Source organism: Actinocatenispora comari (genome assembly GCF_017312725.1).
Classification (GTDB): Bacteria; Actinomycetota; Actinomycetes; order Mycobacteriales; family Micromonosporaceae; genus Actinocatenispora; species Actinocatenispora comari.
The window spans coordinates 1-112274 of record NZ_BOPO01000150.1 but is presented as its reverse complement, the minus strand read 5'-3'; the positions used below and the strand labels follow the sequence as shown (position 1 = coordinate 112274).

112 protein-coding genes, 1 tRNA gene and 1 riboswitch (1 of these 114 running past the window's edge) are annotated in these 112274 nt (G+C 72.4%); of the genes, 61 read left to right on the top strand and 52 right to left on the bottom strand.

Features of this window, described 5'->3' with window-relative positions:
• Positions 1 to 200: riboswitch (cobalamin riboswitch) on the top strand; it begins 8 nt to the left of the window's first position.
• A gap of 127 nt (positions 201 to 327) precedes the next feature.
• Both NUM_RS35985 and NUM_RS35980 read left to right on the top strand, forming a co-directional pair.
• Positions 328 to 2718, top strand: a complete 2391-nt coding sequence (locus NUM_RS35985; protein ID WP_207129401.1) for a ribonucleoside-diphosphate reductase subunit alpha — start codon at positions 328 to 330, stop codon at positions 2716 to 2718.
• Positions 2715 to 3764 carry a ribonucleotide-diphosphate reductase subunit beta gene (locus NUM_RS35980; protein WP_207129400.1) on the top strand — a complete coding sequence of 350 codons (1050 nt, stop codon included), beginning with the start codon at positions 2715 to 2717 and terminating at the stop codon, positions 3762 to 3764. Before NUM_RS35985 ends, NUM_RS35980 begins: the two co-directional genes overlap by 4 nt.
• A 67-nt stretch (positions 3765 to 3831) precedes the next feature.
• Here the strand turns inward: NUM_RS35980 and NUM_RS35975 are convergent, their stop codons facing one another.
• Entirely contained in the window at positions 3832 to 4839 is a 1008-nt protein-coding gene (locus NUM_RS35975) for a LacI family DNA-binding transcriptional regulator (RefSeq protein WP_225919070.1), read from the bottom strand.
• Between the two features lie 400 nt (positions 4840 to 5239).
• Here NUM_RS35975 and larC point away from each other — a divergent pair, with 400 nt between their 5' ends.
• The 3 genes from larC to NUM_RS35960 all read left to right on the top strand — a co-directional run bounded on the left by larC (position 5240) and on the right by NUM_RS35960 (position 8171).
• A complete protein-coding gene (gene larC / locus NUM_RS35970; protein WP_207129399.1) occupies positions 5240 to 6109 on the top strand; it encodes a nickel pincer cofactor biosynthesis protein LarC in 870 nt (289 codons plus the stop codon).
• 378 nt (positions 6110 to 6487) lie between these two features.
• Positions 6488 to 7123 (top strand): dihydrofolate reductase family protein, encoded by a 636-nt coding sequence (locus tag NUM_RS35965; RefSeq protein WP_207129398.1) that lies wholly within the window; start codon positions 6488 to 6490, stop codon positions 7121 to 7123.
• Complete coding sequence (locus tag NUM_RS35960; RefSeq protein ID WP_207129397.1) at positions 7077 to 8171, top strand: SDR family oxidoreductase; 1095 nt, start codon at positions 7077 to 7079, stop codon at positions 8169 to 8171. The genes NUM_RS35965 and NUM_RS35960 overlap by 47 nt, the downstream gene beginning before the upstream one ends.
• A 487-nt stretch (positions 8172 to 8658) precedes the next feature.
• Here the strand turns inward: NUM_RS35960 and NUM_RS35955 are convergent, their stop codons facing one another.
• From NUM_RS35955 to NUM_RS35945, 3 genes are read right to left on the bottom strand one after another with little or no spacing between them, the layout of a single operon-like run.
• A complete protein-coding gene (locus tag NUM_RS35955) occupies positions 8659 to 9498 on the bottom strand; it encodes a patatin-like phospholipase family protein (RefSeq protein WP_207126862.1) in 840 nt (279 codons plus the stop codon).
• A gap of 11 nt (positions 9499 to 9509) precedes the next feature.
• Positions 9510 to 10079 (bottom strand): NADPH-dependent FMN reductase, encoded by a 570-nt coding sequence (locus NUM_RS35950; RefSeq protein WP_207126863.1) that lies wholly within the window; start codon positions 10077 to 10079, stop codon positions 9510 to 9512.
• Positions 10076 to 11467, bottom strand: coding sequence for a DHA2 family efflux MFS transporter permease subunit (locus NUM_RS35945; RefSeq protein WP_207126864.1), 1392 nt, complete (start codon positions 11465 to 11467; stop codon positions 10076 to 10078). The genes NUM_RS35950 and NUM_RS35945 overlap by 4 nt, the downstream gene beginning before the upstream one ends.
• A 50-nt stretch (positions 11468 to 11517) precedes the next feature.
• Between NUM_RS35945 and NUM_RS35940 the strand changes: the two genes are divergently transcribed.
• From NUM_RS35940 to NUM_RS35915, 6 genes are all read left to right on the top strand, one after another.
• On the top strand, positions 11518 to 11934 hold the full coding sequence (locus NUM_RS35940; protein WP_207126865.1) for a MerR family transcriptional regulator: 417 nt from the start codon (positions 11518 to 11520) through the stop codon (positions 11932 to 11934).
• 446 nt (positions 11935 to 12380) lie between these two features.
• Positions 12381 to 12854, top strand: coding sequence for an SgcJ/EcaC family oxidoreductase (locus NUM_RS35935; RefSeq protein ID WP_207126866.1), 474 nt, complete (start codon positions 12381 to 12383; stop codon positions 12852 to 12854).
• Positions 12851 to 13753 (top strand): alpha/beta hydrolase, encoded by a 903-nt coding sequence (locus tag NUM_RS35930; protein WP_207126867.1) that lies wholly within the window; start codon positions 12851 to 12853, stop codon positions 13751 to 13753. Before NUM_RS35935 ends, NUM_RS35930 begins: the two co-directional genes overlap by 4 nt.
• A 169-nt stretch (positions 13754 to 13922) precedes the next feature.
• Positions 13923 to 14282, top strand: a complete 360-nt coding sequence (locus NUM_RS35925) for a YciI family protein (protein WP_225918764.1) — start codon at positions 13923 to 13925, stop codon at positions 14280 to 14282.
• Between the two features lie 27 nt (positions 14283 to 14309).
• The gene (locus NUM_RS35920; RefSeq protein WP_207126868.1) at positions 14310 to 15572 is read left to right on the top strand and encodes an RNA polymerase sigma factor; all 1263 of its coding nucleotides are present in this window, start codon (positions 14310 to 14312) and stop codon (positions 15570 to 15572) included.
• A gap of 182 nt (positions 15573 to 15754) precedes the next feature.
• The gene (locus NUM_RS35915) at positions 15755 to 15916 is read left to right on the top strand and encodes a hypothetical protein (RefSeq protein WP_207126869.1); all 162 of its coding nucleotides are present in this window, start codon (positions 15755 to 15757) and stop codon (positions 15914 to 15916) included.
• Positions 15917 to 15977: 61 nt separating this feature from the next.
• On the opposite strand, the gene NUM_RS35910 is transcribed toward NUM_RS35915, so the two are convergent.
• Positions 15978 to 17048, bottom strand: coding sequence for a saccharopine dehydrogenase family protein (locus NUM_RS35910; protein ID WP_207126870.1), 1071 nt, complete (start codon positions 17046 to 17048; stop codon positions 15978 to 15980).
• A 154-nt stretch (positions 17049 to 17202) separates the two neighbouring features.
• On the opposite strand from NUM_RS35910, the gene NUM_RS35905 reads away from it, so the two are divergent.
• Entirely contained in the window at positions 17203 to 18144 is a 942-nt protein-coding gene (locus NUM_RS35905; protein WP_207126871.1) for an AraC family transcriptional regulator, read from the top strand.
• 569 nt (positions 18145 to 18713) lie between these two features.
• Complete coding sequence (locus NUM_RS38035; RefSeq protein WP_370467123.1) at positions 18714 to 19043, top strand: DIP1984 family protein; 330 nt, start codon at positions 18714 to 18716, stop codon at positions 19041 to 19043.
• Positions 19044 to 19308: 265 nt separating this feature from the next.
• Here NUM_RS38035 and NUM_RS35900 read toward each other — a convergent pair whose 3' ends face one another.
• The gene (locus NUM_RS35900) at positions 19309 to 19839 is read right to left on the bottom strand and encodes a hypothetical protein (RefSeq protein ID WP_207126872.1); all 531 of its coding nucleotides are present in this window, start codon (positions 19837 to 19839) and stop codon (positions 19309 to 19311) included.
• Positions 19840 to 20100: 261 nt separating this feature from the next.
• Positions 20101 to 20829, bottom strand: coding sequence for a FadR/GntR family transcriptional regulator (locus NUM_RS35895; RefSeq protein ID WP_207126873.1), 729 nt, complete (start codon positions 20827 to 20829; stop codon positions 20101 to 20103).
• A gap of 23 nt (positions 20830 to 20852) precedes the next feature.
• On the opposite strand from NUM_RS35895, the gene NUM_RS35890 reads away from it, so the two are divergent.
• From NUM_RS35890 to NUM_RS35860, 7 genes are read left to right on the top strand one after another with little or no spacing between them, the layout of a single operon-like run.
• Positions 20853 to 23036 (top strand): dipeptide ABC transporter ATP-binding protein, encoded by a 2184-nt coding sequence (locus NUM_RS35890; protein WP_207126874.1) that lies wholly within the window; start codon positions 20853 to 20855, stop codon positions 23034 to 23036.
• Positions 23036 to 23932, top strand: a complete 897-nt coding sequence (locus tag NUM_RS35885) for an ABC transporter permease (RefSeq protein ID WP_207126875.1) — start codon at positions 23036 to 23038, stop codon at positions 23930 to 23932. Before NUM_RS35890 ends, NUM_RS35885 begins: the two co-directional genes overlap by 1 nt.
• Positions 23932 to 24879 (top strand): ABC transporter permease, encoded by a 948-nt coding sequence (locus NUM_RS35880; protein ID WP_207129396.1) that lies wholly within the window; start codon positions 23932 to 23934, stop codon positions 24877 to 24879. The genes NUM_RS35885 and NUM_RS35880 overlap by 1 nt, the downstream gene beginning before the upstream one ends.
• Positions 24880 to 24896: 17 nt before the next feature.
• On the top strand, positions 24897 to 26432 hold the full coding sequence (locus NUM_RS35875) for an ABC transporter substrate-binding protein (RefSeq protein ID WP_207129395.1): 1536 nt from the start codon (positions 24897 to 24899) through the stop codon (positions 26430 to 26432).
• Between the two features lie 23 nt (positions 26433 to 26455).
• The gene (locus NUM_RS35870; RefSeq protein ID WP_207129394.1) at positions 26456 to 27391 is read left to right on the top strand and encodes a dihydrodipicolinate synthase family protein; all 936 of its coding nucleotides are present in this window, start codon (positions 26456 to 26458) and stop codon (positions 27389 to 27391) included.
• Positions 27388 to 28854, top strand: a complete 1467-nt coding sequence (locus NUM_RS35865; protein WP_207129393.1) for a sulfatase family protein — start codon at positions 27388 to 27390, stop codon at positions 28852 to 28854. Before NUM_RS35870 ends, NUM_RS35865 begins: the two co-directional genes overlap by 4 nt.
• A 22-nt stretch (positions 28855 to 28876) precedes the next feature.
• Complete coding sequence (locus NUM_RS35860; RefSeq protein WP_207129392.1) at positions 28877 to 30748, top strand: sialidase family protein; 1872 nt, start codon at positions 28877 to 28879, stop codon at positions 30746 to 30748.
• A 214-nt stretch (positions 30749 to 30962) separates the two neighbouring features.
• Here NUM_RS35860 and NUM_RS35855 read toward each other — a convergent pair whose 3' ends face one another.
• The 3 genes from NUM_RS35855 to NUM_RS35845 all read right to left on the bottom strand — a co-directional run bounded on the left by NUM_RS35855 (position 30963) and on the right by NUM_RS35845 (position 32979).
• Complete coding sequence (locus tag NUM_RS35855; RefSeq protein WP_207129391.1) at positions 30963 to 31679, bottom strand: SDR family NAD(P)-dependent oxidoreductase; 717 nt, start codon at positions 31677 to 31679, stop codon at positions 30963 to 30965.
• 194 nt (positions 31680 to 31873) lie between these two features.
• Complete coding sequence (locus tag NUM_RS35850; protein WP_207129390.1) at positions 31874 to 32326, bottom strand: MarR family winged helix-turn-helix transcriptional regulator; 453 nt, start codon at positions 32324 to 32326, stop codon at positions 31874 to 31876.
• 2 nt (positions 32327 to 32328) lie between these two features.
• Positions 32329 to 32979 carry an MBL fold metallo-hydrolase gene (locus tag NUM_RS35845; RefSeq protein WP_207129389.1) on the bottom strand — a complete coding sequence of 217 codons (651 nt, stop codon included), beginning with the start codon at positions 32977 to 32979 and terminating at the stop codon, positions 32329 to 32331.
• A 773-nt stretch (positions 32980 to 33752) separates the two neighbouring features.
• Between NUM_RS35845 and NUM_RS35840 the strand changes: the two genes are divergently transcribed.
• Positions 33753 to 34061, top strand: coding sequence for a hypothetical protein (locus NUM_RS35840; RefSeq protein ID WP_207129388.1), 309 nt, complete (start codon positions 33753 to 33755; stop codon positions 34059 to 34061).
• Between the two features lie 564 nt (positions 34062 to 34625).
• Here NUM_RS35840 and NUM_RS35835 read toward each other — a convergent pair.
• A complete protein-coding gene (locus NUM_RS35835) occupies positions 34626 to 36161 on the bottom strand; it encodes an FAD-dependent oxidoreductase (RefSeq protein WP_207129387.1) in 1536 nt (511 codons plus the stop codon).
• Between the two features lie 128 nt (positions 36162 to 36289).
• Between NUM_RS35835 and NUM_RS35830 the strand changes: the two genes are divergently transcribed.
• Entirely contained in the window at positions 36290 to 36562 is a 273-nt protein-coding gene (locus tag NUM_RS35830) for a hypothetical protein (RefSeq protein WP_207129386.1), read from the top strand.
• A gap of 237 nt (positions 36563 to 36799) precedes the next feature.
• Here NUM_RS35830 and NUM_RS35825 read toward each other — a convergent pair whose 3' ends face one another.
• Positions 36800 to 38020 carry a MalY/PatB family protein gene (locus NUM_RS35825; RefSeq protein WP_207129385.1) on the bottom strand — a complete coding sequence of 407 codons (1221 nt, stop codon included), beginning with the start codon at positions 38018 to 38020 and terminating at the stop codon, positions 36800 to 36802.
• 183 nt (positions 38021 to 38203) lie between these two features.
• Positions 38204 to 38917, bottom strand: a complete 714-nt coding sequence (locus NUM_RS35820; RefSeq protein ID WP_207129384.1) for a polyamine aminopropyltransferase — start codon at positions 38915 to 38917, stop codon at positions 38204 to 38206.
• A 439-nt stretch (positions 38918 to 39356) separates the two neighbouring features.
• On the opposite strand from NUM_RS35820, the gene NUM_RS35815 reads away from it, so the two are divergent.
• Both NUM_RS35815 and NUM_RS35810 read left to right on the top strand, forming a co-directional pair.
• The gene (locus NUM_RS35815) at positions 39357 to 39803 is read left to right on the top strand and encodes a MerR family transcriptional regulator (RefSeq protein WP_207129482.1); all 447 of its coding nucleotides are present in this window, start codon (positions 39357 to 39359) and stop codon (positions 39801 to 39803) included.
• An 8-nt stretch (positions 39804 to 39811) separates the two neighbouring features.
• A complete protein-coding gene (locus tag NUM_RS35810; protein WP_207129383.1) occupies positions 39812 to 41401 on the top strand; it encodes a peptide chain release factor 3 in 1590 nt (529 codons plus the stop codon).
• 344 nt (positions 41402 to 41745) lie between these two features.
• Here NUM_RS35810 and NUM_RS35805 read toward each other — a convergent pair whose 3' ends face one another.
• Positions 41746 to 42327 (bottom strand): TetR/AcrR family transcriptional regulator, encoded by a 582-nt coding sequence (locus NUM_RS35805; RefSeq protein WP_207129382.1) that lies wholly within the window; start codon positions 42325 to 42327, stop codon positions 41746 to 41748.
• A gap of 143 nt (positions 42328 to 42470) precedes the next feature.
• On the opposite strand from NUM_RS35805, the gene NUM_RS35800 reads away from it, so the two are divergent.
• The 3 genes from NUM_RS35800 to NUM_RS35790 all read left to right on the top strand — a co-directional run bounded on the left by NUM_RS35800 (position 42471) and on the right by NUM_RS35790 (position 44847).
• Positions 42471 to 43313: an alpha/beta fold hydrolase gene (locus tag NUM_RS35800; RefSeq protein WP_207129381.1), complete on the top strand. Its 843-nt coding sequence runs from the start codon at positions 42471 to 42473 to the stop codon at positions 43311 to 43313.
• Positions 43314 to 43714: 401 nt separating this feature from the next.
• Complete coding sequence (locus NUM_RS35795; RefSeq protein WP_207129380.1) at positions 43715 to 44473, top strand: hypothetical protein; 759 nt, start codon at positions 43715 to 43717, stop codon at positions 44471 to 44473.
• On the top strand, positions 44470 to 44847 hold the full coding sequence (locus tag NUM_RS35790) for a GntR family transcriptional regulator (RefSeq protein WP_207129379.1): 378 nt from the start codon (positions 44470 to 44472) through the stop codon (positions 44845 to 44847). Before NUM_RS35795 ends, NUM_RS35790 begins: the two co-directional genes overlap by 4 nt.
• A gap of 106 nt (positions 44848 to 44953) precedes the next feature.
• Here the strand turns inward: NUM_RS35790 and NUM_RS35785 are convergent, their stop codons facing one another.
• Positions 44954 to 45376 carry a hypothetical protein gene (locus NUM_RS35785; protein ID WP_207129378.1) on the bottom strand — a complete coding sequence of 141 codons (423 nt, stop codon included), beginning with the start codon at positions 45374 to 45376 and terminating at the stop codon, positions 44954 to 44956.
• Positions 45377 to 45504: 128 nt separating this feature from the next.
• Entirely contained in the window at positions 45505 to 46314 is an 810-nt protein-coding gene (locus NUM_RS35780; RefSeq protein ID WP_207129377.1) for a HEAT repeat domain-containing protein, read from the bottom strand.
• A gap of 213 nt (positions 46315 to 46527) precedes the next feature.
• Here NUM_RS35780 and NUM_RS35775 point away from each other — a divergent pair, with 213 nt between their 5' ends.
• Genes NUM_RS35775 through NUM_RS35765 form a run of 3 tightly spaced genes read left to right on the top strand, consistent with a single transcriptional unit; the run spans position 46528 to position 48142 of the window.
• Positions 46528 to 46854, top strand: coding sequence for an ArsR/SmtB family transcription factor (locus NUM_RS35775; protein ID WP_207129376.1), 327 nt, complete (start codon positions 46528 to 46530; stop codon positions 46852 to 46854).
• Positions 46851 to 47360: an SRPBCC family protein gene (locus NUM_RS35770; protein WP_207129375.1), complete on the top strand. Its 510-nt coding sequence runs from the start codon at positions 46851 to 46853 to the stop codon at positions 47358 to 47360. The genes NUM_RS35775 and NUM_RS35770 overlap by 4 nt, the downstream gene beginning before the upstream one ends.
• A 20-nt stretch (positions 47361 to 47380) precedes the next feature.
• Positions 47381 to 48142: a DUF899 domain-containing protein gene (locus tag NUM_RS35765; protein ID WP_225919069.1), complete on the top strand. Its 762-nt coding sequence runs from the start codon at positions 47381 to 47383 to the stop codon at positions 48140 to 48142.
• 21 nt (positions 48143 to 48163) lie between these two features.
• Here the strand turns inward: NUM_RS35765 and NUM_RS35760 are convergent, their stop codons facing one another.
• The 4 genes from NUM_RS35760 to NUM_RS35745 all read right to left on the bottom strand — a co-directional run bounded on the left by NUM_RS35760 (position 48164) and on the right by NUM_RS35745 (position 51298).
• On the bottom strand, positions 48164 to 48703 hold the full coding sequence (locus tag NUM_RS35760; protein ID WP_207129374.1) for a histidine phosphatase family protein: 540 nt from the start codon (positions 48701 to 48703) through the stop codon (positions 48164 to 48166).
• 41 nt (positions 48704 to 48744) lie between these two features.
• Positions 48745 to 49635 carry an alpha/beta fold hydrolase gene (locus NUM_RS35755; protein ID WP_207129373.1) on the bottom strand — a complete coding sequence of 297 codons (891 nt, stop codon included), beginning with the start codon at positions 49633 to 49635 and terminating at the stop codon, positions 48745 to 48747.
• A 235-nt stretch (positions 49636 to 49870) separates the two neighbouring features.
• Positions 49871 to 50383: a DUF305 domain-containing protein gene (locus NUM_RS35750; RefSeq protein ID WP_207129372.1), complete on the bottom strand. Its 513-nt coding sequence runs from the start codon at positions 50381 to 50383 to the stop codon at positions 49871 to 49873.
• A 171-nt stretch (positions 50384 to 50554) separates the two neighbouring features.
• Positions 50555 to 51298, bottom strand: coding sequence for a lytic polysaccharide monooxygenase (locus NUM_RS35745; protein WP_207129371.1), 744 nt, complete (start codon positions 51296 to 51298; stop codon positions 50555 to 50557).
• A gap of 271 nt (positions 51299 to 51569) precedes the next feature.
• Between NUM_RS35745 and NUM_RS35740 the strand changes: the two genes are divergently transcribed.
• Together NUM_RS35740 and NUM_RS35735 are read left to right on the top strand one after the other, a co-directional pair.
• Positions 51570 to 51968 carry a hypothetical protein gene (locus NUM_RS35740; protein WP_207129370.1) on the top strand — a complete coding sequence of 133 codons (399 nt, stop codon included), beginning with the start codon at positions 51570 to 51572 and terminating at the stop codon, positions 51966 to 51968.
• Positions 51969 to 52354: 386 nt separating this feature from the next.
• Positions 52355 to 53449 carry a L,D-transpeptidase gene (locus NUM_RS35735; protein ID WP_207129369.1) on the top strand — a complete coding sequence of 365 codons (1095 nt, stop codon included), beginning with the start codon at positions 52355 to 52357 and terminating at the stop codon, positions 53447 to 53449.
• A gap of 42 nt (positions 53450 to 53491) precedes the next feature.
• Here NUM_RS35735 and NUM_RS35730 read toward each other — a convergent pair whose 3' ends face one another.
• A complete protein-coding gene (locus NUM_RS35730; RefSeq protein WP_207129368.1) occupies positions 53492 to 54307 on the bottom strand; it encodes a class I SAM-dependent methyltransferase in 816 nt (271 codons plus the stop codon).
• Positions 54308 to 54403: 96 nt separating this feature from the next.
• Here NUM_RS35730 and NUM_RS35725 point away from each other — a divergent pair, with 96 nt between their 5' ends.
• The gene (locus tag NUM_RS35725) at positions 54404 to 55003 is read left to right on the top strand and encodes a TetR/AcrR family transcriptional regulator (RefSeq protein ID WP_207129367.1); all 600 of its coding nucleotides are present in this window, start codon (positions 54404 to 54406) and stop codon (positions 55001 to 55003) included.
• Between the two features lie 76 nt (positions 55004 to 55079).
• Here NUM_RS35725 and NUM_RS35720 read toward each other — a convergent pair whose 3' ends face one another.
• The gene (locus NUM_RS35720; RefSeq protein WP_225919068.1) at positions 55080 to 55967 is read right to left on the bottom strand and encodes a helix-turn-helix domain-containing protein; all 888 of its coding nucleotides are present in this window, start codon (positions 55965 to 55967) and stop codon (positions 55080 to 55082) included.
• A 259-nt stretch (positions 55968 to 56226) separates the two neighbouring features.
• On the opposite strand from NUM_RS35720, the gene NUM_RS35715 reads away from it, so the two are divergent.
• The 3 genes from NUM_RS35715 (at position 56227) to NUM_RS35705 (ending at position 58200) form a co-directional block, all read left to right on the top strand.
• Positions 56227 to 56595, top strand: coding sequence for an ArsR/SmtB family transcription factor (locus NUM_RS35715; protein ID WP_207129366.1), 369 nt, complete (start codon positions 56227 to 56229; stop codon positions 56593 to 56595).
• Positions 56592 to 57248 carry an SRPBCC family protein gene (locus tag NUM_RS35710; protein WP_207129365.1) on the top strand — a complete coding sequence of 219 codons (657 nt, stop codon included), beginning with the start codon at positions 56592 to 56594 and terminating at the stop codon, positions 57246 to 57248. The genes NUM_RS35715 and NUM_RS35710 overlap by 4 nt, the downstream gene beginning before the upstream one ends.
• A 130-nt stretch (positions 57249 to 57378) precedes the next feature.
• Entirely contained in the window at positions 57379 to 58200 is an 822-nt protein-coding gene (locus tag NUM_RS35705; RefSeq protein ID WP_308440609.1) for an alpha/beta fold hydrolase, read from the top strand.
• Here NUM_RS35705 and NUM_RS35700 read toward each other — a convergent pair.
• Together NUM_RS35700 and NUM_RS35695 are read right to left on the bottom strand one after the other, a co-directional pair.
• Positions 58187 to 58933 (bottom strand): TIGR00266 family protein, encoded by a 747-nt coding sequence (locus NUM_RS35700; RefSeq protein WP_207129364.1) that lies wholly within the window; start codon positions 58931 to 58933, stop codon positions 58187 to 58189. The genes NUM_RS35705 and NUM_RS35700 overlap by 14 nt on opposite strands.
• Before the next feature lie 87 nt (positions 58934 to 59020).
• Positions 59021 to 60496: an MFS transporter gene (locus tag NUM_RS35695; RefSeq protein ID WP_207129363.1), complete on the bottom strand. Its 1476-nt coding sequence runs from the start codon at positions 60494 to 60496 to the stop codon at positions 59021 to 59023.
• 180 nt (positions 60497 to 60676) lie between these two features.
• Here NUM_RS35695 and NUM_RS35690 point away from each other — a divergent pair, with 180 nt between their 5' ends.
• The 3 genes from NUM_RS35690 to NUM_RS35680 all read left to right on the top strand — a co-directional run bounded on the left by NUM_RS35690 (position 60677) and on the right by NUM_RS35680 (position 63127).
• Positions 60677 to 61048, top strand: coding sequence for a YciI family protein (locus tag NUM_RS35690; protein WP_207129362.1), 372 nt, complete (start codon positions 60677 to 60679; stop codon positions 61046 to 61048).
• Positions 61045 to 62253, top strand: a complete 1209-nt coding sequence (locus NUM_RS35685; RefSeq protein WP_207129361.1) for an RNA polymerase sigma factor — start codon at positions 61045 to 61047, stop codon at positions 62251 to 62253. Before NUM_RS35690 ends, NUM_RS35685 begins: the two co-directional genes overlap by 4 nt.
• Before the next feature lie 157 nt (positions 62254 to 62410).
• On the top strand, positions 62411 to 63127 hold the full coding sequence (locus NUM_RS35680) for an MBL fold metallo-hydrolase (protein ID WP_207129360.1): 717 nt from the start codon (positions 62411 to 62413) through the stop codon (positions 63125 to 63127).
• Positions 63128 to 63161: 34 nt separating this feature from the next.
• Here NUM_RS35680 and NUM_RS35675 read toward each other — a convergent pair whose 3' ends face one another.
• From NUM_RS35675 to NUM_RS35660, 4 genes are all read right to left on the bottom strand, one after another.
• Entirely contained in the window at positions 63162 to 63806 is a 645-nt protein-coding gene (locus NUM_RS35675; RefSeq protein ID WP_207129359.1) for a response regulator transcription factor, read from the bottom strand.
• Positions 63794 to 65026, bottom strand: coding sequence for a sensor histidine kinase (locus NUM_RS35670; protein ID WP_207129358.1), 1233 nt, complete (start codon positions 65024 to 65026; stop codon positions 63794 to 63796). Before NUM_RS35670 ends, NUM_RS35675 begins: the two co-directional genes overlap by 13 nt.
• 128 nt (positions 65027 to 65154) lie before the next feature.
• A complete protein-coding gene (locus NUM_RS35665; RefSeq protein ID WP_207129357.1) occupies positions 65155 to 67656 on the bottom strand; it encodes an ABC transporter permease in 2502 nt (833 codons plus the stop codon).
• Positions 67653 to 68408 carry an ABC transporter ATP-binding protein gene (locus NUM_RS35660; protein WP_207129356.1) on the bottom strand — a complete coding sequence of 252 codons (756 nt, stop codon included), beginning with the start codon at positions 68406 to 68408 and terminating at the stop codon, positions 67653 to 67655. The genes NUM_RS35665 and NUM_RS35660 overlap by 4 nt, the downstream gene beginning before the upstream one ends.
• Positions 68409 to 68527: 119 nt before the next feature.
• Between NUM_RS35660 and NUM_RS35655 the strand changes: the two genes are divergently transcribed.
• Complete coding sequence (locus NUM_RS35655; protein ID WP_207129355.1) at positions 68528 to 69118, top strand: sugar O-acetyltransferase; 591 nt, start codon at positions 68528 to 68530, stop codon at positions 69116 to 69118.
• Between the two features lie 126 nt (positions 69119 to 69244).
• Here the strand turns inward: NUM_RS35655 and NUM_RS35650 are convergent, their stop codons facing one another.
• Positions 69245 to 70249, bottom strand: a complete 1005-nt coding sequence (locus tag NUM_RS35650) for a helix-turn-helix transcriptional regulator (RefSeq protein WP_207129354.1) — start codon at positions 70247 to 70249, stop codon at positions 69245 to 69247.
• Between the two features lie 63 nt (positions 70250 to 70312).
• Between NUM_RS35650 and NUM_RS35645 the strand changes: the two genes are divergently transcribed.
• Positions 70313 to 71665, top strand: coding sequence for an FAD-binding oxidoreductase (locus tag NUM_RS35645; protein WP_207129353.1), 1353 nt, complete (start codon positions 70313 to 70315; stop codon positions 71663 to 71665).
• Positions 71666 to 71669: 4 nt separating this feature from the next.
• Here the strand turns inward: NUM_RS35645 and NUM_RS35640 are convergent, their stop codons facing one another.
• Positions 71670 to 72629, bottom strand: a complete 960-nt coding sequence (locus NUM_RS35640; RefSeq protein WP_207129478.1) for a helix-turn-helix transcriptional regulator — start codon at positions 72627 to 72629, stop codon at positions 71670 to 71672.
• Between the two features lie 119 nt (positions 72630 to 72748).
• Between NUM_RS35640 and NUM_RS35635 the strand changes: the two genes are divergently transcribed.
• Positions 72749 to 73441, top strand: a complete 693-nt coding sequence (locus tag NUM_RS35635) for an alpha/beta fold hydrolase (RefSeq protein WP_207129352.1) — start codon at positions 72749 to 72751, stop codon at positions 73439 to 73441.
• An 88-nt stretch (positions 73442 to 73529) separates the two neighbouring features.
• On the opposite strand, the gene NUM_RS35630 is transcribed toward NUM_RS35635, so the two are convergent.
• Complete coding sequence (locus NUM_RS35630; RefSeq protein ID WP_207129351.1) at positions 73530 to 76721, bottom strand: AfsR/SARP family transcriptional regulator; 3192 nt, start codon at positions 76719 to 76721, stop codon at positions 73530 to 73532.
• Positions 76722 to 76861: 140 nt separating this feature from the next.
• Between NUM_RS35630 and NUM_RS35625 the strand changes: the two genes are divergently transcribed.
• Entirely contained in the window at positions 76862 to 77491 is a 630-nt protein-coding gene (locus NUM_RS35625) for a maleylpyruvate isomerase N-terminal domain-containing protein (protein WP_207129350.1), read from the top strand.
• Here the strand turns inward: NUM_RS35625 and NUM_RS35620 are convergent.
• Positions 77457 to 78752 carry an MFS transporter gene (locus NUM_RS35620; protein WP_207129349.1) on the bottom strand — a complete coding sequence of 432 codons (1296 nt, stop codon included), beginning with the start codon at positions 78750 to 78752 and terminating at the stop codon, positions 77457 to 77459. The two genes, NUM_RS35625 and NUM_RS35620, sit on opposite strands and share 35 nt — an antisense overlap.
• Before the next feature lie 84 nt (positions 78753 to 78836).
• Here NUM_RS35620 and NUM_RS35615 point away from each other — a divergent pair, with 84 nt between their 5' ends.
• Positions 78837 to 79292 carry a winged helix-turn-helix transcriptional regulator gene (locus tag NUM_RS35615; protein ID WP_207129348.1) on the top strand — a complete coding sequence of 152 codons (456 nt, stop codon included), beginning with the start codon at positions 78837 to 78839 and terminating at the stop codon, positions 79290 to 79292.
• Here NUM_RS35615 and NUM_RS35610 read toward each other — a convergent pair.
• Entirely contained in the window at positions 79289 to 80038 is a 750-nt protein-coding gene (locus NUM_RS35610; protein ID WP_207129347.1) for a PE-PPE domain-containing protein, read from the bottom strand. The genes NUM_RS35615 and NUM_RS35610 overlap by 4 nt on opposite strands.
• Positions 80039 to 80171: 133 nt before the next feature.
• Entirely contained in the window at positions 80172 to 81593 is a 1422-nt protein-coding gene (rox, locus tag NUM_RS35605; RefSeq protein WP_207129346.1) for a rifampin monooxygenase, read from the bottom strand.
• Between the two features lie 271 nt (positions 81594 to 81864).
• Between rox and NUM_RS35600 the strand changes: the two genes are divergently transcribed.
• A complete protein-coding gene (locus tag NUM_RS35600; protein WP_207129345.1) occupies positions 81865 to 82533 on the top strand; it encodes a pentapeptide repeat-containing protein in 669 nt (222 codons plus the stop codon).
• Between the two features lie 58 nt (positions 82534 to 82591).
• Here the strand turns inward: NUM_RS35600 and NUM_RS35595 are convergent, their stop codons facing one another.
• Together NUM_RS35595 and NUM_RS35590 are read right to left on the bottom strand one after the other, a co-directional pair.
• Positions 82592 to 82786, bottom strand: a complete 195-nt coding sequence (locus NUM_RS35595; protein ID WP_207129344.1) for a DUF397 domain-containing protein — start codon at positions 82784 to 82786, stop codon at positions 82592 to 82594.
• The gene (locus NUM_RS35590; RefSeq protein WP_207129343.1) at positions 82783 to 83643 is read right to left on the bottom strand and encodes a helix-turn-helix domain-containing protein; all 861 of its coding nucleotides are present in this window, start codon (positions 83641 to 83643) and stop codon (positions 82783 to 82785) included. Before NUM_RS35590 ends, NUM_RS35595 begins: the two co-directional genes overlap by 4 nt.
• A 438-nt stretch (positions 83644 to 84081) precedes the next feature.
• Between NUM_RS35590 and NUM_RS35585 the strand changes: the two genes are divergently transcribed.
• The 4 genes from NUM_RS35585 (at position 84082) to NUM_RS35570 (ending at position 86478) form a co-directional block, all read left to right on the top strand.
• Positions 84082 to 84507, top strand: a complete 426-nt coding sequence (locus tag NUM_RS35585) for a hypothetical protein (RefSeq protein WP_207129342.1) — start codon at positions 84082 to 84084, stop codon at positions 84505 to 84507.
• Positions 84498 to 84671 (top strand): hypothetical protein, encoded by a 174-nt coding sequence (locus NUM_RS35580; RefSeq protein WP_207129341.1) that lies wholly within the window; start codon positions 84498 to 84500, stop codon positions 84669 to 84671. Before NUM_RS35585 ends, NUM_RS35580 begins: the two co-directional genes overlap by 10 nt.
• Positions 84668 to 84889 (top strand): hypothetical protein, encoded by a 222-nt coding sequence (locus tag NUM_RS35575; RefSeq protein ID WP_207129340.1) that lies wholly within the window; start codon positions 84668 to 84670, stop codon positions 84887 to 84889. The genes NUM_RS35580 and NUM_RS35575 overlap by 4 nt, the downstream gene beginning before the upstream one ends.
• A gap of 143 nt (positions 84890 to 85032) precedes the next feature.
• Entirely contained in the window at positions 85033 to 86478 is a 1446-nt protein-coding gene (locus NUM_RS35570) for an MFS transporter (protein WP_207129339.1), read from the top strand.
• A 29-nt stretch (positions 86479 to 86507) separates the two neighbouring features.
• On the opposite strand, the gene NUM_RS35565 is transcribed toward NUM_RS35570, so the two are convergent.
• Positions 86508 to 87218 (bottom strand): HAD family hydrolase, encoded by a 711-nt coding sequence (locus tag NUM_RS35565; protein ID WP_207129338.1) that lies wholly within the window; start codon positions 87216 to 87218, stop codon positions 86508 to 86510.
• 244 nt (positions 87219 to 87462) lie between these two features.
• Between NUM_RS35565 and NUM_RS35560 the strand changes: the two genes are divergently transcribed.
• Positions 87463 to 88212, top strand: a complete 750-nt coding sequence (locus tag NUM_RS35560) for a nucleotidyltransferase domain-containing protein (RefSeq protein ID WP_207129337.1) — start codon at positions 87463 to 87465, stop codon at positions 88210 to 88212.
• 44 nt (positions 88213 to 88256) lie between these two features.
• On the opposite strand, the gene NUM_RS35555 is transcribed toward NUM_RS35560, so the two are convergent.
• Positions 88257 to 90053, bottom strand: coding sequence for an RICIN domain-containing protein (locus NUM_RS35555; protein ID WP_225919067.1), 1797 nt, complete (start codon positions 90051 to 90053; stop codon positions 88257 to 88259).
• A 144-nt stretch (positions 90054 to 90197) separates the two neighbouring features.
• Between NUM_RS35555 and NUM_RS35550 the strand changes: the two genes are divergently transcribed.
• Positions 90198 to 91436 carry an ROK family transcriptional regulator gene (locus NUM_RS35550; RefSeq protein WP_207129336.1) on the top strand — a complete coding sequence of 413 codons (1239 nt, stop codon included), beginning with the start codon at positions 90198 to 90200 and terminating at the stop codon, positions 91434 to 91436.
• Positions 91437 to 91573: 137 nt separating this feature from the next.
• On the opposite strand, the gene NUM_RS35545 is transcribed toward NUM_RS35550, so the two are convergent.
• The 7 genes from NUM_RS35545 to NUM_RS35515 all read right to left on the bottom strand — a co-directional run bounded on the left by NUM_RS35545 (position 91574) and on the right by NUM_RS35515 (position 97865).
• Positions 91574 to 92779 carry an MFS transporter gene (locus NUM_RS35545; RefSeq protein WP_207129335.1) on the bottom strand — a complete coding sequence of 402 codons (1206 nt, stop codon included), beginning with the start codon at positions 92777 to 92779 and terminating at the stop codon, positions 91574 to 91576.
• 65 nt (positions 92780 to 92844) lie between these two features.
• On the bottom strand, positions 92845 to 93243 hold the full coding sequence (locus tag NUM_RS35540; RefSeq protein ID WP_225919066.1) for a VOC family protein: 399 nt from the start codon (positions 93241 to 93243) through the stop codon (positions 92845 to 92847).
• A gap of 51 nt (positions 93244 to 93294) precedes the next feature.
• On the bottom strand, positions 93295 to 93717 hold the full coding sequence (locus NUM_RS35535) for a helix-turn-helix domain-containing protein (protein ID WP_207129333.1): 423 nt from the start codon (positions 93715 to 93717) through the stop codon (positions 93295 to 93297).
• Positions 93718 to 93822: 105 nt separating this feature from the next.
• Complete coding sequence (locus NUM_RS35530; protein ID WP_207129332.1) at positions 93823 to 94071, bottom strand: TM2 domain-containing protein; 249 nt, start codon at positions 94069 to 94071, stop codon at positions 93823 to 93825.
• Between the two features lie 129 nt (positions 94072 to 94200).
• Complete coding sequence (locus tag NUM_RS35525) at positions 94201 to 95976, bottom strand: vWA domain-containing protein (RefSeq protein ID WP_207129331.1); 1776 nt, start codon at positions 95974 to 95976, stop codon at positions 94201 to 94203.
• Positions 95977 to 96067: 91 nt separating this feature from the next.
• Entirely contained in the window at positions 96068 to 97132 is a 1065-nt protein-coding gene (locus tag NUM_RS35520; RefSeq protein ID WP_207129330.1) for an ATP-binding protein, read from the bottom strand.
• A 277-nt stretch (positions 97133 to 97409) separates the two neighbouring features.
• Positions 97410 to 97865 (bottom strand): pyridoxamine 5'-phosphate oxidase family protein, encoded by a 456-nt coding sequence (locus NUM_RS35515; protein ID WP_207129329.1) that lies wholly within the window; start codon positions 97863 to 97865, stop codon positions 97410 to 97412.
• Positions 97866 to 98125: 260 nt separating this feature from the next.
• Between NUM_RS35515 and NUM_RS35510 the strand changes: the two genes are divergently transcribed.
• Entirely contained in the window at positions 98126 to 99253 is a 1128-nt protein-coding gene (locus NUM_RS35510) for a baeRF10 domain-containing protein (protein ID WP_225919075.1), read from the top strand.
• Positions 99254 to 99385: 132 nt separating this feature from the next.
• Here NUM_RS35510 and NUM_RS35505 read toward each other — a convergent pair whose 3' ends face one another.
• Both NUM_RS35505 and NUM_RS35500 read right to left on the bottom strand, forming a co-directional pair.
• Positions 99386 to 100648, bottom strand: a complete 1263-nt coding sequence (locus NUM_RS35505; protein WP_225919065.1) for an FAD-dependent oxidoreductase — start codon at positions 100646 to 100648, stop codon at positions 99386 to 99388.
• A gap of 56 nt (positions 100649 to 100704) precedes the next feature.
• Complete coding sequence (locus tag NUM_RS35500) at positions 100705 to 101379, bottom strand: TetR/AcrR family transcriptional regulator (protein ID WP_207129327.1); 675 nt, start codon at positions 101377 to 101379, stop codon at positions 100705 to 100707.
• An 18-nt stretch (positions 101380 to 101397) separates the two neighbouring features.
• Here NUM_RS35500 and NUM_RS35495 point away from each other — a divergent pair, with 18 nt between their 5' ends.
• The 5 genes from NUM_RS35495 (at position 101398) to NUM_RS35475 (ending at position 104446) form a co-directional block, all read left to right on the top strand.
• Complete coding sequence (locus NUM_RS35495; RefSeq protein WP_207129326.1) at positions 101398 to 102012, top strand: hypothetical protein; 615 nt, start codon at positions 101398 to 101400, stop codon at positions 102010 to 102012.
• A gap of 151 nt (positions 102013 to 102163) precedes the next feature.
• A complete protein-coding gene (locus NUM_RS35490; RefSeq protein ID WP_207129475.1) occupies positions 102164 to 102937 on the top strand; it encodes a CPBP family intramembrane glutamic endopeptidase in 774 nt (257 codons plus the stop codon).
• 106 nt (positions 102938 to 103043) lie between these two features.
• A tRNA-Ser gene (locus NUM_RS35485) sits at positions 103044 to 103134 on the top strand.
• A gap of 328 nt (positions 103135 to 103462) precedes the next feature.
• Positions 103463 to 103723 (top strand): hypothetical protein, encoded by a 261-nt coding sequence (locus NUM_RS35480; RefSeq protein ID WP_207129325.1) that lies wholly within the window; start codon positions 103463 to 103465, stop codon positions 103721 to 103723.
• A 111-nt stretch (positions 103724 to 103834) separates the two neighbouring features.
• The gene (locus tag NUM_RS35475) at positions 103835 to 104446 is read left to right on the top strand and encodes a tyrosine-protein phosphatase (protein WP_207129324.1); all 612 of its coding nucleotides are present in this window, start codon (positions 103835 to 103837) and stop codon (positions 104444 to 104446) included.
• 110 nt (positions 104447 to 104556) lie between these two features.
• Here NUM_RS35475 and NUM_RS35470 read toward each other — a convergent pair whose 3' ends face one another.
• The 3 genes from NUM_RS35470 to NUM_RS35460 form a co-directional block, all read right to left on the bottom strand.
• Complete coding sequence (locus tag NUM_RS35470) at positions 104557 to 105201, bottom strand: GNAT family N-acetyltransferase (protein WP_225919064.1); 645 nt, start codon at positions 105199 to 105201, stop codon at positions 104557 to 104559.
• 67 nt (positions 105202 to 105268) lie between these two features.
• On the bottom strand, positions 105269 to 105757 hold the full coding sequence (locus tag NUM_RS35465) for a hypothetical protein (RefSeq protein WP_207129322.1): 489 nt from the start codon (positions 105755 to 105757) through the stop codon (positions 105269 to 105271).
• A gap of 155 nt (positions 105758 to 105912) precedes the next feature.
• Entirely contained in the window at positions 105913 to 106209 is a 297-nt protein-coding gene (locus NUM_RS35460; protein WP_207129321.1) for a DUF1905 domain-containing protein, read from the bottom strand.
• Positions 106210 to 106336: 127 nt separating this feature from the next.
• Here NUM_RS35460 and NUM_RS35455 point away from each other — a divergent pair, with 127 nt between their 5' ends.
• Positions 106337 to 106879 carry a DinB family protein gene (locus NUM_RS35455; RefSeq protein ID WP_207129320.1) on the top strand — a complete coding sequence of 181 codons (543 nt, stop codon included), beginning with the start codon at positions 106337 to 106339 and terminating at the stop codon, positions 106877 to 106879.
• Positions 106880 to 106937: 58 nt separating this feature from the next.
• On the opposite strand, the gene NUM_RS35450 is transcribed toward NUM_RS35455, so the two are convergent.
• Positions 106938 to 107399: a GNAT family N-acetyltransferase gene (locus NUM_RS35450; RefSeq protein WP_207129319.1), complete on the bottom strand. Its 462-nt coding sequence runs from the start codon at positions 107397 to 107399 to the stop codon at positions 106938 to 106940.
• Between the two features lie 330 nt (positions 107400 to 107729).
• Between NUM_RS35450 and NUM_RS35445 the strand changes: the two genes are divergently transcribed.
• Positions 107730 to 108824 (top strand): globin domain-containing protein, encoded by a 1095-nt coding sequence (locus NUM_RS35445; RefSeq protein WP_207129318.1) that lies wholly within the window; start codon positions 107730 to 107732, stop codon positions 108822 to 108824.
• Between the two features lie 31 nt (positions 108825 to 108855).
• On the opposite strand, the gene NUM_RS35440 is transcribed toward NUM_RS35445, so the two are convergent.
• Positions 108856 to 109443: a TetR/AcrR family transcriptional regulator gene (locus tag NUM_RS35440; protein WP_207129317.1), complete on the bottom strand. Its 588-nt coding sequence runs from the start codon at positions 109441 to 109443 to the stop codon at positions 108856 to 108858.
• A gap of 162 nt (positions 109444 to 109605) precedes the next feature.
• Between NUM_RS35440 and NUM_RS35435 the strand changes: the two genes are divergently transcribed.
• Together NUM_RS35435 and NUM_RS35430 are read left to right on the top strand one after the other, a co-directional pair.
• The gene (locus NUM_RS35435) at positions 109606 to 110235 is read left to right on the top strand and encodes a MarR family winged helix-turn-helix transcriptional regulator (protein WP_207129316.1); all 630 of its coding nucleotides are present in this window, start codon (positions 109606 to 109608) and stop codon (positions 110233 to 110235) included.
• 59 nt (positions 110236 to 110294) lie between these two features.
• Positions 110295 to 112274: MDR family MFS transporter (locus NUM_RS35430; protein WP_207129315.1), on the top strand; the 1980-nt coding region annotated here is incomplete at its 3' end.

The window sequence follows — 112274 nt, the reverse complement described above, 5'->3', positions numbered from 1 at the left end:
CACTGCAGCTGGTTCGGCCGTCGCTTCCGGTGGCGGTCGAGGCAAGAGGGAACCCGGTGCGAGTCCGGGACTGCCCCGCAGCGGTGAGTGGGAACGACCGCCGTCACAGAGCACTGGACCGCACCGGTCCGGGAAGCGACGGCCAGTAGGACAGCACGACGCCCACGAGTCCGAAGACCTGCCAGCAGCGCCGCACGCGCCGCGTGCGGCGGTCGAAGGCCGCGCGGGACGGCCGACGCCATCAGCCGGTTCGTCCGCGGTGCGCTGCGGCTGCCGGCGGCGTCCCTGCCCGCGCACCGACGACCTTCGGGCGTGGGACGAGGGAGCATGACGGTGCTGCAGGAGCAGTCTGCGTCGGATCACCGGGCGTCGGAACAGCGACGACCCGTGATGCGGGTACGCAAGCGTGACGGGATCGCCGAGCCGGTGGACGTCAACAAGATCGTCCAGGCGGTGCGGCGTTGGGTGTCCGACCTCGACGAGGTCGATCCGCTGCGGGTGGCGACCAGGACCATCAGCGGGCTGTACGACGGTGCCAGCACCGAGGAGCTGGATCGGCTGTCGATCCAGACGGCAGCCGAGTTGATCGGTGAGGAGCCGCAGTACTCCCGGCTCGCGGCCCGGCTGCTGGCCACCTTCGTGGACAAGGAGGTGCGGGGGCAGGGCGTCGAGAGTTTCAGCCAGTCGATCCGGTACGCGCATGGCCTGGGCCTGATCGGCGACGACACCGCCGAGTTCGTGGCGCGCAACGCCCGCGGGCTCGACGACGCGGTGGATCCGGACGGCGACCGGCGCTTCGAGTACTTCGGGCTGCGTACCGTCGCGGATCGTTACCTGTTGCGGCATCCGGTCTCCCGGCTGGTTGTGGAGACGCCGCAGTACTGGCTGCTCCGGGTCGCATGTGGACTGTCGCGGACGCCGGCCGAGGCGATCGCCTTCTACCGGCTGATGTCGAGCCTGTCGTACCTGCCGAGCTCGCCGACGCTGTTCAACTCCGGGACGCGGCACGCGCAGCTGTCGTCGTGCTTTCTGGTCGACTCACCACGCGACGAGCTCGACTCGATCTACGAGCGGTACCACCAGGTGGCGCGGCTGTCGAAGTTCTCCGGCGGGATCGGGATCTCGTGGTCGCGGGTCCGTGGCCGCGGCGCGCTGATTCGCGGCACCAACGGCACGTCGAACGGGATCGTGCCGTTCCTCAAGACCCTCGACGCCGGCGTGGCCGCGGTGAACCAGGGCGGCCGGCGCAAGGGGGCGGCGTGTGTCTACCTGGAGCCGTGGCATCCCGATGTCGAGGAGTTCCTGGAGCTGCGGGACAACACCGGCGAGGACTCCCGCCGTACGCACAACCTGAACCTCGCCAACTGGATCCCCGACGAGTTCATGCGCCGGGTGGAGGCCGACCGGGACTGGTCGCTGATCGACCCGTCGGACGCGCCGGAGCTGCCCGACCTGTTCGGCGAGGCGTTCGACACCGCGTACCGGGCGGCGGAGAAGAAGGCGGTCCGCACGGTCCGGGCCCGGGACCTGTACGGCCGGATGATGCGCACCCTGGCGCAGACCGGCAACGGCTGGATGACGTTCAAGGACACGGCGAACCGGTTGGGCAACCAGACCGGCCGGCCGGGCAACACCATCCACCTGTCCAACCTGTGCACCGAGATCCTCGAAGTCAACAACGACACCGAGACCGCCGTGTGCAACCTCGGGTCGATCAACCTGGGCGCGCACGTCGGCGCCGACGGAGTGGACTGGGACAAGCTGCGCGCCACCGTGCGCACCGCGGTGACGTTCCTGGACCGCGTCATCGACATCAACTACTACCCCGCCGAGCAGGCGGCGGCCTCCAACCCGCGCTGGCGTCCGGTCGGGCTCGGCCTGATGGGCTTGCAGGACGCGTTCTTCACCCTGCGCCTGCCGTTCGACTCGGCGCCGGCGCGGGAGCTGTCGACCCGGGTACAGGAGGAGATCCTGCTGACGGCGCTGGAGACCTCGGCCGGGCTCGCCGAACGGTTCGGGCCGCACCCCGCGTACGCGGAGACGCGTGCGGCCGGCGGAACTCTGTGTCCCGACCTGTGGGGCTGCGAGCCGACGCAGACCGACCGGTGGACGGCGGTACGCGCATCGATCGCCGCGCACGGCCTGCGCAACTCGCTGCTGGTGGCGATCGCACCGACCGCCACCATCGCGTCGATCGCCGGCTGCTACGAGTGCATCGAACCGCAGGTGTCCAACCTGTTCAAACGCGAGACGATGTCCGGCGAGTTCCTCCAGATCAACACCTACCTGGTACGGGAGTTGAAGAAGCTCGGGCTGTGGACGGCGCCGGTCCGCGAGCAGATCAAGCGGGCCGAGGGCTCCGTGCAGGCGATCGCCGAACTGCCCACCGAGCTGCGCAGGCTGTTTCGTACCGCGTGGGAGCTGCCGCAGCGTGCGTTGATCGACCTGGCGGCCGCACGCTCCCCGTACATCGACCAGTCCCAGTCACTGAACCTGTTCCTGAGCGCGCCGACCATCGGCAAGCTGTCCTCGATGTACCTGCACGCCTGGAAGTCCGGGCTCAAGACCACCTACTACCTGCGCTCCCGGCCGGCGACGCGCATCCAGCAGGCGACCGTCGCGGTCGCGCCCGCGACGAGCGCCGCCGCCCCGGTCAGCGACCCCGAGGCGCTGGCCTGTTCGCTGGAAAACCCCGAGAGCTGCGAGGCGTGCCAATGACGACGAACCCCGAGACCATCAGCACCCGTGCCGGCGCCGGGAAACCGCACCTGCTGCTCGACCCCGGCATGGACCTGACCCTGCGGCCGATGCGCTACCCCCGGTTCTTCGACCGGTTCAAGGACGCGATCAAGAACACCTGGACGGTGGAGGAGGTCGACCTGCACTCCGACCTCGCCGACCTGGCGAAGCTCTCCCCCGCCGAGCAGCACCTGGTGTCGCGACTGGTCGCCTTCTTCGCCACCGGCGACACCATCGTGGCCAACAACCTGGTGCTCAACCTCTACCAGCATGTCAACTCGCCGGAGGGCCGCCTCTACCTGTCCCGGCAGCTGTACGAGGAGGCCGTGCACGTCCAGTTCTACCTGAACCTGCTGGACACCTACGTACCGGACGAGAAGGAGCGGTTCGAGGCGTTCGCGGCGGTGGAGAACATCCCGTCGATCGCCCGCAAGGCGGAGTTCTGTTTCCGGTGGATCGACTCCATCTTCCAGCTGCGGGAGCTCAGGACCCGCGAGGACCGGCGCGCCTTCCTGCTCAACGTGATCTGCTTCGCCGCCTGCATCGAGGGCCTGTTCTTCTACGGCGCCTTCGCGTACGTGTACTTCCTGCGCTCCCGCGGACTGCTGCACGGCCTCGCGTCGGGTACCAACTGGGTCTTCCGGGACGAGTCGATGCACATGGCGTTCGCCTTCGACGTGGTCGACACCGTCCGGGCCGAGGAGCCCGACCTGTTCGACGCCGAGATGCGACAGCAGGTCGAGGACATGCTCGCCGAGGCGGTGGAGTGCGAGGTCCAGTTCGCGGCGGACCTGTTGGAACAGGGCGTGTCCGGGATGTCGCTGGCGCACATGCGCGAGTACCTCCAGCACGTCGCCGACCGGCGGCTGGCCATGCTCGGCATCGAGCCCATGTACGGCAGTCACAACCCGTTCGCGTTCATGGAACTGCAGGACGTTCAGGAGCTGTCGAACTTCTTCGAGCGCCGGGTCTCGGCCTACCAGGTCGCGGTCACGGGGTCGGTCAGTTTCGACGACGACTTCTGAGCCTCCACGTTGCCGGTGTTCTGGCGACAACCCGGAACACCGGCAACGGCTCGGCCTTCGCCTACCGTCACCCGATCCGCGGCGGCGCTACCGCGTGCGCCAAGCGGGTCGACGGCCCGACGAGGCTGCTCGCCATCATGATCTGGCGTGGTGCGGTCGATCCGGGTGCCCGAGGCTCGAACACCAGCTGGGCCGCGGCCCGGCCGAGCGCGACCGAGTCGGGCGAGACCATCGTGAGCGGGAAGGGCGCCAGGTCGGTGCGCGCCGGGCCGAACCCGACGATGGCAGGCGGTCGGGAGCCCGGCCGCGCACCGACGGTGCGAAGAACAGCGACCAGGCTGGGGAAATCGGCGGCCAGCAACGCCGACGGGGCGTCGTCGCCCGTCGACAGCAGCTCCCGTGCCGCGCTCCGCGCGCTGTGGGCATCCTCGCGCGGCTGGCGGACCAGGCGCTCGTCGACCGGTACCCCAGCCTCGTCGTGGGCCAGGATGTGCCCGCGCAATCGTTCGGATCCGGCCCAGGACCTGGTCGAGGCGAGGAAGCCGATGCGTCGATGGCCCTGCCGGAACAGCTGCCGGCAGGCCCGATGGGCGCCGCTGACCTCGTCGACCAGGACGCAGTCGGCGGCGAGGCCGGCGGGCGGGCTGGTGGCGAGCACCAGTGGCCCACCTCCACGCTGACCGGCACGCAGGTGGGCGTGATCGGCACCGGCCGGTACCACGACCACACCGTCGACGCCGCGTGCGCGCAGGTCGGCGACCAACCCGGACTCCGCGGCCGGGTCACTGTTGCTGCTGGCAACGATGACGCGCGCCGCGTTCTCGGCACAGGCCCGCTCCACCCCGGCAGTCAGGGCGGACATCACGGGGTCGGCGAGGCTGGTGACGACCAGCCCGACGAGACCGGCTGGTGCACCGGCACGCAGGCGGCTCGCTCGCCTGTCGGGCCGGTAGCCGAGGGCGGCCGCCGCCCCGAGCACCCTGCGCCGGGTGGCCTCGGCGACCCCGGGCCGATCGTTCAACGCACGGGACACCGTCATCGCGCTGACCCCGAGACGCGCAGCGAGGCTCCGCATCGTCGTCCCCGTCCCTGCCGTACCGGACCGAGCCGGCCGGTTCGCCGATGGCCGGCGGGGCCGCACCGGCTCGGCATCCGCGCGCCGCATGGGATCGACGGACCGGCGGGTGGGCCTGTCGATGCCGAGGTCGGCGCCGCGGCCGGACGGCCTCGGCGACGTCATGGCACCGGGTCGGTGATCGGCGCCCCGTGCAGCACGGCAGCAGGGTCGGTGGACGTGCCCGGCCTCTCGTCCAGCTTTTCGACGCCCAGCACTGTCGGCACCGCACCCACCTCACCCGCTCGAGCTTTGATGCACTATAACTGCTATTGCAATTTACTTGCATTAGAGCCGGCCCCGAGGGTGTCATCGACCGTCGGGCCCGCTCCTCGATCGCCGCACCACACGAAAGGAAGTCGTGATCGCCTCGACCCGTACGATCGGATGGTGGGACTGCGCCGCCGGAGTGGCCGGCGACATGCTGCTCGGCGCGCTGGTCGACCTCGGCGTCCCGCTGGCGTACCTGCAGGCGGCCGTCGCCGCGCTACCGATCGAGCCCGTCACGTTGCGGGCCGAGCCAACCAACCGGCACGCCATCGGCGCCACCAAGGTCGACGTCGATGCCCCGCCCAGCCCGCATCACCGGCACTGGCGCGAGATCCGGCAGATGCTGTCGACCGCCGACCTGCCGTCCGGCATCGTCGAACCGGCGCTCGACGCCTTCGCCCGAATCGCCCGCGCCGAGGCCGCGGTGCACCGCATCGACCCGGAAGACGTCGCATTCCACGAGGTCGGCGCGCTGGACGCGCTCGCCGACATCGCCGGCAGCTGCGCCGGCGTGCACTGGCTGCGCGAACACCGCGGCCTCGAACGGTTGTGCGCCGGGCCGGTGGCACTCGGCTCCGGTACCACCCGGGCGGCGCACGGCGCGATCCCGCTGCCGGGACCGGCCGTACTGGGCATCGTCGCGGAGGCGGGGCTGCCCGTGCTCGGCGGCGGGTTGCCATACGAGGCGTGCACCCCGACCGGTGCCGCCCTGATCGCGGCACTGACCACCGAACACGGCCCGATGCCGCCGATGCGGGTGCTGGCAACCGGCACCGGTGCCGGCGACCGGGATCCCCGCGAGGCCGCGAACCTCACCCGCCTGGTCCTCGGCGCCCCGATCGACCACAGCGCCGAGGACACGGTGGCGCCGCTGCGAGGCACGGCCGACGAGGAACCGGCCGTACCGGCCAGGACCAACCAGCCCCCGCGGTTCCCGGCGCACGAAGCGCAGCGGCCGTAGACGAGGGTCGACTCGCGGCGAAACCGGGCGGCGACCGCGGTACAGGCGGCAAGCCGACTCACCGGTGACCGCGCGGACTGTGATGTCCTTCATCGCCCACCGGCAGGCGATGAGTTCCTGCCGTGGCCCGGATCTGAACCCTTGTCAGGTCGGTACTGCTCGACGTCGTCGAGCCGATTCCGGGAGGGGTGAAGCAGATGATTCCGGTCGTGTGGTTCCCGTAAGGCGTGCCTATTCTGCTCGGGCCGGTGGGGTCGTTCCGCGGCCCGGGCAGGACACCCACCGCAGCTGGCGCGCCGCATCCCTGTCGCGCAGGGAATGTGGCGACGTTCGATGTGTGCTGGCGGCGTCGCCGCCACGACCCGGCAGTGAGGATCCATGGGCAAGTTGATCGTGAGCATGCAGGTGACGGTGGACGGCTTCGTCGACGCGGAGTCCCCGGACGCCGACTGGCAGGCCTGGGACTGGACCGGCCGGCCCACCTGGGACGCGGAGCTGGCCGCCGACTTCAACGCGACGTTCGACACGGTGGGCACGATCCTGCTCAGCCGCACCATGATCGGGGAAGGGTACCTCGACCACTGGGCGGCGACCGCGCGGTCGTTTCCGGATGAACCGGCGCTCGCCTTCGCGCGGCGGGTCGGGGAGCTGGACAAGGTGGTGATCAGCCGGCAACGGCTCGACCTGCCCTGGCCCCGCACGACCGCCAGCCAGGCACCGCTGCCCGAGGCGGTACGCGCGATACGGGAACGCCATGACGGTGATCTGTTGGCCTTCGGCGGTGTGCGGTTCGTGGCCGGGCTCGCCGCCGCCGGCCTGGTCGACGAGTTCCAGTTCTACGTGAATCCGACCGCGGTCGGCGCCGGGCGACAGGTCCTCGGGCCGGGAACGCGGCTGCGCCTGCTCGAGGCGCGCGGTTACCGGTGCGGGGTCGTCCGGGCGTGTTACGCCCCGGACGAGGGGGTCGGTGAACGGGACGGCATCGGCACGGGGACCGCCGGCCCGTCCCGGTGAACAGCATGCGAGGGGGTCGGTGAACGGGACGGCATCGGCACGGGGACCGCCGGCCCGTCCCGGTGAACAGCACGTCGCGGCGGCGACGCCCGTCGGAGTCGCGGAGCGCGGCTCAGCACGGAACGGATCTGCCGCCGAGTGCGGCATTCGACAGGAGGACATGATGATTCTGGTTACCGGTGCGGCAGGCAAAGCTGGTTCTGCCGTCGTACGCGCGTTCGCTCGCCGGGGCGCGCCGGTGCGGGCGGTGGTCCGCGATCCGGCGCGGGTGCCGTGGCTGGCCGAACTGCCGGGCGTCACGGTCGTCGCCGGCGATCTGCGCCGCGCCGCGACGCTTGGCCCCGCGCTGGAGGGTGTGAAGCGCGCGCTGCTGATCTCCTCGCCGCGAGAGGAGATGGTCGACACCCAGCTGAGCTTCATCGACGCCGCCCAGGCGGCCGGAGTGCCGCACATCGTGAAGTACTCCGGCCGCGAAGCCGGCGTCGGCTTCGATCAGGAGGTATTCCGAGGCACCCGGTGGCACGGCCAGATCGAGCGTTATCTGGAACGCTCCGGGCTCGCCTGGACCCATCTGCGACCCAGCCAGTTCATGCAGAACTACCTCCCGAGCTCGGTGACCGGCTTCGATGTCACGACCCGGGAGCTGGTGATGCCGCTGGGCGCTGGTCAGCTGTCGCCGGTCGACCTGGCCGATGTCGCCGAGATCGCCGTGGGGGTGCTCACCACGGACGGCCACGAGAACAAGGCGTACGACATCACCGGCCCGGAGGCGTTGACCATGGCGGAGGTGGCTGACCGCGTCTCGGCGGCTACCGGCGCCACGTTCCGATACGTGGAAGTCACGTTCGAGGAGCAGCGGCGCCGCTACGCCGCGGCCGGACTACCGCCACACGTCGTGGACCTGTTCGACGAGCAGTTCCGGGAACGTCACCGCACACCGATCGCCCGGGTCGAGCTCGCCGCGCACCGCACCTTCGGCGTGACACCGACCCACTTCGCCCAGTTCGCCAGCGCCCATGCCGAGGAATTCACGGGATCGGCCCGGTGAGCCGCACGCCGCGGGTGGACGCTCGCGCTGACTTCGCTCGGCTCGTTCATGGTGGTACTCGACATCCTGGTGGTGGCGACCGCGCTGACCGCCATCCCCGTCGTCGAGCGCGACGCTGGAGCTGGCCGGATCGACGGTCGAGTCGCTGATCACGGTGCGCGAGCTTCGCGGTGGTCGGCCGAACAACTAGTTTGGGAGTGGCAGTACTGCCCTCGACCCTCGCTGGTTGCGCCCTCGTGCTCGGGGCATCTCACCGTGTGGCCGTGCCCCATTTCTCGCTCTGGGGGACTCAGAACGACCTGACTCCTGGCTCTGGTGCCCGAGCCGTGCCCGCGAGCGCGCGACATCGCTTGGCACTGGGCGAAATTCCGCGGCATTGATGCTCGAACGTCCGCGAGAGCTCCGGCAGCTCTCGGCTACCTTCCTTGTTGCCCGAGGCATGTTGCGGAACAGAGTGCTCGGCGCGGGCCCGTGGCAACCAAGGGCTTTACCCGCCGGTACCGACGTGACGGAGCCGGTCTGCGGCGTCGATGGACTGGCGCGTGCCGGCCCGGTAGGCGTCCGCCCAGACGGCCCGGTCGTACAGGTCGGGACCGAAGGCAATGATGGCTGCGGAGTCGGGGCGCAGGGTGACGACGGTGGTTGCGTCAGCCACGGTGAGTTCCTGCCGAAGCTGTTCGGGCGGGAACAGGTGGGCGAGGGGTTCGACAACGACCAGCGTGTCGGCGTCGGTGGCGAGGTCGGCGTTGGTCGCCGATCGCAGGCCGCCGTCCAGGTAGTACCGGCCGCCGATCGGGATCGGCGGCGAGGCGCCGGGGAATGCGGTGCTGGCGGCGACCGCATGAGGTAGTGGTATGCCGCTGTCGCGGTCCCAGACCACCGGTTCTCCTGTGTCGGCGTCGACGGCGGTGACGAGCAGCCGTTCCGGAAAGCGGGTGGTACCGAGCAGACCGCGCATCCGATCGATCTGGGTGTGTGGTCCCCCGACGTCCGCCGTGCGGGCGAGTTGCCCGACCCGACGACGCGCCACCGTCGCGTCCTGGCCGGGTTCGGCGAGCACGGCGAACACCTCGGCCAGCACCGCGGGGTCCGGTACGTGCGGGTGACCGGTTGTCGGTGGCAAGGCGGCGAGGCGCTCGGGCCGCTCACCGGTCGCCAGGACGGCGCCGATGATCGCACCGGCGGACGTGCCGACGAACAGGTCAGAGTCGGCGAGGTCGATGCCATGGTCAGGTAGGCCAACGGCGAGGCCCGCCATCCAGGCGGTGCCGACGACGCCGCCGGCGCCGAGTACGAGTGCCCGGCGGGTGGTGCTCTGCGGATGCATGTGTGGCCCTTTCAGGCGACGGGGTACGGGGTGCGGCGGCGGGCATGGTGGAGGGCTTCGGCCCACCACAGCAACTGGTGGGTCATCCGGCGGAGGGCGTCGTCGGCGGCCGCGTCGGGGTATGCGGTGCTCGTGTCGGCGGCCGGGCCCCATGGGTTGTGCAGGCTGACCGTCTCGCGGATGGTGACGGCGTGCAGTTCGGCGAAGACGAGCCGGAGCGCCTCGACCGCCCGCAGGCCGCCGGCCAGCCCGCCGTAGCTGACGAATGCCACGGGCTTGGCGAACCACTGGTCGCGCAGCGTGTCGATCGCGGCCTTCAACGGCCCAGGGTAGCTGTGGTTGTACTCGGGCGTGACCACCACGATCGCCTCTGCCGCATCGATGCGTGCAGCGAATGCAGCGACATCGGGATGGTCGATCATCGTCGCCGGCACGGTCACGCCGGCCAGGTCGATCGGGTCGGCGTCCACGCCCCACGCGGCGAGTCGCTCGGCGACCCAGGCCCCTACGTACGTGCCGAATCGTCCATCGCGGACGCTGCCGACGATGACTGCGACACGCAGGTCGGCGGTGGTGTTCATGCTGGGTGGCCCCTTCGGGAGTAGGTGGATTCGGTGCGGCGGAGCCAGATGGCCGCTGCGGCGGCAAGCAGACAGATGCCGGCCAGTACGAGGAACGCGGCATGGAATCGCGCGGCGGCCAGGACGAGCACCACAGCCGAGCCCCCGGCGGCGCCGCCCAGGCGCATGGTGATGTTGGCGAGGGCGGTCGCGTCTCCCAGCTCCTGTGTGGACACCGACGCGTACATCGCTGTCATCGCCGGCATCATCGCCAGCCCGAGCCCGGCACCACGCACGACGAGCATGGCCTGCATGGCGACCATCGGCGTTCCGGCGCCCAGCCACGGCAGTGGCGCGGTGCAGGCCAGCACGATCAGTGCGCCGACCGAGGCGACGGCGCCGCCCCCGTAACGATCGGTGAGCCGGCCGGCAACGAGCATGATCAGCGTCGTGCCCGCGCCCATCGGCGCCAGTAGCAGCCCCGTCGAGAGCGCGTCCTGACCAAGCTGGAGCTGGAACCACAGCGGTACCAGCAGAACCGCAGCGAACATGCTGGCGCCCCCACTGAGGACGGTGGCCAGGGCCGCCGCCGCCACCGGCCGGACAGCGAGCCGTATCCGCAGCACCGGATGCGGCAGGCGCGCCGAGCGTCGGATGAACAGTGCGGTCGCGCCGGCCCCGAGCACCGCAAGGACGGCCGGCGTTGCCCGACCGCCCGGCGCGGCGAGAGCGGTGAGCGCGTACAGCAGCAGCGGCAGCCCCACCGACACCAACACCGCGCCCTGCCAGTCCATCGGTGGTGGCGTTCGGTGCGCACCGCGCGGCACCAAACGCAGGCCGAGCCCGACCGCGGCGAGACCGATCGGTACGTTGAGCCAGAACAGTGCCGGCCATGATGTCCAGGCCAGCAACAAGCCACCGACGCTCGGCCCGACGATCGGCGCGAGCCCGACGACCAGACCCAGCGTGCCCATCATCCGGCCAAGCCGCGCCGGGCCGACTACTTCGCCGATGAGCGTCTGCCCCGCGACGACGAGGATGCCGGCGGTCACGCCTTGCAGCGCCCGTACCGCGATCAGGACAGGGGCGGTCGGGGCCAGTGCGCACAGCACCGACGTGGCGACGAAGCCGCTGAGCGCCCACAGCCACAGCCGCCCGGTGCCGAGTCGCTGTGCCAGCCATGGCGTGAACGGCAGCCCGGCCGACAATCCGAGAAGGTACGCGGTGGCCACCCATTGGATCTCGGCCAGCCCGACACCGAGGCTGTCCTGCATGTGCCGCAGGCCGACCGCGACGATCGAACCGTCCATGTTGGCCAGGAACCCACCCAGCGCCATGACCGACGCCGCAGCCCACGTTGCCCGGGTGATGGGGGCCGGCGCTGCGGTCGCTTCCTGTAGCTCGCTCACGCCCGGTACGGTAGGAGTTAAACAAATGTTGAAGTCAAGGGAGCGCGTCGATGACCACGGCCACCCTCGCCAGGAACGGCGGACAGGCGACCCTGACCGTCAGCGAGCTGGCACACCGCACCGGCGTCGCGCCGTCGGCCATCCGGTTCTACGAGAAGCACCGGCTGGTCGTCAGCGAACGTACTGCCGGCAACCAACGCCGTTTCTACGAGGCCGAGGAGTGCATCGTCAAGATCATCCGAGTGGCGCAGCGGGTCGGGCTGTCCATTGCGGAGATCCGTGAGCTCATGGCAGACCTGCCCGAGCGCCGCCGGATCACCGTCGACGACTGGTGTGTGCTGCGCCGCGCCCTCGAAAGCGAGGTACGAGCGCGACTTCAGGCCCTGCACGCAGCGCTGGACGACCTTACCTCCGACCAGCGGCTCTGCGAGATCCCGCCGACCACAACCCACCGAGCTCGACACTGACCGACCCGGGTTTCGCGCCACCTGCACCCGCCGGCCAGTACGTGCTGCAGAGTCCTTCCGCAGACCGGCGTTCCGGCCCGGCGGTCGCGGCCGGTGGCAGGCCGCGCCTGCCTCCGGCCCGTGGTGACTCGCAGATTCGCGCTCGCTGTTCGATGACCGGCCCGGGTTGGGTGAGCATCGGCCGCGGCGGTTGCGGGCGAGGGCGACGTTTGCCAACGACGCGCTGCGGCCGGGGTGGTGTCACGGTGATCTGTTGGCTGCAGGTGTGCGCGTACGAACGCAGGGACGGTCCCTGGTGGCCATCCCTGGTCGCTGGACGTGCCCGTCCGACTGCTCCGGCGCACCCGCGGCCACATCCCAGCTGCCGGGTGTCCAAATCGGCATCGCTGCTGCGTTGGTTGAGCAGGGGCCGCCGGATCGTGGGGCCCAGCGCGAGGAGGCACGCGATGAGTACGGATCCACCGGTACGCCAGGCGCCGTCCGCGACGGTCGATGCGGAGGCGGCTGCGTCGGCCTTGTTCGAGGCGTCGTCGCACGCCTGGGCGGCGGGAGACGCCGACCGGTTCGTCCGGGGGTACGCCGAGGACGCGACGGTCGGCCTTCCCGGCACCTTCCTGCAGGGTAAGGGGAGTATCCGTGCTGCCATGCGAGATGCCTTCGCCGGCCCGTTGAAGGGCTCCCGCCGTATCCATGCGGTGCAGAGCATCCGTTCGGTCGGTAGCCGGGTGACGATCGTCGTCACCCGGAGTGCGACCGCGCTGGCCGGAGAGGCCGAACCGCATGCCGCTCGGTGGGAGCTCGCTACTTGGACGCTGTCCAGGCACGGCGACAGGTGGCTCGTCGAGGCGTACCACAGCTGCCCGGCCCCGGATAGGAACCGCCCAGCTGAAAACCGCCCAGCTGAAGGAGAGTCACGATGAACGACACCACCCCGAACCGGGTCGAGGCCTACTGGCGAAGCATGACCGAGGCCGCCCGGGAGAAGCCGGACCAGGCCCCCGACGAGGTCCGGGCGAGGGTCGAGGCGTACTGGCCGACCCTCACGGCCGAACCGGGAGGCACCGACTACCTCGAGACCTCGGTGGCCGGCCTACCCGCGCTGTGGGCCGTCCCCACCGCATGCGTGCACGATCGTGTCCTGCTCTGCCTGCACGGCGGTGGTGGGGTCAGCGGATCGATCTACACCCACCGCAAGCTGTTCGGTCAGCTCGCCAAGGCCAGCGGTACTCGTGCGCTGCTCGCGGAGTACCACCAGGCGCCGGCTCCGGTGCCGGCCGAAGATGCGGTCACCGCGTACCGTTGGCTGCTCGAGCAGGGGATCGACGCCCGAAACATCGCCGTGGCCGGTGACTCGCTCGGCGGCGGGCTTGCCGTCTCGACGGCGCTGCGCGCACGGCAGGAGGGATTGCCTGGCCCGGCCGCGCTGCTGCTCATCTCGCCGTGGGTCGACATGACGGTCAGCAGCACCACGTTCGAGACCAACCGTGACCGGGAAGCCTTCTTCTACCGGGAAGTCGTCCAAGCGCTGGCAACGCTGTACGTGGGCTCGTTCGATCCGGGCGACCCGCAGGTGAGCCCCGTCCACGCCGATCTTCGCGGCCTGCCGCCGACCTACGTTCAGGTGGGCGGCAACGAGACGCTGCTGGGTGAAAGCCTCCAGCTCGCCGAGAACGCCCGCCTGGCCGGTGTGGACGTTCGCCTCGACGTGTTCCCCGACCAGCTGTACACCTTCCAGATGGCCGCCGGCACCATGCCCGAGGCCGACGACGCGATCCGGAAGCTGGCCACGTGGGTCGGACCGCGACTCGGACCCGCCTGAGCGGAAACACCGTCGCCGTCGCTGGCGACGTTTCGGCCTGGGCGGCGATGAGTTTGGGGCGCTCGCGGGATCCACATCGGTGGGCGGCCGATCCCGGTACCGGAACTGGACACGGTACCGCCCGCGCCATGGCGCGGGCGGGGACGCCCGGACGGAGGTGGAGGTAACGATGCCCGAGTACATGTTGCTGCTGCACGCCTCGCCGCCGGATCCGCAGGCCGACCGCTGGGAGCAGCTGCCGCTGTGGCAGGAGGTGACCGATACGCTGCGCGACGCCGGCCTGCTGGTGGCGAACGGGCCGCTGGACACCCCGGAGACGGCTCGAACCGTCCGGGTCCGGGACGGCGAGACACTGGTGACCGACGGGCCGTACGCGGTCACCAAGGAGGTCCTCGTCGGCTACTACGTGCTGGACTGCCCGAGCCTGGACGAGGCGATCGCCGCCGCGGCTCGTATGCCGACCGCGGCGAGCGGGACGGTGGAGGTACGCGCGATCCTGGACGCCACCTCGGCCGCCGCCGGGCGGTGAGCGCTATGCGGCGTGCGATGAGTACCGATGCCTGATCCGAGCCGCGCTCCGGACGACCCGGGCAACGCCAGCACGGTGGCGCTGATCCGCGTGTTCAAGCAAGAGCGGGCCGCGATCCTGGCCACCCTGGTCCGGCAGCTGGGCGATCTCACCAGGGCGGAGGACGCGGTCCAGGATGCTTTCACGACCGCCACCCGCGTCTGGCGTCAGGACGGAGTGCCGCCCAACCCGGGCGGCTGGCTGACCGTCACGGCCCGCCGGCGAGCGATCGACCAGCTTCGCCGGGACCGCTCGCGCGCCGACCGGACCGCCCGGTTGGCCGAGCTGATGCGCCTGGACACAGCGGAACACCCCGCCGTTCCCCACGACGTGATAGACGATGACCGGCTCCGTCTGATCTTCACGTGCTGCCATCCGGCGCTCGGCACCGAGGCACGGATCGCCCTGACGCTACGGGTGGTCGCCGGTCTGACCACGGCAGAGATCGCCAGCGCGTTCCTGGTCGCGGAACCGACCATGGGCAAACGCATCGTCCGCGCCAAACGGCGGCTCGCCGACGCGCGGGTCCGGTACCGGGTCCCGGACCGCACCGCGTTAGCGGGCCGGCTCGACGGCGTGCTGCACGTGCTCTACCTGATCTTCAACGAGGGCTACTCGGCAACCCCGGGAGATCACCTGGTACGCACCGTTCTCTGCGCCGAGGGGCTCCGGCTCAGCCGGCTCCTGACCGAGCTGATGCCCGACCAGCCCGAGACGTGGGGGCTGCTGGCGTTGATGCTGCTCCTCGACGCGCGCCGGGGTGCACGCGTCGATGCGGCCGGGCGGTACGTGCCGTGGGAGCGACAGGATCGGGCCTGCTGGGACGACGCCGCCATCGCGGCGGGAACGACTGCCCTGCGCCGTGCGCTGGAACTGCGGCGCCCCGGCCGGTACCAGGTGGAGGCGGCCATCGCGGCGGAGTTGCTGCAGGCCGGCCGGACCGACTGGGCTCGGATCGCCGACCTGTACGGCGCGTTGGCCAGACTCGCCCCATCATCGGTCGTCGCCCTCAACCGCGCCGCAGCCGTGGGGTTGGCCGCCGGGCCGCGGGCCGGGCTCGTACTACTCGAACCGCTTCTCGCCGACCCCGCACTGCGGCAGTACCAGCCGCTGCACGCCACCCATGCCGACCTGCTCCGCCGTGCCGGCGCTACCGGCGCGGCGGCGGCCTACCAGCGAGCCATCGCCCTGACCGTCAATCCGGTGCAACGTGACGAGCTCCAGCGCCGACTCGACGACCTGGGCCGCTGAATCACAACCGGTACTTTGTCTGCAGCAAGCTGTTCGAGTACGAGCTCGGCATTCCGATCGAACGCTTCCTGGCCCGGCCGGTCGGTGGCGATCAGCAGATCGGTGCCCGGATCACCCAAGGCGAGGTCGATATGCTCGTCTTCTCCTGGGAGTCACTGGAAGCCTAATCGCATGATCCTGACGTGCGAGCTGTGCTGCGACTGGCCGCGGTCTGGAATATTCCCGTGGCGATGAACGTCGCCGCGGCCGACTTCCTGATCCCTTCACCGCTGTTCCACGGCGGCCACGCACACCTTCGGCCCGAGTTCACCGGCCGCGATCGCGCCGCGCTCACAGCCCAGTAAGCCGGTATCCGCACCGTCTCCGGCCGGTCGTCAGCGTTGGCTGCTTGCCCACGTGTGGTTGTCAGGATGTCGGCTGGCTGTGGGAGATGTCGGAATCGGTGATGGCCCAAGTGATTCCGTGTTGGCCGAGGAAGTCGAGGAAGCTGGCGGGATCGTAGGCCTGCGCGGGTGCGAGCACGCCGTGGCTAGCGCCGTCTGCAACGAGCCTGCGGGCCGCCTCGACGGCGATCACGGCGGTGGTGCCGTAGGTGTCCCGACCCCGGATGGTCCCTCGGACGTGTTCGCCGTCGGGGCCGGCGGCGTCCACAAGGTACGTGAAGCGTTGCGCGGCGCGTGCGCCGTCGCTTGGCCCTTCGGGCAGGCTGTCGATCATCTGCGCGGTGAGCGGGGTGCTCAACCGGGCACTGAGCGCGGCGTCGACGAGGCTTTCGACGTGCCGGACCGTCACGTGGCGGGGAATGGTCACCACCTCCGACAGCGGCAGCGCCGAGACCGGCGTCGGCTGCGTTTCACCGGGAAGGGTGATCGCGGCGCGCCGGGCGGGGATGCCGGTGTGCCAATCGCCGTCGTCGTAGGTGAGCCCGCCCGCGGCGATCGCATCGGCCGTCTCGATGAGCGAACGCAGCGACCCCCGCGAGGGCCCACCGCCTCCGACGATGAAGTGCGCGACGGCCATCTCGTCGATGCGCGGAATGCGTTCAGCGATCAGGCGTGCGATCAGGTCACCGGGCACGCACGCATCGTTCGTGGCGGGCACGACCGTGACCCCGGCCCGCCGTGCCTCATCGGTAAAGGTGTCGAAGACAGACTTGATGTAGGACTGTTCGCCTGCCGTGTCGACGTAATGGCAGCCGGCGGCGATGACGGCCCGCACCACAGCGTGCCCGGACGGTGTGAAGGGCCCGGCACAGTTGATGACCACGTCGTACCCGCAGAAAGCGTCGACGAGCGCGTCGTGGTCGCCGGTGTCCGCCACTCTGCGCTCGGCATCGACGAGACCCACCTGCACCGCTGCCGCGTGTAGGCGCTCGGCGTTACGTCCGACCAGCCCGGGACGGATGTCCCGGCGGGCGAGCTCCGCCAGGACGAGCTTCGCCTGGAAGCCGCTGGCGCCGTACACGGCGATCTTCACGTGACTTCTCCTCGCTCTAGGCATCGCTGTTCAGCAGGGCCAAGCCCTCGCTGATGTCTCACCGTATGACGCTGCGATGAGATGACCAATGCGCCAACGTCTTGCATTCATATGCGAACGTCTTCTAGTGGCCCTGTGAAGATACGATGGCTACATGGATGTGCTCTCCGACGCGGTCCTCGCGATGCGTACCGGGCGACCGCACGCGGCGCGGGTACTCCGGGTGGCGCCGTTCGGGCGATGGTTCGCGCCGGTCGCCGGCGCCGGCTTTCACATCGTGTTGGAAGGGTCGTGTTGGCTGGTTCCCCCGGACGGGCCGCCGATAGCTCTGGGGGCTGGGGACGTAGCCTTCCTACCCCGCGGCTGCGGTCATGGCCTGGCCGACAGCCGGTCCACTCCGTTAGCGGACGCCTCGGCGCCATTGGCGACACTGACCTCCTCGTCGGGCGGCGCGCCGACCCCGAATGCGTCGACCGTGATGGTGTGCGGCGCGTACCTGTTGGACCGTTCCCGGACACATCCGCTCCTGGCCGACCTTCCCGAGATCATCCACCTGCCGGCCCGGGTCGGGCAGCACTCGGGCCTGCGCGCCGCCGTCGAGCTGCTCGGCGACGAGCTCCGTCGCCCACAGCCCGGCGGTGACGCCATGCTGCCTGCCTTGCTCGACGCGTTGCTGCTGCACATCCTGCGCGCCTGGTTCGACGACGCCGGTAAACGCACCCCGAGCGGCTGGGCAGCGGCGATCCGCGACCCCGCGATCGATGCCGCGCTCCGGGCCATGCACGGCGATCCGGCCCGGCCGTGGACGGTGGAGGAGCTGGGCGCCCGGGCCGGGCTGTCGCGGGCCGCTTTCGCTCGACGATTCACCGCACTCGTGGGCCAGCCGCCGCTGACCTACCTCACCTGGTGGCGGATGACGCTTGCCGCCCGGCTCCTGCGTGGCAGCGATGTCCCCCTGGCCGCGGTTGCCACGAAGGTCGGATACACCTCCGAGTTCGCGTTCGCTCACGCCTTCAAACGTGCATTCGGATTGGCGCCTGGCAAGTTCAGACAGTCATCGACGGAAGATACGCTCCTCCCTCTCGACGCGATCTGACGTGTCGGCACTGACCAGGGCTCTAGTAGCCAACTTCCGAGCTGCTCTTTCACTTCACTCCGCGGCGATCGGCAGCGCGTGCCGGGTCACGGATACGTTCGGGCGGTGAACCCGCTAATCTGCGTTCGTTGCCGGACGGGGATCTGGACGCCCGGATCGATCGCCTGACCCGGTCTTCTCGACCGGTCCGGCGACCTCGGCGACAAGTCCGCGGCGGCGACGCTGCGCGCGTTCGTCCCGGACTGCCGTACCGCCCATCGTTCGCTGTTCTGCCGGGCGATGAGGGCACTGCGCACACTCGGCCGAATCCGGAAGGCGATCGCCGCCCGCACCACGCACTACCACCCCGCCCCGCGCCAGTCGGTGTCGGTTGCTTGGTGCCGGGTGCTCGCCCGGCGCGAGCAAGCCCGGCTGCATACTGGGACACCCGCAGCCGAGGAGGTCCCGTGAAGCTTGCCGAGGCCTTGCCCGAACGCGCCGAGGCGGTCCGCCGGGGTCAGCCAGCTGCGCGCCCGGATCATCGGGTCGGCGCGGTACCAGGAGGGTGAGACCCCGCCGAGTCCGAGCGGCTGCTCGACGAGCTGGAGTCGCTGATCCGCCGGATCAACGCGACCAACGCGGCCACCCGGCTCGATGACGGGGCCACGGTCACCGATGCGCTGCCCGGCGCGACGTGTTGCGGCTCCGGCATTCGCTGCGCACCGCCGCGGCGGACGCCGCCGCTGGCGCGGACCGGCGCGGCGCCGGCCGGCAGCTGCGGTCCGAGCTGCTGCCCCAGGCGGTACCGAACTTGCCGGATGCCAGCCCCCGGACGATGCCGAACACGCTGGTGTGGCGAAGTTCCCGAGCGACCAGGACGGACCCGAAGGTCTGGAGCACCTGCCAAACCAGGGCGGTGAGTAGCGCCGGCCCACCGATCGCGGCGTTCTGAGCAGCGTTGGCGACCCCAAGCGCCCAGGAGCGTACCCAGAAGGGCCGACGACCAGCACTTCGCTCCCGCCGGCGACAGGCAGCCAGCATGACTGGCAGGTAACCCGGCTGACGCTCATCGGTAGCGGCAGCGCGTAGCAGCCGGGTCGAGGCCGCCGCTGACGCCGGGCGTAGTCGCGAGCCAGTCCACGAACGGGCGCGATCCTTCCGCGTCTCGTCGCAGGCGCTGCGGAACTACCAGACGCGGGGTGGGTAGGGCGGCGGACCGAGTTTGTCGGCCATCCAGACGAGCGCGTCGAGCTCGGACCGGATTGCCTTCGGCATGATTGGGTACCGTCGGGTGCCGGCGAGCAGGCCCGCGTACACGCGCCAGTGTAATCCAGCCTTTACGCCGAGATCCTGGTCGGCGACGGGCCCGCCCAACGGCGTCACGACGATCGTCGCGGCGCGGGTGTGCCCGGCGCCGGCCGTCAGCGGCCGCGGAGAGTCACGGTGTTCGGCGATCTGCACCGGGCGCCCACGCCAGACGCCACGAAACGACCAGGCGAGCCGGGCATCGTTGCCGGGCGGGAAGAAGTAGGGCCAGGGCACCGGCGCCGGGGTGGGCTGCCGGGCGAGGCCCAGTTGGTACGCGGATCGCAGGGTGGCGTCCCGATGCCGGATCGCGTAGGCGAGCCCACCGATGATCAGCGCCGCGAGGGCGAGAAAGACGAAGACCCCGAACCCGAAGACCAAGGGGCCCTCGGCGACGGCCAGCACGGTCATGACAGCCACTCGGCGCGCAGCTTGCCGGTTCCACCTGGCCGTCCGACGCGGCCCTCGCCTTCCCGCCGCGCGACGCGAGTGCGTCGATCTGTCATCCCGTCACCCTATCGCCCCGTGCCGCCATCACCGACATCGAGCGCTTTCCTCGCAGCCAGCGAACCGGTGTGGCGGCGGCTGGCCGATCGTGGCCGGGGTCGGCCTTCTCCGGTCGACGTTCGGGTTGAACGGCCGAGCGACGGCGTCGAGGTGTTTCCATGCGTATCAGCGTTTGTTCGCGAGGTGATCGAGTTCCTGGCGGATGCGTTCCTCGATCCCGACGTAGTGGGCGCGGACCGATTCGCGGGCGGCGTCGGCGTCCTTGGCGAGTACGGCCTCGACGATGGCGGCGTGGTCGTGGACGATCAGCATCGGGTCTCGGTGCGGTACCGACAGCGTCGCCTGGTGATAGGCCTGCCAGAACAGGTCGAACAGTTGCAGCAGCATCGTGTTGCCGAGGTCGGCGAACAGTAGTTGATGGAAGGCCCGGTCGGGGTCGCTGAGATCGGCGCCGTCCTTGGCGCGTTGCCGCATGGTGGCCAGCAGCTCGCGCAGTGCCGCGGCGTTCGTGTCGCTCAGCGCGGCGATCGCGTCGCCGATCAGCGCCGACTCCAGCGTCTTGCGCAGGCCGATCAGGTCGTTCAACGCCTGCGGTTCCCGCATCAGCCCGTACGGCAGGTGTTCCAGCAGTGGAGTGAAGGAGAAGTCTCGGACGTACACTCCGCTGCCGCGGCGGGTTTCCAGCACGCCGGTCGACTCCAGCGCCTTGACCGCCTCGCGCACCGAGTTGCGGCTGACCCCGAACAGCCGCGCCAGTTCGGCCTCCGGTTTGAGCGGGTCGCCGGCCTGCAACCGCTCGCGCAGGATGAACCGTCGGATCTCGTCCTGGACCGCCTTGTGCAGCGGTGCCGGGCGCAACCGCGGAACCGGTGTTTCCGGTACGTGCTCGCTCACCTGGTGACCTCGTTCTCTGGTCGGTGGTGCTGGCGTCTCGCCGGCGTCATCGTCGGGAACTGCTTGACACGGTCGTTCGGCTAACCCTAAGGTCCCTGACTTGTAGGATATCCCTCAGGTTGGGAGATGGGTCAATGCGGGTTGCCGGCTCCGGACGTCTCCGCCCCGCCACGGCCGAACCGCACCCGGTCGAGGAGCATCCCGGTGAGCCGGCGTTGCGGATCGACGACCTGGTCGTCGAGTTCGCGACCCCCGCCGGCACCGTCCGCGCCGTCGACCACGTCACGTACCAGGTGGCGCGCGGTGAGACCCTGGCGGTCGTCGGCGAGACCGGCTCGGGCAAGAGCGTGACCGTCCTCGCCGCGCTCGGGCTGCTCTCGGCGGGCAACGTCCACCGGGTGTCCGGGCGGGCCGAGGTGGGCGGCCAGGACCTGCTGGCATTGCCGGCCCGGGAGCGCCGGACGCGTCTGGGCGCCGACGTCGCGATGATCTTCCAGGACCCGATGTCCGCGCTCGACCCGGTGCAGCGGGTCGGTGACCAGATCGCCGAGGCGCTGCGTGCACACGACCGCGCGCTGACCGCCCGTACGGCGCGGGCCCGGGTGCTCGAGCTGCTCACGCAGGTTGGCGTGCCGCAGCCCGAGATCCGGTACGACCAGTACCCGCACCAGTTCTCCGGCGGCATGTGCCAACGCGTCGTGATCGCGATGGCGATCGCGAACCGGCCCACGGTGTTGATCGCCGACGAACCGACCACCGCGCTCGACGTCAGCGTCCAGGCGCAGATCCTCGAACTGCTGCGGCTGGCCGCCCGCGAGACCGGGGCGGCGACCGTGCTGATCACCCACGATCTCGGCGTCGTGGCCGAGATGGCCGACCGCGCCGCGGTCATGTACGCGGGGCGGATCGTGGAGACGGCACCGGTGGCGCGGATCTTCGGCCGGCCGCAGCACCCGTACACCGCCTCGTTGTTGGCGTCCCTGCCGCGACTGGACCAGCCCCGGGGTCGACTCCGGGCAATCCCCGGCCAGCCTCCTGACCTGCGGGAACGTTCGGCCGGGTGCGCGTTCGCGCCGCGCTGCCCGATCGGCGGCGACCTACCCGAGTGCCGCACCGAACGGCCGTTGCTGGTTCCCCGCGACGACGGTGCGGTGGCCTGCCACCACGCCGGCCAGGCGGTCACCCTGCTGCCGCAGCCCGGCGCCCGGCCGTCAGCCGCGCGCCCCGACGACGCACCCGCTGTCGTCGAGGTCGCCGGGCTGGCCAAGGTCTTCCCCATCCGCCGGGGCCTGCTGGCCCGTACCGTCGCGACGGCCCGTGCCGTCGACGGCGTCGACCTTCGCATCGGGCAGGGTTCGACCCTCGGGCTGGTCGGAGAGTCAGGCTGCGGCAAGTCGACGCTTGCCAGGTCGTTGATCAGGCTCCTGGAACCGACCGCGGGTTCGATCCGGATCGACGGCGCGGACCTGCTGCGGGCCAACGGCCGTCAGCTGCGCCGGCTGCGGCAGCGCGTGCAGATGGTGTACCAGGACCCGTACTCGTCGCTGAATCCGCGCCTGTCGGTGGGCGACAACGCCGCCGAGCCGTTGCGCCTCGCCGGAGTCCCGCGCACCGAGCGGCGGCGTACCGTGCTCGAACTGTTCGAGAAGGTCGGGTTGCGGCCCGAACACGCCGACCGGCTGCCCGCGGAGTTCTCCGGCGGGCAGCGGCAGCGCGTCGCGATCGCCCGTGCGCTGGCACCCGGCCCCGCGCTGGTGATCTTCGACGAACCGGTGTCCGCGCTGGACGTGTCCGTCCAGGCGCAGGTACTCAACCTGCTCCGCGATCTGCAGGACGAGACGGGCGTGGCCTACCTGTTCGTCAGCCACGACCTCTCGGTCGTGCGGCAGATGGCCGACACGGTCGCCGTGATGTACCTCGGGGCGATCGTGGAGACCGGCGCCGCCGGCCAGCTCTATCGCCGGCCACGGCATCCGTACACCAGGGCGCTGCTGGACTCGATCCCGGTGCCCGACCCGTCGGTTCGCCGGTCCCGGGTCCCGCTGACCGGTGATCCTCCCGATCCGACCGCCGCGACGACCGGCTGCCGGTTCCGCAGCCGCTGCCCGCTGGGCCGCGACCGTGCCGCGTGCGCGGATCGTACGCCGGAGCTCCGGCAGGTCGACGGGCGCTGGACGGCCTGTCACTTCGCCGAGGAGGTGGCCTGATGACGACCCTGTCGATGGCGGCCGAGCGGGTGCGGGCGCGCTCGGGCGCGCGCACGTTCCTGTCCCGGTACGCCCGGTCCCGCTCGGCCGTGGTGGGGGCGATCGGCCTGCTGGTCATCGTGGTCTGCGCGGTCGCGGCACCGTTGCTCGCCCCGTACGGCCCGACGGCCCAGTCGGCCGGCTCGCTGCTCGGCCCCAGCGGCAGCCACTGGCTGGGTACCGACGATCTCGGCCGGGACATCCTGTCGCGCGCGATCTACGGCGCCCGGGCGTCGTTGACGGTGGGGTGCGGCTCCGCCGCGCTCGGCGCGCTGATCGGCGTCCCGCTGGGCGTGGTCGCGGGCTACCTCGGGCGCTGGACCGACTCCGTCTCGATGCGGTTCGTCGACCTGCTCCTCGCCGTACCGACGGTGCTGCTGGCACTGGTGATCACCGCAGTCATCGGGGCGAGCCGGATCAACCTGATCGTCGCGATCGGCGTCGCCGCGATACCGCAGTTCGCCCGCCTGGCACGGGCCGCGACGTTGAGCATCCGGGACCGTGACTTCGTGGTCGCGAGCCGCGGAATGGGTGCGACCACGCCCGACACCATGTTCCGTACCGTGCTGCTGAACCTGCTCGGTCCGATCATGGTGCAGCTGGTGATCACCGCGTCGTTGGCGGTGGTGGTCGAGGCGGGCCTCAGCGTCCTCGGGCTCGGCGTGCCGCCACCCACGCCCTCGTGGGGCGGCATGCTGCAGGAGGCCCGCGGCTACCTCTACCAGAGCCCGACCTTCGGGGTGTTCCCCGGTCTCTGCCTGGCCATCACCGTGTTCTGCATGGACCGGGTGGGGCACGGCCTGCGAATCGCCGTCGGCGTCGAGAGCGCCGGTGCGACGACCAGGGCGGCGATCTGATGTCCGCCTATCTGCTCCGCCGGGTCGGTCAATTCCTCGTCGTGCTGGTGCTCGCGTCCATCGCGGTGTGGGCCATGGTGTACGCGTTGCCCGGTGACGCGGCCACGGTGCTCGCCGGCCCGGACGCCAGCGGCCCCCAGATCGCCGCCACCCGGGCCCGGCTCGGCCTGGACAAGCCGGTCGTCGTGCAGTACCTCCTCTGGGTCAAGGGAGCGGTGACCGGCCACCTCGGCCAGTCCTTCTACTCCGCCGACTCGGTGTCCCACACCCTGGCCGAACGCATTCCGGCCACCGTCCAGCTGGCGGTACTCGGCATGCTGCTCGCGCTGCTGATCGCGATCCCGATCGGCACCCTCATCGCGTTGCGGCCGCGGTCGCTGCTCGCCCGGCTGTCCCACGGCTACCTGACGGCCGGGCTGGCGATCCCGTCGTTCTGGCTGGCGCTGTTGCTGATCATCACGCTCGCGGTACGCACGCACGCGTTGCCGGCCACCGGCGACTACGTCAACTTCTGGCAGCACCCGGTGGCCGCCCTGCGCTGGTCGATCCTGCCCGCGATCGCCGTCGCGGTACACGGCTCGTGCATCATCGCCCGGTTTCTCGCGACGTCGCTGTCCGAGGTGATGCAACGCGACTTCATCCGGACGGTGCGGGCCAAGGGCGTCCGCGAATCGCGGGTGGTCATCCGACACGCGATGCGCAACGCGGCACTGCCCACCGTGACCGTGGTCGGCATCCAGCTCGGCAGCCTGCTCGGCGGAACCGTGGTCATCGAGGCCCTCTTCAACTATCCCGGCCTCGGTCGGCTGCTCTACACCTCGATCGGCCAGCGCGACTACGCCGTGGTGCAGGGCGGCGTGCTGTTCGTGGTGGTCGTCTTCCTGGTGCTCAACCTGCTCGTCGATCTCCTCTACGCCTACCTCGACCCTCGTATCCGTCTGGCGTGACTTCCTCGGAGGTACCTGTGACCGAACTACCTCGACTCAGTCGTCGCTCGCTGCTGGTGTCCGCCGGTGTCGCCGGAATCGCCGCCGCGACACCGGGTCTCGCCGGCTGCGGAGCCTCCGGCGACCCGACCGGTGGTGCCCACGGCGACCGGCTGACGCTCGGCACCACGCAGATCATGCAGTTCGACCCGTACCAGACGAACTCGGCGCTGCACATCCACTCCTTCTACAGCTACCTGATCGACTACGCGCCCGGCGGCTACCGGACCGTTCCGGCGGGCGCCGAGAAATGGGCGATCGGATCGGACTTCCGATCGGTGACCATCACCCTGCGGGCGGCGAAGTTCCACGACGGGCGGGCGATCGGCGCCGAGGACGTGGTCGCCGGGGTCAAGCGGGCACTGGACCCCAAGGACGGGTTCACCCTGGTGCAGCCCAGCGAGTTCATCAAGAAGGCCACCGCGGTCGACAAGCGGACCGTCCGGATCGACTTCCACTACGCGGTGGCCGAGGGCATCGTGCTCGACTGGATGTTCTCGTTCCCGCTCGTTCCGGCCGACCACAACAGCGGTGCGGCACTGGCGAACAAGCCCGCGGGCTCCGGCCCGTTCCGGCTGGTGGACTACGACCCGAACCGGCGGCTGCGGCTGTCCCGGAACCCCCACTACTGGGACAAGGGCAAGCCCCGGCTCAAGGAGATCGAGTTCCGGTTCTTCCAGGACGACCAGGCGATGGTCTCGGCGCTGCAGTCCGGTGACGTCGACGGCGCAACGTATCTGGAGTTCAACGACGTCGCCCAGCTCAAGGACCAGTTCACCGTCGCGCAGGGCAGCGGCCGGATGGACATCTTCTTCATGAACGGTGGGATGCCGCCGTTCGACAACGTCAAGCTGCGGCAGGCGCTGGCCCGGGCGATCGACCGCGAGAAGATCATCAAACAGGTCAGGTTCGGCATCGGCGACCCGGTCTACGCGCCGATCATGCCGGGCTCGGCCGGCTTCGACAAGTCGTACCTCACCTCGCACGCCTTCGATCTCGACGCGGCCGCGCGGCTGCTGAAGAAGGCCGGCGGTGAGCGCACCGCCACCGCCGCGGTGAGCAGCGATCCCGGCGCCAGCCAGATGATGCAGATCATCCAGGACGACTTCAAGAAGATCGGCTTCGACCTGACACTCAAGCCGATGGAGGCGACCGCCTTCCTCAACGACCTGTTCGCCGGCAAGCTGCAGTGCTGCGTCGCCAACCAGCCCAACACGCTGCAGAGCCCGGGGCTGGTGGCCCGGGGCCGGGCGATGCTGCCCAGTCAGGACAACGTGATGATGAAGAACCAGGTACCGCAGAGCTACATCGACGCGGTCCACGCCTGCAACACCGCGACGACCACCGCCGCGCAGCGCGACGCGTACGCGCAGCTGAACAAGGTCATCGTCGACGGTGCCTGGGCGGTGGGGATCGCCACCAAGAAGTCGCTGGCCGGGCTGCGCAGGCAGATCTCCGGTTATGCGGTGGATCAGCGCGACTACCTGATCCTGGACAACCTGCGCACCCACTGACGACGGAATCGAGAGGACAACCCATGGCACAGCTGGCCTTGGACGCGCACGGTTCGGTGATGGCGCTCGCGACCGCGGCGTTCACCCCGTTCGACCAGGACGGGAGCGTGGCCTGGCAGACCATCGAACGGCAGGCCGACCAGTTGGCCGGGTGGGGCTGCGCTGCCGTGTACGTCGGGGGTACGGCGGGCGAGGGGGCGTCGCTGACCCGGGACGAACGGCGGGAGCTGCTCGAACGCTGGTGCGCAGCCGCCGGTGGTCGGATGCAGGTGATCGCGCACGTCGGGCACACCAGCCAGCGGGAGGCGGCGGCACTGGCCCGGCACGCGCAGGACGTCGGCGCGGACGCGATTTCCGCAGTACCCCCGTACTTCCACAAGCCGGCCACGCCCGCCGAGCTGGTGGACTTCCTCGCGCCGATCGCCGCCGCGGCCGGGGAACTGCCGTTCGTCTACTACCACATCCCCGGGATGACGGGGGTGCACATTCCGGCGAGTGCCGTGCTGGTCGAGGCCATCGAGCGGCTGCCGACCTTCGCCGGCATCAAGTTCGCTGCCGGCGACGTCGCGGACCTGCAACGGTGTCTGGCGCTGGCCCGCGACGAGTACGAGTTGTACATCGGCAACGCGCAGCTGATCCTGGTGGCCGCGGGGCTCGGCGTCCGGGCCGCGATCGGTTCGGTCTACAACTTCGCCGCCCCGCTGTACCTGCGGCTGCTCCGGCACGTCGCGGCGGGCGAGCTCGACCAGGCACGGCAGTGCCAGCGGTTGGCCCAACGCACCATCGAGACGGTCGGCGGGTACGCCGGCGAACTGCCCGGGTTCAAGGCCGCCGCCGGGCTCACCGCCGTCGACTGCGGCCCGTGCCGGCCACCGATGCCGAGCCTCGACGACCGGCAACGTGACGCGATGGCCGATGCGCTGGGCGCCATCGGTTTCCTGGATCGGCACCCGTCGTGACCGCCCCGGATGTGGTGCTCATCCAGGCCGACCAGTTGCGCGCGGACTGCCTTGGCGTGACAGGGAATCCGGACGTGCTGACACCGCACCTCGACGGGTTGGCGGCGGACGGGACGACCTTCACCGAGGCGTTCTGCCCGTACCCGGTGTGCACGCCCTCGCGCTACTCGCTGCTGTCCGGCCTGTACCCGCACCAGCACGGCGGGCTGGACAACCACAGCACGCTGGCACCCGGTATCGACACCATCCCGCGGGTGCTGCGGCGGCACGGTTACCAGACGACCGCCGTCGGCAAGATGCACTTCACGCCGACCTACCTGGACGTCGGCTACCAGCGGATGATCCTGGCCGAACAGCATGGTCCGGGACGCTACGACGACGACTACCACCGGGATCTGCGGGCTGCCGGGCTGGCCGACGTGGTGGATCTGACCGACCAGGAACTCACCGTCCGCCCGGACGCGCCACCGGCGTACTGGGACTCCTTCGGCACCGGCACGTCGAACCTGCCGGACGAATGGCACTCGACCACCTGGATCGGTGACCGGGCGGTCGAGGAGATTCGGGGCTGGGCACCGGACACGCCGCAGCTGCTGCACGTGTCGTTCATCAAGCCGCACCACCCGTTCGATCCGCCGGCCGGGTGGGCCGATCGGTACCGGCCCGAGGAGCTGACGCTGCTGCCCGGATGGCGCGCGGAACTGCCGTCGGCCGACCGGGCGTGGCGGCAGGCGTACTTCGACCACGACCGGTTGGACGAGCAACGGCTGCGGGCCACGATGGCGGCGTACTACGCGACGATCAGCCAGCTCGACGAGCAGGTCGGCCGGATCGTCGCCGCGCTCCGGGCGCAGGGCCGGTACGAGTCGAGCACGATCGTCTTCACCGCCGACCACGGCGAGTACCTCGGCTTCCACCACCTGCTGTTGAAGCACGGTCCGATGTACGACGCGGTGCTGCGAGTGCCCCTGATCATGAAACTGCCGGGGAACCAACGGGCCGGCCGCCGCACCGACGCGCTTGCCAGCACCGTCGATGTCGCGCCCACCGTGGCGGGCATCTGCCGGACCGGCCACGACCCACGCCTGCCCGGGCGGGATCTGACCGACACGGCGTCCCGCCGGACCCACGTGTTCGCCATGACCCGCGATCCGGACCCGGCCTACCTGGTCCGCTCCGCGACGCACAAGCTGATCACCACCGCTGCCGACGAGATGCTCTTCGACCTGCGGTCCGATCCGCTGGAGCTGCGCAACCTGGCCCGTGATCCGGATCCCGGCGCGATGCCCGAGCTGCGGCGGGCCGCCCTGCGCTGGCTGCAGTTCGACGCGCCGGTACCCCCGTACGTGGATGAGAGCGCCGCCGTGCTCGACGCCCCGAACGTACCGGATCCCGACCCGGAGGCGCGCCGGGAACACCGCGACTACTTCCTTGCCGCGGTGCGGGAAAGCCGCACCGAGTGACCGATCGAACGGAGGGTCTCGCATGTCGATTCGCACGAGCCGCGGGCTGGTCGTCGCGGCGACCGTCGCCGCCGGCGTGATGGTCTCCACCCAGTCCGCGGGCGCCCGGCCGGCGGCCGCGGACGCCACCGGACGCAACGCCGACACGAACCCGGCGATCAGCTACAGCACCGTGTTCTCCCGCGATCAGGACGGCTACAACAGTTTCCGCATCCCCTCGATCGTACGAACCGACGACGGCACGCTGCTCGCGTTCGCCGAGGGTCGCGTCGACAGCCCCTCGGACAACGGCAACATCGACGTGGTCCTGAAGCGGTCCGTCAACGGCGGTAAGACCTGGGGGCCGCTGCAGGTCGTCGACGACAACAACGACGACAAGTCCGGAAACCCGGTGCCCGTCGTCGACCGCCGGACCGGCCGCATCATCCTGAACACCACGCACACCGGCGGCCACGAGACCCTGCAGACGATCACCTGCGGGCAGGCCACCGTCCAGGACACGCGACGCCCGTTCATCCAGTACAGCGACGACGACGGGCGCACCTGGTCGACGCCACGCGACATCACCGACGAGGCGAAACTGCCGACCTGGCGACACTTCGTCGGCGGACCCGGCCACGGCATCCAGCTGCAGCACGGCTCGCACCCCGGCCGGCTGGTGATCGCCGGCGACCACTCGATCACCCCACCGGCCGGCATGGACTGCACCGACCCCGGCGTGTTCGGCGGCCAGGCAATTTACAGCGACGACGGCGGTACCAGCTGGCACGTCGGCGGCGTCGACGACGCCTCGGTCACCCATCCCAACGAGAGCACCGCCGCCGAACTGCCTGACGGAACGGTCTACTTCAACACGCGCACCGGCAGCACGGCTCTGGTCGGCCGCGCGGACACCACGAGCCACGACGGCGGGACGAGCTTCGACCACTCCTACCGGCCGGTGCACGATGTCGTCGCCGCCCAGGTGTCCTGCTCGGTCCTGGCGATGGGCGACCGGCTCGTGCTGTCCGCGCCGAACCACGCCACCAGCCGTGAACGGATGACGCTGTGGTCGAGCACCGACCGAGGCAGGACCTGGCGGCAGGGCCCGTTGGTCTACGCCGGGCCGTCCTCGTACTCCGATCTGGTACAGCTCGGCGCCAGGGACCGTTCGATCGGCGTGTTGTACGAGAACGGCGACCGGGTACCGACCGACACCAGGGTCACCTACGGCCAGCGGATCACCTTCGCCCGCGTTCCCACCGGCCTGCTGAACAGCCCACCGCCGGCACCGGCGCGTACCCCGGACGTCGGCCCCGGCCACCACGACGCCGTGGTCAGCGGAGCGCCGCAGCCGGTGGGTGGTCGGTTCGGCGGCGCGTTGCACCTGGCCGGCGACTACGTCGAGGTGCCGCGCACCCCCGAGCTGCTGTTCGGGCACAAGCCATTCAGCGTGGCCGCGTGGTTCCGGACCAGCAGCACCCGCAAACAGACCGTCGTGTGGGCCAACGGTACTGGCAACCAACCACAGTGGTCGGTGCAACTGCTGGCGAACCAGACGCTGCGGGCGACGATCAACGGCGACAACGTCAACGCCGCAGGAGACTACGCGGACGGCGCATGGCACCAGGTCGTACTCACCCGCGGAACCAACGCGGTCTCCCTCTACATCGACGGAACGCTCGCGGCACGCGGCGCGGCGGTCCAGGGCTCGGTGTCCGACGACAGCGTCGGCGGCATCCGGTTCGGTGCCCGACTCGATGGCATCAACGATCCGCTACTCGGCGACCTCGACGACAGCTGGCTCGCCGACCAGGCGCTGACCGCCGACCAAGTACAGCGGTCGTACCTCGACAACACCATGCCCCCGGATGCGACTGTCCTGCACATGCCGATGGAGAGGATTCATCGCTGAGTCATCCCTCGTTCTGGTGCGGGAGCGGAGCTTCCGCCCGGTCGGGTACCCCGTCCGGTCGGCGCTCCCCGGTACGCGACCGGCCATGGTCCGGGCCTAAGGCAGGTGAGCCTGTACGTGTCGGGGCCGCAGGCTGAGCCGCAGGGGCTTCTGCCATCGGAACTGAGCAGTTGGCTGTGGTGCCAGTGGCTGGGCGTCAGCTTCGCTGAGTAGGTCACCAAGGAACGGTGTCTCCGAATCGATCGAGGTAGGCCAGGCCGGGCTGTCCGAGCCGGGAGATCAACAGATCGACCAGGATCGGGGTGCTCTCCTCGATGGTGTAGGGCGCTTCTGCTCCGCCGAGATCCGTCCTGATCCAGCCAGGGGCCACAAGCAGGTACGCCCGGTCCGCTCCTCCGGAAGTCGAGGCTTGCCGGGCTACGAAGCTGCGCATCGACATGTTGAGCGCGGCCTTGCTGGCACGGTAGACCTCACGCCCGCCGGCGGTGTTGTTGGTGATGCTTCCCTGGCCTGACGACATCGCCGCGATCAGGCCGCCGGGTGCGACCAGATGCTCCAGCGTCTCGATGACGCGCATCGGGCCGAGCACGTTGGTGGTCATCACATGGAGGAAGTCGGCGGGTGAGACCTCGCCGATCGGAGTCTGTTGCGCGGCCGTCGTGCCGGCGTTGAGCAGGAGTATGTCGATCTGGGCGCCGTCCTGGCCGTGCGCGAGGCGCTGGTGGAGCGCGGTGAGCTCCTCGGGTTTGTTCATGTCGAGGCGTTCGACGCTGACCCGCCCCGCAGCATGATCGGACAGCTCGTGCAGCGGCGTGCGCACCGTCTCGTCTCGAACGGTGCCGATGACGCGCCAGCCACGGGTGGCGAATTCGCCGGCCATGGCGTGGCCGAGACCGCGTGAGGCGCCGATGATGAGGACGGTGTGAGTCATCGATACTCCTGCTCGGAATGGTCGCGGAGGCTCGTGAGCGGGCTTGGCGCGGTCACGATGCCACCACAATGCCATCCGATACGCGCTGATCCATTGCATCTGTCGACGGATTCGTCGGATTCCGGCTGGCGGACCTCACCCTGACACCGACGGCGACGCTAGGAACTGACCCTGCGTGGTTTGAGGTCGACGGCTCAGACGAGCTTTTTCAGGAGCGCCGGCAGCCGACCAAGCAGAGCGCGCTCGTCGTCGTCGAGGCGCTCGAGGATCGCCGCGGCGAGGACATCGCGGCGTGCCTGTCGGTCCCGTTCGAGGGCCTCGCGGCCTTCCCGGGTGAGGCGGATGAGCACGGCGCGGGCGTCGGCGGGGTCCGGCTCACGCACGACGAGGCCACGCCGCTCGAGCTCGCCGAGGCTGTGACTCATCGCCTGGTGACGGACGTTGCGGTGCGCGGCGAGCTGCGCGATCGTCTGTGGCCCCACGGCCTCGAGCCGGGTGAGGCTCTCGGCCCGGGCGCGCGGCAGGTCGTCGGCCTGGGCTCGGGTGCGGCGGATGAGGCGCCCGATGGTGAGCCGCAGTTCTTCGGCGAGTGCCGCGGCGTACTCCTGCTTCTGCTCCGATGTCTGTTCACGGATCTGCGGGGCCATCGTCACAGCTCTATCGTCTCGTCGGGCGAGAGCTGGTGCAGTGCGGTCCCGGCCGGGCCGGCCTCGCCGAGGAGCATCTGGACCGAGCGCTGTCCGATCTCGCTGAGCATGATGTCGTGGATCGGCACGCTGCGCCTGGGGGCTGCGGCGCGGATGAAGTCGATCGCGCGACCCATGTGGGTCCATGGTCCGCTGGACGGGACGAGCAGGGTCTCGATCGTGGTGCCGGGAAGGTGGTAGGAGTCGCCGGGGTGGTAGATCGCGTCGGCGACGACGTATCCGACGTTCTCGGGGACCGGAATGTCGTCGTGGATGACCGCGTGTGTCTTGCCGGTCACGCGGATCGGCACGCCGCCGATCTCGAATCGGTCACCATCGCCGACGGTGCGGAGTCGTTCGGTGTCGGCGCCGAGCTTGCGCAGGGCCTCGACGACCGAGGCTGGACCGAAGACCGCCAGCTTCGGGCGAGTGGCGAGAGCGGCAATGACCGCGTCGAGGTCGATGTGGTCGAAGTGGTCATGGGTGACCAGGGCGGCGTCTGCCCGGGCGAGCAGGTCGGCAGCATCGGGAGTGAACACGCCGGGGTCGATCAGGAGGCGGGCGTCGTCGTGCTCGATCGAGACACAGGCGTGGGCGTGCTTGGTGAGCTGCATGGTGCGTCCTTCGTCGTGGATATACAACATGATTGTATACCCAGGTCTGCCCTGCGGCGAGTCCGGCGCGTCAGAAGGCGATGAACGCGGGCCTGAGCGCGTCCTCGGCGGTCGATCTTGATGGGGGTTCGCCTGCGTCGGGGGTGAGAATGCGTAGTCCGGGAAGGAGCCGCGGGTGACCCGAGGTCGGCGGTCACGGCGACGATCGGGCGGGCCGAGGCGCGCCGTACTCATCCGCGACTGTCATAGCACCACGCTTCGTCGCGGAGCCGGGCGAGCTGAACAGCCAGACGACTCCGGCGCTACGGCGATCGGGAGTCCGGACAGCAGCCTGGTCTCCACTGCCGAGCGTGACGAGAGGCTGCACATCCGGGAGCTGCCTAGAGTCCCGGTGCCAGTGATCGGTCCTTGCGCCACGACGAGCACCGTCTGCCGATCACCGCGGGCCGAGACCGCCAAACGGGCTTTGTGCGAGCGCATCCCGTTGACGTGACGTGGCTTCGGAACCGTAAGCTCGCCATCGATACGCGTGACGTTCTCAAGCAGGTAGCTTGACAATTGCGCCCAAAGTGATCTGGCGATCGAGTCGCATGCTGTAAAGCCGGTCTCTTTCAGAGGTCACAAACTCCAGCGCCGGACCGCCGTGACCGGCGAGGATCGCGCAGTTCCCCGGAGGGGTTGGCGGTGTCGATGGTGCGGCAGGTTCTCCCGGTGGTGCAGTGGCGGCAGGGACGCGCACCGGGCGCGGGACCCGGTTTCATGATGTGGCTAGCGTGGTGGCCCACGCCACCTTGTGGGACGGCGACCCGGCGGCCTTCGCCTACCCGGACGACTACGCGCGTCAACAGGCTGCACCCGGCGAGTTCGAGGTGTGTTTGGCCGCGGCCTACATCACCATCCTCACCGCACACCTGACTGCCCACGACCGGCCCGACGACGCTGACACCCTGTTCGACCAGGCCTCCGAGACCATCGCGGCGCACTGTGTTCCTTGGCTACGAGGAGGTCGGGGATGCGCTCCAATTCGGCTACTTCGCCTGCGCTGCAACGTGACCGCCCGGGACGCCGGTACGCTCACCTAGAACGAAGCATCCTGCAATGGGGGATCCGGTTGCATCTGATTCCGGTGCCCGAGCGGTGCCCGAGACGCTGCGGCATCGCCTGGCACTGGGCGACATGCGGCGGCATCGGAACTTGAACGCGTGCTAGAGTTTCGGCAGGTCTGGCCTACTTTACTTGTGGCCCAAGGCATCCAGCCTTCCGACTTCGGATCAGAGGGTTGGGGTTCGAATTCCTCCGGGCGCACCCATGCTTTACCCAATCAGGATGCCGTTCAGAGCGTTCGAGCCATCCTCCCGGGCAGTCTCCGTGTTGCAGACCCCCATGCGGGTTCGGTGCCCACTTCGCAGGAGTGCCCGGGGGACGGATCTCATATCGTGGTACAACGCTGGAGATGTGCGTGCTCTCGGCGGTTGACGTGGCCGATCGGTGGCCGTTGCCGGTCGGATGGGACTGGCGCGGCGGTCGCCATCCACGACGACACGCACTGATTGAGCCAGGTCGAGTATCACGTGGAACGGGCCCCCTGGGGGCCGGGAGCGTGCTGGTCGGCGACAAGGGCACCCTGGGCATCGACGTCTCGGTGGTCAAGCGATCTGGCTGACGCCGACTCGGTTCAGGTAGTCCGGCACGGCAGTCGTGCTTGCGCCGGGTGCGCGCAGCGCGAGGTAGCCATCGGGCCGCACCAGGACGAGGGTGTCTCCGGTGACGCCGTACGCGGTGCGCGCGTGCCCGTCGACGTCCACCAGATCGGCACCGCTGCCCGGCGCGCCGATCGACACCGGCTCGATGAGTCGACTGTGGGCGGCGTCCGCCAGTGCACCGGCGCAGGAGTCGCCGAAGCCGAGCAGGGTGAAATGCGGGCCGCGGAAGGCGTCGAACAGCCGCCGTGGCGTACCGGAGCGGTCCACGCAGGGCGCGTCGGGCGCACGATCACCGGCGCGTGGTCCGTTCCCGGCGTCGCCGTCGACGGACAGCGAACTGGACGGGTAGCCGAGCCGGAGCTGCTGGCCGTCCCGGTGCGCGCCGTCCGTGATGTCCGCGCTGCCACCGTCGACGAACCGCTCCGCGACCCTGCGCAGCCCCTCGGTACTCGCGCCGAGCGTCCACGCGGCGACCGGGAGCCGCTCCTCCTCGTAGCTGTCCAGCATCGACTGCGGAGCGCCGGAACACACCATGGCGAGCTTCCAGCCGAGGTTGTACGCGTCCTGGATGCCGGTGTTCATGCCGAGGCCACCGGCCGGCGGGTGTACGTGCGCCGCGTCGCCGGCGAGCAACACCCGGCCCACCTTGAACCGGTCGACCATCCGTACGTTCACCCGGTACGTGGACAGCCAGGTCGCCTTCGAGAGGTGGATGCCGTGTCCGCCGGCGAGATCGTCGACGATCCGCCGGAAGTACGGCAGCGAGGGTTCGGGGACGCCGCCCTCCGCGCCGAAGTCGCGCAACGGTACGGCCTGCAGTTGCCAGGACCGCTCGTCGCGGAACGGGCACAGGGCCAGAAACCCGCGCCCGCGGACGGTCCACTGGTACCAGGCGTCCGGTTCGAGCCCGTCGAGCTCGACGTCCCCGAGCAGCATGGCCTGTGCCCTGCTCTCGCCCTCGAAGCGCACGTCGAGTGCCTTGCGCACGGTGCTACGGCCGCCGTCGCAGCCGACCAGGTAGCGCGCAGCTACCTGCTCGCCGGTATCCAGCACCGCATGCACACTGTCCGCGGACTGGCTGAACTCGGCGACGCCTGCGGCCAGTTCGACCCGCACGCCCTCCTCGGCGAGCCGCGCGCGCAGGATCCGCTCGATCCGCCACTGCGGGATCAGCAGCCCGCCGTCGTAGGGCCGATCCGGTGTGGGTGACCGCTGGGCGTGCGGGTCGTCCTCGGCAACCAGATCACCATCGACGTACCGCCGGTGTGGCAGGTGGCGAAACCCGTGCTGCAGCGCCTCGTCGGCGACACCGAGGTCGTCCAGTACCTCCTGGGTGCGTGCGGTGAGCCCCTTCCCGCGCGAACCGGGGAAGTGCTCGGCAGCTCGGTCGACGATGCGCACGTCGACGCCCCGGCGGGCCAGCTCGATCGCCAGCGTGAGCCCGGTGGGTCCGGCGCCCGCGATCACGACGTCGGTCACCGGTCCCCGCCCTGGCGCACTCCCGGCGCCGATGTTGCCTGCATGCTCGCCATCACGCCCTCCCTGATCCCGTGCGGTCACTGAGGCGATCGGCGGTGACGCTAGCCGGTTTCCGCACAGGGTGTCTCGTGCTGGAGGTGGAGATCGGGGTGGATACCTGCCCTGGGAAATCTCCAACCGCGAACCGACGACACATCCGCGGCGATGTTCGTAGCGTCGTCGTCAACGGTTGTGCCGTCGCGAGAGTGACCACCGAAGGAGCGCCACCCATGTTGATCGGATCCCTGCTGGCAGCTGTTGGCCTGTTGTCCGGTGCGCCCACCGCGGTGTGGTTGACCGTGGCTGTCCTCGCCGTGGTGGGCGTGATCGCCGTCAAGATGCTACGGCGCCGACGGCGTTGACCACCGCCTGGCACTGGGCGACATGCGGCGGCATCGGAACTTGAACGCGTACTGGAGCTTCGGCAGGTATCGGCTACTCCTGCTGTGCCCCAACGGATCGCCGACCGCCGGGAGCGTACCGCGGCGCTACCAGCTCAGGTACTGACCGGACTGCGGTCGCAGGAGTTCGTCGACATGGCGCCCAGCTGGGAGCGGACGACCTTGCACCGACTTGCTCCTGCACCGGGCCCGAGCCGGCTACCGGTCCGCCACCGCCCGGCCCATCCTGGTGACCGCGTCGGTCAGGATCGTCGGTGAGGTGGCGAAGTTGAGCCGGACGTGCCCGCGGCCGCCGGAACCGAACACATGACCGGAGCTGAGCGCCACCCGCGCGTGCTCGAGAAAGAAGCGGGCGGGACCGGCGAGTTCGCTGACCACGCCGGGGCCATCGGTGGCGTCAGGCTCGGTGAGCCCCAGCTCGCGGCAGTCCAACCAGGCGAGGTAGGTGCCCTCGGGAGGACGGTGGCGCACCTGCGGGAGGTGCTCGGCGATCAGTTGCCCGAGCAGGGTGCGGTTGGCGTCGAGGCCGGCCACCAGGGCGTCGAGCCAGTCCCGTCCATCGCGCAGCGCGGCGGTGTGGGCGAGGATGCCCAGATGGCTGGGGCCGTGGCTGACCTCCTCCGGCATTCGGGCCAGCTCGGCCGCAGCGTCTGGGCCGGCGACCGCCAGCGCCGCCTTGAGCCCGGGCAGGTTCCACGCCTTGGATGCGGAGGTCACCGCGAACGCGTCCTCGGCTCCCGGCACGCTCAGGTACGGGGTGAACCTGGCGCCGGGCAGCACCAGCGGGGCGTGGATCTCGTCGGCGACCACCCGCACCCCGTACTGGCGGGCCAGCTGTGCCACCCCCGCCAGCTCGGCCTGGGTGTGGACCACCCCGGTCGGGTTGTGCGGGTTGCTCATCAGGTACGCCACCCGGCCACCGTGCTGGCGTGCCTGCGCGAACGTTTCGCCCAACGCCGCCGGATCGATGCGCCCGTCGGCCCCCAGCCGTGCTTCGACCACGCGACGCCCGTCGTGGCCGACGAACGCGTAGAACGGTGGGTATACCGGTGGGTTGACCACCACGGTGTCGCCCCGGTCGGTGATCAGCCGCAGCACCTCCACGATGCCCAACATCACATCGGGCACGATCGCCGTGCGCTCGACCGCGAGGCCCTCCCAGCCCCAACGGTCCGCGGCGAAGCCTGCGAGTGCCTCGGCATAGGCGGTTCCGTAGGGGTAGCCGGTGTCGCCGCGGGTGATGGCGGTCTGAAGCGCGTCGACGACCGGGGCCGCCAACGGCACGTCCATCTCGGCCACCCACAGCGGCAGCACATCAGCGGGATGCGCACGCCACTTCATGCTGGTCCGCTGACGAAGTTGCGCGACCGTCAACTGCGCCAACGGATTCGGCTGGTTGCCGGCCATCGAACTGGGCATTCGCCGCTCCCTCCAACGGGGATCCTGGTGTGGGGCCGACACTTTCACATCGCCGGCTGCGTCATGGGTGTTGTCGGGGTTCGTCGGGTGGGCTGGCACCAGACCAGGTAGCGCAGCAGTGGCCGGGGACGGTGATCGGCCCGATCGTCGCCACGCTGCGGTGCCCTGATCGCGGTCGTCCGGTCACCGGGTGGCGAGGTAGATGGTGTTGGATGACTCGCCGCCCTGCAGCGGGTTGGGGAAACTGACCACGTGCGCGGTCGCGGTCGCGAAGACTCCACCGAGCATCGCGGTGACGGTCTGGGCGGGCGGGTCGTTCGACCACAACGCGAAGACGCCTCCCGGATGCAGGTGGTCGGCGAGTCGAGCAAGCCCTGCCGGGGAGTAGAAGCTGGCGTTGGCTGGATCCAGCAGGTGGTCGGGGGAGTGGTCGATGTCGAGCAGGATCGCGTGGAACCGTCGGCCGGGCTCGGCCGGATCGAACCCGTCCCGACTCGCGGCCATCGAGAAGAAGTCACCGTGCACCAGCTCGCAGCGCGCGTTCTCGGTCAGTTCCGCGGCGCCGGGCAGCAGGCCACGGCGGTGCCAGTCGAGCACGGGTTCCAACAGCTCGATCACCCGCAGCGAGCGCACCCGGGCCTCGCGTAGCGCGGCGCGTGCGGTGTAGCCGAGGCCGAGGCCACCCACGACCACGTCGAGCTGGTCACCGGCCACCGCCGCCAGCGCCCGATCGGCGAGCGCGATCTCGGCTTCGGTGAACAGGCTCGACATCAGGTACTCGTCGTCGAGCTTGACCTCGTGGATCTCCACCCGCAGCATCGGCTCGATCCGGCGCCGCAGACTGACCGCTCCGATCGGTGTCTGCTGCCAGTCCAGTTCGGCGAAGTGTGCGCTCATCGGCCACCACCGCTACTCGTGTCGGCACCCGACAACCCCGGAACGACAGTGGCGCTGCCCCTGCTCGTCATGTTGTCTCCCCCAACGATGCTTGACCGGTCCACCAGGACTCCTCGTCGTTGCTGCGGATCGCGCGTCTTCCTTCAAGGGTGGACGGGCCCCACCTGGGCGGCTGGAGCGGGGCCGTGCATCCCAACGCCGGGACACGTGGCGGAAGCAGACCAGCGTGTCGGGGACGCGCGGCCGACCACCAGGTTGGGGTCTGAGGCGCCGGTCGAGCCAACGCTGCTCCCCAGCTTAACCTAACGTCAGAGTAGAGTGAGACGACGGCTCGGACAGGTGCGGGGTCGACAGGTGGCGGCCGTCACGCCCGCGTCGAGCCCTACTGTTCTGGCAGCGGATCGTCGGCGCGGGTGAGGTGGGGATGGAACGGGCGCACATGCAGATCGGGGAGGTCGCCGAGCGCACCGGCCTGTCGCTGCGCACGATCCGGTGGTATGGCGAGGTCGGGCTGGTGGTGCCCTCGGCGCGCAGCCGGGGCGGGTTCCGGCTCTACACGGACGCCGATGTCGAGCGGCTGAACGTGATCAAGCAGATGAAGCCGTTGGAGTTCAGCCTGGAGGAGATGCGCGATCTGCTCGGGGTGCTGGATCGGCTGGCCGACACCGAGGATGCGCAGGCTCGTGCGCTGCTGCGGGATCGGCTGGAGATGTACCAGCACGCGGTGACCGCCCGCATCGACGCGTTGCGCGAGCAGCTGACCACCGCGGAACGCTTCGCGGGTCAACTGCGCGCCGCGGCAGGCCGGGACGCCCGCCGTCGGAGCACGCCGCGGGTGAGTGGAGAGTCCGCCGAGGGCGCGAGGAAGGACGAGCAAAGCCGGTGACTGCGACCATGGCAGCCCATGACCACGGCGTACGGGCGGAGGCAGCGCGGCGGCGTACGTTCGCGGTGATCAGTCACCCGGATGCCGGCAAGTCGACGTTGACCGAGGCGTTGGCGCTGCACGCGTCGGCGATCACCGAGGCCGGGGCGGTGCACGGCAAGGGCGACCGGCGGGGGGTGACCTCCGACTGGCTGGCGATGGAACGCGAGCGCGGCATCTCGATCACCTCCGCGGCGCTGCGGTTCGAGTACGCGGGCATGGTGTTCAACCTGCTGGACACGCCCGGGCACGCGGACTTCTCCGAGGACACCTACCGGGTGTTGGCCGCGGTCGACGGCGTGGTGATGTTGCTGGACGCGGCGAAGGGGCTGGAGCCGCAGACGCTGAAGCTGTTCGACGTGTGCCGGCACCGCCGCCTGCCGGTGATCACGTTCGTCAACAAGTGGGACCGGCCCGGCCGGGAGCCGCTGGAGCTGTTGGACGAGATCGAGCAGCGGATCGGGTTGCGCCCCACGCCGCTGACCTGGCCGGTGGGTGTCGCGGGCGACTTCCACGGCGTGCTGGACCGGCGTCGCGGCGGCTTCGTCCGCTACACCCGCACTCCGGGTGGTGCGACCCGCGCCGCCGAGCAGCTGGTCAGTGCCGAGCAGGCCGAGGCCGAGCACGACACCGCCTTCGCCGTCGCCCGCGAGGAGCTGGACCTGGTCGCCGCCACCTGCGGCGACTTCGATCCGGACAGCTATGCCGCCGGTGCCAGTACACCGGTGTTGTTCGGCGCGGCGCTGCCCAACTTCGGTGTTCGGCAGTTGCTGGACACCGTCGTGGAGCTGGCGCCGGCGCCGGCGCCACGCCCCGATGCGGCCGGCGCGACCCGCCGGTTGGACGCCCCGTTCGCCGGGCTGGTGTTCAAGGTCCAGGCCAACATGGATCCGGCGCACCGGGACCGGATCGCGTTCGTCCGGGTGTGTTCGGGTCGGTTCGAGCGCGGCATGGTGGTCACGCACTCGGCGACCGGTCGGCCGTTCGCCACCAAGTACGCGCAGCAGATCTTCGGGCAGGACCGGGCGGTGCTCGACACCGCCTTCCCCGGCGACATCGTCGGACTGGTCAACGCCGGGTCATTGCGTGTCGGTGACGCGCTCTACGACGGCCCGGCGGTGCGGTACCCGCCGATCCCCAGCTTCGCACCGGAGCACTTCGCGACTGTGACCGCGCGGGATTCCTCGCGGTACAAGCAGTTTCGCCGCGGGGTCGAGCAACTGGACTCCGAGGGCGTGGTGCAGGTACTGCGCTCCGAGCAGCGCGGCGATCACGCGCCGGTGCTGGCCGCGGTCGGGCCGATGCAGTTCGAGGTCGCCACCCATCGCCTCGAACACGAGTTCCGCGCCCCGGTCCGGCTCGACCGGCTCGGGTTCTCCCTGGCCCGCGCCACCGACGTGGCCGGCGCCGAGGCGCTGCGGACCACCTCCGACGTCGAGGTGTTCACCCGCGGCGACGGTGCGTTGCTGGCGCTGTTCCCGACCAAGTGGCGGCTGCTGAGTCTGCAACGCCACCACCCGGACATCCGCCTCGACCCGCTGGTCGCCGGCACCGAGTGACCCGGTTCGGGTCTCCTCCCGGCAGTCACCGCTGACCCGCACCTCGGCCGGGTGAGGAGGGCGCGACGTTCCGATCCGGCACGCGGGCCTACCCACCGGGGCGGCGCCCGCGGCGTGGTCGCGGTCATGACCTCGACCGGCTCGTGGGCAGGGTCCCGGTGAGCGTCGACACAAGATCCGCTCCGGAACCGGAGTCCATCCACTGACCTCCCCCGCCGTGGACATGTTGGTGGCTGGGGCAAGCGGCGTGGCCTTCTCGGCCGGGACGCCTCTCCAGCGTCGGCGCGGTGCGCTCGGGTGTCGAGGGTCGGCGCCACCGGCCTGGCGCTGTGACCGAGGTTCGGCTACCGGGGTCGCAGGCCGGTGAGGCTGCGGTCGAGGATCCGTGGGATGTCGCCGGCGTCGAGGTCGTCGGTGCCGAACAGGAGCCGGAAGTACACGACCGAGTAGAGCATCTCGGTCATGGCCCGGGTGGGTATGTCGGCCCGCAGCTGGCCGGCGGAGATGGCCGCAACCAGCCGTTTCTCGCACAGCCGGGTGCGGGGTTCGATGATGTTCTCGCGCAGCGCGGCGCCGATCGACGGGTCGCTCTGCGCGTCCGCGACGATGCCGCGGAAGACCGCCCCGATCGGGCCCTTGAGCAGCCGGATGACCTCGTTGAGCTGCTGGCCGAGGTCGGCCGCGACGTCGCCGCTGTCGGGGAAGTCGATCGCCTCGCCGACGAAGTCGTTGATCGCCTCCAGGGCCAGGGCGGCCTTGGACGGCCACCACCGATAGATCGTCTGCTTGCTGACCCCGGCCCGGGCGGCGATGGCCTCGATGGTGACCTGCGCGTACCCGCGGTCGCCGACCAGCTCGATGGTCGCGTCGAGGGTTGCGCGCCGGGAGCGTTCGTTGCGGCGTTCGGGATTGGGTGCGGGAGTCATGGCGACAGTCTAACGGAACGAGACGTCTCGTGTTGACGCGCGGGCCGGGCTGATTTACGCTCTCGACAGCAAACGAGACGTCCCGTTCCGTTGAGACGGGGCGACTCCTGTCCTGGTCGCGACGACCGAGAACGGAAACGCCGATGAACCTTGTCCAGGCACCGATCGAGACCGGGACGCTGGAGGTCCCTGGCGCCAGCCTGTGCTACCAGGTCCGGGGCACCGGGCCGTTGCTGCTGATCATTTCCGGTAGGCCCACCGACGCGGGAGCGCTGGTCGGGGTGGCGGCGTGCCTGGCCGACCGTTACACCGTCGTCACGTACGACCGCCGCGGCCCGCTTTCCGGGCCACCCGTCGACACCGACGTGGCGTCGGCGGGCGACGATGCCCACCGGCTGCTCGCCGCGCTGGGGACCGACCCGTCGTACGTGCTGGGCAACAGCGGCGGCGCGCTCGCCGGCTTGCACCTGGCCGCCCACCACCCCGACCAGGTGCGCGAACTGCTCGTGCACGAACCTCCGCTGCCCGGACTGCTGCCCGACCGCGACCGCTGGCGCGCCGCGTTCCAGGACGTCCACGACACGCGCCGGACCGGCGGCGCCGCGACGGGCAAGTGCGTCGGCACCGCCGGTGGTGGCGGCGAGCCTCCCGTGCTGCCCGACCCGTCCGTGCTGCCCGACCCGTCCGTGCTGCCGCGAGCTGCCGCGGCAGGTGGGGTTCGCGGCCACGGCAACCCGGACTACTTCCTGGCCCATCTGTTGCTGCCGGTGCTGCGCTTCGCCGCGGACATCGCCGCTCTACGTTCCGGCCGCGTCCGGGTCATCGTCGGGGTCGGAACCGCGTCCGGAGATGGCGTCCCGGCCCGATCCGCCCGGGTACTGGCCGAGCTGCTCGGCGTTCGCCCGATCGAGTTCCCCGGCGACCACCAGGGACTCGCCGCCGAGCCGGCCGCGAGTGCCGACGTCATCCGTGCCGTCCTGCGCTGAGCTCCCGCGCTCACGGGAGCCGCGGTACGCATCCGGCACGAGCGCGCCGCGAGGCTCGGGTGTCCACGGGTTCTACCGACCCGACTGTCGACGCGAGCGGCGCCCGAGACCCGCGGCACCGCCTGGCACCGGGCGCCTGCCGCGGCGCCGACTCCCGACTGTCTACCGGGGTTTCCGCAGGACTCGGCTACTTCCGTTGTGGCCCAACGAATCCAACACCTTCCTGAGCGACCGGGCGGACGAGTTCCGCCCCGGCCGGGCAGCTTCGCCGACAGCGCCGTGGCGATCCTGTACACCGAGGCCGCGATCCGGAGCGAGAGAAGGTCGAACGCACGGCTTGCCTCGACGCGGATGGACACCTAGTCTTGTATCAAGTGGATGGTACAAGAAGGGGGCGGGTCGTGGCCGACGCCATCGGGTACGGAGTGGTCGCGCTCGTCGTGCTGATCGGGGTGGTGGTGCTGTGGCCGACACCGCGGGACGCCCGCCGGTTGCTGGTTCGCTGGAGTGTCTCCGACCCGGCCGACGCGGAGGTCGCCGACGCCCTGACCTACCTGCGCCGGCGACGGATCTGGTACCCGCCGCTGTTCCTGGCCGGCCCGGTGCTGGTCCGGTGGCTGTCGGGGTGGCGACCGCAGAGCCTGTGGAGCCTGCTGGGCACCCTGCTGCTCGGCGCGCTGCTGGCCGAACTGCTCGCGCAGCGCCCGGTTCGCCGCTCCCGACGTGAGGCCTCCCTCGAACCCCGCCGGGTACGAGACCTCGTGCCGGGCTGGGCGCTCGCCGTGCTGGCGGTCACGGCCACGGCAGTCGGCGTGGTCGGTGCCGTCGGCCTGTTCGGCCTGCGGTTGCCGAACCTGTTCGCCGTCGGCGACGCCGACGTGCTGGCACCTCACCCGGGCGTCGCCGCGGCGGGCGCGGTCGCGGCGGTGCTCACGGTCTCGGCCGTACTGTGGCTGTCGGTGCGCCGCCCGCCCAGCGGGCAGCCGCGGTCGGACGCGGTGCTGCGGATCCGCAGCGGCCGGGTCGCCACCGGGCTGGGCGTCGCCGCGGTGTGCGCGCTGGCCGCCACCGGGACCACCTTCCTCGGCCTGCTGGTCACCCTGACGGGCCTGTTGGCCTGGCGGCTGATCGCCGGCGCCACCAACGTCGCCGCGGCGTGAGCGCGCCGCGGATCACGGTCGACCTGTCGTCCGGTGTCGTCCCGTGGCGACAGATTTACGACCAGATCACCCGGGCGATCGAGGCCGGCACCCTCCCCGCCGGGGCCCGGCTGCCCAGCGTCCGGCAACTGGCACGCGACCTGCAGCTGGCGGCCGGGACGGTGGCCCGCTCGTACCGGGAGCTGGAGGTTGCCGGCTGGGTGCACACGGCGCGTGCCCGCGGCACGGTGGTTGCCGACGACCCGCCGCGCGTCGCCCGGACGGACGAGGAACTGCTGGCTGCCGCGCGCGAGTACGTGATCCGCGCCGGAGCCCTCGGCGCCGACCGCGACGCCGCCGTCCGCGCCGTCCTCGCCGCACTGGATGCGTGCTGAACCGTCGGGGTTCGCGCGACGAGCCGCTCGGCCGTCACCGACGATGCCGGCAACCGTCCGTCGGACGGGCGTCACGGTCGGGCGGTTCGCGGGTGCCGGGGTGCGGTCAGTGCGAGAACACCGCGACCATCATGAGGATCACGATGACGAGCATCATCAGGAACGCGATGCCGACCGGGACGAGCCTCGCCACCAGCACGGCGTTCCGGCCGTTGCTCTGCACCGGGGCGAAGCCGATCGCGCCCGGCTGGGACCAGACGAACTGCGCCACGTACGGGGAGGCGTAGTAGACGACCACTCGCTGCCCGGGGTGCGCGTCGAGGATCAGGTCGGCGGAGCCGAAGGCGCGCAGCGGCGCCCGGGCCTGCACGCGCAGCTGGTGCCGGCCGGGCGGTACGGGCAGCTGGTTCCAGCCCCACCTGAGCTGGAACGGCCGCCCGTCCAACACCGCCTCCGGCTGCACCAGCCCGATCGAGAAGTTGGGGTTCGCGGCGTTCACCGCCAGCAGCGCAGGTCGGGGACTGGTCATGGCCCCATGTTCGCCGAGCCGGGCAACAACCCGTGTGGTGTACCGGGGCGTGCGCCGCCCGGTCGTGGCGCCGTTCGGCCTCGGTACGCGACCGGGCGACGTCGCTCGGCGCGATGCCCCGCGCGGTGTCAGGGCGTGCTACGGGCGGCGATGGCCTTCTGGATCCGGCCGAGGGTGCGCAGCGCCTTCTTCGCCGCGGCACGGACCTGGCCGTCGAACACCGTCGTGCCGCGGTCGGTGGCCTGCAGCCGTTCGAGTACCGGCACCGCACGGTCGTCGCCGGTCGAGCCGAGCGCCACGGCCGCCCAGTACCGCTGGTCCGGGTCCGGGCTCGCGGCGGCGTCGAGCAGCCGGGGCAGCACCGCGTCCGGCGGGAACAGCGCCAGCGCGCTGGCCAGGTAGCCGATGCGCTGGTACCGCCGGTGGGTGAACTCGTGCCACAGCGCCGCGAGGGCCGCGTCGCCGCCGATCCCGGCCAGTGCCTCGGCGGTCCGCGCCCGCAGCCACTCGGCCGGCTCGCCCAGCAGCGGTACCAGGGCGGGCACGGTCGAGGCGTCGCCCAGCTCGCCGAGCCCGGCGACCGCCTCCTCGCGGGCGATCCACTGGTCGTGGTGCAGCATCTCCAGCAGGTCCGGCACCGCGGCGCGGAAGCCGAGCGCGGCGCAGCCCTTCGCCGCCCAGGCCTGGCAGTTGTACCGGGTGTCGGTCAGCGCGGCCAGCAGCGGCTCTTCGAGGCTGTCGTCGCCGAACGCGGTGGCCCGGTTCATCGCCCGGCAGAACAGCGAGCGGTGCGCGGCGCGATAGTCCCGGACGAACGCGCGCAGCGTCGCGGCCGCGGACTCGTCGCCGTGGTCGGCCCGGTCGAGCAGCCGGTTCAGCCGCTCGGCCCGGGCGTCCAGGTCACCGTTCGACAGCGAACGCAGTTCAGCGGGGTTCACCGTCCGAATGTACCCACCGACCCCGCCGGCCGCCGCCGGGGCGACGACGTCCGTCGACGGTTCGGCGGAGCCCGGACCACCTGGCGCACTCGTTCGGGCCGCGCGCGCGGCGGCATGGCCACGCCGCCGGGCAGGTCCGCAAGTGCGAACCGCGGCCACGGCCACGATCTATGTACCTTGCTTGTTACGTAACTACCTTGGTACATTAATGGGGTGGATGCGATCTTGCAGGCGCTGGCCGATCCGAGCCGGCGCACCGTGCTCCGGTCCCTGCGGGACGGCCCGGCGACCGTGACCGAGCTCGCCGCCCAGTTGCCGATCGCGCGTCCGGGCGTCTCGCGGCACCTTCGGGTGCTGCGGGAGGCCGGCCTGGTCGAGGTGGAGCACCAGGCCCAGTTCCGGCTGTACCGGCTGCGCCCCGAGCCGCTGGCCGAACTCGACGAATGGCTCGGCGACTACCGGGCCCTGTGGCAACAGCGATTCGACGCCCTGCACACCGAGGTGGCGCGGGGGAAGAAGCAACGGAAGGGCAAAGGATGAGCAGGGACAGCCGGTCCGGAGTGATCGGGACGCTACGGGCGCAGGACGGCAAGGGCGTCGCCCGGATGGAAGACCGGTTCGACACCGACATCGACGACCTGTGGTCGGCACTCACCGAACCGGCCAGGTTGGCCCGCTGGATCGCCGAGGTCGACGGCGAGCCGCGGCCCGGCGGCGTCGTCCGGGCCCGCTTCACCAGCACGTGGCAGGGTCGCGTCCGGATCGACCGGTGCGAGCCGCCGCATCGCCTGCGGGTGACCATGATCGACGACGAGGACGGCGAGGAGACCGTCGCCGAGGCCGAGCTGCGCAGCGACGGTGAGCAGACGCTGCTCGTCATCGAGGAACGCGGGCTCCCGCTGGGCGTACTCGACGGGCACGGCGCCGGCTGGCAGGCGCACGTGGAAGACCTCGCCGCGCATCTCGCGCACCGGGAGCCGGCGCCGTGGCGTACCCGCTGGCTCGAGCTGACGCCGCACTACCAGGTCCTGGCCAAGGATCTCTGACCGAGCACCCGGAGGATGCGATGGCACTGCCGCAGGTGGTGGAGCGGGACGAGTGGCTGGCGGCTCGGCGCGAGCTGCTGGCCCGGGAGAAGGAGCACACCCGCCAGGGCGACGCACTGAACGCGGACCGACGCCGGCTGCCGATGGTACGGGTGGCGAAGGACTACGTCTTCGAGGGACCGGCGGGCCGGGTGGGTCTCGGTGCGCTGTTCGCCGGGCGGCGTCAGCTGGTGGTCCGGCACGTGATGTTCGGGCCTGACTGGTCCGAGCCGTGTCCGGCCTGTTCGGCCGACATCCGCCAGCTCACCGACGCGCTGTTCGACGATCTCGCCGCACGGCAGACGACCTACGTGCTGGTTTCCCGCGCCCCGTATGAGAGGATCGCGGCGGTCCGGCGGGAGCGTGGCTGGGACGTGCCGTGGTTCTCGGCGTTCGGCAGCGACTTCAACTACGACCTCCAGGTGTCCATGGACGCCGCCCGTCCGCAACGCGAGTACAACTACCGGCGCGAGCTGGAGCTGTTGGAGTCGGCGCGGGAGCGTTCCGTCGAGCTGGCCGGGATCAGCTGCTTCCTGCGTGCCGGCGAGGAGGTCTTCCACACCTACTCCACCTACGCGCGCGGCATGGACCAGCTGGGCGGCACCTACCCGCTGCTCGACCTGACCGCACTCGGCCGGCAGGAGGACTGGGAGCAGCCGCGGGACCGCAACGAGAACGTCACCGCCTGGAACCCGGAAACGTACTGGACGGTGACGGCACCCGATCGAGACCCGACCGCCTGAACGACGGCGCCTCGCCTCCACTCAGTCGAGGCGGTAGCACCAACCGTGCGGCCGCCAGGTGAACTCGGCCGCGACCAGATCGCGGACGGTGCGACCGGTGGTGACGTGCTCCAGCGCCCGGTAGGTCGCGAGGTGCCCGATCACCAGGACGCGCCGGTCCGACCACCGGGTCGGCAGATCGGCGAGAAACCGCACCACCCGGGCGATCGCCTGGGTGTGGCTCTCCCCGCCGGGGTACGGGCGGTCGCAGTGGTCGAGCCGGTCGGCCTTGATCTCGGTGCCGGGCGTGCCGTTACGGGTGCCGAAGTCGCACTCGCGCAGCCGCCAGTCGGCCAGGATCGGGATGTCGCTGTCGCCGAACGCGATCCGCGCCGTTTCCACGGCGCGATGCAGGTCGGAGGTGGACACCGCCGCGATGCCGTCGTCGCGCCGGCGGCGGCCCAGGTCGGCGGCGTTGGTGCGGCCCTGCTCGGACAGCCGCCCGGGCAGCCAGCCGGTGGCGATACCCCGCTCGTTGTCCTCGGTCAACGCATGGGTCTCGAACACGATGTCGATCGGCATCCGGGGAGGCTAGCGGTTCGGTTCGGTGCGGGTGGGTACGGCTAGGGAAGCTGGCGGAGCAGGTCGGTGACGGCGCGGACGACCACGTCCGGCCGGTCGCGCGGTACGTCGTGCGAGCTGTGTTCGGCGACCACGCGGCGTCGATTCGGTGCGGCGTCGGCGAACTCGCGTTGTGCCTGCCGCCAGCGCCGGGCGTCCAGCGCGGTCGGGAACGGCGTCCTGGCGGACACCACCACGCTCGCCGGGATGCGCGCCGGCCAGGTCATCGTGTGGTACTTCGCGTGCACCGGACCGTAGTCGTCGGCCTCGGCGAGCAACTGCCGCGTCTTTCGGGTGGACGGCTGCTGCTTCAGCCCCTCGATCTGCTGCCGGTTGGCCGCGACGAGTCGCGCGGTCTCGTCCGCGGTGAAGAACTGCGGCAGGTTCGCATCCACCAGTACCGCCCCGGCGACGCGGTTCGGATGGCTGTCGGCGAAGGCGAAGGCCACCTCGCCGGCGAGCGAGTGCGAGACCAGCACGATGTCGTCGGTGACGCCGAGCCGGGTGAGCCCGGCGGCGAGATCGGACCCGGCGTCGGCGGCCCGCCACGGCCCGGGCACCTCGTCGCTGCGGCCGACGCCCGCCCGGTCGTAGGTGATGACCTCGGAGCCGGTCTGCGCCGCGATCGTCGGTGCCACCTTCGTCCACTCGGTGGCGTCCATGCCGCCGCCGGCGTCCAGGACGATCGCCGGTTTCGCGCCCGGCGTGACGTAGAACGCGAGCTGGTGCCCGTTCGCGGCGACCTCGTGCAGCCGCGGGGCGGTGGTCGGCCTGTCCGGGGTCGTGCCGGCGCCGGTACCGCAGGCGGTGACCCCGGCGGCCAGCACGGCCGCGCTCGTCAGCGCGATCAGCGGCCACCGCAGCCGCCCGAACCGTTCCGTCGAATCTCGCACGGGACTTCCCTTCGCGCACCGGCCACGGGTCCGTCCACTGTGGTCTTCCGGTACGCGTCCAGCATCGTCGCCGGGGCGCCCGGCGACGATGGTGCTGTTCCCCGGATCCGGCTGGGGCCAGCACCATCGGCCCGGGCCGGGGAGACCCGCCCGAGCCGGCGTTCGAGCTGCCCACCGCCGGCCCCGAGCCGACCCGCCGCCGGCCCGGGTCAGGGGAGACCAGCCCGGGCCGGCGTCAGTGCAGCTGGGCGAGTTCCGCGGTACGGGAACGGGTCACCCGCCGGGCGAGGTCGCGCGCGCCGACGTTGATGCCGTGCCGGGTCTCGGCGGTGGCCAGCGCCAGCTGGTCGTGTTGGCTCGCGGCGAGCGCGCGACGGAACAGGCCGGGGAAGTCGTGGTCGCTGGCGGCGGTCAGGTGCGCGACGTCGTCGTCCCGGCTGGGCGCCGGGTCCGGGCCGGCACCGGGTTGCCAGGTGCGCAGCCAGACGGTCATCGTCTTGTTCTCGTCGCGTTCGGTGGACCCGATGGCGGCGGCGAGCGAGCCCAGCTTCGCCGGTACCGGCCGCCCGTGCGCGCACTGCGCGATCCGGCGGCTGTGCCCGTTCGCGGCGATCAGCTGCCGGACGAACCGGATGTCCGCGGCGTTGAAGTACCGGCTGGCCGAGGTCTTCGGTTCGGCGGTGGTGGGCGTGGTGCAGCCCGCCAGGACCAGCAGCCCGGGGGCCACCAGCAGTCCTCGTCGTCGCACGTGTCCTCCTCCCAGGCGGGTGTGCGGCACGCCGGGCCGGTCCGGCGTGCCGCGGGGATCACCGCCGGCCGTACCGCGGTCGGCGGGGTCAGTGGTGTCTTCGCGGCCGGCCACCCGGCCGCGTCCGGCCCGTTCTCGACGGTCGCGAGCCGTGAAGACACCCGCAACGGGTCAGACGGGCTGCCAGAGGGCGGGGACGCTCGGCGGTTCCCACCCGGGCAAGGCGGTGTGGTCCTGCAGGCACCGGTACGTGGTGCCCTGGTAGGTCACCTCGTCGCCGGCGTGGTACGCGGTACCGGCGGCCCAGGTGCCGCTCGGCTGCGAGGTCGGCGAGGTGCTCGCGGTGGGTGTCGGGGACGGCGACGGCGACGACGTGGTCGGCGTCGGGCTCGGCTGTCCGCCGCCGGAGCCGATCTGCAGGTCGACGCAGGAGTAGAACGCGTTCGCGGTGTCCGCGATGTTCCACCGGGCGAGCAGCAGGATCCGCCCGCTGTACCCGCTGAGGTCCACGGTCTGCGTCACCGTGTCACCGGGCACCGAACCGTTGGCGTCGAAGTAGCCGACCCGGGTGTCGCCCACGAAGTACTCCCAGTCGCGGGTGGCATGGTGCGCGGTGATCGTCCAGGTGAACGTCACCGAGTGGCCGACGCCGGTGGCCGGCCAGTTCTTGGTCGGATCGTCGAGCTGCAGGAACCGGTCGTTGCCGCCGCTGCACAGGTGCGAACCCTTCGGCGCCTCGACGCTCTGCGGTTCCCAGATGATCGGGCCACAGTCGCTGACCCGTCCCATTGCGCACATCGCCTGGCGGCTGGGCGGCGAGCTGATGTAGCCGTGCGCGGCGGCCGGGGTGCTCACCAGCAGGGAGCTGACGAGCGCGCCGAAGCCGACCAGCGCGACCGTGATCTTTCTTCGCATCGATGCTCCTTCCTCGATGTCGGCGGTCGGCGCCGTCGAGCGGTGCCGATGGGCGGCGTGGTGGGGTCGCCGTCCCGTACCGAATCTAAAAGAAGGATTGTTAACAGTAAAGACACCTTCCACAAATTTGTACGATTTCCTGCCTGCCCGTGCCGCTCCGTGCGCCTACCGGGCCGTACCGCGACCCTCGCCTCACACTTTCCCGCCGTGCCTCGTCGGAGTACCGAGTCGGACCGACCGGCACCGACGGGCAGCAGAGAGGACCAGGGTCATGGCCACCCAGTTGACGGCAGCACGGCACGGCACCGGCACGTTCGTCCGGGTCTCCGTCGCGGTGCAGACGGCGGCGATCTTCTTCCAGGCGATCACCGCCGGGATCATGCTGGGCACCCATCACGGCGAGGTGCTGCACAGCGCCGGTGCGCGGGTGATGTTCGGCGCGTCGATGCTGTACGTGCTGACCGCGGTGCTCGGCTGGAAGCCGGGCGGCGGTTCGCCCCGCCCCATCTGGTACTCGGTGGGCTTCCTGGCGCTCGCCGGCGTCCAGGTGGTGCTGGGCATCAACCACGTGATGGAGGCGCACGTACCGCTGGGCATCCTGATGTTCGGCATGAGTCTGGTGCTGCTGGTGCAGCAGTTCTCCCGCTACCTCTCGGGCCCGAACCGCTGACCGCCCCGCCGGCCGGCGGTGTTCCGGCCACGGCCCCGGTGACCCGGGCTGGCCGGTACCCGGAGTGAGAAAACTCGGATGGTTTCGGCGTGTCGCGTTGCCGTTCCGGACTTCGGTGTCATTGGGCCTGCGCGCCCCGTCTATTCTGGTGGCGAGCAGGCGGCCGGGAGCCGGGCCGAGGCCGATCCGTGATCGTCCTGCAGCCCACCGCCTGCCGGGGCCTGGTAGTTCATGAGGGACGTACCGGGTGGGGAGGCATGATGCGTGTGCGTCGGGTCGTGTGGGTCGGGTGGTCGGCCGTCGCCGTGCTGGCGGTGGCCGGGTGTACGTCGTCGGGTGGTCCACAGGCCCACGCGAAGCCGTCGCACGCCCCGGCACCGGCCGCCGTGATCAGTACCAGCCTGACCGCGACGTCGGACGTCAGCCCGGCCGGGCCGGTGCAGGTCAAGGTGACCGGCGGCGCGTTGAAGTCGGTGACGCTGCGCAGCGCCAAGGGCGCCGACATCGCCGGCGCGGTGGCCAAGGGCGGCGCGTCCTGGCAGGCCACCGGCACGCTGAAGTACGACACGAAGTACACGCTGTCGGCCGTGGCGGCCAACGCCGACGGCAAGAAGGTGCAGACGAGCAAGTCGTTCCGCACCGTCAAACCGGCCAACTACACGCTGCCCTACCTGCAGCGCACCGGTGGCTACGCGCTGAAGAACGGCGCGACCTACGGCGTGGGCATCGTGCCGGTGGTGCACTTCGACGAGCAGGTCGGCGACAAGGCGGCGGCCGAGAAGGCGCTGCAGGTGACGACCAGCCCGCACGTCGACGGCTCCTGGTACTGGGTGGACGACCAGAACGTGCACTGGCGGCCGGAGAACTACTACGCCGCCGGCACCAAGGTGACCATCGACGCCAAGGTCTACGGCGTCCGCGTCGGCAAGGGGCTGTACGGGCAGGCCGACCGCAAGGCCAGCTTCACCATCGGCGACAAGCACGTGGCGATCGCCGACGACAAGACCCATCACGTGAAGGTCTACGACAACGACAAGCTGGTCCGCGACATGCCCACCTCGATGGGCCAGGGCGGGTACGTGAAGGGCAAGAACGGCTCGATCTCGCTGTGGACCATGTCCGGCACCTACACCGTGCTGGACCACGGCAACCCGGTGACGATGTCGTCGGACAGCTACGGCCTGCCGGCCGACTCGCCGTACGGGTACGCCGCCGAGTCGGTCTACTACGCCACGAAGATCAGCACCGACGGTATCTACCTGCACGAGCTGGACACCACGGTGTGGGCGCAGGGCCACCAGGACGTGTCGCACGGCTGCCTGAACCTCAACCGCGACAACGCCATCTGGTACTACAAGCACTCGCTGATCGGCGACGTGGTCCAGGTCGTGCACACCACCGGCCCGAAGATCGAGCTGTGGCAGAACGGCGACTGGTCGGTGCCGTGGTCGACCTGGCAGAAGCACAGCGCGCTGCACTGAGCCGCGGTCCGCGTCGGGCCTTCCCGACGCGGACCGCACGCTTCAGTCGCGCACCGCGGTGGCGGCGAGCGTGACGTACTCCATGGTGAAGCCGCCGCCGACGGTGTCGATGGCGGCGCCGACCGCCGCGAGGATCTCGGCCCGCTGCTCGGGTCGCAGCGGGGCGATGCCGCCGGTGGTGGGCAGCAGCGCGAGCCACTCGTCCCGGGTGTAGTCGCGCTGCCAGTCGAACCGCCACTGCTCGACGTCGTGGAAGCCGCCCGACTCCCGCAGCGACTCGGCGATCTTCGCGTACCCCGCCTGGTAGACCTCGACCGGGCGGCGCCCGGAGCCCTGGCCGAACGGCGAGTCGGGCACGACCCTGCGGTACGCCTCGGCGAACGGCCGGGCGATCTCGGCGGGCGGCTCGAACACGTGCCCGAACAGCGCGAACCGGCCGCCGGGGCGCAGCACCCCGGCCGCCTTGCGCAGCCCGGCGACCGGGTCGACCCAGTGCCAGGACTGGGCGGCGATCAGCACGTCGAAGGTGCGGCCGTTCGGCTGCCAGTCCTCGAACGTCGCCACCTCGACCGGCAGCCCGTGTGCGCGGGCGTGACCGGCCATCCGGGCGTCCGGCTCGACGCCGAGCACGGTGCCGCCGGCGGCCTGGAACTGGCGCCCGGCGATCCCGGTGCCGCAGCCGATGTCGAGTACGGCGGGCGCCGTGCGGTCGCCGACGATCCGTGCCACCAGCTCGGCGGGGTACTCGGGTCGGGCCCGGTCGTAGCCGGCCGGATCGGTCCCGAACGACTCCGCCATCCGGCGGGCCCGGTGCAGCTCGGGCGGTGGTGGGGCTTGCTCTGGAGGTAAAGTGGGCATGCGCCCACGCTAGTGGGCGAGCGCCCACTAGCGCAATCCGGGGCACCCGCCGGTGGGTGCGTGCGCCCGGCGGACGCGGTACGAGAGGATCGGTGGATGCCAACCGGGGTGCACCTGCAGGACGCCCGCCAGCAGCTGTTCGACGCCGCGGAGCGGGTGCTGCTGCGGGCCGGGGCGAACGGGCTGACCAGCCGCGCCGTGACCGACGAGGCCGGCTGCGCCAAGGGGGTGCTGCACCGCCACTTCGCCGACTTCGATGCGTTCCTCACCGAACTCGTCCTGGACCGGGCGGCGGCACAGCTGGCACCCCGGGCCGCCGAGCTGCGGCAGGCCGCCGGTACCGGCGGTGTCGTCGACAACCTCACCACCGCGCTGACCGCGCTGTTCGGGCCGATCTGGGTGGCGCTCATCCCGCTGATCACGTTCCGGGACGAGCTGCGCGCCCGGCTGCGGGCCGCCCGACCCGGTGGCGGGACCGCGATCCTGGGCGAGGTCACCGGCGCGGTCGGCGACTACCTGACGGCCGAACGCGAACTCGGCCGGATCGCCGCCGATGCCGACATCGCGTCGCTGACCCTCTCCCTGGTCGGTGGCGGGCACCTGCTGTTCACCGAACCCGGCCCGCCGGCCCCCGACGCGGTCGCCCGGTTCGTCACCTCGGTACTCGCCGACGTCCTCCGCCGCCGCCCGCACTGACGTACTCGCCGACCTGCTCCGCCGCTGCCCGCACGTACCTGCCGGCGGCGCCCGGTTGGTCCACAGTAGACAGACGTCAGTTCGCCTGCCGGGCGGGGAAACCCGCTCCGCGGCGACGCCGCTGCAGGGTCGGCCAGGCCCGGTCGTCGACGGCCAGGAACGGCTCCTCGGCGAGCGTCGCCGGGGTGACACCGGTACACGCCACCACCTCGCGGTGCAGGTGCGACTGGTCGGCGTAGCCCACGTCCGCGGCGACCCGGGCCGGATCCCGCCCCACCGCCAGGTGGTAGGCGGCGTGGTCGAACCGGATCAGCGTCGCGGCCCGCTTCGGCGGCAGGCCGAGCTGCGCCGCGAACCGGGCCCACAGCCGCTTGCGGCTCCAGCCGACCTCGGCGGCCAGCCGGTCGATCCGGACCAGGCCGCGCCCGGCGACGAGCCGGCGCCAGGCCCAGGCCACCTCCGGATCCGGGGACGAACCGGGCCGGCGCCGGCGCGCGAGCGCTGCCTCGACCAGCGCGAACCGGGCCGACCACGACGCGGCCGCGGACAGCTGCTCGCGGAGCCGGGCGGCGTCGGCGCCCCACAGGTCGTCCAGCGGTACGCCGATGCCGCGCAGGTCCCCGGCGTCCACACCGAGGACCGAGCGGGCCAGCACCGGCGAGAGCCGTACCTGGACGCAGGCGACGTCCGCGCCGCGGGCCAGCACCGCGCCGCCCAGCCCGAAACCGGGCCCGGCGACCAGGCTGCCGCGCTGCTCCCGGCCGGCCGAGTCGGCCACGACCGGTTGGCCGCCGCCGAACTCCACCGCCACCATCACCGCCGGATGCGGGACGAGCCGGATCGGCGCGGCCACCTCCCGGACCTCGAACCCCGCCATGACCGCGCCGGGCAGCCGGCCGGGCCGGCTCGGACTCGCCACGTCCCACCCGGCCGTCACGTCGCGCCCGCGCCCGCTGGCCCGCATCCCGCCATGTTAGGGCCTGTCTCGAAGGTCGCGTGCCGGCTGCGGCGGTCCGTTCGCCCTGGCCGGGTGCGAGCCCGACGCCCGAACCGCCCTCCGCCGTGCGGGCAGGCAAGCGGGACTCGCCTCGCTCGGCCGGGGACGTCGAGACAGCCCCTCGGGGTGTCGTCGTGGCTCCGGGCGTGCGCGCCGCGACCGAGCGGGTGCCGGTACAGCCGATCATCGCTCTTGACTTATATAAGTTGCTGGCTATATTTGGCTGGTGCACGCGTTCGACATCCTGGGCGACCCCGTCCGACGACGCATCCTCGAACTGCTCACCGCCGGTGAGCTGCCGGCCGGCGAGATCGTGGCCGCGGTCGGCGAACGGTTCGGGATCAGCCAGCCAGCCGTCTCCCAGCACCTGAAGGTGCTCCGGGAGTCCGGATTCGTGACCGTACGGGCGGCAGGAACACGTCGGCTGTACTCGCTGGAGGCGGCGCCGCTGCGCGCCGTCGACGACTGGCTCGACCCGTTCCGCCGGTTCTGGGCGCCACACCTGGACGCGTTGGCCACCGAGATCGCCCGAGGCAAGCGGGCACGACGCCAGGGCGGCACGCCGACACCGACACCCGACGAGGAGCACCCGTGACCGAGGAGTCCGACCGGATCATCGACGCGCAGGCCGACGACGTCCACCGAGACCTCGCCATCGACCGAGACGGCACCCAGCAGCACACGGTGCAGACCATCAGCCAGAGCTATCCGACGACGCCCGAGGACCTCTGGGAGGCCTGCACTCGGGCCGACCGGCTCGCCCGCTGGTTCTCCCCGGTCACCGGCGAGCTGCGGCTCGGCGGCCGCTACCAGGTGGAGGGCAACGCCTCCGGTGAGGTGGTGGCTTGTGACCCGCCCCGATCGTTCACCGTGACCTGGGAGTTCGGCGGTGACAGCAGCCGCCTGACGGTACGCGTCGAGCCAGCCGGCGAGCGGGCCCGGCTCACCATCCGACACGAACACACCGGCGACGCCGGATCGCCGTTCTGGGCACAGTTCGGGCCGGGCGCGACGGGCGTCGGCTGGGATCTCGCGCTGCTGGGGTTGTCGCTGTACCTGGTCGCCGGGCAGGATCGGCCGACCGATCCCGCGTCCTTCGCCCAGGCCGAACCGGCGCGGCGCTTCATCCGGGCCGCGAGCGATCGGTGGGGCGCGGCGTCGACACGTGCCGGTACGCCAGCGAACGACGCAGCGGCTGCCGCGGCCCGTACCACCGCGTTCTACCTCGGCGAGCAGGCCGGCGGCTGACCTGACCGGTACGCCGCTGCCCGCCACGGTGACGCGACGGCGCCGCGGGCAGGTCGGTGCTTCGGCCCGCACCGGCGCGGCGGGAACATTCGTTCAATCGGTGCGGGCCGCGGTGGGCCACGGTGGAGGCATGACGGAAGAGACCATGCTGGCGTTGGACGACGGCGACATCTTCGTACGGCAGGACGGCCCGCGGGACGCGCCGGTGCTGCTGCTCCTCCACGGCACCGCCGCCTCCGGCCGTACCTGGGACGCGCTGGTGCCGCTGCTGACCGGTACCCACCGGGTCGTCCGGGTCGACCTGCTCGGCTGCGGTCGGTCGGCGAAGCCGGTCGACGGCGACTACCGGACTCCCGCCCAGGCCAGCCGGGTCGGCGCGGTACTGGACCGGCTCGGTGCCGGGCCCGCCGTGGTGGTCGGCCACTCCAGCGGCGGGATCGCCGCGACCGGGCTCGCCGAGCAGCGGCCCGAGCTGGTGGCGGCGCTGGTACTGGTGGACACCGGGCCGAACATGGCCGCGTTCACCGCGCCGGAGACGGCGGCGATCGGGCCGGCGCAGTGGCCGCCGACCGACGAGCAGATCCGCCAGTTCGCGGCGACCGGGTTCGCCCGGCCGGACTTCGAGCTGCCGGCGGACATCCTGGCCGAGATGCGGGACACTCCGTTCCCGGTGTTCGCCGCGCTGATGCAGGACCCGCGCTGGTACCTGGAGGAGAAGGCGCTGCCGGACCGGCTCGCGGCGGTCGGTAAGCCGCTGCTGGTGCTGTTCGGCGAGCAGGACCGGCGCTGGCGCCCGTCGTCGGCGACCGACTACCTCGCCCTACCGGGTGCCCGGGTGGAGATGCTGCCCGACGTGGGGCACACCCCGATCATCGAGGCCCCGGCGCGCACCGCCGAGCTGGTGCTGGACTTCGCCGCCAGCCACTCGGCGCCGCGGGTCACTCCCGGCTGAACGGGAGCCTGTCGGTGAGCCAGGCGAGGAACTCGGTCGGGTTGCGGCTCTGGATCCACAGTGGACCGGGGCCGGTGAAGTCGAACACGAACCCCTCGCCCGACTTCAGCGTCTGCACCAGGCCGCGGGTGACGGTACGGGTGTCGTAGCTCAGCCCGTCGCCGAACGCGACGACGTGCCCGGAGTCGACGATCACCTTCTCGCCCGGCCCGAGCTCGATCCGGTCGAGTGCGCCGTAGCAGGAGGCGAGCACCTGCCCGGTGCCCTCGGCCCGGACCAGGAAGCCGCCCTCGCTGCCGACCAGATTCTTGAACCCACCCCACTTGGTGTCGATCTCGACGCCGTCGGACGAGCACAGCCAGCCGCCGCGGGTCAGGTTCATCGCGCCGGCGACGTCGATGGTGGTGACGTCGCCCGGCAGGTTGCCGGCCAGGTCGACCCAGCCGCCGCCGGGGCCGGCGGTGAACCGGGTGACGAACAGCGACTCACCGCCGAGCACGCTGCGCCGCAGCCCCTTCAGCAGGCCGCCGCCGGTCTTCGCCTCGATGGTGACGTCCGCGGACATCGCCATCATGGCACCGGATTCGGCTCGTACGCTCTCGCCGGCGGCCAGCGTCACCCGGGCCACCGCGAACGACGGATTGTGACGGACCTCGACCTGCATGCTCAGCCCCGGCGGTGGCTCGGCGGACGGCGGACGACGTGCCGTCGGCGCCGATCGTGCACGCTGCACCGGGCGGCCACGGTACCCACGCTAGCAACGGGGGCCCGGCCGGACGGCCGGATCGCCGAAACGGCAGGCGTTCCGGCGACCGCGGGCTCAGGTACGGGCGGGCTCCCGGGCCGGGCGGTGCGCCGGCCGCAGGACCAGCACGAGTACGGCCAGGGCGGCGAACAGTGCCGCGGCGACCGCGGCGGTGACGTGCATGCTGTCGGTGAAGGCGGCCCGCGCCGCGTCCAGCGGTACCGCGGCCGGGTCGGCGGGCGGCCGGTGGCCGGCGGCGAGCGCGTCGGCCAGCGAGTCGGACCGGCCGCCGGTGCCGCGCTGGTACACGACGGCGGCCAGCACGCCGAGCAGCGCGACGCCGAGCGACCCGCCCAGGTAGTTGGCGGTCTCCGACATCGACGCCGCCGAACCGGCCCGCGCCGGCGGTACCGAGCCGAGCACCAGGCCGGTACCCAGCGCGAACAGCGGCCCGGTGCCCACCCCGAGCACCGCGGTGCCCACCAGTACCAGCGGCAGGGCGGCGACGCCGTGCGCGCCGACCAGCAGCAGGCTGCCCAGCGCGGAGACGGCCAGCCCGGCGGCGATCGCGGTCGGCTTCGGCAGCCGCCGGGTCAGCGTCGGCGCGGCCATGGTGCCGACGGCGCAGCCGATCCCCATCGGCGCGCACAGCACCGCCGCCGCGGCGGGGGAGAACCCGAGCACGCCCTGCAGGTACTGGGTGACGAGCAGGCCGGTGCCGGCCATCGCCACGCCGGCGAACAGCAGCCCGACGATCACGGCGGTGAGCGGCGCGTTGCGCAGCAGTCGCAGGTCCAGCAGCGGGGTTGCCAGCCGCAGTTGCCGCCGGACGAACAGCGCGCCGACCACCGCGCCGACCAGCAGCGCCAGTGCCGGCGCCGGCAGCGAGTCGGCGAGCGTCAACTGCTTGATGCCGTACACGAGGCACAGCACCGCGACCAGCGACAGCGCCACGCTGGCCGGATCGAGGCGGCCGGCCCGCTCGCCGCGGTACTCCGGCAGCAGGACCGGGCCGGCGATCGCGACCAGTGCCATCGCCGGTGCGGCGACGAGGAACACCGAGCCCCACCAGAAGTGCTGCAGCAGCAGGCCGGCGAGCACCGGGCCGAACGCGCCGCCGGCGAACTGACCGGTGGCCCAGAGCGAGACGGCCCGGCCGCGGTGGCCCGGATCGGGGAACATGTTGCTGATCAGCGCCAGGGTGGACGGCGCGAGGGTGGCGCCGGCGGCGCCGAGCAGCGCGCGGACCACGATCAGCATCGTCGGGTCGGTCGAGAACGCGCCGACGACCGACAGTACGGCGAACGCCGCGGCGCCGATCGTCAGCAGCCGGCGGCGGCCGATCCGGTCGCCGAGCGTTCCCATCGTGATGACCAGGCCGGCGACCAGGAACCCGTACGCGTCGCTGATCCACAGCTGCTGCACGCTGCTCGCGCCCAGGTCGGCGGCCAGCCGCGGCAGCGCGAGGAACAACGCGGTCAGATCCATCGCGACGAACGTCGTCGGCAGCATCAGTACCGCCAGGCCCAGCCACGCCCGGTCGACTCGCATGGTGCGAAACCTCCTCGTTCCCGGTTCTCTCGACGGGTGGTCGAAGCGGCGGCGCGGTTCTTGACACGGGTACCGGCGAGAAATTCGTGGCAAGGTTCGGCGGGGACGTCAAGACGGGGGCGGCGGCTCCGACCTACCGTCGAACGCCCCGGCGAAGGGGCGCCGACCGAGGAGTGCGACATGCAGTTCCTGATCTCGATGCACATCAACCCGGCCGTACTGGACGCGCTGACCGACGAGGAGAAGGAGGCGATCGGCACCGGGCACGCGGCGCTGCTGGCCGCGGTGAAGGAGTCCGGCGAGCTGATCACCACGCAGGCGCTGGTCGATCCGTCGCAGGCGGCGGTGGTCAAGGTCCGCAACGGGCAGCCGGTGGTGACCGACGGCCCCTTCCTGGAGGCGAAGGAGTTCCTGGGCGGTTTCTACCTGATCGACTGCGAGAACAAGGAACGGGCGATCGAGCTGGCGGCGATGGTGCCGGACGCCGCGATCGAGGGGCTCGGGGTCGAGGTGCGCCAGGTGATGTTCGCCGACGGGCTGCTGGAAGCGTGACGACGCCGGTCGGGGACCTGCTGCGGACGCTGACGCCGCAGGTCCTCGGCGCGCTGCTGCGCCGGTACGGGCGGTTCGACGGCTGCGAGGACGCGGTGCAGGAGGCGGTGCTGGCGGCGGCGGCGAAGTGGCCGACCGAAGGGGTGCCGGACAACCCGCGCGGCTGGTTGGTGACGGTGGCGTCGCGCCGGCTGATCGACCAGGTACGCAGCGACCACGCGCGCCGGGAACGCGAGGCGGCGATCGCGGTGCAGCCGCCGGCCGAGGAGGTGCCGGACACCGACGACACGCTGGTGCTGCTGTTCCTGTGCTGCCATCCGACGCTGACGCCGGCCTCGCAGACCGCGCTGACGCTGCGCGCGGTGGGCGGCCTGACCACGGCGGAGATCGCCCGCGCGTTCCTGGTGCCGGAGGCGACGATGGCGGCCCGGATCAGCCGGGCCAAGCAGCGGATCCGGGCCGCGGGCAGCTCGTTCGCGCTGCCCGCGGGCGCCGAGCTGGCCGACCGGCTGCGGGTGGTGCTGCACGTGCTCTACCTGATCTTCAACGAGGGGTACACCGCCTCGTCCGGGCGCGACCTGGACCGGGCCGACCTGGCGTACGAGGCGATCCGGCTGGCGCGGCTGGTGCACGCGCAGCTGCCGGACGACGACGAGGTGACCGGGCTGCTGGCGCTGATGCTGCTCACCCACGCCCGGCGCGCGGCGCGGACCACCGAAGCCGGCGACCTGGTGCCGCTCGCCGAGCAGGACCGGAGCCGGTGGGACCGGGACCTGATCGAGGAGGGTACGGAGCTGGTCAAGGCGGCGCTCGCCGGGCCGGCGCTCGGCCCGTACCAGGTGCAGGCGGCGATCGCGGCGACACACGCCGACGCGCCCACCGCCGCGCAGACCGACTGGCGGCAGGTGGCCGCGCTCTACCTGATCCTGAGCCGGATCGCGCCGAACCCGATGGTCACGCTGAACCGGGCGGTCGCGGTCGCCGAGGTGGACGGCCCGGCCGCCGGGCTGGCCATACTGTCCACATTGGAGGGTGATGACCGGATGGCCGGGCATCACCGGTTGCTGTCGGTGCGGGCGCACCTGCTGGAGCGCAACGGTGACCTGGCCGGGGCGTACGACCACTACCGGCGGGCGGCGCGGGCCACCGCGAGCCTGGCCGAGCAGCGCTACCTGGAGTCCCGCGCGAGCCGGCTGCGGCGGTAGCTGCGCCCGGAGCCGTCCGATGGCGGTGGTCGCGGGGAGCCGTTCGGCGGCGGTGGTCGCGGGGAGCCGTCCGGCGGCGATGGTCGCTTGGTGGCGGCGGCCGCGCGTGCTATCTTCCTGAAATCATTCATAGCTTGAACGATTCGAGATGAGAACGATGAAGCTCGGACCCCACCTGCACCGGCTCGGCAACGACCTCGTGGCCTGCTACCTCGTCGACACCGACGAGGGCATCACGCTCGTCGACGCGGGACTGCCCGGTCACTGGCACGACCTGCAGCGCGAACTGCAAGCGCTGGGCCGGTCGGTCGACGACATCCGCGGCCTCGTCCTCACCCACGGCGACTCCGACCACCTCGGCTTCGCCGAGCGGCTGCGCAGCGCCCACGGCGTCCCGGTGTTCGTGCACGCCGCCGACGCCGCCCGGGCCCGTACCGGGGAGAAGCCCAAGGTCTCGACCGGTCCGATGCGGCTCGGCCCCACGGTCGGCTTCTTCGCCTACTCGCTGCGCAAGAACGGCCTGCGCACCCGCCACGTCGGCGAGGTCACCGAGATCGCCGACGGCGACGTGCTGGACCTGCCCGGCAGCCCGGTGATCGTGGGCATGCCGGGACACTCGCCCGGCAGCGTGGCGGTACACGTCCCGGTCGCCGACGCGGTCTTCGTCGGCGACGCGCTGACCACCCGGCACGTACTCACCGGGCGGCGCGGCCCGCAGCCGGCACCGTTCACCGACGACCCGGCCGAGGCGCTCGCCTCGCTCGACCGGATCGCCGAACTGCCCGCATCCTGGGTGCTCCCCGGCCACGGCACCCCCTGGCGCACCTCACCGGCCGAGGTCGCCGCCGCGGTGCGGTCCGCGTCGACCGGCTGACCGCGGGCGTGGCCGGAACGCCGGCAGCGACGTACTAGCGGTTCAGGTAGGCGAGGACGGCGCGGACCCGGCGGTGGCTGTCCGCGTCCGGCGGCAGGTCGAGCTTGGCCAGGATGTTCGTGATGTGCTTCTCCACCGAGACCGCGGCGAGCGACAGCGCGGCGGAGATCGCCGAGTTCGACAGCCCCTCCGCGACCAGCGCCAGCACCTCCCGCTCCCGTACGGTCAGGGCCGCCACGCCGCGGTCCCGGGTGTTGCGCGCGAACAGCTGCCGCACCACTTCCGGGTCCATCGCGGTACCGCCGGCGGCGACCCGGTCGATCGCGTCCAGGAAGTCGTCCAGTGAGGTGACCCGGTCCTTCAGCAGGTAGCCGACCGCGCCGTCGCCGTCGGCGAGCAGGTCGACGGCGTAGCTGCGCTCCACGTACTGGGACAGGATCAGCACCGCGGCGCCCGGGTGCTCGGCCCGGATCGCCAGCGCCGCCCGCAGCCCCTCGTCCCGGAACCCGGGCGGCAGCCGGACGTCGACGATGGACAGGTCGGGCCGGTGCTCGGCCACCGCGCGCTCCAGGTCGGGCCCGTTGTCGACGGCGGCGAGCACCTCGTGCCCGGTGTCGGTGAGGATCCGGATCAGCCCGTCCCGCAACAGCAGCAGGTCTTCGGCGATCACGATGCGCATGGGAACTCCGCGGACAGGACAGTCGGCCCCCCGGCCGGACTCTGCACCGAGAGTATGCCGTCCAGCGCCTCCACTCGGCGGCGCAGCCCGTCCAGACCGGCGCCGTCCGGGTCGGCGCCGCCCTGCCCGTCGTCGCGTACCCGCACGGTGAGCCCGCCGTCCGCGGTACCGGCGAGCGTCACCTCGCACCGCTGCGCACCGGCGTGCTTGGCCGCGTTCGTCAGCGCCTCGGACACCACGAAGTACGCGGCCGCCTCCACCGCCGGCGGCACCGACGTGTCGTCGGGTACCCGGAGGTCGACCGGCAGCGGGCTGTCGGCGATGAGCGCGCCGAGCGCCGCGGCCAGGCCGCGGTCGGTGAGGATCGGCGGGTGGACGCCGCGGACCAGATGGCGCAGCTCGGCGAGGGCGCCGTCCAGCTGCCGGCGGGCGAGCTCGACGTCGGCCCGGACCGGGTCGTCGGGCCGGCCGCGCAGCTTGCGGTCGGCGAGTGCCAGTGTCATGCCGGCGGCCACGATCCGGGCCTGGGCGCCGTCGTGCAGGTCGCGCTCGATCCGGCGCAGCTCGGCGGCCTGCGCGTCCACCACCCGGGCCCGGGTGGTCGCGAGCCGTTCGGCCAGCGCGGTCAGCTGCTGCCGGTCGTCGGGCCGCAGCAGCAGCCGGGCCAGGCCGGCCTGACCGCGGGCCAGGGTGAGGACCCAGCGGGCGGCGAGCGGCGCGAGGGCGAGGCCGAGCACCGCCGCCGCCGCTCGGCCCGGCCAGGTGCCGACGATCGGCGCGACCAGCTCCGGCGCGTTCGGGTTGGGTACCGCCCACAGCCAGGCCGGCGCGGTCGTCAGACCGGCCGCCAGCGCGGTCGGTACGACCGCGAGCAGCATGCTCGGCAGCGCCAGCGGGAACAGCGCCGCGAGCCAGCCGGCGTCGCGCCGGGTCGCCGGATCCCGGAACACGGCGGCGGCTCGTACCCGGACCGGCCCGGCCGCGGTGGGCTGGTAGGGCACCGGGACGGGGCGCCGCGAGTACCAGCCGAGCCGCCACCGCTCGAACCGGGCCAGCGCCCGGCTGACGGCGGTGGCACCGAGCAGCGCCCGCGGCGCCAGCTGGGTGGGCGCCAGGAGCAGCAGCAGGATCGACGAGACGAGCGTCCAGGCGAGCGCGACGATCGCCGCCGGCGCGCCGAGCGCCAGGTAGCCCAATGCCCGTCCGGCCCGACCGATCACGCCGCACAGCCTACGAACGCCCCGCGCCACCGCGCGACTCGCCCACCCGGCGGCCCGCGAGCCGCCGCCGGCTCGCGGACTCCGCGTACCGGCAGCTCGCGGGCTCACGTCGGCGGAGGCCCACCGGCTCACGCCGCCGGGAGGGCGCGGCGGCGGACCAGCAGCCGGGTGGGGACGATGCCGGCGACCAGGCCGAGCAGGCCGGTGCCGCCGATCACCGCGGCGTACCCGGCCGGGTCGACGACCAGGTGCCACCGCGCGTCCTGGGCCAGCCCGTACGCGCCGACGACCGCCGCGGTCACCGCGCAGCCCAGCAGCAACCCGAGGCACACCGCGATCAGCGTCTCGCGTACCGCCAGGGTGTGTACCTGGCGGGCGGTCGCGCCGGCCAGCCGCAGGTCGGCGAACTCGCGGCGGCGGCCGAGTGCGGCCATCGCGAACGTGTTCGCCACCGAGATGGCGATGAACCCGAGCAGGATCACGGTCAGCGCGTCGAACGCGGCCTGCTGCGTCTCGATGCCCGGTACCGCGACGGTGCGCTGCGCGGCGATGACCGTCAGCTGCGGGTACCGGTGGGTCACGGTCGCCGCGAGCCCGGCGTCGCCGCGCAGGTACATCGCGCCGACCAGACCCCGCGGGTCGTGCGCGGCCACCAGCTTCGCCGGCAGCACGACCTCGCCGAACCCGGCGACCCGCTGGTACACGGCGTCGATGCGCAGCGAGGCGGTGCTCGCGTCCGCCAGCCAGATCCTGACCCGGTCGCCGACGTGCCAGCCCTGCCCGGCGGCGAGGTCGGCGCCGACCGCCATGCCGGTACCCAGCCGGCCGGCGGTGACGCCGAGCCGCAACGCCGGCGTACCGGCCGAGTAGAGGCCCTGCGCGGAGTGGTGTTCCGGCTTGCCGTGGTCGTCGATCATGATCGTGCTCGGCAGCGTGGCCGCGACGCCGGTGGCGCCGGGCAGCCCGGCCAACCGTTCCGCGACCCCCAGCGGTACGCCGCTGCCGGTGCGCTGCGCGAGCTGCCAGTCGGCGCCCGCGGACCGCTGCGCCTGCTGGTGCTGCGCCACCTGGCCGGTCAGCGTGCTGGTACCGAGCAGGGTCACGGTGATCGCCACCATCAACGCGAGCGGCAGCGCGACCGCGGCGACCCGGCGCGCCTGGGTACGGGTGGTGGCGGCGGCGAGCCGCCCGGTGGCGCCGCCGCGGCCGAACACCGCGCCGAGCGCGGCGCCGAGCAGCCGGGCCAGCAGCGGCCCGGCGGCCGCCACCGCACACATCAGCAGCGCCGCGGCGACGAAGCTCATCCCGATGCCCAGGTTCGACCGCAGCGGCACGAACACCAGTACCCCGGCGGCGCCGGCGGCGGTCACCACCGCGGCGACGATGCGTACGGCGATGCCGCCGGCCGGTGCGGTGACCGTCTCGCGCAGCGCCTCGGTCGGCGCGATCGTGGTGGCCCGGCGCGCCGCGAGGGCACCGGACAGCACGCTGATCGCGATGCCGGCGGCGACCGCGGCGAGCAGCACGCCGACGTTGATCCGTACCGGGAACTGGGCCGGTACCACGCCGGCGTCCCGGAACCGCTGGGCGACGGCGTCGGCGGCGAGCGCACCGCAGACCGCGCCCGGCACCCCGGCGAGCAGGGCGACCAGCGCCGTCTCGGCGCCGAGCAGCCGGCGCAGCTGGGCCGGGGTGGCGCCGACGGTGCGCAGCAACGCGAGTTCCCGCAGCCGCCGCCGGGCAACCAGCGAGATCGCGCCGACCAGGACGAACACCGCGGTGAAGCCGGTGACGCCGAGCATGATGCCGAACACCGAGACGGCGCCGACGTAGCTGATGGTGGCGCCGGGCAGGTCGGCCGCGATCCGCTCGTCCCCGGTGAACACCGACAGCCCGTGGGGTACCCGGTGGCCCAGCCGGCGCGCGAGCGTGTCGGCGGAGACGCCCGGCGCGGCACGGACGGCGACCGCGGTCGGCCCGGCGAGCCCGGACAGCGCGGCCACCGCGTCGTCGGCGACGAACACCGCGCCCTGGTTGGCCAGCGCGTCGGCGCCGCGCGGTGCGGCGATCCCGGTGACCCGCAGCCGGTGCGTACCGGTCTTCGTCGCCACCGTGACCCGCTCGCCCGGCCGCGCCCCGAACGACGCGTCCAGTACCACGCCGCCGCGCGCCGGCGCGGTCCCGGCCCGCAGCCGGTACGGGGTGAGTGCCGCCGACGACCACCCGTGCGCGACGACCGCCGAACCGTGCGGCCCGCGTACCGGCCGGCCGGCGACGGCCAGGTCGACCGGGAACGCCGTGTCGGCGACCGTACCGGCGACCCCCTCGGTACCGGCCAGCCGCCGGGCCAGGCCGGCCGGCAGCACCGCGGCGCCGGTCAGCGGCTTGGTCTTCGACTTGACCTTCGTCTTGTCCTTCTTGTGCGTCACCGTGCGCAGCGTCACCGACCGCTGCTTCGCCACCACGGCGGTGGCGGCGGCGAACCGGTCCGGGCCCGGACCGGCGGTCAGCGCCGAGAACATCAGCAGCCCGCTGACGGTCAGCAGTCCGACGGTGAGCAACACCGCGAGCAGCGAACCGACGAACCCGCCGAGCCGGTGGCGTACCGAGGCGAACGCGAGTGTCCTCATCGGACACCCGCCGCGGTCAGCGCCGTCATCCGGGCGGTGACCTGGTCGACGTCCGGGGCGGCGAGCTCGCCGGCGAGCCGGCCGTCGGCGAGGAACACCACCCGGTCCGCCCAGGCCGCGGCGGCCGGGTCGTGCGTGACCATCACGACCGCGGCACCGAACTCGTCGACCGACTGGCGCAGCAGCGCCAGCACCTCCCGACCGGTACCGAGGTCGAGGGCGCCGGTCGGTTCGTCGCCGAAGATGACGTCGGGCCGGGCGGCGAGCGCGCGAGCCAGCGCGACCCGCTGCTGCTGGCCGCCGGACAGCTGGACCGGCCGGTGGTGCTCGCGGCCGGTCAACCCGACCCGGTGCACCACCTCCCGGGCCCAGCGGCGGTCCGGTCGCTTCCCGGCGAGCCGCCGCGGCAGCAGCACGTTCTGCCAGACGGTGAGCGAGTCGATCAGGTTGAACGACTGGAAGACGAAGCCGACGTGCGCCCGGCGGATCCTCGTCAGCTTCGGCTCCCGCACCGAGGCGATGTCGGTACCGGCGAGCCGCACCCGGCCGGTCGTGGGCCGGTCCAGGCCGGCGGCGCAGTGCAGCAGCGTCGACTTCCCGGACCCGGACGGCCCCATCACCGCGGTGAACGTACCGGCGCCGAACGAGACGGTCACGTCCCGCAGCGCCCGCACCGCCGTACCGCCGGGGTAGGTGCGGGACACCCCGTCCAGTTCCACCACGTCGGTGCTTCGTGTCGTTTCCTTGACCATGCACCAAGCCTCGCCGGACGGCGGCGCCGGCAACACATGGCGGCCGTGGAACTTGCCGGTAGGGCCACCCCTACCGTGACCGGGAGATGCCAACGGACGGTACGGCGAGGGGAGCGGCGATGGATGCCGAGGAACGGATCGCGCGCGGGTTGCTCTACACCGAGGGCGACGCGGCGTTCCTGAGCGGTCGGCGGCGCGCCGACCTGCTGTTCGAGTACAACCGGACGCCGCCGGGCGCGGTCGAGGAGCGCACCCGGCTGCTCGGCCGGATCCTCGGCTCGGTCGGCCGCAACCCGGTGATCGCGTCGCCGCTGCACGCCGCGTACGGCAGCAACGTGCACGTCGGGGACGACTTCTACGGCAACGTGAACCTGACGCTCGTGGACGACGTGGAGATCCGGATCGGCGACGGGGTGATGATCGCGCCGAGCTGCACGCTGACCACGACCGGGCATCCGGTGCATCCCGCGCTGCGGCACGACTACAACCGGTTCTCCGAGCCGATCGTGCTGGCGGACAAGGTGTGGCTGGGCAGCAACGTGGTGGTGCTGCCCGGCGTGACCATCGGGTACGGGTCGGTGATCGGTGCGGGCAGCGTGGTGTCGAGGGACGTACCGCCGATGGTGGTCGCTCTCGGGGTGCCGTGCCGCCCGGTACGCGACATCACCGACGCCGACCTGGACCAGCGCAAGGTTCACGATGGACGGTGACGGTAGACCTGCGCCGCACCGGCGGGCGCGGTTCCGCTTGAATGTCCATGATGGACGGTTCGGTGAGGTCGGTGGCCCGCACCGTGCTGGCTGGCCCGGCTCCGCTCGGGCGTCCATGATGGACGGTCAGGTGTGGGCGGTGAGGTCGGTGGCCAGGGCACGCAGCCGGTCGGCGACCTCCGGGTCGGCGTCCAGCCGCGTCGTGGCGCCCAGCGAGACGACCGTCGCGACGTACTGCACGACCAGGTCGAGCGAGTCGGCGCTCATCGACACCCCGCACCGGTCCGGGCCGAGCTCGCTGACCTGGCCCGGGATCGACAGGTACACCCGGGAGCGCACGGAGTCCGCCGGCAGCGCCACGTCGACCCGGGCCGAGTAGCGGTAGCGGGCACCGGCGAACGACCGGGCCAGGTAGGTGGCGGCGTCCGGCGCCGGCAGCGCGCGCGGGGTGAACCGGTGCCGGGTGCCGGCCGGTGACTCCACCCGGTCCAACCGGAACGTGCGCCAGTCGGCCCGCTCCGGGTCGTACGCGACCAGGTACCAGTTGCCGCCGAGGGTGACCAGGTGGTGCGGCTCGACCCGGCGCCGGCCGGGCGGGCCGGACCGGCCCCGGTAGTCGAACGTGACGATCTCGGTGTCCCGGCACGCCGCGGCGAGCGTGGCGAGCACCTCCGGGTCGGTACCGGTGGCCCGCCGGTGCGGTACCGCCGCGACCGTGTCGGCGAGCCGGGTCAGCTGCGGGCGCAGCCGCGCCGGCAACACCTGGGTCAGCTTCGCCAGCGCCCGCGCGCCCACCTCGGCGATGCCCGGCGCCGCGGTGGACAGGGCGAGCGCGATCGCCACCGCCTCGTCGTCGTCGAGCAGCAGCGGCGGCAGCGCCTGGCCGGACGCCAGCCGGTACCCGCCGGCGGTGCCGGTGCTGCCGACGACCGGGTAGTCGAGCTCGCGCAGCCGGCGGATGTCGCGGCGCAGGGTGCGTTCGGTGACGCCGAGCCGGTCGGCCAGCTCCCGGCCGGACCACTCCCGCCGCCCCTGCAACAGCGACAGCAGCCGCAGCATCCGCCCCGGCAGCTCCCGCCGCGGCACTCGCCCGGCGGCGCCGCGCGGGTCGCGCTCGTCGGGGTTCGTCATGGGTTCCAGGTTGCCACGCGTTCCGGACACGTTAAGACCGGAAGGGGACCTAGCGTGGCCGGCATGATCGATGTGACGACACTGCGTGACGAGGTGCACGGGCAGGTCCTGCTGCCCGGCGACGCCGGTTTCGACGCCGCCTGTGGCGGTTTCCAACTGCTCGACCCGCACCGGCCCGACGCGGTACTGGCCGCGGCCGACGAGCACGACGTCCGGGTGGCGGTCACGTTCGCCGCCGACCGGGGCGTGCCGCTCGCGGTGCAGGCCACCGGGCACGGCCGCAACGTCGGGCTGGACGGCGGCCTGCTGCTGTCCACCGGTGCGCTGACCGAGGTACGGGTCGACCCGGCCGCCCGGACCGCGTGGGTGTCGGCCGGCGCCACCTGGCGGCAGGTCATCGACGCGACCGCACCGTACGGGCTGGCGCCGCTGTCCGGCAGCTTCCCCGCGCTGGGCGCCGTGTCGTACACCCTCGGCGGCGGCATCGGCCTGCTGTCCCGCCGGTACGGGTTCGCCGCCGACCACGTGCGGCAACTCGACGTGGTCACCCCGGACGGGCGGCTCCGGCACGCGACCGCCGACACCGAGCCCGACCTGTACTGGGGGCTGCGGGGCGGGGGCGGCAACCTCGGCGTGGTGACCGGGATGCGGATCGGGCTGCTGCCGGTGGACCGCGTCCACGGCGGCTCGCTCGCCTTCGACGTCGACAAGAACCCGGACGTGCTGGCCGGCTGGTGGCGGTGGACCCGCACGCTGCCGGACGAGATGACCTCGGCGGTCGGCATGCTCGGCTACCCCGACCTGCCGATGTTCCCGGCCGGGCTGCGCGGCCGGAACATCGCCAAGCTGCAGCTGTGCTGGTGCGGGCCGGCGGAGGCGGGGGAGCGGCTGATCGCGCCGCTGCGCGAGCTCGGCGAGTGCGTGCAGGACACCGTCGGCGAACTGCCGTACACCGAGTCCGGGTCGATCTTCGCCGAGCCGGAACGCGCGCACCCGTACCGGTCCAGCCCGGTCCTGGTGTCCGACCTCGACGCGGACCGGCTCGACGCGCTGCGCCGGGACGCCACCACGGCCTCGGTGCTGTGCGTGGTCGGCATCCGGCACCTGGGCGGGGCGATGGCCCGCCCACCGCAGGTGCCGAACGCGGTCGGTCACCGGGACGCGGAGTACCTGGTGACGGTGCTGTCGCCGGTCGACTCGGATCCCGAGGCGGTGACGGCGGTGCACCGCCGGCTGATGGCGCCGTGGCAGCCGGGCGCGGTCGGCCGCCCGCTGAACTTCAGCTTCGGGCCGTTGGCACCGGACCAGCTCCGGGCCGGTTTCGAGGACGGCGACGGGCGGCGGCTGGCCGAGCTGCGGGCCCGGTTCGATCCGCGGCAGGTACTGCGCCCCCACCACCCGGTCCCGACCGCCTGACCCGCTACCGCCCCGGTCGTTCGTCGGCGACGGCGGCGGTGAACTGGGCGGCGACCGTGGCGGCGACCTCGCGCAGTTCCGGGCCACCGACGATCCGGAACGGGAAGGGCGAGGTCGCCAGCCACTCCCGGACGTACATGTGCGGGTTGCTGGTGCTGCCGACGAGCAGGCAGCCGTCGCCGGCCGGCTCCAGCCGCCCCATCGGCGGCCGTACCCAGGACGCCACCTTCGCCAGTGGCGCGTCGAACGCGACCCGGGTCTCGTACTCCCAGCCGACGCCGAGGTTCTCCTCCAGCGCGGCGACCGGGTCGAGGTCGGCGGGCGGCTCGAACCGGTACCGGGTCTGCTCGACCGCGCGGATCCGGTCGACCCGGTAGGTGCGCACGGCGTCGGCCCGGTGCGAGTGGCACAGCAGGTACCACTTCCCGTACCGGACGACGACCGCCCACGGGTCCACGTCGGTCTCCCACTCGTTGCCCGACTCGCTCCGGTACCGCAGCCGGACGCGCTGCTGGCCGGCCGAGGCGGCGACGAGCGCGCTGGTGGTGACCGGGTCGGGCCGGGCGGCGTGCCGGTCGGGTGTGGCCGAGGCGTGCGCGCGCAGCGCGGCCGCCTGCCGGCCGACCCGGTCCGGCAGCACCCGGATGACCTTGCTGAGCGCCGCGCCGATCCCGTCCTCGCCGGCGGCGGCCGCGGGGTGCCCGTCCAGTACCGCCATGACCAGGCCGAGCGCCTCCTCCTCGGTGAACACGACCGGGGGCAGCCGGGCGCCGCGGCCGAGCCGGTACCCGCCGTACGGGCCGCGGGTGGACTCGACCGGGACGCCGGCCTCGCGCAGGATCCCGACGTAGCGGCGGGCGGCGCGTTCGGTGACGCCGAGCCGGGACGCCAGCTCCTCGGCGGTCACCCCGGGACGTTGGTGCAGGATCTCCAGCGCGAGCAGGGCGCGCGCGGTGGGACTCAGCTCGGCCACCCGAGCAGACTAGCGAGAACCGGCAGCTCTTCGTCCGGAACCTGACCTACCGTGACGACGAACGGGGTCCGCACGCGCCGGGCCAGCGACATTTCGGGAGGAATTCGATCATGGACATCGTGCTCGTGGCCGGTCTCTGGCTGGACGGCTCCGCCTGGGACGAGGTGGTACCGGCGATCGAAGCGCACGGCCACCACGCGATGCCGGTGATGCTGCCGGGCCAGGGTGACGGCCGCGCGGACGCCACGCTCGACGACCAGGTCGCCGCGGTCCTCGCTGCGGTGGACGCGGCCGACGGGGCCCCGCTGGTGGTGGGCCACTCCGCGGCCACCTCGCTGGCCTGGCTGGCCGCCGACGCCCGGCCGGAGCGGCTCGCCGGGGCGGCGCTGGTCGGTGGCTTCCCGAACCCGGACGGCGAGAAGTACGCCGACTTCTTCGAGATGCAGGACGGCGGGATGCGGTTCCCCGGCTGGGGGCCGTTCGAGGGCCCGGACTCGGCCGACCTGGACGAGCCGGCCCGCCGGCGGTTCGAGGCCACCGCGGTGCCGGTGCCCGAGCGGGTCGCGCGCGGTGTGGTCCGGCTGACCGACGACCGGCGGTACGACGTGCCGACGGTGCTGGTGTGCCCCGAGTTCAGCCCGGCCCAGGCGCGCGAGTGGATCGACGGGGGCGAGGCGCCGGAGCTGGCCAGGGTGAAGCGGCTGGAGCTGGTCGATCTCGACTCCGGCCACTGGCCGATGTTCAGCAAGCCCGCCGAGTTCGCCCGGCTGCTCGCCGAGATCGCGACCCAGCTGTCGGGCTGACCCAGGTCCGTCGACCACGGGGCGCCGCGCTCGGAAAGCGCTTACCTATCGACCTCGGCCCGCGCTCGACGCTGGCACCGACCCATGATCAACCCGGTGGGGCGGCGGGGTCGCCGGCGCGGCGCCGGTGCGCGGCGAGCCGGTCGGCGACCTCGCGGCCCAGTTCGGTGTCGGGCTGGTCGGTGGTCGCCGCGGCCGCCGTGTGGTGCAGCGCGAGTGCGGTGGCGTGGTGGCCGAGCCGCTGCTCCGCGGTGGCCAGCCGGGTCTGCGCGAACGCCCGCAGCGGCCGGTCGCCGGCCCGTTCCGCGTACCCGATGGCCCGGCGCAGCCGCACCGCCGCCTCCGCGTACCGGTCGAGGTCGAGCAGCACGCCGCCGGCGTGACACAGCGCGTTGCCGGCGAGCCGCGGGTCGTCGGTGTCCTCGCCGAGCCGGGTGGCGTCGGCCAGCCGGTCCAGCGCCGCCACCGAGCTGCCCAGCTGGTGTTCGACCACGCCGAGGTTGCACAGCGCCATCCCGGTGAGCCGGTCGTCGGAGAGATCGCGGGCCAGTTCCATCAGCGCGGCCAGCCGGTCGGCGGCGTCCCGGTCCCGGCCAACCGACCGGGCCGCGGTGGCGAGGCCGCCGAGCGCGCGCGCCTGCTGCCGGCGATCGCCGGCGGCCACGGCGATCCGCAGCGCGGCGTCGAGTTCCCGCTCCGCGTCCGGGTAGTCGGCCTGCATGCCGAACACGTTGCCGAGCCCGATCCGCAGCGACGCCGCCAGCCGCCGGTCGCCGGTACGGTCCGCGGCGGCGAGCGCGATCCGCAACACCGCCTGGCACTCCCGGTACCTGCCCTGCCGGGTCAGGTAGTCGACCAGCGCCTCGGCGATCTCGCCGGCGAGGCCCGGGCGGCCGACCGCGACGGCGTGCGACACCACGTCCACCACGCCGCCGCCGGTCGCGTCCAGCCAGCCCGTCGCGGTACCGCGGTCCGGGAACGGCGCGGCGTCCGGGCCGGGCCGGTCGGCGGCGTGGTCCGCGGCGCACCGGGCCGCGGCGAGGTAGAGCCGCAGTACCCCGGTGCGGGCCGCGGCGACCGACTCGGCCGGGTCGTCGTCGGCGAGCCGGCGGGCGTAGACGCCGACGAGGTCGTGCAGCCGGTACCGCCCGGCGGAGGGCTGCTGCACCAGGCTGGCGTCGACCAGCGCCTCCAGTGCCCGTTCGGCCCGGACCACCGACCAGCCGAGCATCGCGGCCAGCACCAGCCCGTCCACCTCGACCGTCGGCGACAGCCCGAGCATCCGGAACGCCCGCTGCTGCTCGGCCGGCAGGTGGTCGTACGACGGGGCGAGCGCCGCCTCGACGCCCCGGTCCTCGGCGGTCAGCTCGCCGAGCCGGCGCTGCTCGTCCGCCACCCGGCCGACCAGGTGCCCCACAGTCCACATGGGACGGTTGTGCAGCCGGGTGCCGGCGATGCACAGCGCGAGCGGCAGGCCGCCGCACAGCCGCGCGAGCTCGCGTACCGCGGCGGGTTCGCCAGCGGCCCGCTCGGCGCCGACCAGCCGACCGAGCAGTCGAACGGATTCCTCGTCCGGCAACGGTTCCACCGTGACCCGGTGGGCGGCGTCGAGGCCGGCGAGCCGGTTGCGGCTGGTCACCAGTACCCGGCTGCCGGCGCCGCTCGGCAGTGCCGGCCGGACCTGCTCGGTACTCGTCGCGTCGTCGAGGACGACGAGCAGCCGGCGGTGCGCGGTCGCCGAGCGCCACCGGGCGACGAGCTCGTCCAGCTCGTCCGGCAGCCCGTCGGCCCCGACGCCGAGCGCGGCGAGCAGCCGGCGCAGCAGCCGTTCCGGCGGCAGGCCGCGCTGGATCGCGGTGTGCCCGTGCAGGTCGACGAACAGGCAGCCGTCCGGGAAGCCGGGCCGCAGCGCGTGCGCCGCGCGGGTCGCGAGCGCCGTCTTGCCGGCGCCGGCGACACCGGTCACCACGACGACCGACACCAGCCCCGCGTCACCGCCGCCGACCAGCGCGCACAGTTCCCGGTCCCGCCCGACGAGCTCCCCGGCGTTGCCCGGCAACTCGTCCGGCACCGCTGTCGCCTCCGGCGCGCTCGGCTCCGTGCTGCCGGGTGGACCCGCCGCCCCGGCCGCTCCCCTCGCCCCGGCCGCCCCTGTCGTCCCAGCCGCCTCTGTCGCGCCGGCCTTCCCTGTCGTCCCGGCCGTGGCGGTCGCGCCGGCAATCGCCGTCGCCCCGGCCGTCGCTGCCGGCTCGGCGGCCGCTCCCGGCGACTGGACCGTCCATCCCGCCGAGGGCGCTGTCGTCCCATCGGCCGTTCCCCATGACGGAGCCGCCGGTCCCGGCGCGTGCGCCGCCGGCGTTGCGGCATGGGCGGTCGGCTCGGCCGTTTCCGGCAACGGGGCCGCCGGTCCCGGCGCGTGCGCCGTCGTCGCTGCGGCGTGGGCGGTCGGTGCTGTCGTGGGGGCGGTCCGGAGCGGTGCGCATGCTGCCGGGGCGTCGCCGGTGAGGACCTCGCGCTGGACCCGGTGCAGTTCGGCGCCCGGCTCGACGCCGAGCTCGGTGACCAGCCGGGCCCGGAACGCGGTGAACACGTCGAGCGCGTCGGCCCGCCGGCCGAGGCCGTGCAGCGCCCGCATCAGCAGCCCGGCCAGCTGCTCGTCGTGCGGGTACGCCGGGGTCAGGGTGGCGAGGTCGTCGACCATCTCGGCGTAGGCGCCGAGCGTGAGCTGCGCGTCCAACCGGGACCGCAGCGCCGCGGCGCGGCGTTCGGTCAGCCGCAGCCGTTCCGCCGCCGCGTACGGGCCGGGCACGCCGGCGAGCGGTTCCCCGGTGAACAACCGCACCGCCGTCCCGTACCGGTCGACCGCGGTCGCCGCGTCGCCGGCGTCCCGGGCCGCGTCGGCGGCGGCGAGCAGCGCGGTCAGCCGCGCCGCGTCGATGCTCGCGTCGGCGTCGTCGAACCGGTACCCACCGCGCTGGCTGCGGAGCACGGTGGCCGGCGCCGGCACGCCGGTGCGCGCCAGGCAGCGGCGCAGCCGGTACACGTAGACGGGGACGACGCGGGTGCCGCTGGCCGGCGGGCGCTCGCCCCAGACCGCGTCGAGCAGGCCCTCCGCGCTGACGGTCACGGTGGGGCGCAACAGCAGTGCGGCGAGCAGGGCGCGCTGGCGGGCCGGCCCGAGCTCCACCTCCTGCTCGTCCCACCAGGCCCGTACCGGCCCGAGCACGCTGACGTGCAGTCTCCGGGTGCGGCCACCGGTGTCTTGCGACTCGCGCCCCACTCCGACCCACCTGACCCAAATATGCTGGATCGCTCATCGTAGCGACGCCACTGCGCGCAACCAAGCCGTCTCGTCGCGGCTCTGGACTGTCTGGGGAAATCCGATCGTGGCCACGGGGTCGGACTGGCTACCCTCCCGCCATGCCGAGCGAACTGCCGCAACCCGCCGCCGATGTCCGCGACACCGTGCAGGCCGTCATCGACCGTCTCGCCCTGATCCCGGACGACGGCTGGGAGCGTCCGGCCGCGGACCTGGACTGGTCCTGTCGGGAGACCGCCGCGCACATCCTCGACGACCTTGGCAGCTACGCCATGCAGCTGTCCGGCGAGCGGGGCCACGGCGACTCGTACACGCCGCTGGTCGAGCCGATGCAGCCGCGCCCGGACGGCCCGCCGTTCCTGTTCTGGCCGGAGGAGGACGGCGGCACCGAGGCGATTTGCCAGTGCCTCGACGCGGTCGGCGGGCTGCTTGTCGCGGTCGTCGCGACCGCCCCGGCGGACCGGATCGGCTGGCACCCGTACGGCAACCCCGACGCGACGGCGCTCGCCGCGATGGGGGTCACCGAGACCACCCTGCACGCGTACGACATCCTGCGGGCGCACGGCATCGACCACCGGCCGGACGAGGCGGTCGTCGGGCGGGTGCTCGACCGGATCTTCCCGGCCGCCGCCCGTACCGGCGACGCCTGGCACGACCTGCTCGCCGCCACCGGCCGTACCCCGGAAACCCGCGGTGTCAGCTGGCGGTGGGACTCCTCGGTGCGCAGCTGACCGCGACCGGGCCGGCGGACTTGCAGCCGGCGGGCTTGTGGCCGGCGGGCTTGTGGCCGGCGGGCTTGTGGCCGGCGGCCGACCGGACACTGCCGGCCGGGCCGCCGGCCGACCGGACCCTGCCGGCCAACCAGGCCAGGAAGGCGCAGCCGGCGAAGGCGGCGCCGAGGAAGCTGGAGCCGCGCCAGCCGGCGCTCGCGTACGCGGTGGTCGTGGCCGCCGCGCCGAGCGCCGAGCCGAGCGAGTAGAAGATCATGTATCCGCCGACGACGGTGCTGGTGCGGTCCGGGTGGGCCGCGGTCAGCGTGTGCTGGTTGCCGACGTGGACGACCTGGACGGCGAAGTCGAGCGCCAGCACGCCGGCGCCGACCAGCCAGAGCGACCACGACGCCTGGACGAGGGCGAGCCAGGATACGGCGAGCAGAACGAGCGCGCCGCCGGTGACGGGGCCGGCGAGGCCGCGGTCGGCCCACCGCCCGGCCCGCGCGGCGCCGAGGGCGCCGGCCAGCCCGGCGACGCCGAACAGCCCGATCTGTGCCGTACCCAGCCGCCACGGGGCCGCGGCGAGCGGCAGCGCGAGGCCGCTCCACAGCGTGCCGAACGAGGCGAAGAGGAAGAGCGCGACCAGCCCGCGCGTGACGAACAGCCGCTCCCGGAACAGCCCGCCGAGCGAGGCGAGCACCGCCCGGTACGAGGCGCGTTCGGTGCGCGGGTCCGCCGGCAGCAGCCGTCGGACCAGGTACGCCAGGGCGAGCAGGAGCGCGGCGAGCGCGAGGTAGACGCTGCGCCAGCCGCCCACCGCCGCGAGCGCGCCGGCGGCCACCCGGGCGCCGAGGATGCCGACGACGACGCCGGCGGTCACCGTACCGAGGGTGCGGCCGCGGTCGGCCGGGGTGGCCAGCGCGGCGGCGTACGCGACGGTCGTCTGGACGACGACCGCGAACAGTCCGGCGAGGCCCACCCCGGCCAGCAGCAGCCAGGTACGGGTGGCGACCGCCGCGACCGCCACGCCGGCGGCGGCCAGTACCAGGTGGATCGTGATCAGCCGGCGCCGGTCGACCAGGTCGCCCAACGGAACCAGCAAGGCGAGCCCGGCCAGGTAGCCGAGCTGGCCGGCGGTGACGATCCAGCCCAGTTCGGCGTCCGGCACCCGCAGGTCGGCACCGATCTCGGCGAGTACCGGCTGGGCCGCGTACACGGTCGCGACGGCGCCGGCGCAGGTCGTGGCGAACAGCAGCCGGCGGCCGGTGGTGAGCCCCATCCGCCCTCCCCATCAGTGGCATTTTGCAACCGATGGGAACGTACGGCAAGATGGTTTCAAACAGCAACTCTTTCCGGAGGTGTGATGGCCCACCCGAAGGCCGGCGCCGCGGACCCGGCCTGGACCGACCCGACCTGCCCGGTCGCCCGCACCCTCGACCTGGTGGGCGACCGGTGGAGCCTGCTCGTCGTCCGCGACGCGATGGACGGTGCCCGCTCGTTCACCGACTTCCAGCAGCGCACCGGCATCGCCCGCAACATCCTCACCGACCGGCTGCGCCGGCTGACCGCCAACGGCGTGCTCGACCGGCGGCCGGCGCCGTCCGGGAAGCGGCCGGTCTACCTGCTCACCCCGGCCGGGCGCGACCTGTTCACCGTCGTCGTGGCGTTGCGGCAGTGGGGCGAGCGGCACGCGTTCGGCCCGGACGAGCCCCGTTCCGTCCTGGTCGACCAGCACGACCGACCGGTCCCGGAGCTGCGGCCCACGACCTCCCGCGGCACCCTCGCCGACGCCGACAGCACCACCGTGCGGAGGCCCTAGTTTCCGGCACCCTCGGGGTACCAGCGGATGCCGTTCTGGCCGTCGAACCGCAGCGTGTCGCCGATGATGTGCTTCGGGTAGGTCGGGTGCTGGACGAAGTACCCGCCGATGCCCTGGATCGAGCTGGCGTCGCAGATCCCGTCGGTGTGGATGCAGAACCGCCGGACCGGGATCCCGTCGAAGTCGGTCGGGCCGGCGCCGGCGGAGGTGAAGCCGAGCAGGCTGACCCCCTTCGGGAACAGGTGACCCCAGATCCCGGTACCGGGCTGCATCGGGTCGGCGTAGAGCATCCCGTCGACCTGGCCGTGCGGGACGAACGAGCCGGCCGCGACGGCCTGCAGCACCTGGTCACCGATCTGCGCGCCCTGCGAGTACCCGGTGATCGTGATCCGCGCGCCGGGGTTCTCCGCGTGCAGCTGCTGCACCAGCGCCAGGGCCGCGCCGTACCCCTGGTGCACGCTGGCGTCGTAGCTCGGCGCGGTGACCCCGCCGACCCACGGGCCGGCCGTCGCCGGGTAGCAGACCCCGACCGCCTTGCTGCCGGCCGGCAGCGTCGCGTTGGCGGCCCAGTAGCTGGACGTGCAGCCCTTCGACGCGGGCTGCGCCGCACCGGTACCGCCGATCTCGACGTAGTAGTGGTCGATCCCGCTGGCGTGCGCCGCGGTGGCGAAGAATCCGCCGGCGACGAGCATCGCCGCGGTGGCACCCATCGAGGCCGCGAGTCGGCGGAGCGAGCGTCGTTTCATGCCATCCCTCTTCCTGCGATCCGGTACGGCCGCGGCGAGCGCCGCGGCAGCCCGACGCTAGGGGGCACCGATGACATCCCGCTGAAATCGCCCAAAAGCCGGCGGTGGATCGGTCAGGTCGCCGTGCGCGGGGTCATGCCGGGCCGAACCAGCGGGACAGGTGGGGGAGCAGGTCGGGCTGGTCGGCGCCGGCCCAGGCGACGTGGCCGTCCGGCCGCAGCAGTACGGCGGGGGCATCGAGCCGCGCGCCGGCGTCGACGACGTGGTCGACGCGGTCGGCCCAGCCGCCGACCGACAGCCGCCCGGTGCGGTCGATCAGCAACCCGCGGCCCCGGTGCATCAGCTGGTAGAGCCGCCCGTCGGACAGCGGTACGTCCGGCAGCCGGCGGCCGACCAGCTCGTCGGCCGAGCCGAGGTCGTACCGGATGCCGGTCGCGACGACCTGCTCGATCAGGTACCGGTGCACCTCCTCGAACTCCATCAGCCGGGCCAGGAGCCGCCGTACCGCCTGCGGGCCAGGTTCGGTCGAGATCAGTTCCATCTGAGCCCGGGAGTTGGTCAGTACGTCGGCCGCCACCGGGTGCCGCTCGGCGTGGTAGCTGTCCAGCAGGTCGTCGGGGGCCCGGCCGGCGACCGCGGCGGCGAGCTTCCAGCCGAGGTTGACCGCGTCCTGGAGGCCCAGGTTGAGCCCCTGCCCGCCGGTCGGCGGGTGCACGTGCGCGGCGTCGCCGGCCAGGAACACCCGGCCGGTCCGGTACCGCTCGGCCAGCCGGGTGGCGTTGCCGAACCGGGACAGCCAGCGCGGCGAGTGCACGCCGAAGTCGGTTCCCGCCACCGCCCGCAGCTGCCGCCGGAACTCGTCCAGGGTCGGCGGTACCGACCGGTCCTCGGCCACCTCGGCGGCGGGCACGACCACCCGGTACGCGCCGTCGCCCAGCGGGCCGAGGCCGAATCCCCGCTGCGTCCGCCGGATCTCGGCCACCACGCTCGCCACGGTCTCCGCCGGCGCGGTCACCCGCATCTCGCCGAGCAGCGTGTCGTGCGTGCTCGGCTCGCCGGGAAAGCCGACCCCGAGCAGCCGGCGTACCGTGCTGCGGCCGCCGTCGCAGCCGACCAGGAACCGCGCGCGCAGCCGGTCACCACCGGCGGTCTCGACCGCCACGCCGTCGTCGTCCTGGCTCAGCCCGACCACCGCGCAGCCGCGGCGGATCTCGGCGCCGAGTTCGACCGCGCGTTCGGCCAGCAGCCGGTCGATGGTCGGCTGCGGAATGCCCAGCACGTACCCGTGTGCGGTGTCCAGGCGCGGGGGAGTGGCGCCGCCGATGCCGGCGAAGTACCCGCCCAGCGGCGACTTCCTCCCCACCGCGAGGAACCGTTCCAGCAGGCCGCGCTGGTCGAGTAGCTCGATGCTGCGGGCGTGCAGCCCGAGCGCCCGCACCACGGTGGTCGGCTCGTCGTCGCGCTCCAGTACGACGACGTGCACGCCGTGCAGCCGCAGCTCGCTGGCGAGCATCAGCCCGGTCGGTCCACCGCCGGCCACGATCACGTCGATCATGCAACTCCATCCACAGGGCAGCAGCGATCGCGGCGAGTTCCGCGGGAACGCACCGGATCGAGGGTCGGGAGGCGAACGCAGAGTCTGCACCACACCCCCGCCCTTGCCGCAAGCCCCCCACCTCGCGTTACGTTGGTAGTGGCGGGCAGGTCCCGCCTTCTTCGGTGCCGCCAGCCGCCGGTTCGCGCGGCGTGAGGTCGCCCGGAGCCGGGACTCGGACTGCGGGGTGGCAAGCCGGCGGCGCGCCTGGCGCGGCGGTTACGGTGAGCGGATGCAGTTCCGCGACTTCGGTGCCAAGCGGGCCATCCGGCAACCGTCGATCGATCCCGACGACCTGGCGGAGACGGCCGACCCGCTGGACGGGGAGCTGGAGATCGTCGGCGCCAGCATCGTGCAGGCCGACGCGACCGGTTCGACCGCCGACGGGGAGGTCTCCGGATCGCTGTTGCGCGGGGTCGACCTGTCGGAGTCCCGGTGGGGGCCACTGGAACTGACCGATGTCGCGGTGCGAGGCGGGGACGTGTCCAACGCCGAATGGGCGCCGGTGACCGCCCGCCGGGTCGAGGTCGTCTCGTGCCGGGCCACGGGGTGGCGGCTGGCTCTGGCGCTGGCCGACGACCTGTACGTGGCGGACACCCGACTGGACTACGCCGTCGTACGGATCGACCGTACGAAGGGGTTCGTGGTGTTCGAGGGCTGCTCGTTCGACCGTGCGCAGATCGGCGGGGACCTGCGCAACGTGCTGTTCGTCGACTGCGAACTCGACGGGGTCGAGTTCGCCGCGACCGCCGCCACCGGCTGCGACCTGACCGGCTCCCGGATCGCCGGCGCCCGCGGCCTGCACTCCTTGCGCGGCGCCCGGATCACCGCCGCCCAGGCGGCCGTCGCCGGCGCCCAACTCGCCCACGAGGCCGGCTTCCAGGTCAACGCCGACGGATGAGCGGACGCGCGCCTCCCGACCGTGCGGCGGTCCCGAGGCGCGCGTGCGATCGGTAGGATCAGTGGGCTTTCACGGTCTCCGTGAACGTACGGAACGCGGTCGGGTGGACCACCAGTGCCGGCCCGTCCGGGTCCTTGCTGTCCCGGATGGCAACGACACCAGAGAGGTTGGCCGCTACTTCGACGCACTGACCGCCGGAGTTCCCGGATCGGGTACTCTTCCGCCACACGGCGCCGCTCAGATCGGTTGTCATTCGTACTCCTCTGCTGCCTTGGCAATCATGTCTCGGCTGGGGTCGGGGCCAAGTGTCCTGCCGTCGATGTCCCGCCACATCTGCCGGTACGGCTTTCGTTGCGCCGCCTGATCGAGATACAGGCCGCCGGTACGCGTCTCGTGGTAGATGACGTCGGATATCGCTCGTTGCGGAAACCGCATGTACGTGAAGCCGGCCATCATTGCCGCGTGCGCACCGGCCGAGAATGGCAACAGCCGCACGGTCACGTTGTCTCGTCGGCCGATGTCGACGAGGTGGCGGAGTTGTTCGGCCATGACGGCGGGGCCGCCGACCGGTCGGCGGATCACGGCTTCGTTCAGGATGACGTGCACGCGTGGCGCATCGTCGTCGTCCAGGCGTGCCTGGCGTTTGAGACGCAGGTCGACATGGCGCTCGATCTCCTCGTCGTCACCGTCGGCCTCGGCCGTGCGCATGATCTCGGCCGCATAGTCGTGGGTCTGCAACAGGCCGGTGACGAGTTCCGGCTCGTAGATGTCCATGCTCTCCGCGTAGGCCTCCATGCCCGCGAACAGCTCGAACCATTCCGGGATGACGTCTCCGTACGAGTGCCACCAGCCAGTCTTGGTCGTTTCGGTGGCCAGCGCGGTCAGCGCCTTGGTGAGACGCGCCGGAGCACGATAAATCTGGCAGAGAATTTCGACGTCCGCCCGGCGGCTCGGCGACTTCCCCGTTTCCATCCGGTAGATCTTCGACCTGCTGAAACCGGTGCGTGCCTCGATCTGCGCCGTCTTCAGCCCGCTCTGCTCACGGAGTTTTCCCAGCTCACGGCCCAAACGCCAGCGCGGAACGGTGGATCCCGTATCGCTGTCGATCACTGCCTCGACCTCCCTTCCCCGTGTCGCCGTGACACACCGGTCTGCACCGCTATGACACACGATGACGTGTCACGACGCAACACATTCGGTTTCACCATCTAACCGATGGTCGCATATGAGTTCACATGACTCGTTGCACAAAGGACCGTACTGCGGCAATACTGCTGATTGCCGACGACGAACGGTGACGCGTCGATTCCGTTGCGCGTCGCTTCGTCGGAGGTGGCCCGCCGCCGTACCCGGTGGGTCGAGGAGAAAGAGAGTGGGGGCGCGGTGCCTGCTTGCCGGCCGCACCGCGCCCCCGCCCCATCGAACCCTTGGAGAACCGATGGAGCTGCTGAAGACTATCGCGGGCGCGTGCCGGCGGCTGCGCGCCCGCATCGACGCCTGGCGAGACGAGCTCGCCACCCGCCCGATCGACCCGGCGGGGTGGTGGCGATGAGCACCCTCGCGCTGTACCGGGTGGCCGTCGACATCGGCTGCGCGCTCGACGCGGCCGGCATCGTCGCGCTGGCGGCGTACCTGCTCGTACCGCTCGCCGTCCGCCACCAGCGCCGGCGCCGCCGCCGGCCCACCGACCCGTACGCGGCGGCCACGGCACTTGCCGACCGCCTCCGCGCCGACCAGCTTCGCGCCGACAGCCTGCGCGCCGACCGGCTCCGCGCCGACCAGCTTCGCGCCGACAGTCTGAGCGCCGACCAGCTTCGCGCCGACAGCCTGCGCGCCGACCGGCTCCGCGCCGACCGGTTGCGTACCGACCGGCGGAGCGACGGACTGCCGGCCGGCGGCATTGGGCGCCAAGGGATTCCGGTCGGCCGGGCCCGGGTTCCGGTGGCAGGCACGGTGAGTGCGCCATGGTCGTGATTCCCGGCGATCGGGTGCGCATCGGCACGGCGACGGTGGTCACCGTCGTGGAGGCGTACCTGCATCACGAGCGCCTGGTCGAGATCACCGGCAGTACCGGTCGGGTCTGGTGGACGCATCCCGACCTGGTGCGCCGGGTGGTCACACCGGCGAGCACGCCGTGACCGGGTACCGGCCGCGGGTCGGCGACCTGGTCGCGCTGCCGGCGTACGTGTCGGACCGGCCCTACCGGGTGCTTTCGGTGTCGGACAGCCGAACCCCGGGCTGGGTGCACCTCGGCGGCTACCTGATCCATGCCGATCTGACCCAGTGGCACTGCGACCAGGACGTCCCGCTCGCCCAGCTCCGCCAACTCCCCGACCCGATCTGGCCCGACCCGTAGCGGAACCATCCAGGCGTGGCCACGGCGACGAGACGGCGGCGAATTTGTGCCGCACGTCACGCCCGATTTGTCGGATTACCGGGGCTCGCGGGCCCGCCAGAATGCACCCCGTGAAAGGTCGGAACGAGAGGGGAGCGAGTCGAGTGGGCAGCGATGGAAGCGGATCGTGGCGCGATCTCGGAGCACATCTGGGTACCGCGGTGGTGCTGGCCGGCGGTGTGCTGATCGGTGCGGTGAACATCTACGTGGCGGCCAGTCTGTTGCCGACGGCGGTCACCGAGATCGGCGGGGAACGGCTCTACGCCTGGAACATGACCGCGTTCCTGGTTGCCCAGCTGGTGGCGACGTTGTTCGTCCGCCGGGTGCTGGCCGGCCGTGGCACGGTCGGCGCCTACCTGATCGGCTTCGGCGTCTTCGCCGCCGGATCGGTGGTGTGCGCGGCGAGCCCGACCATGGCGGTGCTGCTCGTGGGCCGCGCCCTGCAGGGCCTCGGCGCCGGGCTGCTGACCGGGCTGGGGTTCGCGCTGGTGCAGGCGGCCCTGCCGCGTTCGTTGTGGGCGCGGGGCAGCGCGTTGATCTCGGCGATGTACGGAGTCGGCAACTTCGTCGGGCCGGCTCTCGGCGGGCTGTTCGCCCAGTTCGGTTCCTGGCGGCTGGCGTTCGTGGTGCTGGCCGCCGCCGCGGTCGGGATCGCTGTGCTGGTGCCCCGCACCCTGCCCCGGGGCGGCAGCTGGTCGACGGCGCACTCGCCACGGCCGGGCTCGGTGGGGCTCATCGTCGCCGCGGCGGGAGCCGTCAGCGTCGGGGGGATCGTCACGCAGCCGCTCGCCAAGGGCGCGCTGGTGGTGCTGGGGCTCCTACTGGTGGTGGCGTTCCTGGTCGCCGAGAGGCGAACCACGACCCCGGTGCTGCCCCGCTCCACCTACCGGCCGGGCGCCTCGCTGCCGTGGGTGTACGTGACGATCGCGGTGCTGGCGGCGGGTACCGCCGTCGAGGCGTTCCTGCCGCTGTTCGCGCAGCGGCTCGGCGGTCTGCCGCCGCTGCTGGCCGGCTTCTTCGGCGCCGCGCTGTCGCTGGGATGGGCGGGCAGCCAGGTCCTCAGCTCGTCGGCGCACCGCTCCGGGGTGGTCCGGCTGCTGCGGCCCGGCGGCCCCGCGGTACTCGCCGTCGGACTGGCAGTGCTCGCCGCACTGCTGCCCGCCGACGGCTCGACGGCCGCGGTCCTGGCCTGGCTTCCGTTGTTGCTGCTCGCCGGCGCCGGAATCGGCCTGGCCATGCCGCACCTGTCGGTCGCGGCGATGACGGGAACCGCCGATCCGGACGAGGCCAACCAGGCGGCGGCCGGCATCGCGACGGTACTGACGATGGCCACCGCGTTCGGCGCCGCCGTGGCCGGCCTGCTGGTCAACCTCGGCGGGGCGGACACCGTCGCGGCCGGCCGTTTCCTGCTGCTCGCCTTCGCCGTCGTCGCCGCACTCGGCGTGCCGACCGCAATGCGGGCCCAGCACCGCACCCGGTCGGCCGCCACGGACGACGACCTCGGCGACCCGGACCGGGCGTCGTCGCACGTCGGGAGCCCGCAACCGTGATCGGAGCGGGCCTGCCACGCAGCTGATCGCTACGGCTGCTCGGGGCCGCGCCGGGGGCGGCCGGTGATGGCGTGGAGGGTGGCGGCGGTGTCGGCGAGGTCGGTCAGTACGACGTCGGCACCCGCCGCCGCCAGCGCGTCGGCGCCGACCGAACCGGTTGCCACCGCGACGATCCGGGTGCCCGCGGCCCGGGCGGTGGCGACGTCGCGCAGGGTGTCACCGACGATCACGGTGTCCTCGGGACGGTGCGGACGACCGAGTTCTCGTTCGACCCGGGCGAACGCGTGCGCCGGCAGGTCGGTGCGCTCGTACGCGTCGCCGCCGTAGGCGCCGAGCCGGAGGTCGAGGTGGTCGGCCAGCCCGAAGGCGGTCAGTTTCATCACGGCGAGCGGGTACAGGTTGCCGGTCAGCACCGACTGGTGCACGCCGTGCAGCGCGCCCACCGCGGCCAGCGCCGCCGCCGCACTGGGCAGCGCCCGACCTTCGGTGGCGATGCCGTCGGCGTACGCCCGGAACTGCGTGACGAGCTGGTCGAGGAACCGGTCGAGCGTGCCGTCGGCCGGGTCGATGCCGTGTGCCTGCAACACCTCGGTGGCGGCCGCGAGTTCGGTCCGCCCGTCGAACTGCCACGGCGCCGTCAGCGGCCGGCCGGCGACCGCTTGGAACGCCGCCGCGTACGCGTCCCGGCCGGCCGGGCCGGCGTCCAGCAACGTGTGGTCGATGTCCCACAACACCAGCATCGGATCACCTCGGTCCTGCCACGAAGCCCGCACCGAACCGCGGTCGTACCCCGGGCCCGTCGGCCCACCGGTCGGATCGACGTCGAGTCTGCCGCACTCGGGTACCCGAGCCGAGCCCCGGCGGCCGACGACGCGGCACGGCTCAGTGCCAGTCGTCCCCATGCCGGGCGCCCGAGGGCTGGCCCGGCGGCGCGCCACCGGAAAATGCCTGGCCGCAGTGCGGACCCGGCGGGAGCATCGTGGTATGGCGGACATCTCGGGTCCACTCGGTACGACGCCGGAACTCGACCGACTGCTCCGGCGAGCGTGGAACGACAACACCGTCGTCGGGGTGTACCTGTTCGGCTCGGCCGCCCGGGAGGGCATGGCGACGCGCCATTCCGACGTCGACGTTTGCGTCGTGCTGGCCGAGCGATCGGACGAGTGGGCGACGCGGCGCTCGCCGGCGATCGACGTGGTGGTCAGGACGCTGGACGACCTGCGGGACGTCCCCGCGGATCCCGTCGACTGGTGGGACCGGTACGCCTGCTCGACGGTACGGATCCTGCTGGACCGCACCGACGGGGCTCTCGCCGCCGCACTGCACGTCCAGGCGACGCTGACCCATGCCGAGGTGGGCCGGGCCCTGACGACGTACCTGGACGGCTACGTCAACTTCGCCTACCGGTCGCTCAAGAGCCACCGGGACGGGCGGGCGTTCGAGGCGAAGCTGGACGCGATCGAGAGCATCGCCTGGGCGCTTCCGGTGGTGTTCGCGCTGCACCACCGGCTCCGCCCGTACAACAAGTACCTGCGGTGGGAGCTGGCGCGGCGGCCCCTCACCGACGGCTGGATCGACGGCGCTATGCTGCTCGACCTGGTCGGCCGGATCGCTGCCGACGGCGACGCCGCCGCCCAGCGGGAGCTGTTCGCGCGTATTGGACGGCCGGCGCGGGCCGCCGGCTTCGGCCCGACGATCGACGCCTGGGGTCACGAGCTGACGCTCTTTCGCTGACCCGCCCTGAGCCCCGGGAGTTCCGGGGCTCAGGGCGTCGGTCCTCAGTGGAGGGGCTGGAACGCGACGGTCTGCTCGGCGGCGCTGTGGTGGGCGCCAACCGGGCTGCCGGTGCGGTTGGTCCAGGTACGCAGGGGAGTGGTCGCCGGCTGCCCGCCGGCCATCCCGAGCACCAGCCCGCTGTACCGGTTGATCAGCCGGTACGTGCCGGGATCGGTGCGGTTGGGCACGATCCACCACTGCTGCCCGGTGCTTGGGCCGTCCGAGCCGACCGCGGTCACGGTCGGCTCGGCGCCCCAGGCCCGGCCCGCCGTGCTCGCCGCGTCCACGCCGAGCGCCCGCCCGGCCGGGTCGACCACCTGGTACGAGCCGTCCCCGTCGGCGACGAACCGCCAGTCGGCGTTGCGGCTGCGGGTGGCGGCCGGCAGCGCGACGGTCGCGGTGCTGCGGCCCGCGGTGGCGAGCACCCGGCCGGTACCGCTGGCGATCCGGTAGCTGGTGCCGGCCCGTACCGGTGCCTGCGTCGGCGCGGTCGTGTCGATCGTGACGTTGGCGTACTCGCCGTCGGAGTGGTTGCAGGCGATCGAGCAGTACGAGCGGAAGTCCTTGCCGACGATCGTGGTGCCGGTCAGCGTCGCGCTGTCGACGATCCAGCGGTACCAGGACTCCGAGGTGTAGTCGCCGGAGTCGCCGATCAGCCGCCACCGCTGGGTGCTCAGGTCGTCGGTGGCGTAGAACCGTTGCGGCTCGGGCCCGTTGGTGCGTTCCGGCTCGCCGATGTAGAGGCCGAGGTAGGCGTCGTAGACGATGTTCATCACGAACAGCTTCGACTTCGGCGGCAGGGTGCCGGCGGCCACCTGCTGGGTCGGGTTCCCGGTGTTGGCCGGGTCGTAGTCCTTGTCCGGCGGGGTGTAACCGGTCGCGCTGTCCGCGTCGACCGGCACCATGTTGCTTTCCTTGCCGCCGACCCCGGGCTGCGACCAGTGCCCGTCGTACCACTTCTGCCAGGTGCCGGTCGCCATCTTGCCCGAGATCGGCGCCCGCGCCACGTGCTGCAGGTCGACGTCCGCGCCGCCGGCGCCCTTCTTCGGTACCACCCGGGAGCCGTAGTACAGGTAGAAGTAGCCGGACGCGGGGTCGGTGAACAGCCGCGGATCGCCGTCGCCGTAGTAGAACGACTGGTTCGGGAATGCGTCCGTGTCACCGCGCTTCGTGCTGTACGGGGAGGTGACCGCGTGCCCCTCGATGCTCCAGGTCTTCCCGTGGTCGTGCGACACCGCGTAGTCCAGCGCGTCGTAGTGCGAGAACGAGTACGCGCCGAACGGCTCCGGGGTGAACTCGTTGTGCACGATGCCGTACCAGTCGCCGGTGTCCGGGTCGACCCAGGTACCGACCAGGTCGCAGTAGTTCTTCTGCGCGTAGCCGGAGCCGGCCGGCGCGTACGTGGACTCCTTGCCGGTCGGGCTGTTGTTGCAGCGCCAGGTGGTGTCGTTGTTGGCGTCGGCGGGGTTGTCCGGGTTCACCGCGTCGGACAGGCTGGCGTCCCGGCTGGCGTGGTCGAAGTCGGTACCGGTGTAGAACTCCCAGTACCGCGGGTCGTTGGCGCCGTAGAGGGCGGCCGACTGCTGGAAGTGGAACGTGCCGTCGCTGTCGATGAACGCACTCGCCGGCGTGTCGGTCGGGTACCGGTAGACGCCGGTCGAACCGATCGTGACGGTGTACTGCGCGGCCGGGTCGGCCGCCGCGGGTGTGCCGAGGCCGGCGGCGACCGTCAGCGCGGCGGCGGCGACCGCCACCGGCGCCGCCAGCGCGCGTCGTCGGGTCTGTCGGGAGAGGGGCACGGGATGGCTCCTTCCGTCCGAGCGGGAGGTGCCGCCGTCCGGCGGACAAGTCCCGATCCGTACGATTTATTTTCGCTAAGGTTATAACTAACTCGCTCCGGGTCAATACCCTGAGAACGCCAACCGAGACACCCTGGAGGTGCCGTGCTCACGGCAGGCAGCGGTACGGGCAGCGGCGACGCCGCCGCCCGCGGTGCGATCCGGCGCAACAACGTCAGCGTGGTGCTGCGCCACCTGCGCCGCGGTGCCCGGTCCCGGACCGAGATCTCCCGCGACCTCGGCCTGCCCAACTCCACCGTGTCCAAGCTCGTCGGCGAGCTCGTCGAGCTCGGCCTGGTCACCGACGACGAGCGGCGCCGGGCCGGCGGCATCGGCCGGCCACACCAGGCCGTCGCGCTGCGCGCCGGCGCCCGCTGCGGGCTCGGCGTCGAGATCAGCGTCAACTACATCCGGGTCATCGCCCTCGACCTGCCCGGCGACGTGCTGCTCGACGACCGCGCGCCGGTCGACCACGACCGCCGGAACCACCGCGCCACCCTCGACCTGACCGCCGACCTCGTCGCCGCCGCGCTCACCGCACTGCGCGCCACCGGTACCGCCGTCACCGGGGTCACCGTCGCCGCACCCGGCCACGTCGACCGGGACACCGGCGTCGTCCGCCTCGCCACCAACCTCGGCTGGTCCGACCTCCCCCTCGCCACCGAACTGGCCGACCGCCTCGGCCCGGGCGCCCCGCTGGTCCGGGTCGACAACGACGCCCGCCTCGGCACCGTCGCCGAGCACCGGGTGGCGCACGTACCGAGCCTGCTGTACCTCACCGGCGAGGTCGGTGTCGCCGGCGGCATCGTCGTGGACGACACACTGGTCCTCGGCGCCGCCCACTCCGCGGGCGAACTCGGCCACATGCCGCTCGATCCGCGCGGCGCCGCCTGCCCCTGCGGCCAGCGCGGCTGCTTCGAGACCATGGTCGGCCTCGGCACCTTCCTCTCGTACGCGGCCGACGCCACCGACCCGCTCCGCGACCAGCGCCGTGACCTGGAGGAACGGCTCGCGCTCGGCACCGCGCGCGCCGCCGCCGGGGACGCCCGTACGGTCCGGGCCGTCGACCGGATCGCCGCCGACCTCGGGCTCGGCCTCGGGCTGCTGGTCAACGTGCTGGACCCGGCGGTGGTGGTGCTCGGCGGGTACTTCAGCCATCTCGGCGAGCCGCTGCTGTCCCGGGTCCGCGCCGAGGTCACCGGCCGGGTACTCGCGCCGCACGCCGGCGGTTGCGACGTCCGGCTGTCCCGGCTCGGGTTCACCGCCGCCGCCCGCGGCGCCGCCGAGACCGTCCTGGACGACGTCTTCACCGACCCCGCCGCCTTCGGCGTCCCGGTGCCCTGACAGCGGGGTCGCGGGCCGGGCCGGCCGGCGCCGAGAAGCCGAGTGCCACGGCGGTCGCGGGCGACGGCCGAGTGCCGCGGCGGTCGCGGGCGACGACGCCCCGGCCGCGACGAGCCGGCCCGGACGGCCGCGGCCGGTCAGGCGGAGCGGCGGCGCAGCGAACCGGCGACGGCGAAGGCGATCGCGAGCAGGGCGGCGACCAGCCAGAGGGCACGCAGCACGCCGGCGGACCGGGCGAGCAGTCCCACGGCCGGCGGGCCGGCGAGGTTGGCCAGGTAGCCGATCGAGGCGACCACGCTGACTCGGGCGGCCGGGTTCGGGCCGCTCTCGGCCGCCGCCGACATGCCGAGCGGGAACCCCATCGAGACGCCCACCGCCCACAGCACCACGCCGAGCAGCACCAGCCACGGGCTGTTCCCGACGATGAACAGCGCGGTACCCAGCACGCCCAGGCCGGTGGTGCACCGGACGGCCCGGACCCGGCCGAGCCGGTCGACCACCGGGCCACCGAAGATCCGGGCGCTCGCCTCGGCGGCGGCGAACACCGTGAAGAACACCGCGGCCATCGCCGGGCTGCGCCCGTGCGCGTCGCTGACCGCGATCGTCAGCCAGTTGTTCGCGGAGCCCTCGCCGAGTTCCACCCCGAGCATGACGACGCCGATCAGCAGCAGCCGCCAGTCGGTCCAGCCCCGCAGCCACTCACCGACCTTCGCCCACCGGCTCCGCCGTCGCGCCGGCTCGTCCTGCTCGCGGGTACCGGCCGGGATCGACCGCGCCAGCACGAGTGCGGCGACCGCCACGACGACCGCCTCGCCGAAGAACTGCGCCGACGGCGCGATGTGCAGCGCCGCGCAGCCGCCACCGATGCCCGACCCGACCGCGACGCCGACCGACCAGGCGCCGTGCATCAGCGGCATCAGGGTGCGGCCGGCCGCCTGCTCGACCGCCGACCCCTCCACGTTGATCAGGACATCGAGCGTCCCGATCCCCAGGCCCACCAGCACGAACGCCGCCGCGATCAGCGGTACCGAGGTGAGCAGGGCGGCCGCGCCGAGCACCGCGAGAGCGCCCGCGACGAGCAGCAGCGCGCCGGACAGCGCGCGGCGGCTGCCGAGCCAGTGCAGTACCGGGGTGGCGGCGGAGAGGCCGGCGATCGAACCGACCGTCACCGCCGCCAGCAACGTACCGAGGGTGCCGGTGTCGACCGCCAGCGCCGCCTTCAGCTCCGGCAGCCGGGGCGCCCAGGCGGTCAGCGTCAGCCCGCCCAGGCCGAACGCGGCGATCACCGCATTGCGCCACCGAACGAGCGAGCGACGGTCGACGACGACGCCGGAACTACTCACGGGGCATCCTCACCGATCGCGCGGGGTCTCCGTCGCGACCCTAGGCCCCGCTGTCGGCGGGATGCTCAGCGGGCGGGGAGCTGACCGATCCGCAGCGGGTTCCCGAACGGGTCGCGCAGCCCGAAGTCGGTGCCGTAGTCGCGCTCGACCGGCTCCTCGCTGATCTCCACGCCACGCTCCCGCAGCGTCGCGTGCGTCTTCCGGACGTCCTCGGTGGTGAAGATCGTGACGCCCAGGGCGCCCTTGGTGACCAGCTCCCGCAGCTGGGCCGCGGTGGCCTCGTCGTGCGCCGGCGGGCCGGGCTTGACCAGCAGCAGCTCCCGGTCGGGCTGGCCCGGTACGTTGACCGTCAGCCAGCGCATGAACCCGAGGTCGGCGTCGGTGTGCACCTCCAGGCCGAGCTTGCCGACGTAGAAGTCGAGCGCCTCGTCCTGGTCCAGGACGTAGATCTCCGAGATCGTCATCGCGTTGAGCATCGGAACCCTCCCGTGACGGTGTGTCGAGTTCCGCCGACGCTACCGACCTTCGGCCCGGCGTACTTCTCCAAAACGACTCGGTCGCAGCCACGACCGGGCGAAGCAGCCCGGTACGTCGATCGGCGCCGACCGCCGCCGGTACGCGCTGGGCGGCTCGCCGGTGATCTCCCGGAAGGTGCGGCTGAACGTACCGAGGCTGGCGAAGCCGACCTCGAAGCAGACCTCGGTGATGCTGCGATCGGACTCGCGCAGCAGGAACATCGCCCGCTCGACCCGCCGGCGCTGCAGGTACCGGTGCGGTGTCTCGCCGAACACCGCCCGGAACGTGCGGATGAAGTGCGGCGCCGAGACGTGCGCGAGGCGGGCCAGCGTCGGGATGTCCAACGGTTGCGCGTAGTGCGCGTCCATCGCGTCCCGGGCCCGCAGCATCGCCAGGTTGCGCCGCTCGTTCTCCCGACTCACCACCCCATCACACCATCCCCGGCGGTGGGCGGTCGATCGTCGCGCGTGGCGGGTCGCGGACGGTGGCGCGCTGCCCCAGGATCACGCGCCACCGCGAGGTGGGGCCTACTGCTCGCCGTTGGCCTTGCGGACCTGGCCGGGCAGGGTGAACAGGTCGATCAGCAGGCCGATACCCAGCCAGCCGAGGGTGAAGATGTAGCTGACGCCACGGCCGGTCCGGCCCAGGTAGAACTGGTGCACGCCGAGGAAGCCGAAGAAGAACCACAGCAGGTACGCGACGCCGACCGACTTGGCGCCGGGCGTCGTGGCGCCGGCCGCGGGGGTGGCCTGCGGCGTCTGCGTTGCCTGATCCATCGATGTATCCCTTCAGAGGCCAAACCTCCCGGCACCGCGCCGGGAGATGGCACAGGGTACACACAACGTCAACACACTCGACGTTCAGCGAAAGACACCACAGAGTCATACTCGGGGCGGAACCGTACGTCAGCGCAGCCGGAAGACCGGACCGCGCGCGGTGAACGGCAGCGAGGCGCCCTGCGGTACCAGGAAGGCGTGCTCGCGGTGGATCCGGACCACGTCGCACTCCCCGTCGGTGATCAGCAGGATCGGTGCGGTGGCCGGGAAGTCCTCCGCCCGCTCCAGCAGCCGTACGCCGGGCTGCAGCACGGTGCCGCCCCGGCCACGGATCCGCACCCGGGTGGCGATGTCGGTGACCGGCAGGTACCCCGCGTCGTACGCGGCGGCGTCGCAGCACACCACCCGGGCGGCCGGCACGTCGCGCGCCGTCGCGTACGAGGCGATCGCGCCGAGCGCCTTGCCGAGCAGCTGCCGGTCCATCGAACCGGAGGTGTCCAGCACCACGCCGAACGTGCAGCGCTCCCGCTCCTCGGGCGGGAAGTACCGGCCGGCGCGCGGGATGTCCGGGGTGGCCGCCTGCCGCCGGGACGGCCGGGCGTAGCTGCGCACCGGGCGCGGCGACGGCACGTACTCGTCGAACCAGCGGGCCAGCCTTGCGTCCCACGGGATCGGCGGCTGCGCCAGGGCGCGGATCTCCTCCACCAGCCCGGCCGGTACGGTGCCGCGACGATCCCGTTCGTGCAGCGCGAAGCCCTGCAGCAGGCCGCGCCGGTAGAACTCGTCCAGATCGACGTAGTCGCGCGGGGGGCCGAGCGGCGCGCCGAGCACGTCCGGCCGGTTGGTCCCGGCCAGCGTCGCGAGCCGTCGCAGCCGGCGGCGGTCCCGCACGATCCGGTCGTACACCTCCTCGGCGGACAGGCCGGCGAGCTCCGGGTCGTGCAGCAGCCCCGCCGGCATCTCGCCGACGCCCAGCTCGGTCAGCCAGCCGTTCACCACGTAGTCGGCGGCCACGTTGTACAGGTACGGATCCCTCGCGCCGCACCGGTCGCCGTGCCGCAGCGCGGCGTGCAGCATCTCGTGCGCCAGGATGAACCGCCACTCCTGCTCGGTGTACGAGCGGAGCGGGTTCAGGTAGATCTCACCGGCCTCGGCGTTGACCGCGGCGATCGAGATGTCGTGGGCGCGGGCCAGTTCCGCGTCCGCGACCAGGGTCAGCCCGGACGCGAGCCCACCGAGCAGCGGGTACGACGAGACGAACCAGTTGAGCGCCCGGGTCCACGGCCGGTCCGGTGCCCGCCGACCGTTCAGGCTGTCCCGGCGGCCGCCGGCGACGTCCAGCGCGGCGGACATGGTGCGGGTCAGCGCCGAGGCGAACGACACCGTCCAGTCCACCGGCTGGTCGTACTTCGGCCACGGCTCCAGCCGCTGGTCCGGTTGCGGCCCAGCGGTTCCGGCCACCGCCGGCGCGCCCTCCCGGCGCCAGCGGTCGGCGAGCGTCGCCTCGTCCCCGGCCGGGTACGAGCCGGGCAGCGCGAACGGCGAGCGCCCCACCGGGAACGTCGCCAGGAACCGATTCACCACCAGGCAGCGCGCCGCCACGTCGTACCGGTCCGGCTGCTCACGCTCGCCCCTGACCGCCGGCAGGTGCCCGAAACCCAGATGTACCAAGGAATGCGCGAGCACCCAGGCCCATTCGGCGGGCTCGGCCAGTCGCTTCGGGTTGACGTGCACGATGCCGTTCGAGTCGACGATCGCCCAGCCGTCCACCGGGTACACCCGGCACTCCGGGCTGCGGCAGACCCTGCCGGGCACCGCGGCGAGCGCCGGGTTGCGGCCCAGCAGCGTCGCGCCCGCCTCGAACGCCTCGTCCGCCGGGTTCGGCCGCGGCCGGCGCCGACTCATCGGCGCTCCTGCCGCGGCGCGGGCCCGACGAACGGCGATGCGCGGTGCTCCAGCGGGCTCCCGCCCGCCGCGCGGCACCGGCGGTGCTCGCTCATCGGCGCGCCTCGACCAGCCGCGGCATGTCCCGCGCCGCCTCGATCAGGAACCAGGACGGCAGGACCGGATTGCCGTCCGGGCCGTCCGCGATCACCGTCTGCGCCACCTCGACCGAGATCTCCGCCAGCTGCACCAGCAGCGACTTCGCCCGGAACGCCACCTGCCGGCGGTTGGCCGACGCCTGCTCCCGGCTCGCCGGCAGCTCCTTGACCAGCCGGCCGCGGAACGCGTCGGCCAGGTAGTAGAGCAGATCGCGGTCCTCCAGCCGGTGCGGCCAGTGCGCGTCGCCCTTCAGGATCGCGTCCAGCCCGTACGCGTTGCGGACGATCTTGACGTAGCCGCCGAACGAGACGGCGTGCTGCGGCGTCAACAGCCCGCGTGCCAGCACCTCCAGCGTCGCGCCGTCCAGCTCGGTGCCGAACGACCGCAGCGCGTCCGACAGCATGTGCCAGGACCGCGGGGTGGAGAACGGCTCCTCGGTCTTGGGCGGGGCCGACCACAGGTGGTCCGGCCGGTCGGTGAGGTAGTCGACGACCCACGGGTGGATCGCGTGGTCGGCCGCCCAGGCCAGCCAGTCGCTGGTGCTCGCCCGCAGGTGCACGTGCACCAGCCGGTTGACCAGCGCGGACGCCATCGGCCGGGCCAGCGCGTTGTCGGTGGCGCGGTTCCCGGCGCCGATCACGATGCTGCCGGCCGGCAGCTCGTACGAACCGATCCGGCGGTCCAGGATCAGCGAGTAGAACGCCTTCTGCACGTCCGGCGTCGCCGCGTTCAGCTCGTCCAGGAACAGGCAGTACGGCTCGTCCCGGGCGATCGACTCCGGCGGGCAGAACCGGGCCCGACCGTCCGGCGTGATCTGCGGGACGCCGATCAGGTCCTCCGGCGCCAGCTGGGTACCGATCAGGCTCACGCACGGCAGCCCCAGCGAGTCGGCGAACTGGCGCACCAGCGACGACTTGCCGATGCCCGGCGCGCCCCACAGGAACACCGGCCGTACCGTGGCCAGGCCGAGCAGCAGCTCCGGTACCTGCGCCGGCGAGACCGTGACGCTCCCCTCCACGCTGCCCTCCCTTCCACGATTCCGGTGCGCCGTCGGCGTTTCCGCGACGTACCACGGCGGCAGCGGGTGCCAGTATGCGACAGCCACCGCCGTACCGGCTCCCGGTTTTGTGCCGCCGTCCGCCGCCGTGCACCCTGCCGGGCCTCGCTCGCCGCGGTACGGACATCGCCGGACTCCGTTGCGGCACCAGGGTTTCCGGCCGCCCCGAGGCTCTCGGCCGTCCGATCCGGTGCGGCGCCGACGTTCCCGACCACCGGAGCCGGTACGGTCGGGCCAGTCAGGTGTCGAGCCAGCGGCCGGCGCGCATCAGGTACCGGTCGGCGAACTCGTCGACCTCCCGCCAGACCTGCACCGTGTCCGGCCGCACCCGGAAGTACGCATGGGTGGGCAGCCTGCGCGGCTCGAACCCGGTGTGCGCGGCGAACTCGTCCGCGAGTTCCGCCGGCACCGCGTCGAGGCCGACCATCGTCACGGTCCCGTCGATCAGCACCACGTCCCGGGTGCCGTCCAGCGCCAGCCGTACCCTGCCGGCCGCGCGCAGGTTGCGCCCGGTCGGGTTGCCGCGCGAGGTGGCGAGCAGCACCTCGGTGCCGGTCCACAGGTACGACAGCGGCACCAGGTACGGCGCGCCACCCGGCCCGGCCGACGCCACCCACACGTCCACGTCGTGCGCCAGCCGCCGCAGCGTGTCCCGCATCCGCTCGGCCCGACCCCGTACCCCTGGCTGCGTCATGCCCACTCCGTTCCTCGACCCCGCGTCCAGCCGACCACCTCACGCCGGGTGGCGGCCGCTGGGTGCAGCCGACCACCTCGACCCGGGTCGAAGTCAAGCGGCGGCACCCGCTGCCCTCCGTCCCGCGTGCTGCCGATCACCCACCCGGGTCGACGTCGAGCGGCGGTACCCGAGATCCGGCGATTTCGGCCGTTTGCCGGTGCCGGCACCCGGCCGCGCCGATCCTGGAGGGGTACCGCTACCGGGGAGGCGACGTGGACATGTTCGAGGCGGCCGACCTGGGCCGGCTGGCGGCGTTCGACGACGAGATCGGCGTGCTCTCCCTGTACGCCACGGTCGAACCGGGGTCGGCGGTCGGGCAGACCCGGATGCGCAGCACCGTCACCGCGCTGCGCCGCGACCTCGCCGAGCACGCCGACCGGGACTGGGCGGCGCGCGCCGAGGCCCGGCTGGCCGAGCTGGAACAGACGATCACCGACCTGCTCGACCCGACCGAACCGGGACTCGGCCGGATGATGTTCGCGCAGATCGGCGGCGACGCGGTACACACCGCCTGGATCCAGCGGCCGGTCGGCGAGGTCGCCGTCGTCGAGTCGAACGCGTACCTGTGGCCGCTGCTCGCGGCGATCGAACCGGCCGCGCCGGCCGGCATCGCCCGGGTCGGCCGGGACGGCGTCCGCCTGTTCGACTGCCGCTACGGCCTCGCCGCCGAGCTGGACTCCGTCTCGTTCAACCTGCCCGGCGCCACCACCTCCGGCGAGCCGCGCTCCGACGTACCCACCCTGTCGCGCGCCGGCATCCACCCCGACCGGTACGCCCAGCGGGTCGAGGAACACCTCACCAAGTACCTGCGCCAGGCGGCCGGCACCGTCGCCCAGCAGCGCGGCTGGCAGACCCTGGTACTGGTGGGTGACCCGCGGCTGACCCGCATCCTCGCCGAGGCGCTGCCGCCCGACCGGGACCGCACCGAGCTCGACGCCGTCCTCGATCCGGACCTGACCCCGACCGAGGTACTCGACTTCGTCACCCCCACCCTGACCGAGGCACGCACCCGGCGCGAAGCGGCCGCGGTGCAGCGGGTGGCCGACCTGGCCCGGGCCGGCGGCAACGGGGTACTCGGACTCGCCGACACCGTGTCGATGCTGCAGGCCGGTCGGGTCGAACGGCTGCTGCTCGACGCGGCCGGCGGCTGGCGCCCCGAGGACGCCGTCGACGCCGGCGCCCCGCCCACCGCGGTCCTGCTCGCCGGCGAGGGCACCGCGAGCGAACTCGCCGAGGGCATGGTCGAACTGGCGCTGTCCCGCGGCGGCGCCGTCACCCTGCTGGACAACGCCACCGCCGCCGACCTCGCCGACCGCGACGGCGTCGCCGCCCTGCTCCGCTGGTGACTCCGTCGGGGTACGGGAAACGGGATCCTCGGTCGGATCCGGCGGCGACCACACAGGTCCGGCGGCGCCACCTCACGCGGGTCAGGTGGCCTCCCTGAACATCGCACCAGGTCGGCTGTCGCCCCGGCGTGGTCAGGCGGCCTCGCCGAACATCGCGACCAGGCCGGCCGGCGCGTCCGACGCCAAGCACATCGTCATGCCCTGGGCCGAACCGGCGGCCGCCTCGGCGGACCGCGGGAACATCGAGCCCTCGTACCCGGCCAGCGCCACCTCGACGTCACCCCGGTGCGCGGCGAGCGCCTCACCCAGCTCCGCGCCGTCGAGCATCGCGTTGTTCGCACCCTCACCGGCGAACGGCGACATCAGGTGCGCGGCGTCGCCGAGCAGCGTCACCCCGGGCACCCGCGGCCAGCGGTGACCGGCGGGCAACCCGTACAGCGGGCGGGGCAGCAGCGGGCCGTCCGCCTCGGCGACCAGCGCGCGCAGGTCGTCGGACCAGCCGGCGAAGTGCGCCAGCACCGCATCCTGCACGGCCACCCGGTCGGTGAAGTCGACGCCGCCGGCCCAGTCCACCGGCACCGGCAGCGCCGCGTACACGTGCAGGCTGCCGTCGGTCTCGCGGTGTGCGAGCAGCCCCTTCCCGTCGCCCAGCGCGAACAGCGAGCCGCGGCCCACCACCGCGGCGGCGGCCGGATGCCGCGCGTCCGCCTCGACCAGGTCGATCTCGACGAACGTGACGCCCAGGTAGTCGGGCGTCGCCGCGGACACCAGCGGCCGCACCTTCGACCACGCCCCATCCGCGCCCACGACCAGGTCGGCGGTCACCGTCGACCCGTCCGCGAACACCACCTCGCGCCGACCGTCGGACCGCTCGCGCACCGCGGAAGCCTTGGCGCCCCACCGGATCGAGCCCGGCGGCAGCGAGTCGAGCAGCAGCTCGCGCAGCTGCCCGCGGTCGACCTCGGGCCGCCCGTTGCCGCCGTCGTCGGCGTGCAGGAGCGTCCCGTGCCGGTCCCGGACGATGGTCGCGTCCCCGCCCGGCAGCACGATCCGCTGGAACTCCTGGAGCAGCCCGGCCGCCCGCAGCGCGCGCTGACCGGACTCCTCGTGAATGTCGAGCATGCCGCCCTGCGACCGGGCACCCGGCCCGGACTCCTGGTCGTACACGGTGGCGGTGATGCCGTGCACCGCGAGCACCCGGGCCAGCGTCAACCCGCCCAACCCACCGCCCACGATCGCGATCTCGGCCGGCCCGCCGCGCGATCGCCGCGCGCCACCGCCGAGCACGCGTACCGCCCCGTCGCCGGCCCCGGTGTTCCGGTCGGCGTTCCCGGGCATCCCGTCGCCGGCCCGGGTGTACTCGTTGCCGTTCCCGACGCTGTTCGTCGTGGTCATGATGACTCCTCCCCGTCGCCCGCCCCGCAGGGCGACCCGTTCCGCCCGCCGGCCGGTCACTCCGGCAGCGGGATGTCTGCGATCCCGTGGATGAGCACCCGGAAGCCCCACCCCAGCCGCCCTTCCGGGGTACCGGAGAGCAGCGCCGGCCCCCACGCGGCGAGCTGCGGGTACCGGTCGGCGGAGGCGCCGCGCAGGGCCCCGGTCAGCGCGTCCCACTCCTGGCCGGCCTCGGCCGAGGCGTCCCGGTCACTCTGCTCGGCGGCCGTCGCGGTGCCGAACTGCAGCAGCACGTCGACCCCCCAGGCCGCCTGCGGCCCCGGCACGCCACCCTCGGTGAGCAGCGCGAGCACCGACTCCACCAACCGCAGGTAGTGCGGTCCGCTCGGCCGGGCCGACAGCGCCGCCCGGGCCAGGCTGGGCTGCGCGAACAGCAGCCCGGTGTAGTCGGTGAGCAGCCCCACCAGCCGCTCGTCCCACCGCCCGGAGCCGGCCGGAGCCAGCTCACCGAGCAGCTCGTCCAGCACCGCGGCGTGCAGCTCCGCGGTGTTCCGCACGTAGACGTAGAGCGAGGCAGGGCCGGTGTCGAGCTCCTGCGCCAGCCGCCGCATCGTCACCCGGGCCAACCCCTCGGCCCGCATCAGCCGTACCGCCGTCGCCACGATGCCGTCGCGCGTCAGTGCCGGCTTGGCCGGCCGCTCCCGCCGACTCCGCGTCCCCTCGTCCGTCATGCCTCCACCATAACGAACATGTTCGCCACGAACAAGTTCGTCACGAACGTGTTCGTCCTCACGAAGCGATCGTCCGAGCGCCACCGTGGGCTCGAATCGGATGGAGGGGAGCGGCGGGTCGATACGCTGCCGAACCATGACCAGTCCCCGTCCGGGTCCGCGGTTGATCGTCGCGCTGTCGACGCTGGCCGCCTGCGAATCGACCCCGAGTGCCGGCCATCGGCAGAGCGGGAAGTCCGCCGCGTCGTCACCCGGGACCGGCAGGTCCGGCGCGTTCCGCGGCAAGACCGAGATCCGCTATTCCGGCGGCGTCGTGCGGATCCGCAGCGTCAGCTGCGCGATCGAGAAGGCAAGATCGTCGGCTTGAACGCGCCGGACACCGAGGACGAGACGGCCCCCGGCACCCCCAGCTTCACCGCGGCCGACCTCGGCGAGAACAGTTCGGCCACCCTCAGCGTCTCGACCGGCAGCTACGTGAAGGCCGGCGCGGCCGGGATCACCTCGAGCAAGCACGACGGCGTGTGGATCATGACGTTGTCCGGCACCGAGCTGGGCTCGACCAGCGTCGAGCACCCCGACCCGATCACCGTCGACGGCACCATCACCTGCGGCCGCACCATCGCCATGCCGTAGCCCGGGTGGGCGGCCCGGGGCCGCTTCGTACGGCCGTGCCACCGGCACCGTGACGCCCGGTCGACCCCGCCCCGTTCGGTGCCCCGAGCCGTCGACCGACGATCGTCGGTGGACGACGGGCTGTCATGCTGGGCCGGTGACGAAACTGCCGGTGACCGACGAGCCGGTCGACGCCGGGCCGGATCGGCGCACGCTGCGCGCCGAGGTGCTGCTCGTCCTGGCCGTCTCGCTCGGCCAGTCCGGCGTGTACGCGCTGGTCAACCTGATCGGCAAGCTCACCGCGAGCAAGGCGCTCGCCGACCAGAGCGCCACCCTCAACGCCTCCCAGGCGCCGGGTCGGCCGTGGCTGGACCTGACGTACCAACTGCTCGGCATCGCGTTCGCGGTGGTACCGGCGCTGCTCGCGATGCACCTGCTGGGCCGCTCCGGCCGGCCCGCCAGCCGTACCATCGGCCTCGACCTGCGCCGCCCGGTGTTCGACCTCACCGCAGGCGCCGGCGTCGCGCTCGCCATCGGCATCCCCGGCCTCGGCCTGTACTTCGCCGCCCGCGCCCTCGGTCTCGCCGCCAACGTCGTACCGTCCGCGCTGCCGTCGGTGTGGTGGGCGATCCCGGTACTGATCCTGTCCGCCATCCAGAACGCCGTGCTCGAAGAGGTCGTCGTCCTCGGCTACCTGATCACCCGGCTGCGCGAGCTCGGTTGGCGGCTGCCGGCCGTGGTGGTCACCAGCGCCCTGCTGCGCGGCTCGTACCACCTCTACCAGGGGTTCGGCGGCTTCGTCGGCAACGCGATCATGGGCGTGCTGTTCGCGCTGTTCTTCCTCCGGGTACGCCGCGTCGCCCCGCTCGTGGTCGCCCACAGCCTGCTCGACATCGGCGCCTTCGTCGGGTACGCCCTGCTGCACGGCCACGTTTCCTGGCTCTGACCAGCGCCCGCACCCCCGGCGAACCGCGACGCGCCGGATGCCCTTTGCCCGCCGCCGACACCGCCCTGTATTCTCGACCACCGACGGTCGGTACCCGGCCGTCCTGGGAGGCTTCGCCTAGTCTGGTCTATGGCGCCCGCCTGCTAAGCGGGTTTCGGGCTACAACCCGATCCGGGGTTCAAATCCCCGAGCCTCCGCTCGTGCTTGGCTGCAGTGTGCCCGCGCTTCTGGCGCGGGCCTTTGCGTCACGTCGCCACGCTTTCTGGGGGCGCAGCCCCCAGGCCCCGCGCCGGAGGGCTTCGCCCCCGGCACCCCCATTCCGGAGCACGTGCTTGTTGTGCGGCGTGCTGTTCGTCCTCGGTCGCTGTGGCTGCGCGGGGGTTGTGCCGAGGGCTTCGCCCGGCACCTCGTCCCGAGGACGGGGGGTCGGGGTTGTCTTGTGAGAGCGCCGGAGATCGTTGCGGGTGGTTTGGAAGTCTCTGGGCAATCCTGGCAAGTGGTTGGGGAGGGCCGCTGATCCGGCAGGTGTCTCGGGCGCTGCGGGCGAGCGTCGACTGTGCGAAGACGTACGTCGTGGAGTTCTCCGAGCACCCGGACCATCGGCACGTGCACGTGCACGTCATCCCGCGCTCGCCCCACCTACCCGACGACCAGCTGGGTCCGGGGATCTTCCGGAACCTGGGCGTCGACGCGGATCGGCGGGTGCCGGAGGAGCGGATGAACGAGATCGCCGGGATGGTGCTGAAGCATCTCCCCGTGCCGTCGGGCGATGCCCAGGACGGGTAGGCACTCCTCGACGCCGATCAGGTGGATGTCGTCACCGCGGGCGGTCCGGTCGCCGGCGGTGCCACCTCACGCGGTCACTGACCGGTGTCCTGGGCCCGGTAGGGTCGCCGGGTGACCGTCCTGAACTGGCCCGACCTGCGCAACGCGCGTGACCTCGGTGGGCTGCCGGCAGGAGACGGACGGATCAAGGGCCGTGCCCTGGTGCGTACCGACAATCACGACCGGCTCGGGGCGGCCGGGATCGCGGCACTCGACGCCTACGGCGTGAGCCGCATCGTCGATCTCCGGTGGGAATGGGAGGCGGCGAAGTACCGGAGCCCGTTCGCCGCCGACCCTCGGTACCGGCTACGACCGGCGTTCGACGACGGGTTGGCGGATCAGACGCCGACCGACAGCTACGGCCAGCTCGTCGACCACAGCCGCACCCGCCTCGGCGCGGTCGTCGAGGCGATCGCGGAAGCACCGGCCGGCGCAGTCGTGGTGCACTGCCACGGCGGGCGGGACCGGACCGGCGTCGTGATCGCCCTCGTACTCCGGCTCGCCGGGGTGGCGGACGCCGCCATCGCGGCCGACTATGCGCGGACACCGGGCGCGCTGCCCGACACGGTCGCCAACACGCTGGCGCACATCGACGCGGTTCACGGTGGTGTCGAGCCGTACCTGCTCGGCGGTGGTGTCACGGGGGCGCACCTGATGGCGGTACGCCGGCGCCTCACGGGCTGACCTCGCGGGGCGCCCGTCTCGCGCCCGCGGAGGTGCAGGTGCCGCGCGCATCCGGATCGCCGGGTGCGCGGCGTTCGTCGGAAGGGTGACGACGTCCGGACGTCGCAGCGTCAGGTGAGGCCCAGGGCGGGGAGGCACGCTTCGACGCCGATCAGGTCGATGTCGTCGCGGCGGTGGCGTTCCCAGACGTCGCGGGTGAGCCGCCACTGCTGGATCTGCGCGACCTCGCCGCGGCGGGTGTCCCAGTCGGTACCGTTCGGTTCGTACCCGAGCGCCCGGGAGACGTGGTTGGACGCTTCGTTGTCGACGAACGCGTCGCTGCCGGCCTCGCGGGCGCCCAGACCGGCGAACGCCAGGTGCAGGATCGCCGCCCGCATCTCCTTGCCGAGGCCCTGCCCGCGGCGGCCGGGGGCCAGCCAGGAGAAGCTGGAGACCGTACCGAAGCGGGTGAAGTTCGTGCTGGTGAGGTCCTGCATGCCGACCGGCTCGCCGTCGACGAGCACGGCGAAGTACAGCCGCCACGAGTCCGGGCTCACCCGCCCGCGGCCGCGCCAGATGCTGCGCAGCCACTGCCACTCGCGTTCGGGGCTGTCGGCGTAGAACGAGATCGGGTCGTCGAACGGCAGCGGCTCGGTGTCGGCGATCCCGGCCCGTACCAGCGGTACCAGGCGTTCCAGCAGCTCGTCGGACGCGCCGGCCAACGTCAGCCGCGGCGTGCGGATCTCGACGTTGAGCGGTGGGTAGGTGTGGGCCACGTCCGGACCGTAACCACCCCGCCCGGGCACCGCACCCGCTTTTGCCGGCGCGGGCCGCGACCGGTGGTCAGTCGGAGCCGGCTGTCGTGCGGGCCAGGCTTGCCTGGATCTGCTGGGCGGCGTCGGCGAGGGGTGTGCCCTTGGCGGGCGCCGAGTACGACATCGTCGGATCGGGGTAGATCGACACGTCCAGGCGTTCGCCGGCGGCGGAGACCACGGACAGCCCGGCCGCCTTGCGCGCCGTGTTGACCTGCACGGTGGCCGGCTCCACCCGGGCGCCGCGGCTGGGGAAACTCTGCCGGCGCACCGGTTCGCGGAGGCCGACCTTCCACAGCGAGACGGCGTCCCGGTCGACGCTGAGGATGAACCCCGCCGAGCTGCGCAGCCCCAGCGTCGGGCGGCACAGGAACGCGAGACCGTTGCGGCGCAGGCCTGCCAGCACCGCGCGCTGGTTGCGTACCAACCGACGGCCGTACAGCACGAGCGCGGTCACGAGCAGCGTCATCAGCACCAGGAACACGATCAGGATCGGGAGCAGGAGCAGGAAGACGTGCATGGCGCGACGGTAGACCCGGCCGGCAAGCACGCGCCAGGTACGAAACGGGCCCGGACCCGACCGACCCGATCCCGGCGAGCCCGAACCGTCCCCACGCGGGCACGTCGGGGCACCTCGTTCCGGCGTACGGGCTCGGCGCGGGCGCCGCGTGCCGGTCAGGGCAGGCGTTCGAGGAGGTGGACGGTCACGGTATCGCCGGTGGTCTTGCCGACGGCCCGGCGTACCTCGGCGCGGATCGGAAGCTTGTGCGTACCGTCGCCGAGCGCCATGAAGGAGCTCTCGAACCGGTGCCCGTCGATGGTGGCGCGCACCCGGACGCGCCCGCGAGTACCGAAGTAGGCGGCCGAGCCGGGCATGACCACGTAGGTGTGCCCGCCCTTCGCCGGGCTGGTCCGCAACTCGGCCTGGAACCGGCGATCCAGTGCGCCGGGTGCTTTCGGGTCTGCGGTCATGATCGTCCTCCTGCTCGTGCCGTCGTCAGGGCAGACGACCGAAGGCACCGAAACTCACCGGTACGCGGGGGTGAGCGGGCGCGGATCCGGAAGTGCTGTGTCCGGAACCTGGTTTAGCGTCGGCGGCATGAGTGAGACGAGCGAGTTGACCCCGCGTCCGTTCTCCGCCGCGCCCGGCGAGGTCGAGGCGCTGCTCGGTGCGCTGTACCGGAACCGGCGGACGTTCGCCTGGAAGACCGGCGGGCTGGACGCCGCCGCGATGCGCCGCACCCTCGGGCCGTCCACCCTCACGCTCGGTGGCCTGGTCAAGCACCTGGCCCTGGTGGAGGACCACTACTTCACCCACCTGCTGCTGGGCGACGACTACCCGGCGGTGTGGGCGCCGATGGCCGCGGACGGGGACTGGCCGTGGACCTCGGCCGCCGACGACTCGCCGGCGGAGCTGCGGGCGCTGTGGCTGGCGGCGGTGGCGCGCTCGGAGGCCGCGGTCGACCGGGTACTCGCCGAGGCGGACCTCGGCCGCCTGCTCGCCCTGTCCGACGGCCCGGAGACGCTCAACCTGCGCCGGGTGCTCGTCGACCTGATCGAGGAGTACGCCCGGCACACCGGCCACGCCGACCTGATCCGCGAGTCCATCGACGGCCTCGTCGGCGAGGACGCCCCGAACTGACGCCCGGTCGACCGGGCCGAGTCGAAGCTTGGTGGTACCTGCCGTACGGCCGAGGTGGTCAGCGGGGGGCGTAGTCGAGGCGGTGGAAGGGCCAGGCGGTGGTGAGCCAGCCGCGGACCACCCGGTACAGGTCGGCGTCGAGGTCGGCGTGGTCGGCCCGGACCCAGGAGGCGACGTCGACGGTGCCGGGCTCGGTACGGGAACCGTAGACGTAGACGCAGCCGATCACCTCACCGTCCGGTACCGACAGCACGGTGTAGGTGAAGCCGACCCGCCGGGCGAAGTCGTCGGCGTGCCGGCGCAGGTCGGCGAGGTTCGCCTGCGGCGTCATGCCGTCGGCGGGTGGCCAGGAGCCTTGCTCGAAGCCGGGCGTGGCGCGGATGTGGTCGATGCTGCCGGTCCACGCGGCATGGTCGGACTCGTTGTGCTGCGGTCCGAGCGGTTCGAGCCGGTACCGGTCGGTCGCCGGTGGCTGCGGGAGGGCGAAGTCGTCCGGTACGAGCGGCGGTCTGGCGGTCATTGCGGCAGGCTAGCGCGCGCGGCGCACCGCTTCCGGCGGTTTTCGTGCCGGGCCCGGCTGGCTGCGCGCGGACGTCCTCGCGTCGCCGCCTGTCGATGTCCCTGGCCGCAGCGGGGCGAGCGGTGTCGGGCACCGTGCTGACCGGATTCGGACAGGGCGGGATGGGGGTGACGGGGTGGTGACCTTGCGGACCTCGTGCCTACCGTATGAGGTGAGTCGCGGACGATCCGTGGCTTGCCGGGCCCGTGGTTCGACGACGATCCGCCCGACCCGGATCACCTGACCGCCGCCGGCGCCCGCGCGGCGGTCTTGCCGTACGAGTGAGGGCCGATGAGCGGCGTGGCGCAGACGCTGGCGCGGAGCTGGGCGCGGGTCGCCGACCGCCAGGACCGGCTCTCGGCGTACTTCTACGCCCGGCTGTTCCTGGCCGCGCCGCAGCTGCGCGACCTGTTCCCGATCCAGCTGCGGGCGCAGCGAGCGAAGCTGATGGCCGCCATCGGTCAGGCGATCGCGGCGCTGGACCGGCCGGCCGAGTTCGACGCGTCACTGCGGGCGCTCGGCCGGGCGCACCGCCGGTTCGACGTCGAGTCGGCGCACCACGAGATCTTCCGGGAGTGCCTGATCGAGGCGATCCGGGTGCACTCCGGTACCGACTGGAGCGAGGAGACGGAGCGCGCCTGGCGCACCGGGTACGACCTGATCGCGGCGCGGATGAACGCCGGTGCGGCGGCCGAGCCGACCCCGGCGTACCGGTTCGCCGAGGTGTTGACGCACGAGCGGCGCTCGGCCGAGGTCGCGGTGTTCACCTGCCGACCGCTCGAACCGCTGCCCTACCGACCCGGGCAGTACGTGCCGGTCGAGACCGGGCACGAGCCGCGGGTGTGGCGGCGGTACTCGATGGCGACCGCGCCGCGCCCGGACGGCGTGCTGGAGTTCCACGTCCGGGCGGTCGGTCCCGGCATCGTGTCGCCGGCGCTGGTGTGGAAGCTGCGGCCGGGTGAGATGGTCCGGCTCGGCCGGCCGGCGGGTGACCTGTCGCTGCCGGCCGACCGGGACGTGGTGTGCCTGTGTGGTGGTACCGGGGTCGCGCCGGTGCGCGCGCTGATCGAGGCGGCGCCGGCCGGCTGGGAGCGCTGGGTGCACCTGTTCGTCGGCGCCCGCACCGAGGCCGGCCTGTACGACCTGGCCGCGCTGGCGGAGCTCGCGGTGTGCCGGCCGTGGCTGCGGCTGGTGCCGGTGGTCAGCGACGATCCCGGATACCAGGGCGAACGCGGGCTGCTCGCCGACGTGCTCGCCCGGCGCGGGCAGTGGGACGACCACGACTTCGTGCTGTCCGGCTCGCCCGCGATGCTGCGGGCGACGGTCGCCGCCCTGCACGGCCGGGGCGTGCCGGCCGCCCGCATCCACCACGACCCGTACGACTGACGCGGCCGGCCGGCGCTCGCCCCCCCCGGGCTCAGCTCGGCTGGCGGAGGCAGGTACGGAAGACGTCGGTGAGGTGGTCGAGGAAGGCCGGGTCCGGCGGGGTGTCGTCGGCGAGCAGGCCGCGCACGTACCCGGTCCCGATCAGGACCGCGACGCACAGTGCGGCGCGCCGGCGCGCCTCGGTGGCCGGTAGCCGGGCCGCGAGCGGCCCGATCAGCTGCTTCTCCAGCCGCTCCCGGAGCAGTTCGCGGATCTCGGGCGACTCGACCGACCGGGTCGCGGCGGACAGCGCCCGGCTGCTGTCGGCGGACCGCTGGCGCCGGCGCATCGCGTACTCGGCGAGGTAGCGGGGCAGCTCGTCCAGCGGTACGGCGTCGAGCTGCGGCAGCGTCGCCCCGGCGCCGAGGACCGCGTCGAACAGCCCGAGCTTGGAGCCGAAGTACCGGTTGATCAGCGCGACGTTGACGTCCGCGCCGGCGGCGATGGCGCGCACCGTGACGGTCCGGTACCCCTGTTCGGCGAAGAGGCGGGCGGCGCAGTCGAGGATGCGCGCCTCGGTGGCGCCCCGGTCGCGGGCGCGGGTCGGGTGCTCGTCCTGGGGGGCTGTGCCGGTCGTCACGGCGCCATTTTACGGCCCCGGTTGACGAAGTAAACGCGTGCTTACTACAGTTGCTTGTATCGCGCAAACAACTGCAGGTCGCGCTGATCCCCGTCGACGCGCCCTCAGAGGTCCTCACAGCCCCATCTGTGCGGACCTCGTGACCCAACCGAGGTGAGTTCGGTGACCTCTGCCCCCGAGGCTCGAATCGCTGACGCGCTGGCCGACATCCGCGAAGCCACCTGGCGGCTCGGCCCCCTGATGCGGTCGGTGTACCGCACCGTCATGTCCGACGTGATGGCCGCGCACCACCTGATCCCGCTGCTGGAGCGGGTCCCCGGGGTGCGCACCAGCGACCTCGCCCGCGGCCGCGGCGTGGCCATGTCCACGGTGAGCCGCCAGGTCGACCAGCTCGTCCAGCAGGGTTGGGTGCGGATCGAGCCCGATCCCGAGGACCAGCGCGCGCACCGGCTCTACCTGACCGACGAGGCCACCCGCCGCCTCGCCACCGCCCGCGAGGACATCGCCGTCCTCTGCGAGCGCCGGCTCGGCACCGAACGGGCGGCCCGGCTGATCGACGCCGCCAACGCGCTGCGGGAGGCGGTCGACGCGCTCGCCGACCTGTCCGACCAGCAGCCCTGCCCGTTCCGTACCGCCGAGACACCGGACCCGTCGGCGCCGGACCCGGAGGCACCGGGCCCGTCGGCACCGGACCCGTCGGCGTCGGACCCCGAGGCGCCGGGCCCCGAGGCGTCGGGCGGCGCGTCGGCGTCGGCGCCGGGCGGAGCGGCGCAGCCGCAACTGACTTCCTGACCACGAACCGAACCAAGCCACGAACCGAACCAAGCAAAGAGAAGGTGACCATGACGGCGATGGCGACGCAGCCCGACGCGGCGCCGGCCGGACCGGCGGCAACGGCCGTCCGGCCGCGGTACACCCACCGGCAGGTCCTGGAGGTGCTGGCGGCGCTGCTGATGGCGCTGCTCACCTCGATGATCTCCACCTCGGTGGTGAGCACCGCGCTGCCGACGATCGTCGGTGAGTTCCACGCGCAGAACCGGCTGTCCTGGATCGCGAGCGCGACCCTGCTGACGATGACCGCGTCCACCCCGTTGTGGGGCAAGCTGTCCGACCTGTTCGGCCGCAAGGTGCTGTTCCAGCTCTCCCTGGTCATCTTCGTGGTGTCCTGCGCCGCGGCCGGGTTCTCGCAGAACATGACCGAGATGATCGTCGCCCGCGCGTTCCAGGGCATCGGCGCCGGCGGGCTGTCCGCGCTGACCCAGGTGATCCTCGGCGACATCGTCGAACCGCGGGAACGCGGCCGGTACTCCGGCTATCTCGGTGCGGCGTTCGGGGTGTCCACCGTCGCCGGCCCGCTGCTGGGCGGGTTCCTCGTCGACGGCCCCGGCTGGCGGTACTGCTTCTTCATCTCGATCCCGCTCGCGATCGTCGCGTTCGTGATGATCCAGAAGATCCTGAAGCTGCCGCACGTGGCCCGCGACGCGAAGGTCGACTGGATCGGCGCGACGTTCCTGACCGCGGGATCGGCGCTGCTGGTGGGGATGCTGTCGTTCGCCGGGCAGGAGTTCGCCTGGAACTCGCCCTGGACGTACGGGCTGAGCGGCGCGGCGCTGCTCTGCCTGGTCGGCGCGATCTTCGCCGAACGGCGGGCGCACGACCCGATCCTGCCGCCGCGACTGTTCCGCAACCGTACGTTCGTGCTCACCGCGACGGCGTCGCTGCTGGTCGGCGTCGCGATGTTCGGCGGGATCATCTACCTGCCGCAGTACCTGCAGATCGTGCAGGGCATGTCGCCGACCGCGTCCGGCCTGATGACGCTGCCGATGGTGATCGCGATGTTCCTGTTCTCCATCGGGATCGGGCAGGTCATCACCCGTACCGGGCGGTGGAAGGTCTTCCCGGTCATCGGCATGCTGGTCGTCTCGCTCGGCATGTTCCTGCTGTCCCGGCTGCACGTCGACTCGTCGCACGTCACGATCGGGCTGTACGTGGCGGTGCTCGGCGCCGGCCTCGGCATGACGATGCAGACGCTGATCCTCGCCGCGCAGAACGCGGTCGGGCGCGCGGACATGGCCGCCACCACCTCGGGCGTCTCGTACTTCCGCTCGCTGGGCGGCGCGATCGGGGTCGCCGCGTTCGGCGCGATCCTGACCAACCGGCTCGCCGACGAGATCGTCACCCAGGCGGTCAAGGCGCACCTGAACATCGCCGGTGGCGGTGGGCTCGACTCGTCCAGCATCGGCTCGCCGGAGGCGATCAAGCACCTGAAGCCGGTCGTGCAGCACGTGGTGCGGGAGGCGTTCACCGGCTCGCTGCACACCGTGTTCCTCACCGCGGTACCGGTGGCGCTGCTCGGCTGGCTCGCGGTGCTGTTCCTCAAGGAGCTGCCGCTCCGCTCGTCCCGCCACCCGGTCGAGACCCCGCCCGCGAACGCAACGCCGGCTCTCGCTCCGGCCTCCGCCGGGGCGCTCCCGGCCGCTGGCGTCGGGACGGTCCCCGCCGGTGCGGCCGGCTGCACCGGCGGTGGCCAGCCCGGCGCGGCTGCGGGCGGCGCCGGCGCGGCGCCGGTACGGGTCGCGGTGGACGGGATCGGCCGGGACGACGCGCTGGTCAGCGGGCTGCTGCTGTCGCTGGTGGCGCAACGGATGGACCGGCCGGACAGCGCCGACTCGCACCTGGTCCCGGCGCTGGCCGGGCTGGTGCCGGGCGCGGCCGGTACCGCGCCGGAGCGGGCCCGCCTCGCCGTCGACCAGGTGATCCGCCCGTCGGCGCTGGCGCTGATGCAGCGGGCGCACGAACCGGCCGCGGACCGCAGCCCGTCCGCCGGCGGC

Excerpts from the sequence above, each read along its gene's own strand:
- NUM_RS35985 (WP_207129401.1), top strand. The coding sequence starts at position 328 with ATGACGGTGCTGCAGGAGCAGTCTGCGTCGGATCACCGGGCGTCGGAA.
- NUM_RS35980 (WP_207129400.1), top strand. The coding sequence starts at position 2,715 with ATGACGACGAACCCCGAGACCATCAGCACCCGTGCCGGCGCCGGGAAA.
- NUM_RS35975 (WP_225919070.1), bottom strand. The coding sequence starts at position 4,839 with ATGCGGAGCCTCGCTGCGCGTCTCGGGGTCAGCGCGATGACGGTGTCC.
- NUM_RS35965 (WP_207129398.1), top strand. The coding sequence starts at position 6,488 with ATGGGCAAGTTGATCGTGAGCATGCAGGTGACGGTGGACGGCTTCGTC.
- NUM_RS35955 (WP_207126862.1), bottom strand. The coding sequence starts at position 9,498 with ATGCATCCGCAGAGCACCACCCGCCGGGCACTCGTACTCGGCGCCGGC.
- NUM_RS35950 (WP_207126863.1), bottom strand. The coding sequence starts at position 10,079 with ATGAACACCACCGCCGACCTGCGTGTCGCAGTCATCGTCGGCAGCGTC.
- NUM_RS35940 (WP_207126865.1), top strand. The coding sequence starts at position 11,518 with ATGACCACGGCCACCCTCGCCAGGAACGGCGGACAGGCGACCCTGACC.
- NUM_RS35935 (WP_207126866.1), top strand. The coding sequence starts at position 12,381 with ATGAGTACGGATCCACCGGTACGCCAGGCGCCGTCCGCGACGGTCGAT.
- NUM_RS35930 (WP_207126867.1), top strand. The coding sequence starts at position 12,851 with ATGAACGACACCACCCCGAACCGGGTCGAGGCCTACTGGCGAAGCATG.
- NUM_RS35925 (WP_225918764.1), top strand. The coding sequence starts at position 13,923 with ATGCCCGAGTACATGTTGCTGCTGCACGCCTCGCCGCCGGATCCGCAG.
- NUM_RS35920 (WP_207126868.1), top strand. The coding sequence starts at position 14,310 with ATGCCTGATCCGAGCCGCGCTCCGGACGACCCGGGCAACGCCAGCACG.
- NUM_RS35905 (WP_207126871.1), top strand. The coding sequence starts at position 17,203 with ATGGATGTGCTCTCCGACGCGGTCCTCGCGATGCGTACCGGGCGACCG.
- NUM_RS35900 (WP_207126872.1), bottom strand. The coding sequence starts at position 19,839 with ATGACCGTGCTGGCCGTCGCCGAGGGCCCCTTGGTCTTCGGGTTCGGG.
- NUM_RS35885 (WP_207126875.1), top strand. The coding sequence starts at position 23,036 with ATGACGACCCTGTCGATGGCGGCCGAGCGGGTGCGGGCGCGCTCGGGC.
- NUM_RS35880 (WP_207129396.1), top strand. The coding sequence starts at position 23,932 with ATGTCCGCCTATCTGCTCCGCCGGGTCGGTCAATTCCTCGTCGTGCTG.
- NUM_RS35870 (WP_207129394.1), top strand. The coding sequence starts at position 26,456 with ATGGCACAGCTGGCCTTGGACGCGCACGGTTCGGTGATGGCGCTCGCG.
- NUM_RS35860 (WP_207129392.1), top strand. The coding sequence starts at position 28,877 with ATGTCGATTCGCACGAGCCGCGGGCTGGTCGTCGCGGCGACCGTCGCC.
- NUM_RS35855 (WP_207129391.1), bottom strand. The coding sequence starts at position 31,679 with ATGACTCACACCGTCCTCATCATCGGCGCCTCACGCGGTCTCGGCCAC.
- NUM_RS35850 (WP_207129390.1), bottom strand. The coding sequence starts at position 32,326 with ATGGCCCCGCAGATCCGTGAACAGACATCGGAGCAGAAGCAGGAGTAC.
- NUM_RS35845 (WP_207129389.1), bottom strand. The coding sequence starts at position 32,979 with ATGCAGCTCACCAAGCACGCCCACGCCTGTGTCTCGATCGAGCACGAC.
- NUM_RS35825 (WP_207129385.1), bottom strand. The coding sequence starts at position 38,020 with ATGCCCAGTTCGATGGCCGGCAACCAGCCGAATCCGTTGGCGCAGTTG.
- NUM_RS35820 (WP_207129384.1), bottom strand. The coding sequence starts at position 38,917 with ATGAGCGCACACTTCGCCGAACTGGACTGGCAGCAGACACCGATCGGA.
- NUM_RS35815 (WP_207129482.1), top strand. The coding sequence starts at position 39,357 with ATGCAGATCGGGGAGGTCGCCGAGCGCACCGGCCTGTCGCTGCGCACG.
- NUM_RS35810 (WP_207129383.1), top strand. The coding sequence starts at position 39,812 with ATGGCAGCCCATGACCACGGCGTACGGGCGGAGGCAGCGCGGCGGCGT.
- NUM_RS35805 (WP_207129382.1), bottom strand. The coding sequence starts at position 42,327 with ATGACTCCCGCACCCAATCCCGAACGCCGCAACGAACGCTCCCGGCGC.
- NUM_RS35800 (WP_207129381.1), top strand. The coding sequence starts at position 42,471 with ATGAACCTTGTCCAGGCACCGATCGAGACCGGGACGCTGGAGGTCCCT.
- NUM_RS35785 (WP_207129378.1), bottom strand. The coding sequence starts at position 45,376 with ATGACCAGTCCCCGACCTGCGCTGCTGGCGGTGAACGCCGCGAACCCC.
- NUM_RS35770 (WP_207129375.1), top strand. The coding sequence starts at position 46,851 with ATGAGCAGGGACAGCCGGTCCGGAGTGATCGGGACGCTACGGGCGCAG.
- NUM_RS35765 (WP_225919069.1), top strand. The coding sequence starts at position 47,381 with ATGGCACTGCCGCAGGTGGTGGAGCGGGACGAGTGGCTGGCGGCTCGG.
- NUM_RS35760 (WP_207129374.1), bottom strand. The coding sequence starts at position 48,703 with ATGCCGATCGACATCGTGTTCGAGACCCATGCGTTGACCGAGGACAAC.
- NUM_RS35745 (WP_207129371.1), bottom strand. The coding sequence starts at position 51,298 with ATGCGAAGAAAGATCACGGTCGCGCTGGTCGGCTTCGGCGCGCTCGTC.
- NUM_RS35740 (WP_207129370.1), top strand. The coding sequence starts at position 51,570 with ATGGCCACCCAGTTGACGGCAGCACGGCACGGCACCGGCACGTTCGTC.
- NUM_RS35730 (WP_207129368.1), bottom strand. The coding sequence starts at position 54,307 with ATGCCCACTTTACCTCCAGAGCAAGCCCCACCACCGCCCGAGCTGCAC.
- NUM_RS35725 (WP_207129367.1), top strand. The coding sequence starts at position 54,404 with ATGCCAACCGGGGTGCACCTGCAGGACGCCCGCCAGCAGCTGTTCGAC.
- NUM_RS35720 (WP_225919068.1), bottom strand. The coding sequence starts at position 55,967 with ATGCGGGCCAGCGGGCGCGGGCGCGACGTGACGGCCGGGTGGGACGTG.
- NUM_RS35705 (WP_308440609.1), top strand. The coding sequence starts at position 57,379 with ATGACGGAAGAGACCATGCTGGCGTTGGACGACGGCGACATCTTCGTA.
- NUM_RS35695 (WP_207129363.1), bottom strand. The coding sequence starts at position 60,496 with ATGCGAGTCGACCGGGCGTGGCTGGGCCTGGCGGTACTGATGCTGCCG.
- NUM_RS35690 (WP_207129362.1), top strand. The coding sequence starts at position 60,677 with ATGCAGTTCCTGATCTCGATGCACATCAACCCGGCCGTACTGGACGCG.
- NUM_RS35680 (WP_207129360.1), top strand. The coding sequence starts at position 62,411 with ATGAAGCTCGGACCCCACCTGCACCGGCTCGGCAACGACCTCGTGGCC.
- NUM_RS35675 (WP_207129359.1), bottom strand. The coding sequence starts at position 63,806 with ATGCGCATCGTGATCGCCGAAGACCTGCTGCTGTTGCGGGACGGGCTG.
- NUM_RS35665 (WP_207129357.1), bottom strand. The coding sequence starts at position 67,656 with ATGAGGACACTCGCGTTCGCCTCGGTACGCCACCGGCTCGGCGGGTTC.
- NUM_RS35660 (WP_207129356.1), bottom strand. The coding sequence starts at position 68,408 with ATGGTCAAGGAAACGACACGAAGCACCGACGTGGTGGAACTGGACGGG.
- NUM_RS35655 (WP_207129355.1), top strand. The coding sequence starts at position 68,528 with ATGGATGCCGAGGAACGGATCGCGCGCGGGTTGCTCTACACCGAGGGC.
- NUM_RS35650 (WP_207129354.1), bottom strand. The coding sequence starts at position 70,249 with ATGACGAACCCCGACGAGCGCGACCCGCGCGGCGCCGCCGGGCGAGTG.
- NUM_RS35645 (WP_207129353.1), top strand. The coding sequence starts at position 70,313 with ATGATCGATGTGACGACACTGCGTGACGAGGTGCACGGGCAGGTCCTG.
- NUM_RS35635 (WP_207129352.1), top strand. The coding sequence starts at position 72,749 with ATGGACATCGTGCTCGTGGCCGGTCTCTGGCTGGACGGCTCCGCCTGG.
- NUM_RS35625 (WP_207129350.1), top strand. The coding sequence starts at position 76,862 with ATGCCGAGCGAACTGCCGCAACCCGCCGCCGATGTCCGCGACACCGTG.
- NUM_RS35620 (WP_207129349.1), bottom strand. The coding sequence starts at position 78,752 with ATGGGGCTCACCACCGGCCGCCGGCTGCTGTTCGCCACGACCTGCGCC.
- NUM_RS35615 (WP_207129348.1), top strand. The coding sequence starts at position 78,837 with ATGGCCCACCCGAAGGCCGGCGCCGCGGACCCGGCCTGGACCGACCCG.
- NUM_RS35610 (WP_207129347.1), bottom strand. The coding sequence starts at position 80,038 with ATGAAACGACGCTCGCTCCGCCGACTCGCGGCCTCGATGGGTGCCACC.
- rox (WP_207129346.1), bottom strand. The coding sequence starts at position 81,593 with ATGATCGACGTGATCGTGGCCGGCGGTGGACCGACCGGGCTGATGCTC.
- NUM_RS35600 (WP_207129345.1), top strand. The coding sequence starts at position 81,865 with ATGCAGTTCCGCGACTTCGGTGCCAAGCGGGCCATCCGGCAACCGTCG.
- NUM_RS35595 (WP_207129344.1), bottom strand. The coding sequence starts at position 82,786 with ATGACAACCGATCTGAGCGGCGCCGTGTGGCGGAAGAGTACCCGATCC.
- NUM_RS35585 (WP_207129342.1), top strand. The coding sequence starts at position 84,082 with ATGAGCACCCTCGCGCTGTACCGGGTGGCCGTCGACATCGGCTGCGCG.
- NUM_RS35580 (WP_207129341.1), top strand. The coding sequence starts at position 84,498 with ATGGTCGTGATTCCCGGCGATCGGGTGCGCATCGGCACGGCGACGGTG.
- NUM_RS35565 (WP_207129338.1), bottom strand. The coding sequence starts at position 87,218 with ATGCTGGTGTTGTGGGACATCGACCACACGTTGCTGGACGCCGGCCCG.
- NUM_RS35560 (WP_207129337.1), top strand. The coding sequence starts at position 87,463 with ATGGCGGACATCTCGGGTCCACTCGGTACGACGCCGGAACTCGACCGA.
- NUM_RS35540 (WP_225919066.1), bottom strand. The coding sequence starts at position 93,243 with ATGACGATCTCGGAGATCTACGTCCTGGACCAGGACGAGGCGCTCGAC.
- NUM_RS35530 (WP_207129332.1), bottom strand. The coding sequence starts at position 94,071 with ATGGATCAGGCAACGCAGACGCCGCAGGCCACCCCCGCGGCCGGCGCC.
- NUM_RS35525 (WP_207129331.1), bottom strand. The coding sequence starts at position 95,976 with ATGAGTCGGCGCCGGCCGCGGCCGAACCCGGCGGACGAGGCGTTCGAG.
- NUM_RS35515 (WP_207129329.1), bottom strand. The coding sequence starts at position 97,865 with ATGACGCAGCCAGGGGTACGGGGTCGGGCCGAGCGGATGCGGGACACG.
- NUM_RS35510 (WP_225919075.1), top strand. The coding sequence starts at position 98,126 with ATGTTCGAGGCGGCCGACCTGGGCCGGCTGGCGGCGTTCGACGACGAG.
- NUM_RS35505 (WP_225919065.1), bottom strand. The coding sequence starts at position 100,648 with ATGACCACGACGAACAGCGTCGGGAACGGCAACGAGTACACCCGGGCC.
- NUM_RS35500 (WP_207129327.1), bottom strand. The coding sequence starts at position 101,379 with ATGACGGACGAGGGGACGCGGAGTCGGCGGGAGCGGCCGGCCAAGCCG.
- NUM_RS35495 (WP_207129326.1), top strand. The coding sequence starts at position 101,398 with ATGTTCGCCACGAACAAGTTCGTCACGAACGTGTTCGTCCTCACGAAG.
- NUM_RS35465 (WP_207129322.1), bottom strand. The coding sequence starts at position 105,757 with ATGCACGTCTTCCTGCTCCTGCTCCCGATCCTGATCGTGTTCCTGGTG.
- NUM_RS35460 (WP_207129321.1), bottom strand. The coding sequence starts at position 106,209 with ATGACCGCAGACCCGAAAGCACCCGGCGCACTGGATCGCCGGTTCCAG.
- NUM_RS35455 (WP_207129320.1), top strand. The coding sequence starts at position 106,337 with ATGAGTGAGACGAGCGAGTTGACCCCGCGTCCGTTCTCCGCCGCGCCC.
- NUM_RS35450 (WP_207129319.1), bottom strand. The coding sequence starts at position 107,399 with ATGACCGCCAGACCGCCGCTCGTACCGGACGACTTCGCCCTCCCGCAG.
- NUM_RS35445 (WP_207129318.1), top strand. The coding sequence starts at position 107,730 with ATGAGCGGCGTGGCGCAGACGCTGGCGCGGAGCTGGGCGCGGGTCGCC.